Consider the following 115,343-nt stretch of genomic DNA (forward strand, 5'->3'; position numbering starts at 1 on the left):
GTTGAGCGGCAGCGCCGGGCCTGGGGGGAACGGGTACTATGTCGCGCCAACGCTGGTGGTCAATCCCGATGCCAGCCTGCGGTTGACCCGCGAAGAAGTGTTCGGCCCGGTGGTAAATCTGGTCCGTGTCGCTGATGGCGAAGAAGCACTGCAACTGGCGAACGACACTGAATACGGACTGACCGCCAGCGTCTGGACGCGCGACCTGTCGGCGGCACTATCCTGGAGCGATCGTCTGCAGGCGGGAACCGTGTGGATCAACAGCCACACGCTGATCGACGCCAACCTGCCATTCGGCGGCATGAAACAGTCTGGCACTGGCCGCGATTTCGGCCCCGACTGGCTGGACGGCTGGTGTGAAACGAAGTCGGTGTGCGTGCGGTATTAACCATCTGAATAACAAAGGGGCTTTCGCCCCTTTTTTTATTTCTGCTTTTCCCCCAGCGTCGGGGTTTCATCGAAGAAGTTCCACGGTTTCAGCAGCGCATGTACCCACTCTGTCGGCATGATCGGCCACTCTTCGGCGCGGGCGACGTGAGTCGTGCCGGTCGTGATCCATACCACATCATCATGATTATCCAGTGATTCATCATCTTTGCTGTACTGTCCCAGCCCGGTATCATGCGTTGAACGATTCGGGTATTTTCCTTCCGGGAAACGTTCGTCCGGGCGGTAACGTGTCACCCATAGCTGTTTATCCATAAAGCTCAGGCGATGGTAAATCCACTCGTCCGGGGCGAATTTCGCGCCGGTCGCCACCGGGTGTGTGCCGCCCGCGTAAGGGATAATCTGGTACGACACCGGGTTGCCCATGCGGTTTTCTTTGCTGGTATTGCTGAGCAGGCGGATGGTCCCCGGGTCAAATTTCTGCGCTGCCTGTTGTTCGCTGTCGATGGTGTACTGATTCACCTGCATGGTGCTGGTGCGTGGGCCGTCAGCGGTGTTTGGCTTCACGTCAGGATCCATCGCCACCAGTCGGTTATTTTCGCCGTCAACATCGAGGTCGAGACGGAAATTGTAGATATGCTGGTGCGTGGTGCCGACGATGTTATGGTCGATCAGCGTGCCGTAACGGGTATCGTCTTTCGCCGACGGGTCGTGCATGGTTTTCGCCTTCACGCCTTTCACCGCTTCAATACCGGTCGCACCGGCATCGATGCCGATAGTGCCGTTTTCATGGAAGATCCAGTCGAAGATGTAATCGTAGTTGCCAACGGTGCTGATCCAGCGGATCACCAGTTCGCGGCGTTCGCTGCTGACGTTCGGTTTACCCAACTCCTGATGCTTATACTCCGGCCCGGCGTAGCGTTCGAACACGGCGATGGCGCGTGGAATGTCCATCGGCGCACCGGCATAGTCGGCAATAGTTTCATCAAGCAGCACGGCATTGGACGGCGCGTCTTTCCCGCGCACAATCGGCGAGGTCAGGGTGCCCATACCGTAATCACCAGAATCGAGATAAGCTTTGAAATACCAGCCGATATCCGGGTCGCCGTAAGGAACAATCATCCCGCCGAGCGAGCCTTCGTACATGATTTTGCGCTTTTTGCCGTTGTCGTTATATGTCACGGTTGACAGAACCGGTCCGACGCGCGAGTTCAGGCGGAGGTGGAAATCCCAGTTCTGCCAGTGGATCATATCGCCGGTGATGGTGTAGTTCTTCCCCTCGGGTTCGACGATCTCCAGCGGTTTCAGCGCCGGTTTTACGCGGTCACGGCCATCATACGGGCGCGGCGTCAGCGGCACCGGGATCACCGGACCTTCCTCAATCTTAATAATCTTCTTCTGTTCGAGATCAACCACCGCCACCAGATTTTCAATCGGGTGCGCCCAGTAGTTACCATCGCCAACGTCGAGATAACTGATGACTTTCAGCAAACGGGCATCCTGTTTCAGGCCATCTTTGCCATCAAAATAGCCGACGGTGAGCGGGGTAGTGATGACCTTTTTCGGATCGTCGATGCCGTGCTTTTTCAGCACCTGCGCAAACTCGCTGCTGTTATCAATGACGCTTTGCACGGTGGCGAAATCATCCAGCAGCACCATACCGTGCGCGTCTTTGACAGGCTGCCAGGAAGTCACTTTTTTATTCTGCAGATCAACCACGCCTTCGATGACATGTTTGCCGTCGAGCATAATAACGTTCGCTTCGCGCGGCGTGTTGACCGCTTTGCCGGTCAGGGCGAAATCCCAGACCGCAGTTTTATCCGGCTCACGCAGCGAGATCTCGGTAAAGCGGGTGTTGGGTTTAAAATCCGGCGCGGCTTTGACAATCTCTACCGCCGCGCGGATCTCATCCGCCGTCAGCGAGTTGAGCGGGTGCGGCTTTTTCTCCACCTGAAAGGTCTGGTCGAGCCCTGACTGAAACACCTCATTGATGAAAGTGTCGGAAATCCAGGCTTTATTCTCTTTCATCACCACCGGCACCTGCAGCGTTAACGGCTTGCCATTGACGATGGCGGTTTTGGCGCCCGGTTTCACTTTGACGTACGCGCCATCTTTGATCAGGGTAAAAACCTGGGCGTAATCATCCCACTGCACGTCAGCGCCGAAATCCTGTAGCGTTTTGTCCATCGGCACCCTGTGCACCTCGCCACCGTGGGCGAAGGCCGGAGACTGCCAGGTGCAACACAGCGCAACAGCCAGCGCCGTTTTGCGGAGGGAGAAAAAAGAGCGGCTTCCCATGTTTGACCTCGTCTTATTGTTTTGTTGTGTGATGAGTGTTGTGACAGCGTTATCCTGACAGGCAGACGCGCAAAGGTGTTTGCCTGCTGCTGCCAGGTTGTTTGTCAGATGTGCCAGGTTGGGAAGTTTTTGCGTGCCGGGCAGGTGAATGCTACCCGGCACGGTTACTGCAGATCAGAGGTCGCCGGTCTGGCGTGCGACCAGGGTGAGAATAGAGTAGAGCGCCACCGTTTGCTGATGCTGATTGAAAATCTCGACTGCCCATTCCACCACGCCGGTCGGTCTCTCTTCAGCGGTTTTCTGTCGTTTCACCGTCTTGCGTTTGCAGGTCAGGCGCACCTGAATGGTGTCGCCAGGTTTCACCGGCTCGATAAAGCGCAGGTTTTCCATGCCGTAATTGGCGATGACCGGCCCGACGCCATCATCCACGAACAGCCCGGCGGCGGCGGAAATCACAAAATAGCCGTGCACCACGCGCTCGCCAAACAGCGATTCTGCCGCCGCGATTTTATCCATGTGGGCGTAGAAGTGATCGCCGCTCAGGCAGGCAAAATTGACGATATCCGCTTCGGTCATGGTCCGGCGCGGCGTCAGCAAGCTGTCGCCCGGTTGCAGCTCCTCGAAATATTTACGGAACGGATGGATACGGTCTTCCACCACCTGCGCGCCGCGTACCCATTGCTTGCTGATGGCGGCGAGCATCGTCGGGCTTCCCTGAATTGCCGTACGCTGCATGTAGTGTTTCACCGCCCGCAAACCGCCCAGCTCTTCGCCGCCACCGGCGCGCCCCGGGCCGCCATGTACCAGTTGCGGCAGCGGTGAACCATGTCCGGTGGATTCTTTCGATGATTCCTCATTCAGCACCTGAATACGGCCATGCGCCCGCGCCGCGCCGAGGATAAACGCCCGCGCCAGTTCGCCGTCTGCGGTAACCAGCGTTCCGGCGAGGCTGCCTTGCCCGGCACGGGCCAGCGCCAGCGAATGTTCACGATCGCGATAGGGCATCAGCGTAGCGACAGGACCAAAGGCTTCCGTCGCATGCACCGCAGGGGTCTCGTCCGGTTGTGGACACCACAGCAGTGTCGGCGGGAAAAACGCGCCGGCAGTACTGAGATCGGCCTTGCCGCCGAGACGGATTTCACAACCCGCTGCAACCAGCGCGTTCACCCGTTCCTGGACGTCCTGACGCTGTTCGGCATTGACCAGCGCGCCCATTTTTACCCCTTCCTGCGCCGGATCGCCCACCGTCACTTTTTCCAGTCGTGCAATCAGTGCGTCGCTCACTGCCTGTACCTGCGCCTGCGGCACAATAATGCGGCGGATCGCGGTACATTTTTGCCCGGCTTTCGCCGTCATTTCCCGCACCACTTCGCGAATGAACAGGGCGAATTCCGGCTGCTCCGGCGTGACATCATCGCCGAGCACGCAACAGTTCAGGGAGTCCGCTTCCATCGTGAATGGTATTGAATTTGCCACGATAGTGGGGTGAACACGCAGCATCTGGCCGGTTGAGGCCGATCCGGTGAAAGTCACCACATCCTGCGTATCGAGGTGATCCAGCAAGTCGCCCGCGCTGCCGCAAATCAGGCTGATGGCGCCATCCGGCACCAGACCGCTGTCGACGATGGCTTTCACTATCGCCTGGGTGACCTGCGCCGTTGCGGTGGCTGGTTTGATGATGGCGGGCATGCCCGCCAGCCACGTCGGCGCGAGTTTTTCCAGCATTCCCCAGCAGGGGAAGTTAAAGGCGTTGATATGTACGGCGACGCCGATTTTTGACGTCAGCACATGACGGGCGGCAAAACCACCGGCTTTTGACAGCGGGATCAGCTCATCTTCCGGCCACAGGGTGTCGTCCGGCAGTTCGCGACTGCCAAGCCCGGCATAGGTAAACAGCGTACCGATACCGCCTTCAATATCCACCCAACTGTCGGCCCGCGTGGCGCCGGTTTGTGCCGACAGCGCGTAAAAGGTCTCTTTCTGCTCCAGCAGATGGCGGGCGATGGCTTTCAGCATCGCCGCGCGCTCAATGAACGTCATTGCCTGTAACGCTTTGCCGCCGTGCTCAATCGCAAAACGGCGCGCCTGCGCCATGTCGAGGCCTTCACTGCTGACTTCCCACAGCGCGTCGCCGGTAATGGCGTGGTGGATTGCGCGCGCACGGCCGCGGCCAGTCTGCCACGTGCCGGATAAGTAACTGGTTAACTGCTGCATCACCGATCTCCAAAGTGTTACGTTGCATTGCATTACATAGTTTGATTATGAATCATAAAAATCAAGGATGAATTTAATAATTTATTAACAATGCGATCGCTGTCCTTATGAGATAAAAAGTTAATGTATTGAAAATACGTAACATTAGTAAATGAGTTGCGAGTGATATCACAGAAAACATAAACATAATTTGTGGTTTTAGTTAACTCTTATGTAACTTTTATAAAACAAAGTGATTCACATGATCATGATAAACAGGTTTAACAGGAATCATAAAGGTGATGTCGTGACAGAAGAGCAACGCTTTAACGAGCGCATCGCGCAGGAAACCGCCATCGAGCCGCAGGACTGGATGCCGGAGGCCTACCGCAAAACGCTGATCCGCCAGATTGGTCAGCACGCGCATTCCGAAATCGTCGGTATGCTGCCGGAAGGGAACTGGATCACCCGTGCCCCGTCGCTGCGCCGTAAAGCCATTCTGCTGGCGAAGGTGCAGGACGAAGCGGGGCACGGTCTCTATCTCTACAGTGCAGCGGAAACTCTCGGCTGCGCCCGCGAGGATCTCTACCAGAAGATGCTCGACGGCAAGATGAAATACTCCTCGATTTTTAACTACCCGACGCTGAACTGGGCAGATATCGGTGTGATCGGCTGGCTGGTGGATGGCGCCGCTATCGTTAACCAGGTGGCGTTGTGCCGGACCTCCTACGGTCCATATGCCCGGGCGATGGTGAAAATCTGCAAAGAGGAGAGCTTTCATCAGCGTCAGGGATTTGAAGCTTGCGTGACACTGTCACAAGGCAGCGATGCTCAGCGCCAGATGTTACAGGACGCCATCAACCGTTTCTGGTGGCCATCGCTGATGATGTTCGGCCCGAACGACGACAACTCGCCAAACAGCGCCCGCAGCCTGGCGTGGAAAATCAAACGACACTCCAACGACGAACTGCGTCAGCGCTTCGTCGACAACACCATTCCACAAGTGGAAATGCTGGGTATGACAGTACCGGACCCGGATCTGCATTTTGACGAGGTCAGCGGTCATTACCGTTTTGGCGATATCGACTGGCAGGAATTTAACGAGGTGATTAACGGACGCGGCGTCTGCAATCACGAACGTATCGCCGCCAAACGCAAAGCGTGGGACGACGGAGAGTGGGTGCGCGAAGCCGCACTGGCCCACGCGCAGAAACAGCAAGCCCGACGCGTCGCCTGAGGAGAAGCATGATGAGCAATGTTTACTGGCCATTATATGAAGTGTTTGTTCGCAGCAAACAGGGGCTGTCGCACCGCCATGTCGGCAGCCTGCATGCTGCGGATGATCGCATGGCGCTGGAAAACGCCCGTGACGCTTACACCCGTCGCAACGAAGGCTGTTCAATCTGGGTGGTGAAAGCGAGTGAAATCGTCGCCTCGCAGCCGGAAGAGCGCGGTGAGTTTTTCGACCCGTCAGAGAGCAAGGTGTACCGTCATCCGACGTTTTACACCATCCCTGACGGCATCGAGCATATGTGAGGTAGTGATGATAACCAACGATCCTGTCGCCACTTACGCATTGCGCCTCGGTGATAACTGTCTGGTGCTGGCGCAGCGGCTTTCCGCCTGGTGCGGCCATGCGCCGGAGCTGGAAATCGATCTGGCGCTTGCCAATATCGGTCTCGATCTGCTGGGGCAGGCGCGCAATTTCCTGACATACGCGGCGGAACGCCACGGTGAGGGCGATGAAGACACGCTGGCCTTTTTCCGCGACGAACGCCAGTTCAGCAATCTGTTGCTGGTTGAGCAGCCGAACGGCAACTTCGCCGACACCATCGCGCGCCAGTACCTGATGGATGCCTGGCACGTCGCGCTGTTCAGCCGCCTGACCGTCAGCCGCGATCCACAGATTGCCGCCATTGCCGCCAAAGCCATCAAAGAAGCGCGTTATCACCTGCGCTTCAGCCGTGGCTGGATGATTCGCCTCGGTCAGGGCACCGGGTTGTCCGCGCAGCGTATGCAGCAGGCGCTGGACAATGTCTGGCGCTTTACTGCCGAACTGTTTGACGCTGACGCGCTGGATATCGACCTGAGCGAGCAGGGTATTGCGGTTGATCCGCGTACGCTGCGCGACGAATGGGACGCGGAAATCGACAGTGGTTTACGCGAGGCCGGGCTGGTTATGCCCGCCGACGCAGCTTACCGCACCGGCGGCAAGCAGGGCCTGCATACCGAACATCTCGGCCCGATGCTGGCCGAGATGCAGTATCTGCAGCGGATGTACCCCGCGCAACAGTGGTAACCGGAGGTCAGCATGCAACGTCTCGCCACCATCGCCCCCGCCGACGTACGCCAGATCTGGGCGCTGCTGGGGCAGATCCCGGACCCGGAAGTCCCGGTGCTCACCATTACCGATTTAGGTATGGTGCGCAGCGTGGCGCCGCAGGGTGACGGCTGGGTGATTGGCTTTACGCCGACCTATTCCGGCTGCCCGGCGACGGAACATCTGCTGGGCGAGATCCGCCGCGCAATGATCGAAAACGGCTATACGCCGGTACACATTGTGCTGCAACTGGATCCGCCGTGGACCACCGACTGGATGAGCGCCAGTGCCCGCGAACGGCTGCGCCAGTACGGTATCAGCCCGCCACAGGCGCATACCTGCCATGCCGGGATCCCCGAAACGGTGAATTGCCCGCGCTGCGGCAGCAGCCATTCGACGCTTATCAGCGAATTTGGTTCGACGGCCTGCAAAGCGCTGTACCGCTGCGAAAGCTGCCGCGAACCCTTTGATTACTTTAAATGTATTTGAGGTTGCCATGACGACGTTCCATTCGCTTACGGTGGCAAAAGTTGAACCCGAAACCCGCGACGCGGTGACCATCACCTTCGCGGTGCCTGACGCGTTACAGGCGGCTTACGCGTTCCGCCCCGGGCAGCATCTGACGCTGAAAACCCGGCTGGGAAACGAAGAGCTGCGCCGCTGTTATTCCATCTGCCGTGGTGCGCGGCCGGGTGAAATCAGTGTGGCAGTGAAGGCCATCGATGGCGGGCGTTTCTCGAACTACGCCCGTCGGGAGATCAAACAGGGTATGGCGCTGGAGGTGATGGTGCCGCAGGGGCTGTTCGGCTATCAGCCGCAGCCAGACCGCCGCGGTAACTATCTCGCCATTGCCGCCGGCTCCGGCATCACCCCGATGCTGGCGATTGTGGAAACCACGCTGGCGACCGAACCCGACAGCCTGTTTACCGTGATTTACGGCAATCGCAGCAGTCAAAGCATGATGTTCCGCCAGGCGCTGGCCGATCTTAAAGACAGCTACCCGACGCGACTGCAACTGGTCTGCCTGTTCAGCCAGGAAACCCTCGACAGCGATCTGCTGCACGGGCGCATTGACGGCGAAAAATTGCAGGCGCTGTCGCGCACGCTGATCAACTTTGCCCAGTTTGATGACGCTTTTATCTGCGGCCCGGCGGCGATGATGGACGAGGCGGAAACCGCGCTGCTGGCGCTCGGTATGCCAAAAAAATCCATTCACCTTGAGCGCTTTAATACCCCGGGCAGTGGCATGCGCCGTGCCGCCAGCGTGAAGGCGCAGGGGCAGACGGTCACGGTGCGTCAGGACGGTCATGATCGTCAGGTGATGCTGACCGCTGATGACGAAAGCATTCTCGATGCGGCGCTGCGTCAGGGGGCGGATTTACCGTATGCCTGTAAGGGAGGCGTCTGCGCCACCTGCAAATGCAAAGTGTTGCGCGGTAACGTTGCTATGACCACCAATTACAGTCTCGAAGCCGATGAACTGGCCGCGGGTTATGTGCTGAGCTGTCAGGCGTTGCCAACCACGCCGGACGTGATTGTCGATTTTGATGCAAAGGGGATGGCATGAACGAGCTGCTGACTGAACAGCACGATCGTGTGCTGTTGCTGACCCTTAATCGCCCACAGGCGCGCAATGCGCTGAATAACACGCTGCTGGCGCAGATTGCCGATGCACTGGAATCTGCCGCGCAAAATCCGGCGATCGCGGCCTGCGTGATCAGCGGCAATGAACGCTTTTTTGCCGCCGGGGCAGATCTCAACGAAATGGCGGACAACGATCTCGTGGCGACGTTGAACGACGTTCGCCCACGATTGTGGGCGCGCATCAATGCCTTTAATAAACCGCTGATTGCGGCGGTGAACGGCTATGCGCTGGGCGCGGGCTGCGAGCTGGCGTTACTGTGCGACATCGTGATGGCGGGGGATAACGCCCGTTTCGGTCTGCCGGAAATCACCCTCGGTATGATGCCAGGCGCGGGTGGCACCCAACGGTTGATTCGCAGCGTCGGGAAAGCGCTGGCCAGCCGCATGGTGCTGACCGGTGAAAGCATCGACGCCAGACGCGCCCGTGAGGCCGGGCTGGTGAGCGACGTTTGCCCGCCAGCGCTGACCCAGGAATACGCGTTACAACTGGCAAAAACCATCGCTGCGCATGCGCCGCTGGCGCTTCAGGCAGCAAAACAGGCGCTGCGTCAGTCGCAGGAAGTGAGTCTCCACGCCGGGCTACAGCTTGAACGCCAGCTGTTTACGCTGCTCAGCGCCACCGACGATCGGCAGGAAGGCATTGCCGCTTTTCGCGAAAAACGTACCCCCGACTTCAAAGGACGCTAACAATGGACGCTTTTATTCTCAGCGACGTGGAACTGGGCGTGATGACCCTCACCCTCAACCGCCCGGATCGCCTGAACAGTTTTAACGATGAGATGCACCAGCAGTTAGCGGATTGCCTGACGCAGGCCGAACGTGACGATACCATTCGCTGTCTGTTGATCACAGGTGCCGGGCGCGGTTTCTGCGCCGGTCAGGATCTCAACGACCGTAACGTTGACCCGCAAGGCAACGCCCCGGATCTGGGGTTGTCGGTGGAAAAATTCTATAACCCGCTGGTCCGCCGACTGGCGGCGTTGCCAAAACCGGTCATTGCCGCGGTGAACGGCGTGGCGGCGGGCGCCGGTGCGACGCTGGCGCTCGGCTGCGATATGGTCATCGCTGCCCGCTCGGCCAACTTTGTTATGGCGTTCAGTAAGCTGGGGCTGGTACCGGACTGCGGCGGCACCTGGTTTTTGCCGCGCGTGGCAGGTCGGGCGCGAGCGCTGGGGCTGGCGCTGACGGGCGATAAGCTCAGCGCGGAGCAGGCGCAGCAGTGGGGCATGATCTGGCAGGTGGTGGATGACGCACAGTTGTCCGACACCGCGCTGACGCTGGCGCGCCATCTGGCGACCCAACCGACATATGGTCTGGGGTTAATTAAACAAGCGCTGCTGGCGGCGGAAACCAATACCCTCGACGCCCAGCTCGATCTTGAGCGCGACTATCAGCGACTGGCCGGACGCAGCCCGGATTATCGCGAAGGGGTCAGTGCGTTTCTCGCCAGGCGACCACCCCAGTTCAGCGGGAAATCATCATGAGCCAGCGCATTAACACCGTCGCGGTGATTGGCAGCGGCACCATGGGGGCGGGGATCGCTGAAGTGGCGGCGGCTGCGGGTCATCAGGTTTTGCTGTATGACATTGCCAGCGAGGCGCTGACTCGCGCGATTGACGGGATCCGCTCACGACTGGAGTCTCGTGTGGCGCGCGGCAAACTCAGTGCGGAAGCCTGTGCCAGCACGTTACGAAATCTGTATCCGGTCGAGGATCTGTCTGCGCTCGCCGCCGCCGGGCTGGTGATTGAAGCCGCCAGCGAACGGCTGGAGGTAAAAAAAGCGCTGTTCAGCCAGCTGGCGGAGATTTGCCCGCCGCAAACATTGCTCACCAGCAACACCTCATCGATTTCCATTACCGCCATCGCCGCTGATGTGCGTCACCCGGAGCGTGTGGCGGGGCTGCACTTTTTTAACCCTGCGCCGGTCATGAAGCTGGTGGAGGTGGTCAGCGGCCTGGCAACCTCGCCGGAAGTGGTGGAGCTGCTTTGCCAGTGCGTCACTCATTGGGGCAAACAGCCGGTGCGCTGTCACTCGACGCCGGGTTTTATCGTGAACCGTGTCGCCCGCCCGTTTTATGCCGAGGCATGGCGCGCGCTGGAAGAGCAGGTGGCAGACGCGGCAGTGATCGATACCGTACTACGTGACGGCGGGGGTTTTCCGATGGGGCCGCTGGCGCTGACCGATCTGATCGGTCAGGACGTCAATTTCGCCGTCACCTGTTCCGTCTTCAACGCCTTCTGGCAGGAGCGCCGTTTTTTACCGTCGTTATTGCAACAGGAACTGGTACTGGCCGGTCGGCTGGGCAAAAAAAGCGGGCAGGGCGTTTATCACTGGCCGCAAGGGGCGTCCGCGGTAGCGTTTCACCCGCGGATTGCTGAGCCTCTGCATGCTCACGAGGTACATAAATCAGGTGACGTTGTCACGCTTGATAGCGTGCAACTGCTGACCACTGACGGCGAAACCGCGCAGGCAAAAGCGGCACGGCTGAAATGCCCGGTGGTGCTGATGGATTATCGCGAGGGCGACGTTGTCGCCATTGCCGCCGCTGACAGTAATCGCCCGGAAGAGACGGCAAAAGCTATTGCCTGGCTGCAGCAACAGGGCAAGCAGGTGCTGATGATTGCCGATTATCCCGGTCTGCTGGTCTGGCGCACGGTCGCGATGTTGATTAACGAAGCGCTCGACGCCCTGCAAAAAGGCGTCGCCAGCGAAGCTGATATTGATACCGCGATGCGCCTTGGGGTGAATTATCCTCGCGGACCGCTGCAGTGGGGCGACATTCTCGGCTGGCAGCGGGTGTTGACGATGCTGGAAAACCTGCAACGTCATTACGGCGAAGAGCGCTATCGCCCGTGTTCACTGCTGCGCCAGCGTGCGCTTCTGGAGTGTGGTTATGAGTCATAACGCCTGGCACAACGCCCGTGTGATGTATGAAAACGACGCCTGCGCGCAGGCGCTGGGGATCGACATCGTGGAGATGGATGAAGGGTATGCCATGGTCACCATGACCGTGCTGCCGCAGATGCTGAACGGCCATCAGACCTGCCACGGCGGGCAAATTTTCTCGCTGGCGGATACCGCGTTTGCCTATGCCTGCAACAGCCAGGGACTGGCAGCGGTGGCCTCAGCCTGCACCATTGATTTTCTGCGCCCAGGAAAGGCGGGCGATAAACTCACTGCCACCGCCCGCGTCAAACATCAGGGCAACATTGCCGGGGTGTATGACATTGAAATCGTTAACCAACATCAAAAAACGGTCGCCCTGTTTCGCGGTAAATCGCACCGCATCGGCGGCAGTGTGACAGGAGAAGCCTGATGCGTGATGCGTATATTTGTGATGGCGTGCGAACGCCGGTAGGACGCTACGGCGGCGCGCTTTCCGGCGTGCGGGCGGACGATCTGGCGGCCATTCCGTTGCGTGCGCTGCTGAGTCGTCATCCGCAACTGGATGCGGCGTTGATCGACGATGTGATCCTCGGTTGTGCTAATCAGGCAGGGGAAGATAACCGCAACGTCGCGCGCATGGCGACGTTGCTGGCAGGGCTGCCGCAGACGGTGTCCGGCACCACCATCAACCGCCTGTGCGGCTCCGGGCTGGATGCGCTGGGGTTTGCCGCGCGCGCCATTCGTGCGGGTGATGCTGATCTGCTGCTGGCGGGCGGCGTGGAATCCATGTCGCGCGCACCGTTTGTGATGGGTAAAGCAACGTCGGCGTTTTCCCGTCAGGCTGAGATGTTTGATACCACCATTGGCTGGCGTTTTGTGAATCCGCTCATGGCGCGGCAATTTGGTACTGACAGCATGCCGGAAACGGCAGAGAATGTAGCTGAATTGTTAAATATCAGTCGGGCCGATCAGGATGCTTTCGCGCTGCGTAGCCAGCAGAGGACGGCAAAAGCGCAGCGTGACGGGATACTGGCGCAGGAGATTGTGCCCGTCACCGTCAAAGGCAAAAAAGGCGCTGTCGTGGAAGTGAAAGACGATGAGCATCCCCGCCCGGACACAACCCCGGAGCAACTGGCAGCGCTTAACGCCCCGTTTCGTGCCCGTGGTGTTATCACCGCCGGTAATGCTTCCGGGGTGAATGACGGCGCGGCGGCGTTGATTGTCGCCAGCGAGAAGATGGCGCTGGCGCAGGGGTTGACTCCGCGCACGCGTATTGTCGCCATGGCGAGCGCCGGGGTGGAGCCGCGCCTGATGGGGCTCGGCCCGGTACCAGCTACCCGCAAGGTACTGGAGCGTGCCGGACTGAATATCAACGATATGGATGTGATTGAGCTGAATGAAGCCTTCGCCGCGCAGGCACTGGGCGTGCTCAGACAACTGGGGCTGCCGGACGATGCCCCGCATGTGAATCCCAACGGTGGCGCCATCGCCATCGGTCATCCGTTGGGAATGAGTGGCGCCCGACTGGCGCTCGCCGCCAGTCATGAGCTGCACCGGCGCGGCGGACGCTATGCGCTGTGTACGATGTGTATCGGTGTGGGTCAGGGCATTGCCATGATCCTGGAGCGAGTTTGATCTGTGAGCTAATCAACCTGCGAGTACCCTATAATGATAACGACATCCAACCTTGATCCGATTGAAACCGCGTCCCGCGACGAACTGCATGCGCTGCAGACGCAACGCATGAAATGGACGCTGAAACACGCCTACGAGAATGTGCCGATGTACCGGCGCAAATTCGACGCCGCAGGCGTGCACCCTGACGATTTCAACGAGCTGGCCGATATCCGCAAATTTCCCTGCACCACCAAGCAGGATCTGCGCGACAACTATCCGTTCGATACCTTCGCCGTGCCAATGGAACAGATTGTGCGTATCCATGCATCGTCAGGCACCACCGGTAAGCCAACCGTGGTGGGCTACACGCAAAACGACATCGATAACTGGGCCAATATTGTGGCGCGTTCCCTGCGCGCGGCGGGCGGCAGCGCGAAAGATAAAATTCATGTCGCCTATGGTTACGGCCTGTTTACCGGCGGCCTGGGCGCGCATTACGGCGCAGAACGCCTGGGCGCGACGGTGATCCCGATGTCCGGTGGCCAGACTGAGAAGCAGGCGCAACTGATCCGTGATTTTCAGCCGGACATGATCATGGTGACGCCATCTTATTGCCTGAATCTGATTGAAGAGCTGGAGCGGCAAATGGGCGGTGACGCCAGCCAGTGCTCTCTGCGTGTCGGCGTATTTGGCGCGGAGCCGTGGACCTGTGCGATGCGTAGCGAAATTGAACGCCGTCTCGGCATTACCGCGCTGGATATTTATGGCCTGTCGGAAGTGATGGGGCCGGGGGTGGCGATGGAGTGTATCGAAACCGCTGACGGCCCGACTATCTGGGAAGATCATTTCTATCCGGAAATCGTTAACCCGGACGATGGTACGCCGCTGGATGATGGCGAGCAGGGCGAGCTGCTGTTTACCACGCTCACCAAAGAGGCGCTGCCGGTGATCCGCTATCGCACCCGCGATCTCACGCGTCTGCTGCCCGGTACGGCACGTTCAATGCGGCGTATGGACCGCATCAGCGGTCGCAGCGATGACATGCTGATTATTCGCGGCGTGAATGTCTTCCCGTCACAACTGGAAGAGGAGATTGTTAAGTTCGAGCATCTGTCACCGCATTACCAGCTGGAAGTGCATCGTCGCGGGCATCTTGATTCACTTTCGGTGCGCGTGGAGCTGAAAGAGAGCAGTCTCAGCCTGTCGCACGAACAGCGCTGCCAGGTATGTCACAACTTACGTCATCGCATTAAGTCGATGGTGGGCATTTCGACCGACGTCACCATTGTCAACTGCGGCAGCATCCCACGCTCTGAAGGCAAGGCCTGCCGGGTTTTTGACCTGCGCAAAGTTGCCGCTAACGGGTAATCGTTGTACGCCCCTCGCCAGGCGGGAGGGGCAATATGCTATGATTCATCCAGGATAAAAAAGATAAAAGAATGAATCAGATGAGCAAACTCGACGCGTTTATTCAACAGGCTGTCTCCTCCGTGCCCATCAGCGGGACGTCGCTTATCTCTTCGCTGTATGGCGATGCGCTGTCGCATCGCGGTGGCGAAATCTGGCTTGGCAGCCTGGCAGCATTACTGGAAGGGCTTGGTTTTGGCGAGCGCTTCGTGCGCACCGCGCTGTTTCGCCTTAACAAAGAGGGCTGGCTGGATGTCGATCGCGTTGGCCGACGCAGCTATTACCGGCTGAGTGACAAAGGCCTGCGCCTGACGCGTCGCGCGGAAGGCAAAATCTACCGCGCGGAACAGCCTGCCTGGGACGGCACCTGGTTGTTGCTGTTGTCAGAGGGGCTGGATAAATCGACGCTCGCAGATGTGAAAAAACAGCTGATCTGGCAGGGATTCGGCACGCTGGCGCCGAGCCTGATGGCGTCGCCGTCGCAAAAAATGGCGGATGTGCAGACGCTGCTGCACGAGGCGGGCGTAGCAGAAAACGTGATCTGTTTTGAGGCGCACTCGCCGCTGGCGATGTCAGTGGCGGCTCTGCGCGCGCGGGTTGAAGAGTGCTGGCAACTCAGCGAGCAGAACGTCATGTACAACGCGTTTATCGACTCTTTCCGGCCGCTGCTGCCACTGTTGCGGGAAGCTGCGCCAGGCGAGCTGACCCCGGAGCGTTGTTTCCAGATCCAACTGTTGCTGATCCATTTTTATCGCCGCGTGGTGCTGAAAGATCCGTTACTGCCCGAGGTGTTGCTGCCCGCACACTGGGCCGGGCAGGCGGCGCGCCAGTTGTGTATCAATATCTATCAACGTGTCGCCGCCGGTGCGCTGGCCTGGGTAAGCGAAAAAGCGGAAACCTCGGTCGGCGAACTGCCGCAACCGGGCAGTCTGTTTTATCAGCGCTTCGGCGGCCTGCAACTTAATTAAGGAGGCGTGATGCCTGTCTATCAAATCGATGGTCTGACGCCGGTAGTGCCTGAGGAAAGCTATGTGCATCCCACGGCGGTGCTGATTGGTGATGTGATCTTAGGTAAGGGTGTTTACGTTGGCCCGAACGCCAGTCTGCGCGGGGATTTTGGCCGAATCGTGGTGAAAGAGGGTGCCAATATTCAGGATAACTGCGTAATGCACGGTTTTCCGGAACAGGACACTGTGGTGGAGGAAGACGGCCATATCGGCCACAGTGCAATCCTTCACGGGTGTATTATCCGCCGTAACGCGCTGGTGGGTATGAACGCGGTCGTGATGGACGGCGCGATCATCGGCGAGAACAGCATTGTCGGCGCCGCCGCGTTTGTAAAAGCCAGGGCCGAAATGCCCGCTGATCATCTGATTATCGGCAGTCCGGCAAAAGCAATTCGCGCGTTGAGCGAGCAGGAGAAGGCGTGGAAAAAACAGGGCACGCGTGAGTATCAGGTGCTGGTGGAACGCTGCAAACAGACAATGCACCAGGTGGAACCGCTGCGCGAAGCCGAACCCGGTCGTCAACGGCTGGTGTTTGATGAGAATTTGCGGCCGAAGTCAGCCTCTTAAAACGTTAGCCCTCTCCGAAGAGAGGGCTAAGAGGTGCGCTGAGTGCCAGACCCTGCCGTGGTGACGCGGGGATTGCTCCCCGCGCGCGTCAGCTACTTCCTCGATTCGTAAGCGAGAACAGCTTTGATCTCCATACCACGTTCTTTTACGCTCAACTCACAAAGCGTTTCGCGTACCAGAAACGTGAATCCGAGTACTGCAATACACAGCACAATGATTGCCATAAGGGCGTATTTCGTCAGCATGTTATTGCCTCCTTTCAGAGAAGGGGCTAACATCCAACCTGCTAGGGTTTGGAGTGTCAGCCCCAGGTTGTACTGACCCCAAAAAGTTGGACAGTTAAACACGAGGCACATAGGTCTGGGTTCGATATTCAATTGGACTCAGACCTTTTAATTTCAGGCTAATTCTTCTGCTGTTGTAGTAGTCAATATATTCCGTAACAGCATCCTTCAGTTCGCTTATATTACTGAACTCGTCAAGATAAAAACACTCCGACTTTAAGGTTCCAAAGAAACATTCCACGACTGCATTATCCAGACAATTGCCTTTTCTGGACATGCTCTGTGTAATGCCTTGTTCTTTAAGGATGTTTTGATACCTTCTCATACGATACTGCCATCCCTGGTCAGAGTGCAGAATAGGATGCTCGTGAGGCTTAAGCTTTTTGAATGCCTGATCGAGCATATTCTCGACCATGTTCATCACAGGTCTTTCCGACAGGCTGTAAGAAATAACTTCGTTGTTGAAGAGATCTATTACTGGAGACAAATACAGCTTTCGCCCATTGACTGCAAATTCAGTAACGTCGGTAACCCACTTCTCGTTTGGCCGTGTAGCCTTGAAATCCCTTTGGAGAACATTGGGGGCGGTTTGCCCTACCTCTCCTCTGTAGGAGCTGTATCGCTTGACCTTAATCGCTGCCTTAAGCGAGAGGGTTCCCATCAGGCGCTGAACGGCTTTATGGTTAATCCGTTCCCCGTCTCGATGGAGAGACAACGTTACCCTACGGTATCCGTAACGACCTTTATTCTCGTGATAAATCTCACCAATACGCTTTTTAACATCCGCATACTTATCAGGCTTGCTGAGAGCCTTTAGATGGTAATAAAACGTACTGCGCGGTATCTCCGCTGCCTTGAGAAGCTCATCAAGAGGGTAAAACTGCCTTAGCTCGTTGAGTACTTTCACTTTTTCGCGGGATGAGCTAAGGCTTTCAGCTTTTTTAGATACGTAAGCCGCATTTCAAGGAATCGAACTTGTCTTTCAAGATCCTCAATACGTCGGTCTTTCGACAGCTCCAATGCTAACGCCGCTTTTTCTGGATCAACTGACATTGTAATGTTTCTTTTGGTGCCGATCTTGAGTGCGCGTAAACCAGCTTCTCCGTGCTCCTCATAGACTTTCAGCCACTTGGCTACAGAACCACTACCAGCAAGCATAAAGTGAGCAGCAGCCTGATTGAGGGACATCTGCTGCTCGGTCACGGCTTTCACGACCTTAATGCGCAACTCTGGATCAGCACTAACGCCTTTAGGTTTGGGAATTAAACCTTTTTCTCCATGTTTTTCATAGAGGGCAACCCACGTCCTGACCTGGGTTCGAGGCACACCAAAACGTGCAGAGATGATCCTGTAACCATCATCAGTTGTGAAGTAGTGATTCACGACTTCAAGGCGCTTTTCGAAGGGGTATTTTGGCTTTGACATATCAGGGACTATTCCATTTCATCGTCCAACAAAATGGGTGCAGTACAGGTGGATAACACTATCTCCCTGGGGCTTTTCACTATCCGGACTCCTGCAAATTGCCTGAGACCAGACAGTCTCAAGCACCCGCAGTGATTCTATGGGTTTCTTAACACATTGAAAGTACGAGATTTGAGTTTTACGAGCAGGCTCGTAAAGCGGGGCATTGCGGGGAAATAAAAACCCTCCCACCAGGCGGTGAGAGGGGGAAATCTTAAGCGGCGACGAAGCTGTCGATAGCCAGTTTAGCGTCGGACTGCGCTTTAGCTGCCACTTCCGGGCCGTACGCCACGCCTTCTGCGAACACGAAGTTCACGTCAGTAATACCGATAAAACCAAGGAACAGTTTCAGGTACGGGGCGACCAGGTCGGTCGGGGTGTCTTTATGGATCCCGCCACGGCTGGAGAGCACCACGGCGCGTTTACCGATGACCAGGCCTTCCGGACCGTTTTCGGTGTAGCGGAAGGTGACGCCAGCACGGGCAACCAGGTCGAAATAGTTTTTCAGCTGCGTCGAAATGTTGAAGTTGTACATCGGCGCGGCGATCACGATAACATCGTGCGCTTGCAGTTCAGTAATCAGTTCGTCAGAAAGCGCCAGCGCTTCCTGCTGACGCGGCGTCAGCGGCGCATCGCCCGGACGCATTGCACCCACCAGTTCACCATCCAGAACGGGGATCGGGTTGGCAGCCAGGTCACGAACAGTAATGTGGTCAGCCGGATGCTGCTCACGCCATTGTTCAACGAAATAGTCGGTCAGCTGACCAGACTGTGAGTACCCTGCCAGAATACTGGATTTGAGAACTAATACTTTGCTCATGGGTGATTCCTTATTATCAGATTGACGGGCCCGTGCCCTGTTGCTTGATGACACTTTATTCACAATCCTGCCACAGGGATAGCGCAATATATCGAAGTCTTTGTTCGAAATTATTGAACAAGAGACGAAAAGCGTGAATGTGGTACTCTATAACGAACGTTGACGTAAGCCTTTTCCGGCAGTGCGCTGCCCGATAACACTATGACAGAACAGAATAAAATTACCGTCGCTTCCCTCCACCACCAGCTTGATGGTCTGATGCTGCGCGACAAACAGCGCTTTACCCGCCGTTTGCAGGGCGCGAAGAAGGTTAAAAATCCTGAAGCACAACAGGCCATTTTCCAGGAGATGGCCAAAGAGATTGAACAGGCAGCGGGTAAAGTCCTGCTGCGGGCCGCCACGCGCCCGGAAATCACCTATCCGGATAACCTGCCGGTCAGTCAGAAGAAAGACGACATTCTCAACGCCATTCGCGATCATCAGGTGGTGATCGTGGCGGGGGAGACTGGCTCCGGGAAAACCACACAGTTACCGAAAATTTGTATGGAGCTGGGGCGCGGCATTAAAGGACTGATTGGTCATACTCAGCCGCGTCGTCTGGCGGCGCGGACGGTGGCTAACCGTATTGCCGAAGAGCTGAAGAGCGAGCCTGGCGAGTGCATCGGTTATAAAGTCCGTTTTAGCGATCGCATCAGCGATAACACCATGGTCAAGCTGATGACCGACGGTATTCTGCTGGCGGAAATTCAGCAGGACCGGCTGCTGATGCAGTACGACACCATCATCATCGATGAAGCGCACGAGCGCAGTCTGAACATCGATTTCCTGCTCGGCTACCTGAAAGAGTTGCTGCCGCGTCGCCCGGATCTGAAAGTGATCATCACCTCCGCGACCATCGATCCGGCGCGTTTCTCACGCCACTTTAACCATGCGCCGGTGATTGAAGTCTCCGGGCGCACGTATCCGGTGGAAGTGCGCTATCGCCCGATTGTGGAAGAGGCGGACGACACCGAGCGCGACCAGCTTCAGGCCATTTTTGACGCAGTGGAAGAGCTGGGTCATGAAAGCGCTGGCGACATTCTGATTTTCATGAGCGGCGAGCGTGAAATCCGCGATACCGCAGATGCCCTCAATAAGCTGGATCTGCGCCATACGGAGATCCTGCCGTTGTATGCGCGGCTGTCAAACAGCGAGCAAAACCGCGTATTCCAGCCTCACAGTGGGCGGCGTATCGTGCTGGCGACCAACGTTGCCGAAACCTCGTTGACAGTACCGGGCATTAAATATGTGATCGACCCCGGAACGGCGCGTATCAGCCGTTACAGCTATCGCACCAAAGTTCAGCGTCTGCCGATCGAGCCGGTCTCGCAGGCGTCAGCGAACCAGCGTAAAGGCCGTTGCGGACGTGTCTCGGAAGGGATCTGTATTCGCCTCTATTCGGAAGATGATTTCCTGTCGCGCCCGGAATTCACCGACCCGGAAATCCTGCGTACCAACCTGGCGTCCGTTATTCTGCAAATGACGGCGCTGGGGCTGGGTGACATCGCGGCGTTTCCGTTTGTCGAGGCGCCGGACAACCGCAACATTCAGGATGGCGTGCGTCTGCTGGAAGAGCTGGGGGCGATTACCACTGACGAACAGCAAACCGCGTACAAGCTGACGGCTATGGGTCGCCAGCTCAGCCAGTTGCCGGTGGATCCTCGTCTGGCGCGGATGGTGCTGGAAGCGCAAAAACACGGTTGTGTGCGTGAGGCAATGATCATCACCGCCGCACTGTCGATTCAGGATCCGCGCGAGCGCCCGATGGACAAACAACAGGCGTCCGATGAAAAACATCGCCGTTTCCACGATAAAGAATCTGATTTTCTGGCCTTTGTTAATCTGTGGAACTACCTCGGCGAACAGCAGAAAGCGCTGTCGTCGAACCAGTTCCGCCGCCTGTGTCGCACCGATTTCCTCAACTACCTGCGCGTACGCGAATGGCAGGATGTCTACACGCAACTGCGCCAGGTGGTGAAGGCGCTGGGCATTCCGGTGAACAGCGAGCCAGCGGAATACCGCGAGATCCATCTGGCACTGTTAACCGGGTTGTTGTCGCACATCGGCATGAAAGATGCCGATAAACAGGAGTTTACCGGCGCGCGCAACGCCCGCTTTGCCATCTTCCCTGGCTCTGGTTTATTCAAAAAACCACCGAAATGGACGATGGTCGCTGAACTGGTGGAGACCAGCCGTTTGTGGGGCCGCGTGGCCGCCCGTATTGAGCCGGAATGGGTCGAACCGCTGGCGCAGCATCTGATCAAACGTTCCTGGAGCGAACCACACTGGGAGCGGGCGCAGGGTGCGGTGATGGCGACGGAAAAAGTCACTCTGTACGGTTTGCCGATTGTCGCCGCGCGTAAAGTCAATTACAGCCGGATCGACCCCGCGCTGTGCCGCGAGCTGTTTATCCGCCATGCGCTGGTGGAAGGCGACTGGCAGACCCGCCACGCCTTCTTCCGCGACAACCTGAAATTGCGGGCGGAGATCGAAGAGCTGGAGCATAAGTCACGCCGTCGCGACATTCTGGTGGATGATGAGTCGTTGTTTGAGTTTTACGACCAGCGTATCAGCCATGACGTCATCACGGCGCGTCACTTTGACAGTTGGTGGAAAAAGGTCAGCCGGGAAACGCCCGATCTGCTCAATTTCGAGAAGAGCATGCTGATCAAAGAGGGCGCGGAAAAGGTCAGCAAACTCGATTACCCGAATTTCTGGCATCAGGGCAACCTCAAGCTGCGGCTGAGCTATCAGTTTGAACCCGGTACCGATGCTGACGGCGTCACAGTGCATATTCCGCTACCGCTGCTGAATCAGGTCGAGGAAAGCGGTTTTGAATGGCAGATCCCCGGCCTGCGCCGGGAGCTGATTATCGCGCTGATCAAATCGTTGCCGAAGCCGGTACGCCGTAACTTCGTCCCGGCGCCCAACTATGCGGAGGCGTTTTTAGGCCGCGTCACGCCACTGGAGTTGCCGTTGCTGGATGCGCTGGAGCGCGAACTGCGCCGTATGACCGGTGTTACCGTTGACCGTGAGGACTGGCACTGGGATCAGGTGCCCGATCATCTGAAAATGACCTTCCGGGTGGTGGACGACAACAACAAGAAACTTCAGGAAGGCAGCAGCCTGACCGCGCTAAAAGACGCGCTTAAAGGGAAAGTTCAGGAAACCCTGTCCGCAGTAGCGGATGACGGTATTGAACAGAGCGGTCTGCACATCTGGAGTTTCGGTACGCTGGCGGAAAGCTTCGAGCAGAAGCGGGGCAACTATAAGGTCAAAGCCTGGCCTGCGCTGGTGGATGAACGCGACAGTGTGGCGATCAGGCTGTTTGACAACCCACAGGAACAGCAGCAGGCGATGTGGCGCGGTGTGCGCCGTTTGCTGTTGCTCAACATCCCGTCGCCGATCAAGTATCTGCACGAAAAATTACCCAACAAAGCCAAGCTGGGTCTCTATTTCAACCCCTACGGCAAAGTGCTGGATCTGATTGATGACTGCATCTCCTGCGGCGTCGATAAACTGATTGATGAAGCGGGCGGTCCGGTCTGGACGGAAGCGGGGTTTGCCGCGCTGCATGAGAAAGTTCGCGCTGAACTGAACGACACGGTTGTCGAGATTGCGAAGCAGGTGGAGCAGATCCTCACCACCGTATTCAACATCAACAAACGGCTGAAAGGGCGCGTGGACATGACCATGGCGCTCGGTATGTCGGATGTGAAAGCACAGATGAGCGGGCTGGTTTATCGCGGGTTTGTCACCGGCAACGGGTTCAAAAAACTGGGTGATACGCTGCGCTATTTGCAGGCGATCGAGCGTCGTCTGGAAAAACTGGCGATTGATCCGCACCGCGACCGCGTACAGATGCTGAAAGTGGAAAGTGTGCAACAGGCCTGGCAACAGTGGCTCAACAAGTTACCGCCAGCGCGTCGTGAGGATGACGATGTGAAAGAGATCCGCTGGATGATTGAAGAGCTGCGGGTCAGTTACTTTGCGCAACAACTGGGAACGCCATATCCGATTTCAGACAAGCGCATTCTGCAGGCGATGGAGCAAATCGGCTAGCGGCCACCAGTCAATGGGCTTTTGCGGCTTTCGGAGTGATCCCCTGTGTTCGTCAGTCGCATGCGTTACCCTGTGGTTTCATAGTGGAAAGAAGGGAAAATTATGTTGACGACCTTTCCGGAATTACCCGAATCAACGCTAAATGCCGCGAATACGGTCGGCGCCTGGCTGGCGCAGAACGACTATCAACCGCGTCCGCGTCCTGGCGAGGCGGATCTGGTCGTGCTGGCCGGCAACGCGGTGATCCCAACGATTGATGCGGCCTGCCAGCTGGTCGCCGGTGGCGAACAAACGCTGCTGATAAGCGGCGGCATTGGCCATTCGACGACGTTTCTGTATGCGGCAATCGCCCGCCATCCGCGTTACCACAGCATCCGTACCACCGGGCGCGCAGAAGCCGCGATCCTTGCCGATATTGCCCATCAGTTCTGGAATATCCCCCGCGAACGGATGCTGGTGGAAAGCAAATCGACCAACTGCGGGGAAAATGCGCAATTCACTCGTGCGATGCTCGAAGAGACTGGCATTCACAGTCAGGAAGGCATTGTCGTGCAGGATCCGACCATGCAGCGGCGCACCATGGCGACCTTTGCCCATGTCTGGCAGGATTGCGACAGCGCGCCAGTGTGGAAAAGCTATCCGGGGCTGACACCGGTATTGCGTAACGGTGAACACGGGGCGTGTTTCAGCGGCGACAGTACCGGGTTATGGCCGGTGGAGCGCTATCTGTCGCTGATCGTCGGTGAATTACCCCGCCTGCGTGATGATGAACAAGGCTACGGTCCGCGCGGCAAAGGGTTTATCAGCCACGTGGATATACCTGCTGAGGTGGAGGCTGCCTGGCAGCAATTGCGCAGCGATGCGTTACTGGTGGAGGCGTTGAAAAGCCGTGCGCTGATGTGATCCTGCGGGGAAAACGCGGATGGCCTTAGCCATCCGCAGGGAGGATTACAGTTTTGCGAACTTATCCAGCACGCGAATCAGCTGGGTGACAAAGCCATATTCGTTGTCGTACCAGGAGACGGTTTTCACCAGTTGCAGATCGCCTGCTTCGGTGATTTCGGTTTGTGTGGCGTCGAAAATCGAACCGAAATGCGAGCCAACCACGTCTGAAGAGACGATCTCTTCCTCGGTATAGCCGAACGATTCATTATTCGCTGTTGCTTTTTTCAGCGCCTGGTGGATCTTATCCACGGTTACTTTCTTCTCCAGAATGGACACCAGTTCGGTGACCGAGCCTGTCTTCACCGGAACGCGTTGCGCGTGGCCTTTCAGTTTGCCGCTCAGCGCCGGGATCACCAGACCAATGGCTTTCGCCGCGCCAGTGGTATGCGGAATGACGTTTTCTGCCGCCGCGCGCGAGGCACGCAGATCTTTACCGCGCGGGCCATCGACCAGCGCCTGGGTACCGGTATAGGCGTGAATAGTAGTCATGGTGCCGAGTTTAATGCCAAAGGCATCATGCAGCGCTTTCGCCATCGGCGCCAGGCAGTTGGTCGTGCAGGAGGCGACGGAAATAATCGTATCGCTTGCCTCCAGCGTATCGTCGTTAACGTTATAGACGATCGTTTTCATTTCCCCTGCCGGGGCAGAAATCAACACTTTTCTCGCACCGGCATCAAGATGCGCTTTGGCTTTGTCTGCCGAGGTATAGAAACCGGTGCATTCAACAATAATCTCAGCGCCTGATGCTTTCCACGGGATGTTTTTCGCCTCTTTTTCGGCGTAGACGGTGATTTTTTTACCGTCAACGATCAGCGCATCTTCGGTGAAATCGACGCTCCATGGGAAAGGGCCATAGTTGCTGTCATGTTTGAGCAGATAGGCCAGCACTTTCGGGGAGGTCAGATCGTTAATAGCAACCACGTCGGCAGGGCTTTTGACTTCAAGAATACGGCGCAGGACCAGACGGCCGATGCGACCAAAACCGTTAATACCAATTTTACTCATGGATCATCTCCTTCATAACTCAACGAGTCGATATAGTGCACTTCACCAGGCTTAGTTCAGGAAATGGAAATGAGCAACCGGGAAGTGGCAACAGCCTGAAACTGTTTAGAAATTGGAACGGGAAAGTTAATGAATTCTTAAGAAAAGGCCGTTATGGTAGTCCGGCAACTTCATTCAGCGGGATAATTTTATGCGTGACAAATATTCAGGCTTACAGATTGGCCTTCACTGGTTCGTGTTTTTACTGGTCATCGTGACTTATTGCGCGATGGAACTGCGGGGCTTTTTCCCGCGCGACTATCGTCCGGTATTTAATATGGTTCACGTTTCCGGCGGGATCTCGATTCTCGTGCTGACAGTGGCGCGTCTGTTGCTCCGCATTAAGCGCCCGGCGCCGCCGATCGTGCCCAAACCAAAGCCGATGATGACCGGTCTGGCGCATCTCGGGCACCTGGCTATCTATCTGCTGTTCATCGTGCTGCCGGTGATTGGCTTTGTGATGATGTACAACCGCGGTAATCCGTGGATTGCCTTTGGCATTTCGATGCCTCATGCGGCCGCGTCGAATTTTGACCTTGCGGACACGCTGGAAGAATATCACGTCTTTCTGGCGAACCTCGGCTACTGGGTGATCGGCCTGCATGCCGCGGCAGCACTGGCACATCACTACTACTGGCGTGATAACACGCTGTTGCGGATGATGCCGCGCAAGCGGTCGTGACTGTATTAATGAGGGGGCGGATATTTAACTTTCTCCAAACCCTAATATCCATTCAACATATCTAACAAAAATTTATTGTTCCGAAAACGCAACGCTGCGTCCTCCTTTTACGGCCTAACCGAATATCCCGAACTCAACTATCATTTCTATGACTCCAGCAGAACCGCGCAGAATTATGCGCACCGCTGGTTGGAATAACACCGTAATTTTGAAGAGGAAAGGATAATGTCTTCTAAACCGTATGTACGTCTGGATAAAAATGACGTCGCTGTATTGTTAGTGGATCATCAGGCGGGATTGCTTTCACTGGTTCGTGATATTGAACCTGACAAATTTAAAAATAACGTGCTGGCACTGGCTGACATGGCGAAGTATTTCAATTTACCGACCATTCTGACCACCAGTTTTGAAACCGGGCCAAATGGCCCACTGGTGCCGGAATTAAAAGAAATGTTCCCTGAGGCGCCGTTTATCGCGCGTCCTGGCAACATTAATGCGTGGGATAATGAAGACTTCGTCAAAGCCGTTAAAGCCACCGGTAAAAAACAGCTGCTGATTGCTGGCGTCGTGACCGAAGTCTGCGTGGCATTCCCGGCACTGTCGGCCATTGAAGAAGGGTTCGACGTGTTTGTAGTAACCGACGCGTCAGGCACTTTTAACGAAATTACCCGTCATTCTGCGTGGGATCGTATGTCGCAGGCGGGTGTGCAGTTAATGACCTGGTTTGGCGCCGCGTGTGAACTGCATCGTGACTGGCGTAATGATATAGAAGGTCTGGCTACGCTGTTCTCTAATCATATTCCTGATTATCGTAACCTGATGACCAGCTATGACAAACTCGCGAACAAATAACTCGTGAGATAATCAGGCTTTCCACGCTATTGTGGCGAGCCTGTTTGCTTTTTATTCTTCAGCTCTTTCTTAACCCTCAATTATTTAATAAATTCTTACATACAGGCAGAATCAGCCTAAACTGAACAAAAGAATCATTTCACTCAGTGACAAGTACTGGCGATGTCGACATTCCGAAGCGAGAGAGAATTCCTCCGCTGCGGATAACGCTGTCCGGGGAGTGGTAAAACATTTAATACCCTGCGGGGGAGAAAGTGATGAGATCCTTCAGTCTGCGCTACACAGGCGACAACATTCTTTTTCCTGCACTGGAACAAAGTATGATGGCTGTGGTGCTGATTAATGAAAAGGATGAGGTTCTTTTTTTTAATCGGTCGGCGGAAAAACTATGGGGATATCAACGCCAGGAAGTCCTTGGAAAAGATGTCTCCGGGTTGGTGCCGTCTTATTTAAAAGGGATCCATTCCGGTTTCATTAGCCATAACCGTCAGGGCGGTGAGGCGCGGGTCGAAGGCATGAGTCGCGAACTGCTGCTGGAGCGTAAAGACGGTAGCACCGTCTGGACGCGTTTTTCCCTGTCGAAAGTAGACGTTGGCGGGCGCCTGCATTATCTGGCCCTGGTGCGGGACGCCAGTATCGATATGGAACGCCAGGAGCAACAGCGCTTACTGATTCTGGCGGTTGACCATGTCGACAGGCCGGTCATTGTGCTGGACACCGGACGGCGCATTGTACAGATGAACCGCGCCTTTACCGACATGTTCGGCTACAGCATGAAAGAAGCCGTGTCGCAGACGCTGGACAGCCTGCTCAGACTGGATGAAAACTCATCGGTCGATAACCGCGAACGCTTCCATCGCCTGATCTGGCAGGACTCCCACGATTATGACGAGATCCAATTGTTGGGCAACAATGGTCGGCAAATCTGGATCAAAGCGTCCACCAGTCCGGTTTACGGGGCAGACAAGCAATTACAGAACATCGTAATGACCTTTTCGGACATTACAGAGGATTTACGTCTCCGGGAGCTTGAAAAAGACACACTGGCGGCGATGAGCGGTCATCAGTCCTTCCAGGAAACGGGTGAGATAATCTGTCACCACATCGAAAATATCCTGCCGGGAACGGAAGTCTCGCTGCAATATCTGCGCAACGGCGTGATGACGCCCTGGGCGGCCTCATCGGCGCTCGATCCGGCAACGGAAAACGTGTCTGAGCGCCCGATGTCCATTCGCCGTCGTGACGGCATGACCACCGGAATGCTGACGTTCCGAACGCATGAAGGAAAAGAGACCCTCGATTTCGTCGACCGCGTGGCCGACATCAGCATTCACTTATGCGCACTGGCTATCGAGCAGGAATACAACCGGCTGCAGATAGAACAACTGGTGCAGTTTGATTCTCTCACCGGCTTACCCAACCGCAACTACCTGAATCAGCATATCGACGCGATTTTTGACGATCGCGAAGAGCATCGCCCGGCAGTGTTTGCCGTTTCCGTCGATAACATCCGCGACGTTATTGATGCGACAGGCTATTCGGCCACCGAACAGGTGGTGATTTTTTTGGCTAATCGCCTGCTGGCGCTCATCGGCACCGAGGCCTTTCTCAGCCGGATAGAAGGCACGCAATTTGTCATTGTCTATACCGACATGGAGATCAGCAACATTACCTGGCTTGCTGAAAAATTAAAAACTATCGTCGCCGAACCGGTGCTGATTAACGAGCATGCGTTTCATCTGACGCTCAGTATTGGCATCAGTCACGAGCAGACCCGCGACCGCGATTACCTGATTTCCACAGCGCTCAGCGCGATGGACTCCCGCAGCGACGCCGGGGGCAACGGCTGGCGTTTTTTCAACGTCGAAATGAACAAAGTAATCCGCGAACGGGTGCTGATGGGCGCGTCGCTGAAACACGCGATTGCCGACGGCACGCTGCGGCTGGTTTATCAACCGCAGATCTTTGCGGTGACCGGTGAGTTGTATGGCTTTGAAGCGCTGGCCCGCTGGCGTGACCCGACCTTTGGCGATGTGCCGCCTGACCGCTTTATCGCACTGGCGGAAGAGAATGGCGAAATCGAAAACATCGGCAACTGGGTGCTGCGCGAAGCCTGCCGGCAAATTGCCCAGTGGCGGGACCAGCAGCTCACTGTGCCGACCATCTCCGTCAACCTCTCAGCGCTGCAGTTGCGTAACCGTCATCTTGTGGAGGTGATCCGGGAGGCGCTGGAAGCCTGGTCGATACCCGGTGATATGCTGACGATTGAAATCACTGAAAGCGGCATGATGGAGCTGGATAAAGAGATGCTGCTGCAGATCCACGAGATCAGAAAAATGGGAGTCGGTCTCTCCATTGATGATTTCGGGACAGGCTTCTCCGGTCTGTCCCGCCTTGCCAGCATGCCGGTCTCAGAAATCAAAATCGACAAAAGTTTTATCGCCAAATGCCTGACGGAAAATCGACAGAAAGCATTGCTCGAGGCCATGACCGGGATCGGCAACAGTCTTGATCTCACGGTAGTGGCGGAAGGGGTGGAAAACCACGAACAGCTTGCCTTTATGCGTTCCATTCATTGCCCGGTGATTCAGGGCTATTATTTTTCCCGGCCGCTACCGGCAGACTCCATTCCCCAGTGGATGCAGGAATCGCTGCCGGAAATCAAAAATAAGCTCTGATACTTTCCCCTTTCAGAAGCCGCGCGTGGGGCATTGCGGTTTGCATGCCCTGGCCGTTCAAACTACCATACCCCGGCACCCTCTAACGCAATTTACACAAAGGGAAGAGACAATATGAAATCACGTGCAGCCGTCGCATTTGGCCCGGGCCAGCCGCTTAAAATCGTTGAAATAGATGTTGCGCCACCAAAGAAAGGTGAAGTGCTGGTGAAAATCACCCACACCGGCGTTTGCCATACTGACGCGTTTACCCTGTCGGGCGATGATCCGGAAGGCGTGTTCCCGGCGGTGCTGGGGCATGAAGGGGGCGGAATTGTGGTGGAGGTCGGTGAGGGCGTCACCAGCCTGAAGCCGGGCGATCACGTTATTCCGCTGTATACCGCCGAATGCGGTGAATGTAAGTTCTGCAAATCCGGCAAAACCAACCTGTGTCAGGCCGTTCGCGCCACCCAGGGTAAAGGCTTAATGCCGGATGGCACCACCCGTTTTTCTTATAACGGCGAGCCGGTTTATCACTACATGGGCACCAGCACCTTTAGCGAATACACCGTGTGTGCAGAAATCTCGCTGGCAAAAGTGAATCCGCAGGCGCCGCTGGATAAAGTTTGTCTGCTGGGCTGTGGCGTGACCACCGGCATCGGCGCGGTACACAACACCGCAAAAGTGAAAGCGGGCGACACCGTGGCGGTGTTTGGTCTCGGCGGCATTGGTCTGGCGGTGATCCAGGGCGCGGTGCAGGCGAAAGCCGGGCGCATTATCGCGGTAGACACCAACCCGGAGAAATTTGTCCTCGCGAAAGAGATGGGCGCCACCGATTTCATCAACCCGAAAGATCATGAAAAGCCAATTCAGGAGGTGATCGTTGAACTCACCGACGGCGGCGTGGACTTCAGCTTTGAATGCATCGGTAACGTAAATGTCATGCGCGCGGCGCTGGAATGCTGCCACAAAGGCTGGGGCGAAAGCATCATTATTGGTGTGGCAGGCGCGGGTCAGGAGATCCGTACCCGTCCGTTCCAGCTGGTGACCGGCCGCGTCTGGCGTGGTTCAGCGTTCGGCGGCGTAAAAGGGCGCACGCAGTTGCCAGGCATGGTGGAAGAGGCGATGGCGGGCAAAATTCGTCTCGACCCGTTCATTACTCACCGTCTGCCGCTCGATCAGATCAACGAAGCCTTTGATTTAATGCATGAAGGCAAGTCTATCCGCACGGTTATCCATTTCGGCGATAACTGATCCTCGCGCCAGCGGAGTTGTTCCGCTGGCGCTTCATAAATTAAATGTCGAAGTGTGACCTGTGTAGCGATTTTAGCGGTAATTAAACCTGCTAAACAGCCGATGACAATCTTACGGGCGTGTTTGTGCGCATTTTACTATAAGAGAGTCAAGGTCATGGACAAAACAGCAGCGCAGCTCCAGTCGCAAAAGCTGAGTTTTTTGCATAACATTCGGTTAGTTCCGCTTTTCTCCTCCATTCTGGGCGGCATTCTGCTGCTCTTTGCGCTCAGTTCCGGACTTGCAGGTTACTTCCTGCTGCAGGCCGACAGCGACCAGCGTGACGTCACCGAAGAAATCCAGGTGCGTATGGGCTTATCCAACAGCTCAAACCATCTGCGGACAGCCCGTATCAACATGATCCATGCCGGGGCGGCCAGCCGCATCGCCGAAATGGAAGACATGAAGCGCAATATTGCGCAGGCGGAAACGCGTATCAAGCAGTCTCAGGCGGCATTCAAAGAGTATACGGCGCGACGGGTGAAAACCGATGCCGATGTCGCGCTCGAAGCCGGGCTGACAAAACGTTACGAAGCCTACATCGCAGGCTTACAGCCCATGCTGAAATATGCCAAAAACGGCATGTTTGAAGCGATCATTAACAGCGAAAATGAGCAGGCGCGTCCGCTGGATGATGCCTACAACGAACTGCTGCTGAAAACCATCGCCATCCGTACCGAGCGCGCAGCGGCGCTGACGGCGCAGGCGCATTCACGTACCACGCTGGGGCTGATTTTCATGGTCGGCGCTTTTGGTCTGGCGCTGGCGCTGACGGTGATGACCTTTATGGTGCTGCGCCGTACGGTGATCCGTCCGTTGCAACGTGCCGCGTACCGCATCGAACATATTGCGCAGGGCGACCTGACGATGGCGGAAGACGCCACCGGCCGTAGTGAAATTGGCAAACTCAGCAGTGACCTGCAGGCGATGCAGCGTTCGCTGGTGAAAACCGTCGGTACGGTGCGGCAGGGGGCGGAAGAGATCTATCGCGGTACCAGCGAAATCTCTGCGGGTAACACTGATCTGTCGTCACGTACCGAGCAGCAGGCCGCTGCGATTGAAGAAACGGCAGCCAGTATGGAAGAGCTGACGGCGACGGTGAAACAAAACGCCGACAACGCGCATCATGCCAGCAAACTGGCGGAAGACGCCTCCGGGAAAGCGTCGCGCGGCGGGCAGATCGTCAACGGCGTGGTCAACACGATGGGCAGCATTTCGGCCAGCTCGCGGAAAATCTCTGAGATCACCGCGGTTATCAACAGCATCGCGTTCCAGACCAACATTCTGGCGCTGAACGCGGCGGTGGAAGCGGCGCGTGCCGGTGAACAGGGCCGCGGGTTTGCGGTGGTTGCCAGCGAAGTCCGTACGCTTGCCAGTCGCAGTGCGCAGGCGGCGAAAGAGATCGAAGGCTTGATCAGCGAATCCGTGACGCTGATTGAACGCGGCTCCAGCGAAGTTGTGGCGGCAGGCACCACCATGGGCGATATTGTCGATGCGGTGAAACGCGTGACCGACATTATGCTGGAGATCGCGGCTGCCTCCGACGAGCAGAGCCGCGGCATTACGCAGGTCAGCCAGGCGATCACCGAAATGGATAACGTCACGCAACAGAACGCCTCGCTGGTTGAGGAAGCGTCTGCGGCGGCGGCATCGCTGGAAGAGCAGGCGGCAAGACTGACAGAAGCGGTTGGCGCCTTTCGTCTGCAGGCTACCAGCGCCGCGCGTAGCAGTACGCCATCCTCTGGGGTGAAACCGCTGACTCCGGCGGTGGCAAACGGCGATAACTGGGAGACGTTTTAAGCATGATGCCGGGCTTACAACCGTAGGCCCGGCAAACGCGTTATTTTCAGACAGGCATGGATTTGCGGATGGCGCTCAGCAACGTCTGTGCGCCTGAAGACAACGCAGAGTCGACGCGGGTCAGAATGCCAATCGGCTCGCCGACACCGTAACCCGGCACCGGCAGGGCGGTGAGCGTTCCCTGGCGAAGGTCATCTTTTACCGCGCCGGAAGGCACAAACCACACGTAGTCAAACTCCACCGTCAACTGACGCGACAGCGACGCTGACAGCGTTTCGATACAGCCTGACGGAATTTTGCAGCCCTGGCTTTGCAGCATCGCTTCGGCATTCTGCCGCGGTGTGGTGCCTTTTGGCGATACCACCACCGGCCACTCCAGCACGCGGCTGAGGGTAACATTCTCCTGCAGGAGCGGGTGATGCGGGCGCACAACCAACTTCAGCGACTCGAGAAACAGCAGTTCGTAATTCAGCCCGACCATTAACTCAGGATCGGACATTCGCCCGATCCCCAGATCCAGTTCGCCGGATTTCAGCCCCGCCAGCAGCATGGTGTTATTCATGGTGGCGACCTGAATAGTGATGTCTTTTTGCTGTTTATGAAACTGACCAATCACCGGGGGAAGAATGCCCAGTGCCGCCGTCGGTAGCGCGCCAATGCGCACCACGTCACGATTGGCGCCGTCCTTATTATTCAACGATTGCCCGGCGGTATTCAGCGCATCAAGCACCTTGACGGCATGCGTCAGAAATTGTTCACCAACCAGCGTCAGCTGTGCGCCAAGACGCCCACGTTCAAAAAGACGCGTGCCGGTAAGCTGCTCCAGTTCATTTAAGGTTTTCGACAGCGCCGGTTGGCTCAGGTTAAGGGTTTCAGCCGCACGCCCCAGTGTTCCCTGTTGAGCGACGGCGACGAAAGTATGCAAATGGCGCAAGCGGATGCGCTGACTAAAGAGACCTTTTTTTTCCATAACAGGATGTTAAAAACAGAGCGAGGAGAGAAACAAGTAAAGTTGTTTAATTTTGATAACTTGCTAGCAAAATATTATTAACATTCGATATATTTGACTTACAAGTAAATTTTTTAAGTCACGTTATCCGCGATCACACTTTACACATTCTTCTCAACGCAGAACGACGGCCTTCTCTACACTCCAGGTAATATTCACTGGAGAAATGACATCATGGCGAACACCATCACGGCAGATGAGATTCGGGAACTTTTTTCGCAGGCAATGTCAGAGATGTACCAGCAGGAAGTTCCGCAGTACGGCACGTTGCTGGAACTGGTGGCAGACGTCAATCTGGCGGTACTTGAGAACAACCCCAAATTACACGAAAAACTGGCTAACGCCGACGAGCTGGCGCGACTTAACGTCGAGCGTCACGGCGCGATCCGCGTGGGTACGCAAGAGGAGCTGGCAACGTTGCGCCGCATGTTTGCCATCATGGGGATGTTTCCGGTCAGCTATTACGATCTGTCGCAGGCCGGGGTACCGGTGCATTCCACCGCGTTTCGCCCGGTTGATGATGCGTCGCTCGCCCGTAATCCGTTTCGCGTGTTTACCTCGCTGCTGCGCCTTGAACTGATTGAAAACGCCACACTGCGCCAGCGCGCCGCCGACATCCTGGCGCAGCGCGATATCTTTACCCCGCGCTGCCGTGAATTGATAGCGCAGCACGAGGCTCAGGGCGGATTTTTCGCTGCCGACGCACAGGCGTTCGTGCAGGAGGCGCTGGAAACGTTCCGCTGGCACCGCCATGCGACGGTCGATCAACAAACCTACCAGGCGCTGCACAATGAACACCGGCTGATTGCTGATGTGGTCTGCTTTCCCGGCTGTCATATCAACCATCTCACGCCGAGAACGCTGGATATCGATCGCGTACAGGCGTTGATGCCGAAATACGGCATTGAACCGAAAATCCTCATCGAAGGGCCGCCGCGCCGGGAAGTGCCGGTTCTGCTGCGGCAGACCAGTTTTAAAGCGCTGGAAGAGCCGGTGCTGTTTTCCGGCGAGCACAAGGGGACGCATACCGCCCGCTTTGGTGAAATTGAACAGCGCGGCGTGGCGCTGACGCCGAAAGGGCGCGCGCTGTACGACAAACTTCTCGGTGAAGCAGGGACGGCGAAGGATAACCTGTCGCATCAGCTTCATCTCCAGGAAGTGTTTAAAGACTTTCCTGACAGCGAAATGCTGATGCGTCGCCAGGCGCTGGCCTATTTCCGTTATCGGCTGACACCAGCAGGAGAGGCGCACCGGCAGGCGATCCACGCGGGCGATGATCCGCAGTCGTTGATTGAGCGCGGCTGGGTGATGGCGCAACCCATCACCTATGAAGATTTTCTGCCGGTCAGCGCGGCGGGTATTTTCCAGTCCAATCTCGGGAATGAAACTCAGGCGCGTAGCCATGGCAATGCCAGCCGCATGGCTTTTGAAGCGGCGCTGGGCGCACCGGTGCTGGATGAATTCACGCTCTATCAGGAGGCGGAAGACCGCAGTAAACGCCGTTGCGGTCTGCTCTGAAACAGGTAATCTGCTGAGGTGTTCAGCGAAAGGAAGACCGCATGCAGGCTCCATCCACACCTCTGGCAGAAACCGCGCAAGGCCCCGTTCTGGGGATGCGCGACGAAAATATTCATGTCTGGCGCGGTATTCCCTACGCCGCGCCGCCAGTCGGCCCGCTGCGCTGGCGTTCGCCGCAGCCGGTCGAGCCCTGGCAGACGGTGCGCGACACTACCGTGTTTTCAGCATCAAGCTGGCAAAACCTCGACTACTGCGTGGAACTGGGCGGCGGCGATCCGGGGGCGTTTTCTGAAGACTGCCTCTATCTCAACGTCTGGTCGCCTGCGGTTCGTACCGCGCCGTTGCCAGTGATGGTCTGGCTGCATGGCGGTGGTTATACCCTCGGCGCAGGCTCGTTACCGCCCTATGACGGCAAAGCGCTGGCGTCGCGTGAGGTCGTCGTCGTCACGCTCAATTACCGTCTGGGTCATCTGGGTTTTTTTGCCCATCCGTCGCTGGAGGGCGAAGAGCGCGAGCGCGTCTACAATTTCGCGCTGCTTGATCAGATTGCCGCCCTGAAGTGGGTACAGGACAATATTCATGCCTTTGGCGGCGACGCCAGCAACATCACGCTGTTTGGTGAATCCGCGGGCGCGCGCAGCGTGCTGTCGCTGATGACCTCACCGAAAGCGGTGGGCTTGTTCCATAAAGCGATTATTCAGAGCGGTTATACGCTGGCAGACACGCCACGGGAAAAGGCGCTGGAAAAGGGCAGACTCATCGCCGCGCATTTTGGCCTGCACAACGCTACCGCCGACGAGTTGCGGCAGATCCCCGCCGATGCGTTCTGGCCGCTTGCAGCGCCGCTTAATACCGGCCCGGCGCCCATCGTCGGGGATGCGGTGTTGCCGCAGCCGATGCTGGAGGTGTTCTTCGCCGGAAAGCAGCAGCCGATGCCGGTGATTGTCGGTTCAAACAGCGATGAAGCCAGCGTGATGGAGGTGTTCGGCGTCGATCTTGCGGAGCAGATCCAGAAGCTGCGGCGCGAGCGTCGTCTCGGGCTCGGACTGATAAAACTGCTGTACCCTGGCGTGAAAGGGGACGTAGAGCTGGGGCGGCAGGTCTGTCGCGATATGGCGTTCACCACGCTCGGCTATGTGGTGATGCAGGCGCAGCAGCGTGTCGGGCAGCCCTGCTGGCGCTACTGGTTTGATTATGTCGCGCAGAGCGAGCATCAGACCTACCTCAACGGCGCATGGCACGGCAATGAAGTTCCGTATGTGTTTGCGAATTTGCGGCTGGCGGAACCGTCGCGCAATTACGTTAACGATCATGACGTGGCGTTTTCTGAGCACATTGCGGATTTCTGGGTCAACTTTGCCCGCACCGCCAGCAAAACCAGCGACACGCTACACGGCGTTACCCGCTGGCCCGCCTGTCTCAGAGGCCGTGACCGGTTGCTGCGCATCGGGTTGAATAAACACGCCGGGTTTAAAGTGGAAAATCGCTTTATGCGCGCTCGTCTGGCGCTGTTCAGGCGGGTGATGAAACATCACGTCACACTGGATTAAGCAACTCATCACGAAACCGCGCCAGTCCCGCCGCTTTGCTTTGCGAGTCGCGGATCACCAGCCGGTAACTGGCGCCGGTTTTCACGCTCAATGCATAAGGACGCACTAAGCGCCCGCGACGAATATCTTCCGCTACCAGGGTTTCATCGGCGATGGCGACGCCAAATCCCTGGATTGCAGCGGTGATCGCCAGATCCATGGTGTCGAAGTGTTGATTTTTTTGCATAACCACCTGCGCTGACTGCGGAAAAGCTGACAACCACAGCGACCAGTCGGTTTTATCCCGCGTTGGGTGCAGAAAGGTCACGCCGTGTAACGCGTCATCATTGCTGGCGGCTTTACTCTGTACCGGCGTTAACGCCTCCTCAAACAACAAATCCCCCACGCTGAGATGTGGCCCGAACACAATGGCGGCATCAAACGGTTCTGTTTTGAAATTCACCTGATGCTCAATGGTGGTGGTGAGCGCCACCTGCAATTCCGGGTAGCGCTGTTCAAGGGATACCAGACGCGGCACCAGCCAGCGCATGGCGCAGGTCGGCGCTTTCAGGCGCACCACGGTTTGTTGCTGGCGCGCCTGATCGGCCACCGTCACCAGTTGCCCGAAGGCGGCGAGCAGATCCGGGTAAAGCGCGCTGCCCTGCGGTGAAAGACGCAGACCGCGCGCGTGCCGTTCGAACAGCGGAAAACCAAACCAGCTTTCGAGGCTGGCGATTTTACGGCTCACGGCACCCTGCGTCAGGCACAGCTCTTTCGCGGCGTGGGTCAGATTCAGATGACGGGCGGTCACAAGGAAGGTTTCAACGGCATTCAGCGGCAGATCGGTGCGCGACATCATTGACTCCAGCTATGCAAAATAGTCATGGCTATTATGACAACAATTCGTTTGTCGCTTCAACAACGTTCGGTTTGAATAGTTATGCACATAAAACGAGAAAGGATTGAAGATGACCGCTCGCACTCCGGTGAAAACCCGTTCTAAACTGCCCGACGTTGGCACCACGATTTTTACCGTCATAGGACAACTCTCCGCACAGCATAAAGCCGTCAACCTTTCTCAGGGCGCGCCGAATTTTTCCTGCGACGCCGGGTTAATGGCGGGCGTCACGCGGGCAATGGAGGCCGGACACAATCAGTATGCGCCGATGACCGGGCTGCGCGTGCTGAAAGAGCGCATCGCGGAGAAAGTCGCGACGCTCTACGGCACGCAGTACGATGTCGACAGTGAGGTGCTGATCACCGCCAGCGCCAGCGAAGGGCTCTATTCCGCCATCAGCGGGCTGGTTCACCCTGGCGATGAAGTTATCTATTTCGAACCCTCTTTCGACAGCTATGCGCCCATCGTGCGTCTGCAGGGGGCAACGCCGGTTGCCATTAAGCTGACAGTGCCGGATTTCACCATCAACTGGGACGAGGTGCGCGCAGCGATTACGCCGAAAACGCGGATGATCATCATCAATACGCCGCATAACCCAAGCGGGCAAGTGCTGACGGGCGACGATCTCACGCAGCTCGCGGCAGTCACGCGTAATACCGATATCATTGTTTTGTCGGATGAAGTTTACGAACATGTCGTGTTTGACGGGCAACAGCACCACGGCATGGCAACGCATCCGCAGCTTGCCGAACGCAGCGTGATTGTCTCGTCGTTTGGCAAGACCTTTCACGTCACCGGCTGGCGGGTGGGGTATTGCGTGGCGCCTGCCGAACTGATGGATGAAATCTGCAAGGTCCACCAGTTTCTGATGTTCTCCGCCGATACGCCGATGCAGTACGCATTTGCCGAACATATGAATGATCCGCAGACCTGGCTTTCGCTGGCCGCGTTTTACCAGCGCAAACGCGATCTGTTGCAGACCCTGCTGGCGGATTCACCGTTTCACCTGCTGCCGAGTGCGGGCTCGTTCTTTATACTGGCCGATTATCGCCATTTCAGCGACGAGAGCGACAGCGAGATGGTGAAACGGCTGATTACCGAATGTGGCGTTGCCACCATCCCGCTGTCGGCGTTTTATACCGACGGCACGGATAACAAACTGATTCGCCTCTCTTTTGCTAAAGATGAGGCAACATTACGGGCCGGTGCGCAGGCGCTGTGTCGCGTGAAGCCGCGTTAAGGAGCATAAGCCATGAAGATCAAAGCACTTTTACTTGTTCTGGGGATGTTCAGCGTTTACTCGTCGTTTGCCGCTACTGAGCTGCGTTATGGCGTGGAAGCGGAGTACCCGCCGTTTGAGAGCAAAAACGCGGCCGGGGAGCTGGAAGGGTTTGATATTGAGCTTGGCAAAGCCATTTGTCAGGCCGCTTCGCTGAAATGCAGCTGGGTGGAATCGTCTTTTGATGCGCTGATCCCGGGGCTGGTGGCGAAAAAATTCGACGCCATTAACTCGGCGATGAACATCACCGAACAGCGGCGCAAGAGCATCGATTTCACGCAACCTATCTACCGTATTCCGTCGCAACTGGTCGGTAAAGCCGGTGACGGCATGGAAGCGACGCCGGAAGGGCTGAAGGGCAAAACCATCGGCGTGTTGCAGGGATCGATTCAGGAAACCTATGCCAAAGAACACTGGGAAAAACACGGCGTCACGGTGGTGTCATACAAAGATCAGAACATGGCGTGGGCAGATTTGCTGAATGGCAGGATTGACGCCTCGCTGGTGATGTCTGCCGCAGGACAGGCGGGGTTCCTCAGTAAACCCCAGGGGAAGGGATTCGGATTCATCGGCAAGCCGGTATCGGATGACACCATTCTTGGTAGCGGAATCGGTTTTGGCCTGCGTCAGGGTGACGATGCAACGAAAGCACAGCTCAACGCGGCAATTGATAAAGTTCGTGCCGACGGAACGATCACTACGCTGGCGGCTAAATACTTCCCGGGTATCGACGTCAGCGTAAAATAATAATGCTGTGCTACGGCTTTGACCCCTGCTGATGATGTCAGGCAGGGGTTTTTTTATACATAAATTTACCTTCGTTTCGGCTGATTCCGGTCGACAGAAATTTTTTCCGGCTTTGCGCGCTTTTTCTGCCGCCAACAATTGGATTATTAATCAATTTTGTCTAGAGTGAGCGACATTCACGACGCATCTGTTTGCTGCCGTTGCGCATCAATTAACATGATAAAAGGACGCTTTCTCAGGCATGAATCGCAGACGTTTTTTAAAATCTTCCATGGCTGTGGCCGCTGTTGCGGGCACCTCCGGAGTCGCTTCTCTTTTCACCAACGCCGCCTGGGCTGAAGAGTCGGATATCGCCGACGGTCAGACGCGTCGTTTTGATTACAATGTACTGCAATCGATGGCGCATGATCTGTCGCGTCAGCCGTGGGGCGGGCCGCCACGCGCGCTGCCGGAAACGCTGGCCACCATGACACCGCAGGCCTATAACAGCATTCAGTACGACGCTGCGCAATCGCTGTGGAATAACGTTGAAGCCCGCAAGCTGGATGTCCAGTTCTTCCATGTCGGCATGGGCTTCCGTCGTCGCGTGCGCATGTTCTCGCTGGATTCGCAGACCCAGCAGGCGCGTGAAATTCATTTCCGCCCTGAATTGTTCCAGTACAACGACGCCGGTGTTGATACGAAACAACTGGAAGGGCAGACCGACCTCGGCTTCGCCGGCTTCCGCGCCTTTAAAGCGCCGGAACTGGCCCGTCGTGACATTGTCTCGTTTCTCGGCGCCAGCTATTTCCGCGCCGTTGACAGCACGTATCAATATGGTTTGTCTGCCCGCGGTCTGGCGGTAGATACCTTTACGGACACGCCGGAAGAGTTCCCGGATTTCACTTCGTTCTGGTTTGAAACCGTCAAACCGGGTGCCACCACGTTTACCGTCTATGCGCTGCTCGACAGCCCGAGCGTCACCGGGGCATATAAATTCGTGATCAACTGTGAAGAGAGCCAGGTGATCATGGACGTCGAAAACCACGTTTATGCACGCAAAGACATCAAACAGCTCGGCATCGCGCCGATGACCAGTATGTTCAGTTGCGGCAATAACGAACGTCGTACCTGCGACACCATCCACCCGCAAATCCACGACTCTGACCGCCTGGCGATGTGGCGCGGTAACGGCGAGTGGATCTGCCGCCCGCTGAACAACCCGCAAAAACTGCAGTTCAACGCTTTTCAGGATAAAAACCCCAAAGGGTTTGGCCTGTTGCAGCTTGATCGCGATTTCAGCCACTATCAGGATGTGATGGGCTGGTACAACAAGCGTCCGAGCCTGTGGGTTGAACCGCGCAACGCGTGGGGCAAAGGGGCTGTCTCGCTGATGGAGATCCCGACCACCGGGGAGACGCTGGATAACATTGTCTGCTTCTGGCAGCCGGAAAAACCGGTGAAAGCGGGCGACGAACTGGACTTCAAATATCGCCTTTACTGGAGCGCGATGCCGCCGGTACGTTCCCCGCTGGCGCGTGTGCTGGCGACCCGCACCGGCATGGGCGGTTTCCCGGAAGGCTGGGCGCCGGGCGAACACTTCCCGGACAAATGGGCGCGTCGCTTTGCCATCGACTTCGTTGGCGGCGATCTCAATGCTTCCGCGCCGAAGGGCATCGAACCGGTGATCACGCTCTCCAGCGGCGAAGCGAAACAGGTCGAAATTCTCTATGTACAGCCGTTCGATGGTTATCGCATTCTGTTTGACTGGTATCCCACGTCCGATTCCACCGAGCCGGTGGAAATGCGTATGTTCCTGCGCTGTCAGGGCGAGGCGATCAGCGAAACCTGGCTGTATCAGTATTTCCCGCCTGCGCCGGACAAGCGCAACTATGTTGATGATCGCGTGATGCGTTAACCCACCGCGCCCCGCCAGACCTGTTGGCGGGGTACCTGATGATTGCGAAAGGGAGTGCCGATGGCGACAACCCCCGATATTTTTATCCCCGTCAATGACCGGCTGTCGCTGCGCGCGATCGACGAGCGTTTTGTGCCGGAACTGCATCAGTTAGTGCTGAAAAATCAGGCGTGGCTGCAACATTCCCTGAACTGGGTCAAAGACGTCACCGACGAAAACGCCTCGCGCCAGCATGCACAGGGAAATGTCATGCTGCATCAACGCGGCTACGCCAAAATGTTTTTGATCTTTGACGGTGAAGAAATGGTGGGGGTGTTGTCGTTCAATCAGATTGAGCCGCTGAATAAAACGGGGTATATCGGCTACTGGCTGGATGAGGCGCATCAGGGGCAGGGAATTCTGTCGCAGGCGCTACAGGCGTTTATTCATTTCTACAGCCAGCGTGGCGACGTGCGGCGGTTCGTCATCAAATGCCGGGTGGCGAATGTGCCGAGTAACCGGGTGGCGCAACGCAACGGGTTTGCACTGGAAGGCTGCCTGAAGCAAGCGGAATTCCTTAACGGCGAATACCACGACCAGAACATTTACGCGCGGATTATTGATCCCTGATCAAAGTGATCCCAACAGCGGCGTGCGCGTGATGCGCTGGTCGCCGCCAATCACTTTTTGCCCGCGCAGGTGGATCTGCTCGTCATCGAAGGTTTCAATAACCGCATCGCCGCTGATGTCGACGTCGTGCTCAATAATCACATCGCCGCGAATGCGCGCCCGTCCGTGAACGACGACATTATCATCCAGCAGCAACGGGCCGCCCTGTAACCAGGCGTGACCGCAGATCCGTACGCGTTGTTTCAGCACGCAATTTCCTTCCACCACCGCGTCGTCGGTCACGACCGCGCCGTAGCGCAGGGTGGGGATCGCATCCTCGCCGCGACCGGCGATGATCCGCGCATGACCAGAAACGCTGGCGCAGTCGCAGATCCAGACGTTATTTTCTTCATTACCTTCAATGCGCGCGCTGCCGAATATCTCCGCGCGGTGTTCGACAAACGCCTGATTAACGAAAACCTCGCCATAAATCTGCGCCTGATGCACAATCCGCGAACGGCTGACGATGGCGTGCTCGTAGATTTGCAGTATTTTTTCCGCATCCGGTGTCAGCCCTCGGGCGGCAATAATCTCGCAGTGCTGCAGTACACAGGCGTCGCCGAAGAGATGACATTCACCACGGATCTGCGAGGCCTGAATGGTGACGTTGTCACTGATGAGTGCCAAATGGCTGACGGAACAGGTGTCGAGCAGGCGGGCGTTATCTTCAATACGCGCCCCGGCAAACACCACGCTGTCGCTATTGTAGATCCAGCAATTACCCTGCTGACTGAGCGCGGATTCGTTGTCTATCCAGCCGCCTGTGGTTCCGGCGGTCACGTCAGCAAAATCGCACAGGGCGACAATCTGGCGCAGCGTCACGGTGCGGTTTTCCCCGTTTTCCGGGTAATGATGCTGGCGGGTTTCTTTGCTGAGGCAGTATTTGTTCATCGTGGTTGCTCGTCACTGTCGGTTAACATAAACGTAGCAAAGATCTTCGTAGCGTGGTTTTGAAGGTTCCTTTAAAATGCATCTTAAAACGACACTTAAAATTAGAAAGAAAGGATTAACCATGACCTGTGACGAAAACTACTTTACTGATAAGTACGGCCTGACGAAAACGCACTCTGAAGTACTGCACGCCGCAACGATCATCCCGCCGGGCAAAACGCTCGATCTGGGCTGCGGCAACGGGCGCAACAGTCTTTATCTGGCGGCCAACGGGTTTGATGTCACCGCATGGGATAAAAATCCGATGAGCATTAATAATCTGGAAACCATTCGTCAGGAAGAGGGGCTGAATAATCTCCGTACCGCGATTCAGGATCTTAATAGCCTTAGCTTTCACGGGGAATATGATTTTATTCTCTCGACGGTAGTGCTGATGTTTCTGGAAGCGAGCACCATTCCAGGGCTTATTGATAATATGCAGCGCTGTACCAGGGCCGGTGGATATAACCTGATTGTGGCAGCAATGGATACGGACGATTATCCCTGCACCGTGGGTTTTCCGTTTGCTTTTAAACCGCGTGAGCTGAGCAATTATTATACTGGCTGGGAATTGCTCAAATACAACGAAGAGGTCGGCGAATTACACCGCACTGATGCTAACGGTAATCGTATTAAGCTGCGCTTTGCCACCATGCTGGCGCGCAAACCGGCGTAACCGGCCATTCAGCCCATCTGACGATGGGCTTTCTTTTTTTCGATATTTTGATCTTCCCCGTTTATTGCCACAACAAACCCCACCGACGTTTGCTATAACTACCTTGCACTCATGCATTTAAAGGGATTCCTACATGCGTACTAAAGCGTTATTTAGCGTGGCCGTTATTACGGCCATGATGGCGTTAACGGGTTGTGCTTCAAAAATTGCGCAGCCTGATAAGTATTCCGGCTTTTTAAAAGACTACTCAAATCTGAAAGAGACGACCTCCGCTTCCGGTAAACCGGAATTACGCTGGATCGACCCTGATTACAACCCTGCTAATTACGACAACGTGGTCTTTAACCCGATCGTTTATTATCCGGTGCCGAAACCGAACACGCAGATTGCTCAGAAAGCGCTGGATCAAATCCGTAATTACACCAACACACAACTGAAACAGGCGATCGCCGAGCGTAAACCGCTGGCGACAACGGCCGGGCCGCGCAGTCTGATTTTCCGTGGTGCCATTACCGGTGTGGATTCCAGCAAAGAAGGGCTGCAGTTCTATGAAGTCATTCCTGTCGCGATGGTTGTGGCGGGAACCCAAATGGCAACCGGTCATCGCACGATGGACACCAGCCTCTATTTTGAAGGGGAGTTGATCGACGCGAAAACCAATAAGCCGGTGATTAAAGTGGTACGCAAAGGCGAAGGGAAAGAGCTGGCGAACGAAAACACGCCGATGACTGTCGATACGCTGAAACAGGTGATCGACGATATGGCCATCGATGCAGTGAAATTCGATCCAAACCAGAAATAAGACCACAGGCGCCATCTTCTGATGGCGCCTCATTTTTCAGGCGGTTTTACCGCGCAACCCCCGCGGGCGAAACCAGGTTTCCGGTCTGGCAAACATCACCAGATTGCCCACCAGAATTAACGCCAGGCCAACAACGGCGTTCAGATGCCAGACATATCCCTCGTAAAACGTCGAAATGGTCAGCGCCACCAGCGGGAACAGCAGGGTGCTGTAGGCGGCATTGCTGGCACCGATGCGCCCGACCAGCGTGAAATAGGCGCCAAAGGCGACCACCGATCCCAGCAGCGCCAGATACAACAGCGCGCCCATATAGCTGAGCGTCCACTGCGGCGTAAAGTCATCGCCACGGAACAGGGCAATCGCCCCCATTACCAGCGTGCCATACAACATCGCCCAGCTATTGGTGGTCAGCGTTTCCAGACCGCGACGCTGGTGGCGCAGGCTCAACATATTGCCGAGCGAAAAACCGTACGTCCCCAGCGCGCTCAGTCCGATGCCGAACAGCAAAGAGGTATTAACGCCGCTTGCAAGTAGATCGTCCCAGAACAGCGTCACAATACCGGTCAGCCCCAGCAGCGCCGCCAGATAAAAGCGCCCTGGCGGTTGCTGGCGAAAAAACAGAAAGCTATTGATGGCGTTGAACAACACCGCCATGGAGAAAATCACCGATTCCAGACCGGTATTGATGTACGCCGCCGCGGTATAAAAACACCAGAAGTTAAAGCAAAACACGCAGCATCCTTGTAGCAGGCAAAAGAGATGATCGCGAAAGCTCAGACGACGCAGACGGCGCAGGGCGATCAGCACCACCAGCATGGTGATGCTGGCGACCGCAAAGCGCCAGAAGATCGACACCGGTGCAGGCACCGGCCCTTGTTGCAGAAAAATGGCAATCCACGTCGTTCCCCAGATAACCACGACCAGCGCATACAATAAGACGTTCATTTTTTATTCTCTCGTGTCACAACCTGCCTCCAGTCTGACGAATAACGTGCAAATGCGCTGTCATTCGCTTGCGTCTGACTTGCATATTCTTGCGGTTTTTCTGCCAGACACCGCTCACAACGCTGGCATCGGACGCGGACTCTTCATAGACTGGAGCTCTGATCCATCGATTTAACGGTTGCCATGTCTCACGCTTACAGTACCTTCGAAACGCTGTGTAAACAGAACGCCGTCCTGCGGGATACGGTGTCGCTGAACTCTGGCATTCAACTGGCGTCCTGGTACAACAAGCACGACACCGTCACGGTGAAAAGCGATCATCACACCCTGAGTTTGTATGTGGCAGACGGCTACGAAAGCTATCAAAAAACGCCAGGAGGCTGGAAAAACGGCGGCGGCCCGGACCGTTTTTGTCTGATGCCGAAAGAGGGCGAAACAACGTGGGACATTCGCGACGATCTGTCGTTTGTGCATCTGTATTGCACGGATGAACACCTGCGCGACACGGCCGAGAAAATCTGGGATCGCAGCCCGGCGGTACTGACCCTGGATGAGAAAATTTTCGCCGACGACGCCAGAATCACCGCGGTTTATCGTCAGTTTCTGCTCGGCTGCGACTGGCAACAACAGGCGAATCAGTTAACGCTCAGCAGCGCCAGTACGCTGTTGCTGACCCACCTGATCCAGCACTATTCCAGCGTGCAATGGCGTCTGCCAACGGTGACCGGCGGGCTGGCGCCGTTTGTGCTGCGCAATACGCTGGCGTATATCGAAGAGAACCTGTCACAACCGCTGACCCTCGCGGCGCTGGCGCAGGAAGCGGCGCTCAGCGAATATCATTTCGCGCGGATGTTCCGCCAGTCGATGCAGATGGCGCCGCATCAGTATGTGATGCAGCGGCGTATGGAAAAGGCGAAGGAACTGGTGCGCTATTCGGCGATGTCGCTGACGGAGATCGCCCTGGCCTGCGGGTTCAGCTCCGCCAGCCATTTCAGCAACCGCTTTCGCAGCGCGACCGGCAAAACCCCGTCGCAACTACGCGCGGCGGCGCAATGACAGCACGGCGTAGCACAGTCCGCCGAATAACAATCCCCAGAAGGCCGAACCGATCCCGATAAGCGTCATGCCGCTGGCAGTCACCAGAAAGGTGACAATCGCCGCGTCGCGCTCGTTTTCCTGCGCCAGCGCCTGCACCAGACTGCCGCTGAGCGTGCTGAGTAGCGCCAGCCCGGCCAGCATCTGGATCCACGCCATCGGCAGTGCCCCCATCAGCGCGGTAATCGATCCGCCAAATATCCCTGCCAGCAGATAAAACACGCCCGCCGTTGCCGAGGCGCGCCAGCGCTCTTTGGGATCGGGGTGTGCATCCGGGCTCTGACAAATGGCGGCGGTGATGGCTGCAATACAAATGGAATAAACGCCAAATGGCGACAGCAGCAGCGCCAGACCGCCGGTAAAGATAATCAGCGGCGAGACCGGCACCGGATAACCGCCCGCCTGTAGCGTGGCAAATCCGGGGGCGTTCTGTGAGGCCATCGTCACCAGAAAGAAGGGGATCCCGACGCTAATCAGCAGCGACGGCGTAAACTGCGGCGCAATAAATTCAGGGACTACCACGGCGAAAGAGAGTGGTGCAGCGGCGATTTCATCTCGCAGCAGCGCCACAGCGCAGCCCGCTATCAGCGCGGCGGTCACCGCATAGCGCGGGGCGAACGCTTTTACTACCAGCCACGCCAGCAGCATACTGCCGCACAGCAGAAGGTGTTGTTGCAGGCTGACAAACGCCTGCAGACCGAAACGCAACAGGATCCCGGCGAGCATCGCCGCCGCCAGTGAATGAGGAATTATTTTCATCAAACGCGCAAACAGTCCGGTGACACCGCACAGCACGATCAGCGCATTGGCGAAGACAAACACTCCGACAGCCTGCGCCAGCGTGACATGCTCTAATCCGCTCACCAGCAGTGCGGCACCGGGCGTGGACCAGGCGGTCAGCACCGGCGCTTTGCGCCATAAGGTCAGCGCCAGCGTGCTGATCCCCATCGCCAGACCCAGCGCAGTCATCCAGCCGGCGATTTGCGTCGGCGTGGCCTGGGCGGCTGCGGCCGCCTGCCAGATAATTGCAGCTGAACTGGCATATCCGACCAGCACCGCGACGAAGCCGGACATCAACGTGGGAAAGGGAAGCGCGCTGCGCATAAATAACTCCTTATGTGTTATAACGTCCGTTGCAATGTAACATTGTCCGTAACTATCGCAACGATGGAAAAAGTTTTCGTCCGGGCGCGGTTCTGACTACAATAGCCGCCATTTCGAACCTGACGGATAACGACGATTACATGCGCCTGCAAACCTCTCATCTTGAACTGCTCAGCCCCGCCCGCGATGCGACAATCGCTCGCGAAGCTATTCTTCATGGCGCAGACGCCGTCTACATCGGCGGGCCGGGGTTTGGCGCCCGCCATAACGCCAGCAACAGCCTGCACGATATCGCTGATCTGGTGCCGTTTGCGCATCGCTATGGCGCGAAGGTGTTCGTTACCCTGAACACCATTCTTCATGATGATGAACTGGAGCCCGCGCAGCGGCTGATCACTGATCTCTACCAGACGGGCGTGGATGCGCTGATCGTGCAGGATATGGGGATCCTCGAACTTGATATTCCGCCCATCGAACTCCATGCCAGCACTCAGTGCGATATCCGCAGCGTCGAAAAAGCGAAATTCCTCGCTGATGTCGGCTTCACGCAAATCGTGCTGGCGCGCGAGCTGAACCTGGAGCAAATCCACGCCATTCACGCCGCGACCGATGCCACTATTGAGTTCTTTATTCACGGCGCGTTGTGCGTGGCCTATTCCGGTCAGTGCTACATTTCTCATGCCCAGACCGGGCGCAGCGCCAACCGCGGCGACTGCTCGCAGGCCTGCCGCTTGCCCTATACCTTAAAGGATGATCAGGGGCGCGTGGTGTCGTTTGAAAAACACCTGTTGTCGATGAAAGACAACGACCAGTCCGCCAACCTTGGCGCGCTGATCGACGCCGGTGTGCGCTCATTCAAAATCGAAGGGCGTTACAAAGACATGAGCTACGTGAAAAACATCACCGCGCATTATCGACAGATGCTGGACGCCATTATTGAAGATCGCGGCGATCTGGCGCGCGCCTCCGCCGGGCGTACGGAGCATTTCTTTATTCCGTCGACTGACAAGACCTTCCATCGCGGCAGCACAGATTACTTTGTTAATGCCCGGAAAGGGGACATCGGTGCCTTTGATTCGCCGAAGTTTATCGGCCTGCCGGTGGGTGAAGTGTTGAAGGTGGCGAAAGATCACCTCGACGTTGAAGTGACAGAGCCGTTGGCCAACGGCGACGGGCTTAATGTGATGATCAAACGCGAAATCGTCGGTTTCCGCGCCAATACGGTGGAAAAGACCGGCGAAAACCGTTATCGCGTGTGGCCGAACGAAATGCCTGCTGATCTGCACAAAGCGCGTCCGCATCAGGCGCTGAACCGCAACCTCGACCACAACTGGCAGCAGGCGTTGCTGAAAACGTCCAGTGAGCGCCGCGTGGCGGTGGATATTGAGCTCGGCGGCTGGCAGGAACAGTTGATCCTGACGCTGACCAGCGAAGAGGGTGTCAGCGTGACGCATACGCTTGACGGCAATTTTGACGAGGCGACCAACGCCGAAAAAGCGATGAACAGCCTGCATGATGGTGTGGCGAAACTGGGGCAATCGATCTACTACGCCCGGGACATCCGCATTACGATGCCGGGCGCGCTGTTTGTGCCGAACAGCCTGCTGAATCAGTTGCGCCGCGAAACGGTGGAAAAACTCGACGAGGCGCGTCTGGCAAGCTATCAGCGTGGCAGCCGCAAGCCGGTCTCTGTGCCGCCGCCGGTCTTTCCGGAAACCCATCTTAGTTTCCTTGCCAACGTCTACAACCACAAAGCGCGTGCGTTTTATCATCGCTATGGCGTGCAACTGATTGACGCGGCGTATGAAGCTCATGAAGAGAAGGGCGACGTGCCGGTGATGATCACCAAACACTGTCTGCGGTTTGCTTTCAACTTGTGCCCGAAACAGGCGAAAGGGAATATCAAGAGCTGGCGTGCGACACCGATGCAACTGGTGCATGGTGACGAAGTATTAACCCTGCGCTTTGACTGCCGTCCATGTGAAATGCATGTGGTGGGAAAAATCAAAAACCACATCCTGAAACTGCCGCAGCCGGGCAGTATTGTGGCCTCCGTCAGCCCTGATGAGTTGATGAAAACCCTGCCGAAGCGCAAGCGCTAAACGATAAGAGCAGGGGGAATTCTCCCCCTGCTGTTCAGGATGTAAACCCGGCCGCCGTCATCAGCAGACGAAAACCCGCCCCGACAATCGCCAGCGCCAGCACGCTCCCGCCCCATAAAATAACCAGCCACAACAGCCGTTTCAGTAAAGTTTGCTGCATCAGTGATACCCCTCTCCATGCTGTACTTTTCCGCGAAACACGTAGTAACTCCAGACGGTGTAAACGAGGATTATCGGGATGATCAGCAGTGCGCCGACCAGCATAAAACCCTGACTTTGCGGCGGTGCAGCGGCCTGCCAGAGCGTGATGTCCGGCGGGATCAAGTGCGGCCAGATACTGATACCCAGTCCGCTAAAGCCAAGGAAAATCAGCCCCAGCGTCAGTAAAAACGGCGACGCGTGATGCGCCGGGTTTGCCAGCTCGCGCCACAGCCAGACGCTCAGGGTAATCACCAGCAGCGGCACGGGGGCAAGAAAGAAAAGATTCGGCAGGCTGAACCAGCGCGCGGCAATTGCGCTGTGCGTCAGTGGCGTCCAGAGGCTGATGATGGCGATCACTGCCAGTAGCGCCAGCAGTAACTTTTTCGCCGCACCGCGCATTTTCGCCTGTAATGGATTTTCGCTTTTCATCACCAGCCAGGTGGCGCCGAGCAGGGCATAGGCAATCACCAGACCCACACCACAAAACAGGGAAAACGGCGTCAGCCAGTCCAGCGGGCCGCCGGTATACGCGCGATCAGTCACCGAAAAGCCGTTCAGCACCGCCCCAACCACCACGCCCTGGCTGAAGGTGGCGAGCAGGGAGCCGCCGATAAACGCCTTATCCCAGAACGGGCGGTGTGACGGCGTGGCTTTGAAACGAAACTCAAAAGCCACGCCACGGAAGATCAGGCCGATTAACATCAGCGTCAGTGGAATGGTCAGCGCATCGACAATCACCGCGTAGGCCAGCGGAAAGGCACCGAACAGCCCGGCGCCACCGAGCACCAGCCAGGTTTCGTTGCCATCCCACACTGGCGCGACACTGTTGACCATTACATCACGATCTTCCGGGTCACGCGTCAGCGGAAAGAGCACGCCGATACCGAGATCAAACCCGTCCATCACGATATACATCAGGGTGGCGAAGACGATGATCACAAACCAGATAACAGAAAGATCGATGCCCATCAGCGGTGCTCCTCAGCAGGAAAGGATTCAACAACAGCAGAAAGCGGGCGCGCCGGGGTGCCGGAGGTGTCCGGGTCGTTATCCTGCGGCCCTTTGCGGATCAGGCGGATCATGTAGCTGTAGCCAACGCCAAACACAGCGCTGTAGACCACAATAAACGTGAGCAGGCTGACGCTCATTTGCAGGTCGCCATGCGCCGAGACCGCATCAGCGGTGCGCTGCAACCCGTAAACCACCCACGGTTGACGGCCCACCTCCGTGGTGACCCATCCGGCGAGGATCGCAATCAGCCCCGACGGCCCCATCCACAGCGCAAAGCGCAGGAACGGGCGCGAGAGGTACAGCCGCTGTTTTTTACGCAGCCACAGCGCCGTAATACCGAGCAGGATCATTAACATGCCAAGCCCGACCATGATGCGGAACGACCAGAACACGATGGTGGAATTGGGGCGATCCTCTCTGGGAAATTCTTTGAGCGCCGGAACCTGCTTATCCAGACTGTGGGTGAGGATCAGGCTGCCGAGGGCAGGGATTTCCAGTCCGTAACGGGTGCGCTCCTGAGCCATATCCGGCCAGCCAAACAGCAGCAGCGGCGTCGGCTCGCCCGGCACGTTTTCCCAGTGCCCTTCAATCGCGGCGATTTTGGCTGGCTGATGCTCAAGCGTATTCAGACCATGCATATCGCCAATCAAGGCCTGCAACGGTGCGACAATCAGCGTCATCCACAAAGCCATGGAGAACATCGCGCGGATGGCGGGCGTATTATTACCACGCAACAGATGCCAGGCCGCCGATGCGGCAACAAACAGCGCGCTGCTCAGAAACGCCGCTGTGGACATATGCAGCAGGCGGTACGGGAATGACGGATTAAACACCACCGCGAACCAGTCGACCGGCACCACCTGGCCGTTGACGATGGCAAACCCTTGCGGCGTCTGCATCCAGCTGTTTGACGCGAGGATCCAGAAGGTGGAAATAATGGTGCCCAACGCCACCATGCAGGTGGAGAAAAAGTGCAGTCCGGGGCCGACCTTATGCCAGCCGAACAGCATCACGCCGAGAAAACCAGCTTCGAGGAAGAACGCTGTCAGCACTTCATAAGTCAGTAGCGGGCCGGTAATGCTGCCCGCAAACTGTGAAAACCCACTCCAGTTGGTACCGAACTGATAAGCCATTACCAGACCAGACACCACGCCCATGCCGAAGTTAACGGCAAAGATTTTCGACCAGAAATGGTACAGCGAGCGCCATACCGGATTTTTAGTTTTCAGCCACAACCCTTCAAGCACCGCCAGATAACTGGCAAGGCCGATAGTGATAGCAGGAAAGATAATGTGGAAGGAAACTGTGAACGCAAACTGGACTCTTGCCAGATGAAACGCATCAAGACCGAACATGCACAACTCCGCAGAGTAAATTGATTCAGCGCAATTTTAGGATCTGACACATCGCAATGGCAGAAACAGTACAGTGATATTAATTGATAACAGTTCCACAACTGTTATGTTTTGCCATCGGGCACAATTCCTGGTTTATACGGCTGTAAGCCGTACTGATTGACGTCGGAAAAAGAGTGGCGTAGATTTTCTTCATACGGCTATCAGCCGTACCTGTTTTTCTGAAGGAGGAAAAATGAGAGGTCATTATGGCTAAAGTCGCGACATTTTCAGATGAACCGCGCAACGCGAAAAATGCCAGAGTAGAGCTGAAAACCAGCGCCGACATCAAAGACGTGCTTCGTGAGGCGGCGGCGGCGACGGGACTGGATCTCAGCGCTTTTATTCTTGGCGCGGCACTGGAACGTGCCGAAAGCGTGCTCGACAATCAACGGCGCCGCCAGCTGTCAGCAGAAAGCTGGCAACAGCTGAATCAGTTGCTGTCCGAACCAGCAGCACCGACGCTGGCGCTTCAGGCATTAATGCGGAGGGAAACCAATGGGAAAAAATCAGGAAGAGAGTGATATTTTGCTTTGCGCGTATCAGGCGGATATCACTTATCCGGGGCAAAAGCATTTTGATTGCGGCAATGTCGCCATCAACCATTTTGTGCGTAATTCGCTAAAAAAGAATGTGAAAGAGGGCAACTGCGCCGCCAGAGCGCTCATTGACGGGCATTCTGGCGAGCTGTTGGGGTGTTGTACTTTTACTGCGTATTCTCTGGATCGGGACAGACTGGCGGCAGCGTTATCCGGCTCATTGCCGGGTGACGTTGGCGTCGTGCGTCTGGTCATGCTGGGCGTAGCGCAGAAAGTGCAGCGGCGGGGCTTCGGGCTGGATCTCCTGAGCGATTTTTTCCGCCAAATTAAACTGATTCATCAGTCGCTGCCATTGAAAGGGGTTTATCTCGATGCCGCGCCTGAAGCCATCAACTTTTATGCCCGGCTGGGTTTTGCTCCGCTTTCAGAGCAACCCGGCGCATCCGATACCATTCCGCTTTTTCTGGCCATTCAGCATATTCTCGCTGCCTGATAGTGCCATTCGCCCGACCAGGATCATTGTCGGGCGGCACGCTCATTCTCCGCTTCTGACAATAACAGTTATCCAAAACGACTAAGATCACCTTTCTGTTATATGATGGTGAGAAATCTTCCGCAGGAATCCGCCATGAAAAAATACCAGCGTCTCGCACAGCAAATCACCGACCAGATTGAGCTGGGTGTGTGGGAGCCTGGCGACCGTTTGCCGTCGCTGCGTGAGCAGGTGGTGAGCAGCGGGATGAGTTTTATGACCGTCGGGCATGCTTATCAGTTGCTGGAAAGTCAGGGGCGGATTATCGCCCGACCGCAGTCGGGCTACTATGTGGCCCCGCGCCCGGTGCGACAACCGCCTGCCACGCCGCCAGAACAGGTAATGCGTGATGAATCCGTCGACATCAACACCTATATTTTTGAAGTGTTGCAGGCGAGCCGTGATGCGTCCGTGTTGCCGTTTGCCTCAGCGTTTCCCGATCCGCGTCTTTTTCCCTTACAGCAGCTTAACCGCTCGCTGGCGCAGGTGAGTAAAACGGCGACAGCGATGAGCGTGATTGAAAATCTGCCGCCGGGCAATGCCGAACTGCGCCACGCTATCGCCCGGCGGTATGCGTTGCAGGGGATGAACATTTCGCCGGACGAGATTGTGATCACCGCCGGAGCGCTGGAAGCGCTCAATCTCAGCCTGCAGGCGGTGACTGAGCCGGGTGACTGGGTGATCGTCGAGAACCCGTGTTTCTATGGCGCATTACAGGCGCTGGAGCGTCTGAAACTGAAGGCGCTGTCAGTGGCGTCTGATGTGAAAGAGGGGATCGACATGGACGCGCTGGCCCGGGCGCTACGGGATTACCCGGTGAAAGCCTGCTGGCTGATGACCAACAGCCAGAATCCGCTCGGCTTCACGCTCTCGCCGGAGAAAAAAGCGCAGCTGATTGCGCTACTGACGGCGCATAACGTGATGCTGATTGAAGACGATGTCTACAGCGAACTGTACTTCGGGCGGGAAAAACCGTTACCGGCGAAAGCCTGGGATCGCGATGATATGACGCTGCATTGCAGCTCGTTTTCGAAATGTCTGGTGCCGGGGTTTCGCATTGGCTGGGTCGCTGCCGGAAAACATGCGCGCCGCATCCAGCATCTGCAACTGATGAGTACGCTGTCGACCAGCTCGCCGATGCAACTGGCGCTGGTGGATTACCTGGCCACCAAACGCTATGACGCTCATTTGCGCCGCTTACGCCGTCAGCTCGCCGAGCGAAAACAGCAGGCCTGGCAATCGCTGCTGCGGCATTTGCCCGCTGAAGTGAAAATCCATCATAACGACAGCGGTTATTTTCTCTGGCTGGAACTGCCCGCCGGAATCGATGCAGGCGAACTGAGCGCGAAAGCGCTGGCGCAGCATATCAGCATCGCGCCGGGCAAAATGTTTTCCACCACCAACAGCTGGGCGTCGTTTTTCCGCTTTAATACCGCCTGGGGATGGGGCGAGCGTGAGGAAAATGCGATGAAGGTGTTGGGGGAATTGATTCGCGAATTGATCAAAAAATAGCGCCTGCAAAGGCAGGCGCTAAGGGATGGTGATTACGCCGTTACGATTGGCGGTTCTTCAAACGCGGTCAGCTTCGGTGCTTCGCCTTTGTATTTCTCAGCGTACACCAGCGAGGTGTTACCCGCGCAGCCGTTTGCCAGACGTGACGTCGGGATATCCGCCGTCAGCACGTTGGCGCCACCGTTTTTACAGATCCCGTTTTCGATATCTGGCCAGGCGCCTTCATGGATACAGATCACGCCCTGTTTGATGCCGTAGCTGACGCGGGCACCGACCAGCACCTGTCCACGCGCGTTCCAGACGCGGACCAGATCGCCATCAGCAATGCCGCGGGCTTTCGCATCTTCCGGGTGGATGGTAACCGGCTCACGGTTTGCCACCGCATACTCTTTACGCAGCGCAGCATAGTTCAACTGGCTGTGCAGACGATGCGCCGGGTGGGCGGTCAGCAACTGCAACTGATCTTTATCTGCGGTGCCTTTCCACTCGTCCGGCGCCAGCCAGGTCGCGTGCGGTGGGCAGTCTTTGTAATTGAATCCCTCAATGGTTTTTGAGTAGATTTCAATCTTGCCGCTTGGCGTCCCGAGGGCATTCATCACCGGATCGCTGCGGAACTCCGCGTAGCGAACGTACTTCTCATTTTTCTCGTTCTTACGCATTTCGATCAGCTTGTTCTGCTGCCAGAAGGCATTGAACTGCGGCATTGCCACACGCTGCGCACGACCCGCTTTTTGCGCCTCATCATAGAACTGCTTCAGCCAGCCCATCTCGTCTTTACCTTCGGTGTAGACCGCTTTCCCGCCAGCTTTGAGCATTTCAGCCAGATCGGCAAACACGTCGAAGTCGTTACGGGATTCGAACTGCGGTGGCACGGCCTGTTTCATCGGCACCAGGTGTTGATTACTGTAGTCGCCGGTCATGGTCAGGTCGTTACGCTCGAACGAGGTGGTGATCGGCAGAACGATGTCCGCGTGTTTCGCCGCCGCCGTCCAGTAGCTTTCGGAAATCACCACCAGCTCCGGTTTCTGCCAGGCTTTGATCAGACGGTTGGTATCCTGATGATGAGTAAAGTTACCGCCGCCTGCCCACCAGATCATTTTGATATCCGGGAAGGTCTGCTCTTTACCGTTGTGCTGATATTTGCCGCCAGGGTTTTCCAGCGCTTCGACAATACGCGCCACCGGAATACTGGTGACCGCATCAGATACAGCCCAGTCATTACCGGCGGAAGAACCGCCTGCAATCTGCGCGGAAATGGCTGGCAGCACACCGCCAACACGGGTCGGGTTACCGCCGTTGGAGTAGTGATAGGTGAAGCCAAAACCGCCGCCTTCTGTCCCGATCTGACCGAGCATCGCCGCCAGGGTAACCAGCATCCAGTGACGCTGTTCGCCATATTGCTGGCGCTGAATACCCCAGCCCGCCATCAGCATGGTTTTGTTGCCGGCGAAAATGTCTGCCAGTTTCTCAATTTGCTCTGCCGGCACGCCGCTGATGCCCGCTGCCCACTCGGCGGTTTTTTCTGTCTTGTCGGTTTTACCGAGCAGATACTCTTCAAACTGCGGATAACCGGTGGTGTACTTGTCGAGGAAGGCTTTGTCGTGCAGCCCTTTTTTCACCAGCGTATGGGCGATGCCGAGCATCATGGCCACGTCGGTGCCCATATTCGGTGCGATCCAGGTGGCACTGTCGCCAAAGAAATCGATAGTTTCGGAACGCATTGGGTCAATGGCGATGACGCTCTTGCCTGATTTTTTCAGCAGATGGAAATATTCAAGCCCTTGCTCATCGGTGCTGCTCCAGGCAATTTTCAGCGTGTTGAGCGGGTTCATGCCCCACAGCACCACGACCTGGCTGTGCTCGAGGATCATCGGCCATGTGGTCGGTTGCTCGTACACTTCGACTGACCCCAGCACGTAAGGGAGGATCACCTGTGCGGCGCCGGTGGAGTAGTCGCCAGTGTGCCCGGCATAACCGCCCGCCATGCTCATGTAGCGCTGCAACAGGGTCTGTGCTTTATGCAGCACGCCACTGGAGCGCCAGCCGTAGGAACCGGCGAAAACAGAGGAGGGGCCATAGCTGCTGCGAATACGGCTGTGTTGCTCGTGAATGAGTTTCAGCGCCTGATCCCAGCTCACGCGAACGAACGGATCGTTCCCGCGTTTGCCATCGGCTTTGCCAGGATTTTCCAGATAGCTTTTACGAACCATCGGGTATTTGATACGCGCGGTGGTGTGTACTTGATCCGGCGCGGTCTGTTGCAGTGAGTTCGGTACGGTTTTGGGCAGTGCGCCTTTAGAGGAAACGATTTTTCCGTCCTTGACCTCGACATACATCGCACCCCAACGCCCGGCGGTCAGAATAGCGCCGCCTGCCGGGCCTTCCGCCCAGGCTGGCATCGGGATGGCGGACGTAATCGCCAGCGAACCCGTTGCTGCTCCGGCCGTTTTAATAAAGTCGCGTCTTGTGAGTCTCATAGTTGCTCCTGGTGTTCTCGTTTATTCTTTGATGTCTTTCGCGTTGTACTGGAAATAACGACTCAGGATATCCAGCTCGTTTTCACTGATATTGGTGCGTGCCCCCATGCCTTTCACCACTGACGGCCAGGCATTAAGGGTGTAGTGATGCGTAGGAATTGGCGCATGACAGCCCGCGCAGTAGACGTCGTCCAGCTTGCGGGCGTAATCCCACATTGGCTCGCGGCTGGCGAGTGCCGACGCGCTCCATTCGCCCTGCAGTGTCACGTCACGCCAGGCATTGCCGTAATCATCTTTTTTCCAGTCGGAAAGCACTTTCAGCGACTGCTGGCCTTTTTCACTGAGGCTGGCGAGGATCAGGCGCTGGCCGGCGGCGTAGTAAATAACCTGCTCGCTGCCCTGCATCTGGCTGCCGCGAATTTCCACCTGTCGCGCCGTACCTTCGTTTTTCAGCACATGCAGTTCCGTGGCCGGATAAACAGTGCCGAGATCGCCAAGCGGGGTATTGCTGACGACATAAAGCGTTCTGGCATCGGCAGGTGTGGATGCGGCCTGGGTTTGCAGCGCTTTGACGGCGCTGTCATCCATTTTGATCTCAGGGGGGAAGTGGGCGACGCCTTTATGGCAGTCGATACAGGTCTGTTTTTCCTTAATACCCATTTCGTGCATTTTCTGTGCTTCGGGGCTCTGCGCGCTGAGATCCATGGCATCCATGCTGTGGCAACTGCGGCAGGTTGCCGAGTCATTGGCTTTTAATTGCGCCCAGACTGTCTGCGCCATTTCCAGCCGATGTTCTTCGAATTTCTCAGGGGTATCGATCTTTTTGGTGATGAACTGGTGATAAATATCTTTCGAAGCGAGGAATTTGGTGACGAGATAATCCATACCACCCTCAGGAATATGGCAATCCGCACATTCGGCGCGGATCCCTTTCTGATTCTGAAAATGCACAGAGCCGGTATATTCTTCATAAGGGGCTTGCATGGTATGGCAGGATAAACAGAATTCCGTGCTGGAGGTTTTGTGTAACGTCCATTGCGCCGCGAGGATCGCCAGTGCGCCAAGAATGACGCCAAGTAAACAAACCAGCGCCAGGGTTTTATTTATTTTTCTCATTCCACTTCTCGTTATGTTTTTACCTCGTTGTAGGTAAACGATAAGTAACCAATAAGCGGTAAACCTTGATATTCATCAAAAGGTAAGGGGAATGGAGGCAGAGAATACTACATTCCTGAAGAGGATCTCATTTTGAAATACAGCGGAAAAAGGATGACTAAACAGCAGTCTGTGCTGGTATGAATGGTTTCATGTGCCAGCATTTAGCTTAGAAACAGTATAAAAATCCTAACCGCGCCCCGCGATGAACTCATAAGAGTCATTAATCAGCAAAAAACACTTGGTTATATATTTTATTATACAACGGAGCGGCGTAAACCGTGTAAATGGCGATAGGGGAGAATCCCGCTGGCGAACTATTTACTAAACACCGTTCTTATTCACTGAATATCTTTTTCTGCTTTTAAAAATAACGCATTTAATTAACGATGATTATTTGAAGTGATATTTCTTCGCAACGGCCATATGAAAAATCAATACCCTCAACAACACAGTAACTGTTTGTCTCTTTGGCCGTCTATTATTGCTTTTGTCTGACTTTTCAGCGTAATGCGCGGCTTGTCACAACCTGAGTAAATTTCCTCAGCGCGGCAGGTGCGCCCTCGTTGCGCCGTCTACTGTTATTAAAGGAGATATTTTTACGGCACGGCTGCCGCCAGAATTCATTGTGACAGGAGTAAGATTCTATGAGCAAGCAATTTGCCCGCAGCAGCCTGTGCGCGCTGGGAATGACCGTCATTACCGCGCATGCCGCCGAACCCCCGACATCGCTCGAAAAAGGCGAAGGCCAGTTAGATATTATCGCCTGGCCTGGCTATATCGAACGGGGGCAGACGGATAAAAACTACGACTGGGTCACCGCCTTCGAAAAAGAGAGTGGTTGCCAGGTCAACGTCAAAACCGCCGCCACCTCTGACGAGATGGTCAGCCTGATGGCCAAAGGCGGATACGATCTGGTCACCGCGTCCGGCGATGCGTCCTTGCGTTTGATCATGGGCAAACGCGTACAACCGATCGACACCAGACTGATCCCGGCCTGGAAAACCCTCGATCCGCGCATTGTGAAGGGCGACTGGTTTAACGTCGACGGCAAAGTGTACGGCACGCCGTATCAGTGGGGCCCGAACCTGCTGATGTACAACACCAAAACGTTCACGACGCCGCCGGACAGCTGGAGCGTGGTGTTTGTTAAGCAGAATCTGCCCGATGGAAAAACCAACCAGGGGCGCGTTCAGGCTTACGACGGCCCCATTTATATTGCCGATGCCGCGCTGTTCGTGAAAGCAACGCAGCCGCAACTCGGCATCAAAGATCCCTACCAGCTCACTGAAGAACAGTATCAGGCGGTACTGAAAGTGCTGCGCGATCAGCATGGCCTGATCCACCGCTACTGGCACGACACCACCGTCCAGATGAGTGATTTCAAAAACGAAGGCGTTGTCGCCTCCAGCGCCTGGCCCTATCAGGCCAACGGGCTGAAAGGTGAAGGGCAGCCTATTGCCACTGTGTTTCCAAAAGAAGGCGTAACCGGCTGGGCCGATACCACCATGCTGCATGCGCAGGCGAAGCATCCGGTCTGTGCTTACAAGTGGATGAACTGGTCGCTGACGCCAAAAGTGCAGGGGGATGTATCCGCCTGGTTTGGTTCGCTTCCCGTGGTGCCGGAAGGTTGCAAAGCCAGCACCTTGCTCGGCGAAAAAGGCTGCGAAACCAACGGCTACGCCTTCTTTGACAAGATCGCCTTCTGGAAAACGCCAGTGGCGAACGGCGGCAAATATGTCTCCTACAGCCGCTGGACGCAGGATTACATCGCCATCATGGGCGGTCGCTGAGTGCGGGAGTGAAACATGACGTATGCCGTAGAGTTTCATGACGTCTCGCGTCTGTATGGTGATGTGCGCGCGGTGGATGGAGTCAGCATTGCGATTAAGGATGGCGAGTTTTTCTCCATGCTGGGGCCGTCCGGCTCCGGCAAAACCACCTGTCTGCGGTTGATTGCCGGGTTCGAGCAGCTTTCCGGTGGCAACATCAGCATTTTCGGCAAAGAGGCCAGCGAACTTCCCCCCTGGGAACGCGATGTAAACACGGTCTTTCAGGATTACGCGCTGTTCCCGCATATGTCGATTCTCGACAACGTCGCTTACGGGTTAATGGTCAAAGGGGTCGATAAAAAAACGCGGCGGCAGCGTGCGCAGGAGGCGCTGGAAAAAGTGGCACTCGGGTTTGTCCATACCCGAAAGCCGTCGCAACTCTCCGGCGGTCAGCGCCAGCGGGTGGCGATAGCCCGTGCGCTGGTCAATCAACCGCGCGTGCTGTTGCTTGATGAGCCGCTGGGCGCGCTGGATCTCAAATTGCGCGAGCAGATGCAGCTTGAACTGAAAAAGCTGCAACAGGATCTGGGGATCACCTTTATTTTCGTCACTCACGATCAGGGCGAAGCGCTGTCGATGTCCGATCGCGTCGCGGTGTTTAACAACGGTCGCATTGAACAAGTCGATTCTCCACGTGATTTGTATCTGCGTCCGCGTACGCCGTTCGTCGCCGGGTTCGTCGGCACCTCCAACGTGTTTGATCCGGCGATGAGCGAAAAACTGTGCGGGATGGCGGGCGTCTGGTCGCTGCGTCCGGAACATATTCGGCTCAATGAAGGCGGCGAAGTGCAGGTTAATGGCGTGGTCCAGGCGGTGCAGTATCAGGGGGCGGCGACGCGCGTTGAGATTGCGTTGTCGGGCGGTGAAAAACTGCTGGTGAGCCAGGCCAGTTTTACCGGCAGCGCTTTGCCCGCAACGCCCGTACCGGGGCAAACGGTGCTGGCATCCTGGGCGCGAGAGGCCATGGTGCCGCTTGACGGAGGGAGGTGAAATGGAGATGAGTGTGTCCCCAACGCCGTCACCGTCGCGCATTAGCCGCCTGTCAGGTCTGTTCTGGCGCAAACCCGCGCTCGGGCTGTTTTTGTTGCTGCTCGGGCCGCTGATGTGGTTCGGGATCGTCTATCTTGGCTCACTGTTTACTTTGCTGTGGCAGGGGTTTTACACCTTCGACGATTTCACCATGTCCGTCACGCCGGATCTGACGTTGGCGAACCTGAGAGCGCTGTTTAACCCGGCGAATTACGACATCATCCTGCGCACGCTGGTGATGGCGGTCGGTGTGACCATTGCCAGCGCAATACTGGCCTTTCCGATGGCCTGGTATATGGCGCGCTACGCCCGCGGCAAAATGAAAGCTTTCTTTTATATCGCCGTCATGCTGCCGATGTGGGCGAGCTACATCGTTAAGGCCTACGCCTGGACGCTGCTTCTGGCGAAGGATGGCGTCGCGCAGTGGTTTCTCAGCCATATGGGGCTGGAAGGGCTGTTGAATCTGATCCTCACGCTGCCCGGCATTGGCGGCAATACGTTGTCGACTTCCGGACTGGGGCGCTTTCTGGTTTTTGTCTATATCTGGCTGCCGTTCATGATCCTGCCGGTACAGGCGGCGCTGGAGCGTCTGCCATCGTCGCTGTTGCAGGCTTCATCCGATCTCGGTGCCAGACCCAGTCAGACCTTCCGCCATGTGGTGTTGCCACTGGCGATCCCCGGTATTGCGGCGGGCTCTATTTTTACCTTTTCGCTGACGCTCGGCGATTTTATTGTGCCGCAGCTCGTCGGGCCACCGGGGTATTTCATCGGCAACATGGTCTATTCGCAACAGGGGGCGATCGGCAATATGCCAATGGCAGCGGCATTCACGCTGGTGCCTGGTGTATTAATTGCCCTTTATCTGGCGTTCGTGAAGCGCCTGGGAGCCTTCGATGCACTCTGAACGCGCACCGTGGTTTCTCAAAATCGCCACCTGGGGCGGCGTTGTCTTCCTGCATTTCCCGCTGGCTATTATTGCGATGTACGCCTTTAACACCGAAGACGCGGCATACAGCTTTCCGCCGCAGGGGCTGACGCTGCACTGGTTCAGCGTGGCGGCGGGGCGTGGTGATATTCTCGATTCCGTGACGTTGTCACTAAAAATCGCCGCACTGGCGACATTGATTGCACTGGTGCTGGGAACGTTAGCTGCCGCGGCACTGTGGCGCAGCACGTTTTTCGGCAAAAACGCTATCTCGTTATTGCTGCTTCTGCCCATTGCCTTGCCGGGGATCATCACCGGGCTGGCACTGCTGACCGCGTTTAAGGCAATTGGTCTCGAGCCAGGATTCCTCACCATCGTGGTGGGGCACGCCACTTTCTGTGTGGTGGTGGTGTTTAACAACGTGATCGCCCGTTTCCGGCGCACCTCATGGAGCCTGGTCGAAGCGTCGATGGATTTGGGTGCTAACGGCTGGCAAACCTTCCGCTATGTGGTGCTGCCGAATCTTGGCTCGGCGCTGCTGGCCGGGGGCATGCTGGCCTTCGCGCTCTCCTTTGATGAAATTATCGTTACCACGTTTACCGCCGGACACGAACGCACGTTGCCGCTCTGGCTGTTGAATCAGCTCGGACGGCCGCGCGACGTACCGGTCACCAACGTGGTGGCTTTGTTAGTGATGTTGGCAACAACGATTCCCATTCTGGGTGCCTGGTGGTTAACCCGAGACGGCGAAATGGTCGCCGGTAGCGGGAAATAAACGATAAATATGGAGTCTGCTATGCAACATAAGTTATTGATCAATGGTGAACTGGTGGCAGGTGAAGGGGAGAAGCAACCTGTCTACAATCCGTCAACCGGCGAGGTCATTCTCGAGATTGCGGAAGCCTCGCCAGCACAGGTTGATGCGGCGGTGCTGGCAGCGGATCGTGCGTTTATGGAATGGGGGCAAACGACGCCGAAAACACGCTCGGAGTGCCTGTTAAAACTGGCGGAAGCGATTGAAACGCATGCGGAAGAGTTCGCGCGCCTTGAGTCGCTCAACTGCGGCAAGCCACTGCACTGCGTACTGAATGACGAAATTCCGGCCATTGTTGACGTGTTCCGCTTTTTTGCCGGGGCATCGCGCTGCCTGAGTGGTCTGGCGGCGGGTGAGTATCTGGAAGGGCACACGTCGATGATTCGCCGCGATCCGGTCGGGGTGGTGGCCTCGATTGCGCCGTGGAACTATCCGCTGATGATGGCGGCCTGGAAACTGGCGCCAGCGCTGGCTGCCGGGAACTGCGTGGTGATCAAACCGTCAGAAATCACCCCGCTGACTGCACTCAAACTGGCTGAACTCGCCAGCGGCATTTTCCCGCCAGGGGTGCTGAACGTGCTGTTCGGGCGCGGTAAAACCGTTGGCGATCCGCTGACCGGTCATGAAAAAGTGCGCATGGTGTCGCTGACCGGCTCCATCGCGACTGGTGAGCATATCATCGGTCATACCGCCTCGACGATTAAGCGCATGCATATGGAACTGGGCGGCAAAGCGCCAGTGATTGTGTTTGATGATGCCGATATCGATGCGGTGGTGGACGGCGTACGCACATTCGGCTTCTACAATGCCGGGCAGGACTGTACCGCCGCCTGTCGCATATACGCCCAGCGGGGCGTTCATGATCGACTGGTGGAAAAACTGGGTGCGGCGGTGGCCAGCCTGAAAATGGGCGATCCGCAGGATCCGTCCACCGAACTTGGCCCGCTTAGCTCGCAGGCGCATCTGGAACGTGTGTCTGCGGCCGTCGAGAAAGCCAAAGCGCTCGGTCATATCAAAGTGGTAACCGGCGGTAATAAAGTCGAAGCGCCTGGCTATCGTTACCAGCCCACGGTGCTGGCGGGCGCGTTGCAGGAAGATGAGATTGTGCAGCGCGAAGTGTTTGGCCCGGTGGTCAGCGTGACGATGTTTGATGATGAAGCGCAGGTGCTGGCCTGGGCCAACGACTCGCAATACGGGCTGGCGTCATCCGTCTGGACGCGTGACGTCGGGCGCGCGCATCGTCTTAGTGCACGCCTGCAATATGGCTGCACCTGGGTCAACACCCACTTCATGCTGGTCAGTGAAATGCCGCACGGTGGGCAGAAACAGTCTGGCTTCGGCAAAGATATGTCGCTGTACGGGCTGGAGGATTATACCGTGGTGCGTCATGTGATGGTGAAACACGAATAAAGGCAGTAAAACACATTGCCCCGGGACACAGAAATATACCGGGGCAATGCCTGTCGTGACAGGGAAGTTACAATAAGTCGCTATTACGAGAATGGAGATAAACTCAGAAAACCCAGTTAAATCTGTAGCATAAGAGACTCAGTAACAGCAACGCAGCCATAACATTTATCAATACTACGGTTCTGCTGGAAACGTCCATAACGCCACCTCGCTGAATTAACCCCTAAACATATAGTCGGCGAAGTGCCTAAGTGCAATCGGATAAAGGCTTAGATTTCTAAAATTCGGCGTTGGCAAGAAATTTTCGTATTCTTGAGCAGGGATCTTGATGGGCATCATAAAAAGAGGCATAGTGCGCCCGGTTTTTCCACGGAATGGGCTTCCCAATGACGCTGTACCAAAAAATGCTGGTGTTCTATGTCGTGATGGCGGTGATCTGTTCGGTGATCACCTGGTTTCTGACGAAAGAACGCTTCTGTATTCGCCTGATGGCTTCCCTCCTTGTTGGTGTTACCTGGCCGTTTAGTTTCCCTGTCGCACTGCTGATGTCGCTATTCTGAGGATCAATGACGGGCTCACATCCTTGTGAACCATCATTACTGCAAATGTTTGTGTAACTGGCGACGTGCGTCAGCCGTAATGTCCAGCGGATGCTGCCAGCCTGCGTTTTCGGTCGCCCGGCTGTAAAGCGCCACCAGCCAGTCATAAACATATCGCGTGGCCGCATGTACCGGCTGTTCGCCCAGTTGCGTCAGACGTGCGGTGGTGTCCGGCGATTTCAGTTCAAAGATAGCGCTGCCTTTCGCAATCCGACTTGCCGGACGAGCCTCCACCGGCAGGGCGGCATAATCAAACCAGGCGATGAAATTACCGATGGTGGCGCGTAACTGTGCCGCGCTGGGGTTTTCGCCACGCATCACCTGCTGCAGTCTGGCCGGTAGTTGCAGACGATAACTGGTGATGATCAGACATTCGGCCAGTTGTTGCAGCACATCAGGCGTTAAGCCCGCATGCGCGGCAATGTCTGCCCGGCGGCTCCACTGATGTAAATGTCTGATCCACAACTCGTGCGCCAGCGTACCGGTATCCTGCTCGTTGTAACTGGTGCGGGACTTATCTTCCGGTTGCGCAAACAGATCCACGCTTTCGCTGAATAAGCCTGCGACTTTCTCTTCCCGCGGCTGCTGCGTCTGACAGAGCATGTCAAACGCGCGCTGGGCGGGCAGTAATCCTTCTATTATTTCCCCCAGCGTTGCAGCGCGGGATTGTAACTGGCGAACCAGCGACTGCGCCTGCTGCTGCATGGCGGCGGGATCACGATGCACCGGGGCGAGATACGGTCTCATCAGTGCCGCGAGTCGGGCATTCACGCTCTGACCGAGCAATTGCAGACGGCTGCTGCGCAGCGCCGGGTTCAGCGCCTGCGCCAGCCACTCCATCAACCGTTGCATACTGCTGCTGTCCAGCGCCTGCAAGGTTCCCCAGCGCTGACCCGGTTTTTTGATCAGGTGCTGGACGCCTTCGTCGAGATTCTGTTTCAGGGTAAAGCGGTGATCGTGCGGGGTGACCGCCCAGACCAGCCCCGGCAACGCGCTTTCCTGTAGTGGCTGCGTGTCATCCACCCATTGCATCAGCGCACGGGCGACGGCGGGCGTTTGCGCACGCTGCACGGAGGCGTTGCATACCAGCAGAATGTCCGGCTGGAAGCGCTGGCGATAGCTCTCCAGCAGCCAGCGGCATTTGCTCTGCCATAACGGCGCGCCGGGCGAGTGCGGCACCGCCGGAATATCAACGATCTCTACGTTATCGAGCACGCCGTTTTCTACCGGCAACGCCAGCTCAAGACTGAGCAACGCCAGCGTGGCGATGGGCAGGCTGATGGCATTTTGCAGATGACCGTGGTGCAGGGGATGCACCACCACGTCACCTTCAACCTCAACGTCAGGGGTTAAAAAACCTTCTGCTGGTAATGCGAAGCTGTCGACCAACAGACTCAGCGGCGCGGCAACCTCACGGGCATTGCCGGTCTGGTGCAGCGTATGCGCCAGCATCAGCCACTGCTGGGTCAGCGTGTGTTGTTCTCCCCACAGCAGCGACCAGGCGCTGGCACGGGCGCTGAGATCCAGCGACGGCAACAGCGCGGCAAACTGGTACCACAGGCCGTCGTCCATCTGCTGTTGGGAAACCGGTACGCTTTCGCGCCAGAAACGGGCAATCGCCGCAATCGATTCTCGATCGATACCCGGTACCTGTTGCGGCTGGCGCAAGGACTGCCAGCCTGCCAGCCGTGCGGCAATGACACTTTTCTCAACCGGGCGGATCTCGTCCTGATCTAACGCATGTGCAATAAACAGCTGCACCAGTTCGGCTTCGCTCATCAGTGTCAGGCGCAGCGGGAACGCTTCATTCGGCGCGGTGACCTGCTGACTGAAGCGGATCGCCATGCGCGTGGTGTTATGACCAGGGTTAATATGAGTAAACCAGTCCAGGGTTTTGCCGCCAGCGGTAATCGACAACCGCCCGGCGGGGCTGCTGCATAAAGTGGTCAGCAGATGGGCTTTGGCCTGTAGCGCGTGGCCGTACAGGCCAACGGACGGCGGCTGGTTTTGTGCCGACGTCAGTCGCTGTTGTTGATGCTTCAGCGCCAGCAGGCGTGTCAGCAGGGCATCCGCATCGTTATTCAGTAAGGGGGCGTGCAGACGCGTGGCTTCCGTCCACGCGATGACGGCTTGTAAATCACTCATTTCAGATAAACGCTCCCGCTATCGATCCAGTAGTGGCTGCCGCTGTGACGGCGATCGGCCAGCGTATTCAGTTTCAGCGTCAGGGCATCCGGGGCGACCGGTGTACCGTCCTGTAACCAGGCATCAGCCAGTTCAAAGGCATCCGGCGCCAGATGCCGGTTACCGCCGCGCAATTGCAGGCGGACATGCAACACGCCATCTCCGGCGATGGTTTTGGCCAGTTCCGGGCTGTTAATGCTCAGGGTGTAGAGCGGGGTGGCCGGCCAGCGGGCGTTGGCGAGCTGGCGGAAACCCAGCGTGACATTGCCGCGCAGCGGGAAATGGAGCCGTGAGTCGAGTTTGACGCCGGGTTGATCCAGATCGATGTCCGGGTACCAGACGTTCTCCTCGCGCAGCGTGTTCACCACGTTATCCAGCACGCCGAGATAGCGCACGGTGGAGTAAGCACCGATGTCGACGGCCTTAAAGTTAAAGCGCGGCAGACGTAAATCGAGCGCCAGGCTACAGAGCATTGCGCCCACTGCCGCGGTGGATTTCGGGTTGCCGATTTTGCCCTGCTGACTGAACGGATACCATTCATGCACATGATATTTGTCGAGCCAGACCATGCGGCTGGCCGGTACGGGTTGCAGATGGCGGATCAGCGCCTGCACACCCGGCAGACACCCCGGACGCCCGGTGATCAGCAGCACGTCGCAGTGGTAATGGGAGATGGCTTCGCACACTGCATGCAACGGTGAGGCGATGGTAAATTCACCCGCCAGCATCGCCTGTTGCAGATCGCTGAAGTTCACCTGCAACGGCACGTTGAGCAGTTCGAACGGTGCTGAACCGCCAGGCAACTGATGCTCAACCGCGTGGGTAATGTAGTTCATCACGTTGCGAGTGGGCGGCTGACTCAACAACTCGCCAAAGGTGGCATAGAGTCCCGCCAGCGGATCGCTGCTGTCGCTGCGCTCCCACGCGGCAAGAATGGCGTGGCCGAGCGGCATAAACAGCTGGAGCGTGGTCTGTTGGCGCAGCACCGCCTGGGTATCGATGCGACCAGAATCACCAAACAGCGTCGCCATCAGGGCGGGTGCATCGGCAATACCGCTTTTCTGTAACTGCGTCTGCAGGGCCGGTAACACGCAGCGCTGAATGATATCCAGCAGAATGTCATCGCCAGCCACTTTAAATCCTTCGCGGAACAGCAGGTGCGGGGTGATTTTGACGTTGCTGCCAGTGCCGTCATCAAGCTGATACTGGGTGATCGCCATATCCGTAGTGCCGCCGCCAAGATCGACCGAGGCCACGCGCAGGGTGCGGCCTGGCTGCTCGTTGTGCGCGGCAGCGCGATCCGGGCGGGAGAGCGCGGCAAAAAACGCTTCTGTCTGCCCGCTGTAATGCGACACGGCTTCGTTATACAGCCACACCAGTTGGCCGCAGCTTGCTTCGTCCCATTCCATCTGGATCTGCGGAACTGGCACCACGCTGTTTTTCTGCAGTTTCAGGTTAGCGAAATCGTCATCCTGTGGATGCCAGCCGAGGGCTTTCCACACCAGTGCAATCGCTTCAAACATCCGGCGACGGAAAATTTCACGCTCCTGTTTCGGCATCGCCGACGGCAGGGTCAGAATAATGGTGCGTAGCTGGCGAGGGGACGACGGAAAACCGAGTCGCAGGCGGGTGGCGACGCTGTTGATCTGCCCGAGCGCCTGCGCCAGCAATTCACACAGCATATGGGTCATCAGCGTACTGCGGCTGTACTGCGGCGAAAACACCGGCAGGCGATCTTCCGGCGGCAACGTATACAGCGGCTGCCCGTCATCGTTCATCAGGTTCATCAGCGGGAAGGCGGTGGCCAGCGGCTCACGCTGCGTTTTGCTGTTGATCTGGCTGAAACGCCAGTCCTGCACGGTGGGCGTTTCATCCCACAGATAACGACGCGGGCTGGACAAACCGCTGTAACCGTCAGTGCCGAGACGCTGCATCGCCAGTTTTCGCGCTTCATCGCCGACGCGGACAATCGACGGCCAGACGAACGCGTCATCGCGACCGCTTTCAACCGAATAGTGCTGTTTGCCGAAACGGGCCTCGCAAAACTCGATGCGGCTGCTGAACAGTGGCTCATTAAGATGCTGCGGCTCGGTCAGCGAGCGGACCTGCAACTCCGCCGTCTGCCGCAGGCCATCGTTGGCATCGCCCTGATCTTCAATAATGACGCCACAGGTGTGGGTGTTGCCGACATCAAGGATCAGGTCGACCGGGATCGCCGGGGTGCTCAGCGTGGCGGTAACGATTTTGATTTCCGGAATAGCTAGCTGTTCGCCAAGCAGGGTGAGCAGGTTCAGCCAGTGGCCCTGATATTCAAAACTGCGCATCGCCTGCGCGATGTCGCGCTCGGTGCGGCTTTGCTGAGACGCATACTGGCTGAAGACTTCCCGCAACCAGCCGTCGATCCAGGTTTGATCGAGGAAATCGGCGATTTCGTCGTCACGCCACGCCAGCGAAAAGCGGGTGCCGTTGAGAATATCGTTTTCGACCGGCGCCAGCGACGCCGGGCTGTCGCCGCTGAGTTGGCTGTCGAAGGCCAGCGTCACGCGGTGGCTGTTGCCTGCGCTGTCGGGCTGACTCAGTTTGCGGATCTGCACACGCGCCCAGTTATCCGGCCCTTCAACGAAAGTTCGCGGCGGGTTAAAGCGGAAGAAGGGTAGCGGCAGCCAGATCCCGTCGAGGATCGCCAGCGACTGTTCCAGCGTCAGCGTGCTTTCCGGTTTGACCACTTCCGCCTGTTCGCCCTGACGGGCAGGCAGCGTATAGCGACCATTGACCAGATCATAATCAAGTCTCAGCAGCGGGCCGTTGGCGGTTTTACGCACGAAGCGCCCGCTGTGGAGCGACTCCTGCGGCGTGAGGCCAAAATCAAGAAACTGTACGCCACTGTTGGCAATCAGCGTGACGCTCTGTTTGTAATCGCAAAGAGTAACCAGCATGACATCAGGCCCCTGTTTTCTTGAACGTCAGCGGGACGATGGTTCTGGCATCGTAACGGCCGGTACATTGCGCCACATCGCTGGTGCCTGCTTTGCAGGTAATTTCCGGCATTGGGTAGCGGGAGCCGTCTGCGCAGCGCGCCGCGCCACGGCTCTTAATCAGCAACTCACCATTCTGGTGCAGGCCGGAGAAAATATCCGCACGGCAGACAATGTTCTTGCCATGCACCACGCGTGCCGTACCTTTGTTGTTCTGGATCTGATAACGCAGTGATGGCGCGTTGCCGGTCGGATCTTTGATATCGCCCAGCACCCGCCAGCTGCCGTTGAGGAAACGGGTCGTGCCCGCTTTGAGTTCCCCGGCTTCCATTACCAGCGCATCTTTAGGAATGGCGGCGATCACCACCGGTTCATCCTCGGGTTTCGCTTTCTCTGCCACGTTCTCTTCTTTGGCTTTGACAACATCAGCCTGATGCAGCGGTAATCCGGCGGTTAACTTCGGTAAATCGGCGGGCGCGGGTAACTCAATGGGGGCTGGCGCTTGTGTAACAACCGGGGTCGGTTCAACTGCCGTCGCGCGCTGTTTCCACAGTAATGGCACGGCAACGGCGGCCACCACCACGGCAGCGACTGGCAGGCTCCACAGCGGAATGCGACGATGGCGGGCAGGTACCGTTTTCTCCGGCTGCGGCTGGGCTTCCGGGATGAGCGGAATCGCAATTTCAGGTTCGGGCTCTGGCATCTCCACCGGGGTGAACGGCGGTTCGGGGAGCGGAGGCGGTGGCGTAAACAGCGGCTTGTCGCCATCGCTAAACATGACAGGTTCCGGGATGGTGTCGACGGGCGGTTCCGGGAGTTGCTCAATCACCGGTTCCGGTTCTGGCAACGTCAGACAGGCCAGCGCGTCAACGCGGGTATTTTCGTTGAGATTGATGAAACCCCAGAAGGTGATGACTGGCTTGCCGTCGACCAGGTAAACGTGATTTTCACCAGGGAACTGCAACGCTTTTTCCAGCAGCGCGCCGAACAATTGCTGCGCGGTTTTGTCGGATTGCAGGCTTTTGCGGCTCAGGGCTAACGCGCTTTCAAAGGTGTTGTGCAGAAAACGCCGCGCCCGTTCGCGGGTATCGGCATCCGCCGCTTTCCAGGCGATCGCTTTTCCTTCGATGGGCGCATACCACGCCACGCGGTCGCTTTCGTCGTTGACTTGCGGAATGGCCAGGCAGTCTACCAGTGCGAGCTGTTTACGCAGGCGCAGGGTTTCACGGATTTGCAACGCCGAGTCAAAGACCGCCTGACCGCCGCCGCCGACAGCCTGGAAATCGTCAAGATCGCCGCTGCGTAATAGAGTTTTTGTCACGTTCTCATCCCATAGACTTCTTCACTCCATTACTCTACTGGAGCGGCCGGGGTTCTAAACGGCAAAAGACAGGCTAAAACCTTCGAATTCTCGCGCTATTGAGCAGTGAATTTTTGCTTGACCTTTGCGAAACAACTTAAGCCAAACAGTTGATTAAGAAAGCAACGAAAAACACCCGGTTAGCATAACCTGATGACGATTGATTATTTGTCAGTTATTACCGACTGTGCTGTTATTAAGATCCACATAATAAAAGCAGGGTTTACTACCATGTCTAAAGGGATAACGCTACTCGCGCTGGCATTGAGCGCAATTTTACCGGCAAGTGCCATCGCGGCAGACAAAGACACGATTATCTACTGTTCCGAAGCCTCACCGGAATCCTTCAACCCGCAGATTGCCAGTTCCGGCCCGTCGTTCGTCGCCAGCTCGCAAACGCAATATAACCGCCTGATCAATTTTGACCCGGTGAAAAACACCCCGGTACCGTCCCTGGCAACCGAGTGGAAGATATCGCCTGACGGCAAAACGTATACCTTTACCTTGCGTCAGGGCGTGAAATTCAACAGCAACAAATTCTTCAAACCGACGCGTGATTTCAATGCCGATGACGTTATTTTCTCAGTGATGCGTCAGAAAGACCCTAACCATCCGTATCATAAAGTTTCGCAGGGCAATTACGAATATTTCACTGACGTAGGGCTGGATAAGCTGATTCAGGATGTGAAAAAGATCGACGATTATCACGTCCAGTTTGTGTTGAGTGAGCCGAATGCCGCGTTTATCGCCGACTGGGGGATGGATTTTGCCTCGATCCTTTCCGCTGAATATGCCGATGCGATGCTGAAAAAAGGCACGCCGGAAAACGTCGATAACTGGCCGATCGGCACCGGGCCGTATGTGCTGCAACAGTACAAAGTTGATTCGTTGATCCGCTACGTCGCTAACCCGAACTACTGGGATGGCGCCGTGCCGACGAAACACCTGATTTTCTCTATTACGCCAGATGTGCAGACTCGCCTGGCCAAACTGCAGACCAACGAATGCCAGATTATTCCTGCGCCGTCGCCCGTCCAGTTTGACGCGATCAAGAAGAATAAAGATCTGACGCTGCATTCTGTTGATGCGCTGAACGTCGGCTATCTGGCATTCAATACCGAGAAAAAACCGTTTGATAACGTGCTGGTGCGCCAGGCGCTGAATTACGCGACGGACAAGAAAGCCATCGTCAACGCCGTGTTTATGGGCTCCGGCACAGTGGCGAAATCGCCGCTGCCGCCAAACATGCTCGGCTACAAAAAAGATCTGCAGGACTATGCTTACGATCCGCAAAAAGCGAAGGATCTGCTGAAGCAGGCGGGGCTAGAAAATGGCGCGGAAGTGACGCTATGGTCGATGCCAGTTCAGCGTCCATACAACCCAAATTCCCGTCGCATCGCGGAGATGATCCAGAACGACTGGGCGAAAGTGGGCATCAAAGCCAAAATTGTGACCTATGAGTGGGGTGAATACCTCTCCGGCATGCGTAAAGGTGAACACGACTCGGCGCTGTTTGGCTGGATGTCCGACAACGGTGATCCGGATAACTTTGCTGACGTGCTGCTTGGCTGCGACAGCGTTAAAACCGGCTCCAATGCCGCCCGCTGGTGCGATAAGGGATACAATGATCTGGTGCAGAAAGCGAAACTGACCAGCGACCCGGCGGCGCGTGCGGAACTGTACGGTAAGGCGCAGGAGATTTACTACCAGCAGGCACCGTGGATTGCGCTGGCGAATGGCAAAACCTTCTTCGCCACCCGCAGCAATGTCTCCGGCTTTAGCGTCAGCCTGATGGGCAGCGATTTCTCGAAAGCGAAGTTAAATTAAGCGATAAGGAGTGAGTTATGTCGCATCTGGATGAGGTGACCGCCCGCGTGGACGCGGCGGTGGAAGAGAGTGTTATTACGCATATGAATGAGTTGCTGGTTGAACTGAGCGAGGATGCGGCGCTGAGTCGTGAAGATCGCTATGCCCAGCAGCAACGCCTGCGTAATGCCATCGCCCATCATGGCCGCCAGCACAAGGAAGATATGGAGGCGCGCCACGAGCAGCTCACCAAAGGCGGCACCATCCTTTAACGTCAAAACTGGCGTCTGGCCACCAGCCAGGCGCCTGCCACCAGCATCACGGCACCACACACCGGCCCCACCAGCGCCCGCCAGGGAATGCCCTGACTGCGCAGCACATCCATCACCAGCCCACCGATTAACTGACTGGCGACCAGCACCGCAATGGTGGTTGCCGCGCCGACATACTGATAACCGCTGATGCTGGCAAACACGAAAAATGAGCCGAGCAGGCCGGGGATCAGCGTCCACCACCTGACGCTTACCGCCAGTTCCTGAAACCCGCCCACGCCGTGTTTAATCCACAGAATGCTGACGAACAGGATGATCCCGACCAGTGAATTGAGCAACATGGCGATCAGGATCGTGGAGGCGTTGTGGGTGATCCGCACCATCAGGGTATTCTGGATGACCAGGCCAAACCCGGCGGCGATGAGAAAGGCGAGGGTCAGCGACTGGTTCATGGCCGCGCGTCCGGTTCTGCGCGGTCATCAAGTTGAAGCTGCATAAAGGTCAGATCCAGCCAGCGGCCAAACTTGGTGCCTACCTGCGGCATTTCGCCAGTGGTAATAAAACCGAGGGAGGCGTGCAACTGCAACGATGCAAGGTTTTGCGATTCAATACCCGCGACCATCACGTGCTTGCCGATGTTTCTGGCTTCGGTAATCAGTTGCGTCAGCAGCAGGCGGCCCAGCCCTTTGCCCTGATGCGCCGGGTGCACGTACACCGAGTGCTCAACGGTATGACGAAAGCCGTCAAACGCGCGCCAGTCACCAAACGAGGCATAACCCGTCACTGTGCCGTTCTCTTCACTCACCAGCACCGGATAGCCCAGTAGCTGACGCGACTCAAACCATGCAATGCGGTTATCCGTATCAACAGTAGAATCATTCCAGATGGCAGCGGTGTGCAGTACGGCATGATTGTAGATTTCTGCAATCGCTGCACAGTCTTCTTTACAGGCAGAGCGAATCGTCATAGCAAACCTCATGGCATGTATACTATAGTAGTACGATGTTATTACTATAATGTATTCCATGATGACGCCAGAAGACAATGTAAATCAGCGGATCAGCGCCCGCCTGCGCCTTGAACGTGAATCCCGTGGTTGGTCGCTCAGCGAGCTGGCGGAGCGGGCCGGGGTTTCCCGAGCGATGGTGCATAAAATCGAGCGTGGTGAAAGCAGCCCGACAGCCACTATGCTCGGGCGCTTATCCGGTGCCTTTGGTCTCAGCATGTCGACGCTGATCGCCCGTGCGGAAATGCAGGAAGGCAAGTTATTGCGGCGGGAAAACCAGCCGGTCTGGCGTGATCCGCAAAGCCATTACCTGCGCCGTCATGTTTCGCCGCGCAGCGATCTGCCTATTGATCTGGTTGAGATTGAACTACCCGCCGGGAGCGATATCCCGATGCCAGCGTCGTCGTACGCGCTGGCGCGCCAGTTGATCTGGTTACAGCAAGGGGAACTGGTGTTTATCGAGGGCGATACCCGTCATGAGATGAAAGCGGGGGATTGTCTCGAACTCGGGCCGCCGAATGATTGCCGTTTTGTCAATGAAACGAAACAGGCCTGTATTTACCTGGTGGTGAGATTAAATCAGGCTGTTTCATAACCCCGGCTTATCAATTAAACCTTATTTCATGAAAGTGAATTAACGCGAAATATTTTCATGGAAAATTTTGATATTACCGTCTTTAATTATTGCAGCGTCGATCACCGCGCGCAGTACGGTATGGCCTTCATTAGCAAACTAATAACTCTAAACTATGACAGTTGACTTTTTATTTTATAACCCAACACCAGCGAAGGATACAGGATATATTCTCTGTGTCCTGCAAAATAGTTTCTGCTAAATGGCTGCAACGATAACGATGAGACTAAGCAACAGGATGTCCCTATGCTGGATTTTGAGAAAGCACAGCGCACGAGTTTGACCACTCAGGTCGAAGTGAATTTAAAAAGTGCGTTAATTATTGGCGCGCTGAAACCCGGAGCCCGGTTAATTACCAAGGAGATTGCCGAACAGTTAGGCACCAGTATTACCCCCGTGCGCGAAGCGCTTCTGCGGCTGGTATCGTCAGGCGCACTCCAGGCGACGCCTGCCCAGGCATTTCTGGTGCCGGTGGTTTCGCAGGAGCGTTACAAGGAGATCAACGCCATCCGAAAGCAGTTAGAGGGGATGGCAGCGGTCACTGCGCTGACGCATCTCACGGCAGAAAAACTCAGTGAATTGCAGCGCCTTGCCGATGACTTTCAGGGTAACATCCGGCACGGCGAGGTTGAACAGATACTGCAGGCAAATTACGTGTTCCGTTTTCACCTCTACCGTTACGCCGAAATGCCTACATTAACCGCGCTTATTGAACAATTGTGGGTACAAATTGGTCCCTGCTTTAATTTTCTCCACCCGCATTCCAGCGATATTTTCCCTGATACGCATTTTTATGCGGATTTACTGGCGGCACTGGAAAAGAAGGATGAGCAGGCGACCCGTCAGGCAATGGAAATAATTATCGATCACGATACGTTTATTTTACAGCGGCAGTCTATTTATTAACCGGAATTGATCGCCAGGACGATGATATTCACCTTCCCCGGAACAATGGCTTATTATTTGTCCGGGGAATGTGTTATGCGACGTTATTCGAACTGATATGCCAGTGATAATCCCACACCGAAATTACGACCCGGTGAGGGTTCATAGTAGCGGCCATTTGACTCGTTAACGATCACTGAGCCGACATATTGACGATCGAACAGATTATCGACGCGGCCGAAAAGATCCATTTTCCATTGGCCTAAGTCAAATTTATAGCCCGTATTCAGACCCACCACTGTCCAGGAGGGCGCTTTGGCGGTGTTGTCGTCGTTGGCCATGATGTCGCCCATGTAGCGAATATCTGCCCCGGCGTACCAGCCTGCTTCAGGAACATATCCCAGCGAAGCGAACCCCATGTTGCGGGCAATACCGGGAATGCGGTTGCCGTTGCAACTGCCGTCGCCGCAGACATCGGTGCGATAGGTGGCATCGAGCCAGGTCCAGGCGGCGGTCATTCGCCAGTTTTCAGCAAACTGCTGATCGAGTGACAACTCGGCGCCCTGACGGCGAGTTTTACCGGCGTTTTTGTAACTGGCGCGCCCGTCTTCGCTGTTGTCGACCACGATTTCATTATCGGTATCAGTCTGGAACAGTGCTGCCGTCAGCAGGCCGTTACCGATGCGGGTTTTGCTGCCCACTTCAACGGTGGTGTTGGTTGACGGTTTTAGATCCAGATTCAGGCCGCCCACATCTCCCGAACGATAGGAAAGTTCGTTAATGGTCGGTGTTTCAAACCCGCGACCCGCAGACGCATAGAGGTTCCAGGCATCAGTCACCGCGTATTTCAGCGAACCTGCCGGCAACCATTTGTGATAACTCGACTCGCCGCTGGAGTCGGCATTGCCTGGCGTGACGTAATGGTCGTTGGAGTCGAACCACACCGAGCTGTAACGTACGCCTGCATCCAGCGTCAGCTTATCGGTCAACTGCCACTGAGTCTGCAGATAAGGGTCGAGGTTCCACATCAGGTTGCGCTCATCGCGACGCATTGCGCCTTTTTCACCATACTGCGGTGCGCCATCAACCATCACGAAGTTCTCAAAGCCTTTGCGCTTTTCACTCATATTCTCGTAATCAAGCCCGGTGGTGAAAGTCACCGGCACGCCGAGCTCACCCTGGTGCGTCCAGCGGGTATCGATGCCCTGATAGTGGCGTTCAAGATCGATAACGCCACCGGCGTGAGAAGGGCGCAACTGCGGAGCCATCGGAATGGACTGATATTGCGTGGTCTGGCGCTCCCCGGCATACATCATCACGCTGAGCGCATCCTGTTCGCTCAACTGGCGGTCATAGCGCAGGCCCGCTTGAGTCTGTTTGATGTCTTTGCGGGTATTAAAGTTATCGCCGCGCGGCGACTGGCGCGGGTTCGCCTGCCATTCGCTGTACGTCAGGCCACCGGGATCATTCGCTTTCACGTCGACGCTGTTAAACAGCAATGTCAGCTTGCTGTCCTCGTTCAGCCGTACGCCGAGCTTTGCGTTAGCGAGGTTTTTGCGCGCGCCGCTGTGGTCGCGGTAGCCGTGGGTGGCAAAACGACTGGTGGAAACGGTGTAATCCACGTCGCCGGCTTGCGTACCGTCGCCCACTGCGCCGGTCGCTTTCAGCCCGTAGCGCCAGGAGCCATAGCTGCCATAATAGCTGCTGGCCTCAACAGTAGCGGGTTGTTTACCAGTTTCGGTGGTGACGTTCACCACACCGCCGGAGGAGTTGCCATATAGCGCCGAGAAGGGGCCGCGCAACACGTCGATATGATCGATGCTGTTGATGTCGATATTCGATGTCTGCCCCTGACCGTCGGGCATGGTAGCCGGAATCCCATCCACATACATGCGCACGCCGCGCACACCATACGTAGAGCGTGAACCAAAACCACGGATTGACAACTGCAGATCCTGCGCATAGTTCTGCCGGTTTTGTACCTGTAACCCTGGCACGCCGCTGAGGGATTCTGACAGATTCACGCGTGGGGTGGCATGGCGCATATCGTCACCCGCCACCACGCTGACCGCAGCAGGGGTATCCAGTTCAGAGACCGCCTGCGGTGTGGCGGTGACGATGAGCGTTTGCTCGTCATCTGCCCGGGCATCTGAAAGGGAGATGAAGGGAAGGAGAAGAGCCGGAAGCGCAACCCGGCGAACAGAACTTATTTTCATGACACTCACTTGTGCGGAGGAACCCAAAAAATCAACCCGGGAATGGTAATGAATTTGTTAACGACATGAAAAGTTTAACGGCACATTCGGTTAATTCCAGGATTAAAAAGTTCTCCCCGACGCCACAACCTGAATAAATCCTCCACATTTATGCCATTAATGATTACTATTCGCATTTGAAAAACAACGCAATGCCATGACATTGCGAGCCGGAAGCGATGTGGAGCAGCAGATCATTTTGTTGAACAAAGGGAGTCGTCATGTCTTTACGTTTTCAGTCCACACCCCGCCTGCGCCGCTCGCTACTGCTCAGCGCACTCCTGCTCACTGGCAGCTTCAGCGCGCATGCCGCCGAAGAGATGCTGCGCAAAGCGGTAGGAAAAGGCGCTTACGAAATGGCTTACAGCCAGCAGGAAAACGCGCTGTGGGTCGCCACCGCGCAAAGCCGCAAAACTGATAAAGGCGGCGTGGTGTATCGCCTTGATCCGCAAAACCTGGATGTGACGCAGGTGATCCATAACGACCTGAAACCCTTCGGCGCGGCGATCAATACACAGACGCAGACGCTGTGGTTTGGCAACACCCTCAATGGCACTGTCACGGCGGTGGATGCGAAAAGCGGCGAGGTGAAAGGGCGCGTGATACTCGACAGCCGCCAGCGCAGCGACACGGTAAAACCGTTGCAGCCGCGTGAACTGGTGGTCAATGAAAAAACCAATACCGTCTATGTGACGGGCGTGGGTAAAGAGAGTGTGCTGTGGGTGATTGACGGCGCGACGCTCGCGCTGAAATCCACCCTGACCGGTACTGGTGCGTTTGGCACCGGGCTGGCGCTGGATGCCGGCGCGCAGCGCCTGTATGTGACTAACGCTGATGGCGAGCTGATCACGATCGATGCTGCCAGCAATACGATCCTGTCGCGCAAGAAACTGTCTGAAGACGGCAAAGAACATTTCTATCTCAATCTAAGCCTCGATACCGCCGGTCATCGCGCGTTTATCACTGATTCAAAACAGCCAGAAGTGTTGGTTGTTGATACCCGCAACGGCAAGGTACTGGAAAAAATCGCCGCCCCGGAATCGCTGGCAGTGCTGTTTAATCCGGCACGCAATGAAGTTTATGTCACGCACCGCCAGGCAGGGAAAGTCAGTGTCATCGACGCCAAAAGCTATCAGGTGGTGAAAACCTTCGATACGCCGACGCACCCCAACAGCCTGGCACTTTCCGCTGACGGCAACACGCTGTATGTGACGGTGAAACAAACCTCATCACGCCAGAAAGAAGCCACGCAACCTGATGATGTGATAAGGATTGCGTTGTAAGGCGGTCCTCTCTCTTCCTGGGAGAGAGGATATTTTACTTGACCGTTAGTAGGTATTTTTTGCTGATCAATTCACCTGATGAGTACATCGTTGAGACGGTATAAACTGAGATATCAATTTGTATAATTCCTCTTTGCGAAGGAAAGCCAGAGATAATGAGATTTTCATGATATCCACAATCTTTTGCACATTTTATATTTAAGTCTGGTGAGATGGTAAGGCTTCCATCGGAGGGGGTCATTCTGACTTTAGTATTGTTATTGGTAAAGTAAAATCGGTTGCCGTTGGTAAAATTTGCAATTATTTTTGCAGAGTAATACTCTCCGGTTAGCGCATCTGGCAGTGTATCATTCTCTGGCTGAAAGTTTACCTTATCCGAGCAAGAAGTTATGAGAATAAGAAAAGATAAAAACAAATACCGAATCATTTTTATTTAATTGGTTTAAAAACCAATCCCCCAAAGAAACGATTGAGAAAGAACGAGATGTCTGTATTTTCCTTTATTTGGTTATCCACCGTACCCCATGAAAACAATCGTAGAGTTATGTTTCTATTGCTGTCCTCGTGAACACATCCCTCCCAGACGATCCAATGACTCGGTATTGTTAGTATTGAATCACTTCCTTTCAGCAATCCGTCACTAATTAAGGCGACAATTCTGTACCCCTTGCTGGCGTAACTATTTAATTCGATGAACCCCTGCATACCCGCCTGGACAGGTCCTGCATTGCTAAAGATCTTTTCATATCCTGCCTTTTCAAACCATTCGGAAAGCGTACCCCACATTGTTACTCCTGCAACTGGCGAAACTATTGAATCATAGTCCAGAAAAGTATTGTCAGAATCCACTAACCCTGCGAGGGTCATCCAGTCAAGACCAGAGATGCCTGGTGTGCCATCATCATAATAAAACTTACCCGAAGGATGCCTGCAATCTATACCGGGTGAAACCTCCAGACGACCAATTCTGGTTTTCCCATACGACCATAACTCTCGTGCTGCTTGTCTGTAGATATCAGGGCGATCGACTTGCAAACAGTAAAAAAAAGCAGCAGAGCCGCAGACGCTCGCACCCATTTGATTCGGGTAATCAAGCTGATTAAATCTGTATTTTATTTGCGCATTTATTGCTTCTTTTTTAAAAGGGTCAAGCAAACTACCTGCAGGATATTCTTTTGCTATAAAAGCTCTTTCAGGTCTCATTATATTAATCGGAATTGTGTTTTTCCCTTCTCTGACAGGTCTGGTTGTCCCCATAGAGACAAAAAAGCAAGGGTTCTCTCGTTTCTCGGATGAGTATGCCTTTCCAGTGCTTAATTCCTCAAGCGTATACATTCCAACGAATGGATGCGGAGTTACGCACGTGATTGTTAACATAGTTTTCCTATATAATGTCACCTCCATGATGTAAATAACCATGAGAGCATCATCCGTATCCTGTGTTTCATGTTTTTGCGTTTCGTAAGTATCGGTGACTGGCTGCTGTTTTACATCGAGAAGAATATGCTTATTATGTTTTGAATCCATTCGGTAAATATACAGGTCATAGACAATGTAGGAAGGTGGAACATTAGACCTAATCCTTGTGCTTACCGTATATACAGACATGTTTTATCCTGAGATGTTGTTAAAAATGAAAATTTTATTAAACAGATTGGATGACCACTGTGAAGTAGCTAACATAAATTAATATAACCCATTGTAAATATTGAGATTAATTGATCTGATTTATATTTAAATGTTTTTTATTTAATATGAAAATATATCGCGCAAGCAGAAGCGACCATCCGCACCTATACTCAGTTTTTGTCTGAGGAGGTCGCTGATGATTACCGTTTATGGCGCACCGGGCTGGGGCTCCGCCATCAGTGAAGTGATGCTGACACTGGCGAAGATCCCCTACAAATTCGTCGATGTCAGTGGATTTGACCAGCCCGGGCCGCAGCAGGATGCGCTTTCCGCGCTGAATCCATTGTGCCAGATCCCCACGCTGAAAATGACCGACGGCAGCGTGATGACCGAAACCGCTGCCATCGCGTTGATGATTCTGGATGAATATCCGGCGCTGGCGCCGCCGCCCGACACGCCGCGGCGTCGCCAGTTTCAGCGGCTGCTGGTCTGGCTGGTGGCGAATGTCTACCCGACGTTTACTTATGCAGATTACCCCGAGCGCTGGACGGAAACCGGCGCCCGTGAGCTGGTTGAAAACTGCCAGAAGTACCGCAAAACGCTCTATTTGTGGCTTGAAAGCCAGCTTGTCGCCACGCCGTATGCGCTGGGGGAACAGCTGACGTTGATTGATGTGTATATCGCCGTCATGCGTAGCTGGGGACCGCGTCACGACTGGTTTAAAGCCAATACACCGAAATTTTATGCCATCGCGGAGACGGTGTACCAGCGCCCTGAGTTACAGGACGTGCTGCGTCGCAATGACATTATTCCCGGCACGAACGGATAATGCGCTGATGACAGGTGTGTTAGTGTAAACGCTCATCACATTAAGGAGTCTTGCCATGCCGCACATCGACATCAAATGCTTCCCCCGCGATCTGACTGACGAACAAAAAACGGCGCTGGCCGCCGATATCACCGACGTCATCGTTCGCCATCTTAACAGCAAAGACCGTTCCGTCAGCATCGCGCTGAACCAGGTACAGGAAGCTGACTGGAAACAGGTGTGGGACAGCGAAATCGCGCCACAACTGGAGACGCTGATTAAGAAACCTGGCTACAGCATGTAGTCGCTCTGGCACGGCCTGCGGGTCGTGCGCATTTCCCTCCGTTTGGCCCAAAACGATCGCTTTTGGGGATGCAGATACCTGCTGCGCCACATCATTTACAGGAATAATAACCGCATCCATCAAACAAGGAGCGCCATGATGAAGATGCTGTTATGCAAAACATTATTATTCGCCACGATGCTTTCTGCATACGCGCTGGCAAATACTGAGGAGTTGTCACCTGTGAATAGCAAAACCATTCGTACCATGAGCGGCGCGACCGCCACCACATCGCTGTCAGCACCCGCTACCGGGCTGCTGGTGATTGATATCCAGAACGAATACTTCCCCGGCGGCAAAATGGTGATCCCGGACGGCATGAAAGTGCTCCACAACAGCAAAAAGCTGGTTGAGTTTGCGCACCAGAAGGGTATTCCGGTGTGGTTTGTGCGCCACGTCGGCGCGAAAGGCGGCCCGTTGTTCGCCGAAGGTTCCGTTTTTGCTGAGTTTCATAAAGATCTTCAGCCAACAAAAGACGATCGTATAATGACCAAAGCGACACCCAGCGCCTTTGTCGGCACTGATCTTGAGCAACAGCTCAAGGCGAAAGGGATTAAACAGCTGATTGTCACTGGCCTGATGACGCATATGTGCGTTTCCACCACTTCGCGCGATGCCGTACCGAAAGGCTTTAGCGTCATCATTCCTGAAGATGCGACCGCCACGCGCAGCATTGACGATTCGCGTGGTGGGGTGATTGATCATCAACTGTTGCAGCGTGCGGCGATTGCCGGTGTCGCGGATGTGTTTGCCGAAATTCGCACTACGCAAGAAGTGTTGGATCTGCCGGTGACACCGTAACGTTATCTGAAGGGAGTGAAGATGACCCGCATTGGTATTGTGGTATTTGATGGCATTATTCCGTTTCATCTGTCCGTGCCCTGCGCCGTCTTTGAACTGGTGGTATCACCTGACGGGACGCCGCTGTGCGAGGTGACCATCTGCGCCACCACACCGGGGCAGATGAAAACCAATGCCGGGTTTTCGATTGTTGTTGATAAGGGGCTGGATGCGCTGAGCGGCATGGATATCGTGGTAGTGCCGAGCTGGAACCCGGCGGTGACTCACCCCGACGAGCGGCTACTGGCGGCGTTGCGCACGGCGCATCAGGCTGGCGCCCGCATCGTTGGCCTTTGTATGGGGGCTTTCGTGCTGGCGGCGGCGGGGTTGCTGGATCATCGTCCGGCGACGACCCACTGGCGCTGGGCACCGGATTTCCAGCAGCGTTATCCGTCCGTTCGCATGGATCGCGATGTGCTGTATGTTGACGATGGCGATGTGATGACCTCGGCGGGCACCGCCGCCAGCATTGATTGTTGCCTGCATCTGGTGAGGCAAAAGTGGGGGGCGGAAATCGCCAACAGCGTCGCGCGTCTGTTGGTTGTGCCGCCGCATCGTCAGGGCGGTCAGGCGCAATATGTGGAATTGCCGGTGCAGAATACGCGGCGGGGCGACAGCTTTTCGCTGGCGCTCTCGTGGGCGACGGAAAATCTCCATCAGCCGCTGACAATCGATTTGCTGGCTGATCGCGCCTGTATGAGCCGCCGCAGCTTTACCCGGCGCTTTCAGCAGACCACCGGCGAGAGTTTTTCGCGCTGGCTGCTCGACCAGCGCATCATCGTGGCGCAACGTTTTCTGGAGAAAACCGATCAGCCTATTGATCTCATCGCCAGCCAGGTCGGCTTTGCCTCTGCCACATCACTTCGCCGCCATTTCCTCAAGTCACTGAAAACCTCGCCGTCCCGTTACCGCAAGGAGTTTCGCGGCGTCTGAGGTTAGTCCTGCGAACTGGCTTTCAGCAGCCTGCCGCTACTGACGAAGGTGCCTGCGCCGAGGTGATGCAGCGTGTTGCGCTTGTCATCATCAAACTGCCAGCGACCGTCGATAAACGCGCTGGCGTCGGCAGCCGCGGCGACGACTTCGCCAAACAACGTGTCATATTTCTCCTGGGCGGCGGTGGGAGGTAGCAGGCGGCACTCCATCCACGCCAGGCATTTCTCTTCGATCAGCGGTAAACCTAACACCGGACCGCTCACCACCGGGATGCCATAGCAGTTGAATTTGTCTTCATCGCGACCGGTGACGCTGCCTACGGCGTAAGTCCAGTTGGTGGCGTCCACACCGGGAATGACGATACCAAACTGGCCGCTGCGTTCGATAAGCTCCCGCGACCAGGTGGATTTATCCACCACGATAGCAATTCGCGGCGGCTCAAACTCCACCGGCATCGACCACGCCGCCGCCATCACGTTGCGCCGTTCGGTCTGCTCGTCATAACTGGTAATGAGTATCGTCGGACCGTGATTGAGCAGACGGCTGGCATGTTTTAACTCCACTGGGCGAAAACGGCTCATAGCGACTCCTCAAAAAAGGCAATTCAACGGGTAAAGGTTTGTTTAGCATAGCATCGCCAGTCAACCGCACAAATTCACCGCTGGCAACGAAAAAATACGTTATAAACAAGGGATACCGATAGCAGGAGATCCTGATGAGTCCTTTTTTAATGGCGTATTTATCTCGTCTTGGCTGGCGTGGCGAGACTGGCGTGACTCTGGAAACATTGCAGGCGCTGCATTTAAAGCACAACTGCACCATTCCTTTTGAAAATATCGATGTTCTGTTACCGCGTGAAATTCACCTTGATGACGGTGCGCTGGAGGACAAACTGCTCACAGCTCGCCGCGGCGGGTATTGCTTTGAGCAGAACGGGCTGTTTGAACGGGTGTTACGGGAGCTCGGTTTTAATGTGCAAAGCCTGCTGGGTCGCGTCATTCTCGCGAATCCGCCGCAAATGCCGCCGCGCACGCACCGACTGCTGCTGGTCGATCTCGCCGGAGAACGCTGGATTGCGGATGTGGGCTTTGGCGGTCAGACGCTCACCGCGCCGATCCGCCTGTTGGCCGACGTTCCGCAGCCAACGCCGCACGGTCTGTACCGGTTGCTGAATGAAGGCAACGACTGGACGCTGCAGGTAAGCCATCACGAGCACTGGCAGTCGATGTACCAGTTTGATCTCACGAAGCCGTACTTTACCGATTACGTGATGGGCAATTTCTGGTCAGCGCACTGGCCGCAGTCACATTTCCGCCACCATCTGTTGATGAGTCGACATCTTCCCGACGGTGGCAAGCTGACGCTGACCAATTTCAGTTTTACCCACTGGGGAAACAGCCATGTGATTGAAAAGATCGAACTGCCTGATGTTGAGTCACTGTATGCGGTGATCCAGCAGCGATTTGGCTTAGGGGTTGATAACCGTAAACACGGCTTCAGCGTAGCGGAACTGGCGGCGATCATGGCGGCGTTTGAAACACACCCTGAGGCGGGGAAATAGTTATTTGCCCGGTGGCGCTTCGCTTACCGGGCCTACAATCTTCTAACGATGAGAGGGCCTAAAAAGCTCCACCGAAATAGCCTGCTGGAGATGGTGAACAAAAGCGGCATCATCCATTCCTTCCAGCCCCAGGGCGTAGATGCCATCCAGTCCGCAGACCAGCGAGATCAAACGCCAGGCAATGCCGGAAGGGGTGTCACTAAGCGTAAACTCTTTCGCTTCAACACCTTTCTGAATAATCGCGACTGTTTCATCGTGCCACATGGTCATGGTTAACAGATAAGCGGCTTTGATATCACTGTCGCTGTCGGCCAGGATCTGCGCTTCGCGCCAGAGCCGCAGGTGCGGGCCGAGTTTTCCTTCTTCGCTGTAGAGCATGACAAACAGTTTTTCGCGCCAACTGGTGCAGTCGGCAGCCAGCGGGACATCAAGCATTTCGCGAACCACCCGCACAAAGGCCTCTGCCTTTAACTCCCCGGAAGAGGTGAAATGGTGATGGACCTGGCCGGAAGCCATACTGGCTTCCTGAGCGATATGCCGCACCGTCATGGCGGTGAACCCACCGGAAAGCGCAACGCGCATCGCCGCCTGCACAATCGCTTCCCGACGCGCTTCCCGATTCAGATAGCTCATGATGTTCCGTCCGTAATGATGATATGGCGATGATAGCAAATACCTGGACGAGTGTTCAATTTGCTTTGATAGCTTACAGATGTGTCACGAGTACAGGTTTATAACGAAATTTTAACCAGACGCAAGGGTATTCAAAAAAACTCATTTCCGAGCGTCGTTTAGCGATTTTATACGCTCCATTTTCAGGAATACGACCATATTCCCCGGGTTCGAGCTGCCTTTCCGACTCAAACCATGCGGAAGCGGAAACAGTTCCCTTGTAACCTTTGACGGTTTTATTTGTCAGACGACTCAACTCAGCGGCAAAAGAGTCAACACCGCCGTCGCCAGAGTGACATACGACTAAGCGGATAGCTTGATACTCTTCAATATTTACGCCATTGTTTTCCAGCAGACGGACCAGATCCAGAGGATCAATATGAATATCTCTCTGTTTAATTAAACCGCTGCCATATGATTTATCAAATCTGCCATGCGCATCGATATTGAGTCGTCTGCCATTCTTATAAGTATCTTCAAAGTACTGGATAAAATTATATTCGCCGGTGAGTGAGCCCGTGTTAATAGCGACACCGCCACGGGGAGTGATGCGTTGACCTGGTTCAGCGATCGTCCGGGCAATTTTCTGCGATAACCCTTTAATTTTACGTCCCATCTGAGGGGCAAGTATTTCTGCTACGCCGAAAGTGCCGGCGATGCCGAGGCCCAGCGACATCCAGCCGAGCGCTTTTGCAGCATGAGGGTTGGTTTTTGCTACCGCGCGGCTGGCCTGACCGGTGACGGCTGAGGCTGCCAGTTCCACCCCGGTTTCTACTGTTCCGGCGGTCGCTAGCGAGGCAGAAGCACCATCGGATATCGCCGCTTTGATGCCGGCGCGTACACTCAACCCGATAATTTTGCGAATAAGCCAGGTGATGGGCCCGTGGCCGCTGGGGTCAGTCTTGTTGATCGGATCGCTTTCACAATAAGCGTAGGGGTTAATACCGCCGATACCGAAGGGGCTTTCACTGTCCGGGCAGGTGAAACGACGCAGTACCGGGCTGTAGGCGCGGTAGCCATTACCGAGGTGAGTCACGCCGGAAAGCGGATCCTGGCGTTCGCCGTTAAAACCGGGAATCAATGCTGCTGCTCCGGTACGATTTGTGCCGCCGCCGAAGGGGCTCCACGCCTGCGTGGTACTGGTGCCGGAGGTGTGTGACAGCATGGGGCTGCCGTGCCAGTCAGCACCGGTGAGTTGAAGTGTCATTGTATAGTCCTGAAGTATGAGAAAAACCCCAGCCTAACGCGTAACTACCTGCTGTCTCGGGCAAAAAAAAGACATTACCTGGCAAAATAAACGTTTTCACTTATGCAAAACAAAATCAATAAGAATTGGACAAGCGTTCAAAATTTCTGGAAAATCGCCATGTTGGACATGCGTCCAGAATTTATCAGGAAAGGAAAGTAGTATGTTTCGCCAATGGTTAACGTTGGTTGCGATTGTGCTGGTGTATATCCCGGTCGCGATTGACGCCACGGTTTTGCACGTAGCCGCCCCGACACTCAGCGTGTCGCTGGGGGCCAGCGGCAATGAATTACTCTGGATCATTGATATCTATTCGCTGGTGATGGCCGGGATGGTGCTGCCGATGGGCGCACTGGGCGACAAAATCGGGTTTAAGCGTCTGCTGCTGACCGGCAGCGGGCTGTTTGGCCTGGCGTCGCTGGGTGCGGCAATGGCTGACAACGCCCTGTGGCTGATTGCTGCGCGGGCATTGCTGGCTATCGGGGCGGCAATGATTGTCCCCGCAACGCTCGCGGGGATCCGCAATACCTTCGCCGAAGCGCGGCATCGCAATATGGCGCTTGGCCTGTGGGCGGCGGTTGGCTCTGGTGGTGCGGCGTTTGGTCCGCTGGTGGGCGGGATGCTGCTCGGGCACTTCCACTGGGGATCAGTGTTCCTGATCAACGTACCTGTCGTGCTGGTAGTGATGGCACTGAGCTGGCGCGTGGTGCCAGCTCAGCAGGGGCGTCACGAACAGCCCATGCACATCGGCCAGGCATTGATGCTGATCGTGGCTATTCTGATGCTGGTTTACAGCGCAAAAACGGCGCTGAAAGGGCAGCAGGCGGTGTGGCTGACTGGGCTTACCCTGATGATGGGCGCAGTGTTACTGGTCAAATTTATCCGCATTCAACTGGCGGCCCGCACGCCCATGATCGATATGCGCCTGTTTCTGCATCCCATCATTCTGAGCGGGGTGATGATGGCGATGACGTCGATGATCACCCTCGTGGGGTTTGAGCTATTGATGGCGCAGGAGCTACAGTTTGTGCACGGGAAAACACCATTTGAGGCAGGAATGTTTATGCTGCCGGTGATGCTCGCCAGCGGTTTCAGCGGCCCGATTGCCGGGATGCTGGTTTCCCGTTTTGGTCTGCGGCAGGTGGCGACGGCAGGAATGGCGATGAGCGCTCTGAGCTTTCTCGGCCTGTCGATGCTCGACTTCAGCACGCAACAGTTGCAGGCATGGGTGTTGATGACGCTGCTGGGCTTCAGTGCTGCCAGTGCGTTGCTGGCCTCGACGGCGGCGATTATGGCGGCAGCACCGAAAGAGAAAGCCGCCGCGGCCGGGGCGATTGAAACCATGGCCTACGAACTGGGTGCTGGTCTCGGGATCGCGCTGTTTGGTCTGATCCTGACGCGCAGTTATCACGAGTCCATCGTGCTGCCGAGTGGCCTGGATGGCGCAGCGGCGACACAGGCGGCATCGTCGATTGGCGAAGCCATGCAGGTGGCGCTAAGTCTGCCTTCGTCTGTTGCGGATACGCTGGTGAGCGCGGCTAAAACGGCGTTTATCACCTCGCACAGCGTGGCGTTGTTTAGCGCCGGTGCGATGCTGATGGTGCTGGCGGTAGGGATCTGGTTTGGTCTGGCAAAAACTTCACGTACGGCATAAGAAGAAAGGGCTGCGAGAGCGCAGCCCGGATATCTGATTAATTCGAGAAGGTGACAGGGCGGTAACCGGGGATATCCCAGTCCTGGCTGAAACAATTACAAATTCGTCTCCATTTGTGCACGCTGAACTGCGCTGAGGGCGTTGTTTCATAATAGTGGCTCAGCCCTTCTGGACCGTACCTGTCGGCTAAAAAATTCATCTGTTCGGTCAGATCCCGTGGTCCGATGGAGCCATTAAGGACGCCTTCGAATCCTTTGACCGGACGGTGGATGAGCTCACTGAATTGCGCGGCAAACGAGCGTTCCCCGCCGTTGGCGGAGTAACAGGAGAGCAGTCTGACGTTGTCATAGCTCTGAATATTAATCCCCTTTCTCTGCAGTATCAGCCGGAGCTGGCGGGGTGTTAATCGATGCTTATCCACCGCCAGTAACGATGTGCCGGTGTTTTCCTGAAGAACGCCATGAGAAAGAATATTCAATCGTGGAGAGCCTTTATACACGTCCTCATAGGTCATCAGACCAAGATGATTACCGTGATGTATCCGCGTGTTCCGCATCGGGCCACCCAACGACAACGTTCTTCTGTCATTGCCGGGTAATACGCGTTTCATTTTTCCTGATATGCCTTCCAGTTTCTGCCCGATCCGCGGCGCTAATTTTTCCGCGATGCCAAACGTGACCGCAATACCGAGTCCCATTGATGCCCAGCCGAGCTTACGGGCCATCGCCGGGTCTTTCTCCGCCATCTCTTTTGCGGCAACTCCCGTCGCGACAGAAGCTGCAGCTTCCACGCCAGTCTCCACTGTGCTGAGGGTCGCGAGCGTGGTCGACATGCTGTCACTCATGGCGGCTTTTATCCCGATGCGGATGCTGATACCGAAGATTTTGCGCAGCAACCATGTTATTGGTCCGTGACCGCTGGGATCCGTCATGTTGATCGGATCGCTTTCGCAGTACGCGTAGGGATTAATACCGCCGACGCCGAACGGACTTTCGCTGTCCGGGCAGGTAAAGCGACACAATACCGGGCTGTAAGCGCGATAGCCATTGCCAAGGTGCGTCACGCCAGAGAAAGGATCCTGACGTTCGCCGTTAAAGCCGGGCAGTGACGTCGCAGCGTCCGTGCGGGGAAGTGACGCGCCGAAGGGGCTCCATGCGACAGCGGTGTTAGCGTTGGCGGTACGGGTCAGAAACGGGCTGCCGTGCCAGTCGTTGCCAGAAAATGATAGTGCCATGATGATTTTCCTTTTTGGTAGAAAAACCAGAAACGTAGCAACGTATCACCGGAGCCCCGGCACAAATAAAAGTAAAAGTGCGGCAAAAATAAGTCACTTCCGCGTCGCGTACCAGCAGAGCAGGGAGCCGAGACACACCATACCGGCACCCTGCCAGAAGGACCAGGACAGCGGCGCGCTGAGTAAAAATGAGGCCAGTGCCGAAGAAAGTACCGGGGTGAAATAGGAGCCGACGGCCAGCAGGCTCACATTGCCGTGGAGAATGCCGATATTCCACGCCGCATAGGCAAATCCTAACGACAAGGCGCACATCAGCAGTTTTATTGTGACCGGCCAGCTAAAATGCATCGGCGGTTGATCGGTCAGAAAATAGTGAACCCAGAGGCTGAGGCCGGTCAGTAAAACGAAAAAAGTAATGCCGTTTTTTCCCTTCGCATAGCGGGCGGTGACCGTACAGTAAGCCGCCCAGATAAATGCGCCGACAAAGGCGAGAATATAACTCAGCGGGCTGGAAATAATATTGTTGATAATGTCATCGATATTAAGCCCCTGATCGCCGCCAAGCACCCAACTGACGCCAAGCAGCGCCAGAATCAACCCCGGAATAATCCACAGCGTCGATTTTTGGCCGTTGAAGAGAATAGCGAACAGGATCGTCAGACTGGGCCAGAGATAATTCACCATGCCGACTTCAATCGCCTGCTGGCGAGTGGCGGCATACCCCAGTGACAGGGCGAGGCAGATTTCATAACTGACGAACAGAAAGCAACCTGCCAGCAGATAACGCACAGAAAACTGCCGGATATTCGGGATGCCAACGGTGAAAACCAGTAACAGCCCACTCAGCGAGTAGACCATCGCCGCCCCCGCGACAGGGCCAAGCCCTTCACTGACGCCCCGAATTAAGCCCACCATGGTGCTCCAGAGAATAATGGCAATCAGGCCAATGAAAGTTGCGCGTTGTGTCGTCATTTCTTTTTTTCTTCATTCAGCGTAAATCGTAACATCAGAATATATAACACCTTTTTGCCATTTTCTGGATTAAAATTTCCGAAAACTACTCCCTTGGGAGTAACGAGAATCGACAAAGTAAACTATTTAGTGGGCGTAAAGAATCGTTATTGATTTGCCGCAAAAAAAAGCACACCTGCGCTGTTACTTTTCCCCGGGAAGTCACCCCATCAATAATGAGGAAAACAATGGACGTCAACCGCAGACAGTTTTTTAAAATCTGCGCGGGCGGTATGGCCGGGACGACGGTAGCTGCGCTGGGTTTTGCACCCAAAATGGCGCTGGCACAGGCGCGAAATTATAAATTAATGCGCGCTAAAGAAGTTCGTAATACCTGCACATACTGCTCCGTAGGTTGTGGGCTTTTGATGTATAGCCTTGGCGACGGGGCGAAAAACACCCGGGAATCGATTTACCACATTGAAGGCGATTCCGATCATCCCGTCAGCCGGGGCGCGTTATGCCCGAAAGGGGCCGGGCTGCTGGACTATGTTCACAGCGAAAACCGCCTGCGCTACCCGGAGTATCGCGCGCCGGGTTCTGACAAATGGCAGCGCATCTCGTGGGATGATGCTTTCAACCGTATCGCTAAGCTGATGAAAACGGACCGCGACGCCAACTTTATCGAGCAGAACGCGGCCGGCGTGACGGTGAACCGCTGGCTTTCCACCGGTATGTTGTGCGCCTCGGCAGCGAGTAATGAGACCGGCATGCTGACGCAAAAATTTGTGCGTTCGCTTGGCATGCTGGCGGTAGATAACCAGGCACGCGTCTGACACGGACCAACGGTAGCAAGTCTTGCTCCAACATTTGGTCGCGGTGCGATGACCAACCACTGGGTGGATATCAAAAACGCCAATGTGGTGATGGTGATGGGTGGTAACGCCGCTGAAGCGCATCCGGTGGGTTTCCGCTGGGCGATGGAAGCGAAAAACAACAACGATGCCACGCTGATTGTTGTTGATCCGCGCTTTACCCGTACAGCGTCAGTCGCCGATATCTATGCGCCGATCCGTTCCGGTACCGACATTACGTTCCTGTCGGGCGTTCTGCTGTACCTGATCGAAAACAACAAAATTAACGCGGAATACGTTAAACACTACACCAACGCCGCGCTGCTGGTGCGGGATGATTTTACGTTTGATGACGGGCTGTTCAGCGGCTATGACGCCGAAAAACGCCAGTACGATAAGTCTTCCTGGAGCTATCAGTTCGACGAAAACGGCATGGCGAAACGTGATGACTCGCTGACCCATCCGCGCTGTGTATGGCAGTTGCTGAAAAAACACGTTTCCCGCTATACGCCGGAGGTGGTGGAGAACATCTGCGGCACGCCGAAAGCCGATTTCCTGCGGGTGTGTGATGTACTGGCCTCAACCAGCGCGGCAGATCGCACCACCACGTTCCTGTATGCACTGGGCTGGACGCAGCATACCGTCGGCGCGCAGAACATCCGTACTATGGCGATGATCCAGCTGCTGCTTGGCAATATGGGCATGGCGGGCGGTGGCGTTAATGCGCTGCGCGGTCATTCCAACATTCAGGGCTTAACGGATCTGGGGTTGTTGTCTACCAGTCTGCCGGGCTATCTGACACTGCCGTCCGAGAAGCACACGGATCTGAAAAGCTATCTGGCGGCCAATACACCGAAAGCGATGCTTGCGGACCAGGTGAACTACTGGAGTAACTATCCCAAATTCTTCGTCAGCCTTATGAAAGCGTTCTACGGCGATGCGGCGCAGCCGGAGAATCACTGGGGTTACGACTGGTTGCCAAAATGGGATCAGGCCTGGGATGTCATCAAGTATTTCAACAAGATGGACAAGGGCGAAGTTAATGGTTATCTCTGCCAGGGCTTTAACCCGGTCGCCTCATTCCCGGACAAAAACCGCGTCGTCAGCAGCCTGAGCAAGCTGAAATACATGGTAGTTATCGATCCGCTGGTGACGGAAACCTCCAACTTCTGGCAGAACCACGGCGAAATGAATGACGTCGATACCGCGTCCATTCAGACTGAGGTGTTCCGTCTGCCGTCGACCTGCTTTGCGGAGGAAGATGGATCCATCGCCAACTCGGGCCGCTGGCTGCAGTGGCACTGGAAAGGAGGCGAAGCGCCAGGGGAAGCGCGTACCGACGGCGAAATTCTGGCCGGGATCTTCCATCGGCTGCGGGATATGTACCGCAGCGAAGGCGGAAAAGGGGCGGAGCCGCTGCTCAACATGCGCTGGGCGTACAAACAGCCGGATCACCCGGAATCGGACGAAGTGGCGAAAGAGAACAACGGCTATGCGCTGGCGGATCTCTATGATGCGAACGGCGTGCTGGTGGCGAAAAAAGGCCAGTTGCTGAGCAGTTTTGCGCTACTGCGCGATGATGGCACGACTTCATCGTCATGCTGGATCTACACCGGCAGCTGGACCGAGAAGGGCAACCAGATGGCGAACCGCGACAACGCCGATCCATCCGGTCTTGGCAATACGCTGGGCTGGGCGTGGGCGTGGCCACTGAACCGTCGCGTGCTGTATAACCGCGCGTCGGCCGATCCGCAGGGTAAACCATGGGATCCGAAACGGATGTTGATCCAGTGGGATGGCGCGAAATGGAGCGGGAACGACATTCCTGATTTCAGCACTGCCGCACCGGGCAGCGCGACCGGGCCGTTCATCATGCAGCCGGAAGGTCTGGGGCGCTTGTTTGCTCTCGACAAACTGGCGGAAGGGCCGTTCCCGGAGCACTACGAACCGATGGAAACGCCGCTCGGCACCAATCCGCTGCACCCGAAGGTGATCTCCAGCCCGGTTGTGCGCCTGTATGAAGAAGATGCGCAGCGTATGGGTCAGAAAGACCAGTTCCCGTACGTCGGCACTACCTATCGTCTGACCGAGCATTTCCATACCTGGACCAAACATGCGCGTCTGAATGCAATTGCCCAGCCGCAGCAGTTTGTCGAAATCAGCGAAACGCTGGCGACGTCAAAAGGTATCGCTAACGGCGACAGGGTTAAAGTCAGCAGCAAACGCGGTTTTATTCGTGCGGTGGCCGTAGTCACGCGCCGTCTGCAGGCGCTGAACGTTCATGGTCAGCAGGTAGAAACCATTGGGATCCCGCTGCACTGGGGCTTTGAAGGGGTCACGCAGAAAGGTTATCTCGCCAACACCCTGACGCCGAATGTGGGCGATTCCAACTCGCAAACGCCGGAGTACAAAGCGTTTCTGGTCAACATCGAGAAGGCGTAAAGGAGCGAATTTATGTCAATGGAAACACAGGACATTCTCAAGCGCTCCGCCACCAATCCGATCACGCCCGCGCCGCGTGCGCGTGATTATAAAGAGGAAGTGGCGAAGCTTATCGATGTCTCCTCCTGCGTAGGCTGTAAAGCCTGCCAGGTGGCCTGTTCGGAGTGGAACGATATCCGCGATGAAGTGGGGCACTGCGTCGGGGTGTACGACAATCCCGCTGATCTGAGCGCCAGATCCTGGACGGTGATGCGGTTTAGCGAAACCGAACAGAACGGCAAACTGGAGTGGCTGATCCGCAAAGACGGCTGTATGCACTGCGAGGATCCAGGCTGTCTGAAATCCTGCCCGTCCGCGGGGGCGATCATTCAGTACGCTAACGGAATTGTCGATTTCCAGCAGGAAAACTGCATCGGTTGCGGCTACTGCATCGCGGGCTGCCCGTTCAACATTCCGCGCCTCAATAAAGAGGACAACCGCGTCTACAAATGCACATTCTGTGTCGAACGCGTCAGCGTCGGTCAGGAGCCGGCCTGCGTGAAAACTTGCCCGACAGGCGCCATCCACTTTGGCACCAAAAAAGAGATGCTGGATGTGGCGCGGGCGCGGGTGGATAAGCTGAAAGCGCGCGGCTACCCACAGGCGGGGATCTACAACCCGGAAGGCGTTGGCGGTACGCACGTCATGTACGTCCTGCACCATGCGGACGAACCTGAGCTGTACCACAACCTGCCGAAAGCGCCGAAGATTGATACCAGCATTAATCTGTGGAAAGGCGCGCTGAAACCGCTGGCGGCAGCGGGGTTTATCGCCACCTTCGCCGGGCTGATTTATCACTACATCGGTATTGGTCCCAACAAGGAAGTGGACGACGACGAGGAAAGCCATGATGAATAAATCGAAAATGATTGTGCGGACAAAGTTTATTGACCGCGCCTGTCACTGGACGGTGGTCATCTGCTTCTTTCTGGTTTCGCTGTCGGGGATTTCGTTTTTCTTCCCGACCCTGCAATGGCTGACGGAAACCTTCGGGACGCCACAGATGGGGCGCATTCTGCATCCTTTCTTTGGCGTGGTGATCTTCTTTGCGCTGATGTTTATGTTTGTGCGTTTCGTTCATCACAATATCCCTGACAGAAAGGATATTCCGTGGCTGAAAGGGATAGTCGAAGTCCTGAAAGGCAACGAGCATAAAGTGGCCGATGTCGGTAAATACAATGCCGGGCAAAAGATGATGTTCTGGTCGATCATGAGCATGATTTTCGTGCTGCTGGTCACCGGCATTATTATCTGGCGTCCGTACTTTGCCGATTATTTCCCGATGCAGGTGGTTCGCTACAGCCTGCTGCTTCATGCAACCTCAGCCATTATTTTGATCCACGCAATTCTTATCCACGTCTATATGGCGTTCTGGGTGAAAGGCTCCATCAAAGGCATGGTCGAAGGGAAGGTGAGCCGCCGCTGGGCGAAGAAACATCACCCGCGCTGGTATCGAGACGTCGAAAAGAGGGAAGCAAAAAAAGAGAGCGCAGAAGGGATTAAATAAACCCTGCGCGGTGAAATCCCCGCATCCGTGAAGGGCGCGGGGATTTTTGTTTAACGGCTTACAGTTTTGCGTTAAGCACCGCAATCTCGCGACGCCATTGTGCCTGTAGCGCAGGTTTCTGATGTTTCGGCTTACGCGCCAGATCCTCCGCCAGGCGGGTTTCCAGCTCAATAAGCCGCTCCAGCAGGTGCTCTTCCTGCGGCGGTATCACGGCAGATTCTGGCATATCGATATCCTCGTTCACTGCGATGGTTCGCAGTTGCTCCGATATCGCGTCGGGATCGTGCCATTCACTAAGCGTGCCGTTATCAATCAGCCAGAAACGATTGCAGCTTTCGCTAATCAGCTTCCGGTCATGACTGACCAGCAGCACGCCGCCTGCGTAATCACGCAAGGTTTCCGCCAGTGCCTCTTTACCCTCCATATCGAGGTGGTTGGTTGGCTCGTCCAGCATCAGCAGGCTGTAGCGCGCCAGCGACAGGCCGACGAACAGCAGACGCGAACGCTCGCCGCCGCTCAACGTACTGACATTCTGGCCATGTTGCGCCCAGGGGAAACCGGCGCTGATCAGCGCTTTCTTGCGTACCTCTGCGGCCGGGGCGAACGGCTCCAGCGCGTCCAGCAGCGTGGCATTATCCGCTAACTGATGCAGCGTCTGGTCGTAATAACCGAGGCTGACGCGGGGATGCAGCTTCAGTTGCTCATTGTGAACCCCCTGATAATGCTGCCAGATCTGTTTCAGCAGCGTCGATTTCCCGCACCCGTTACGGCCCATTATCGCCACCCGATCTCCGCTTTTCAGGCGGGCGAGCGGGGCGGTAAACAGCGGCGGCACACCGGGTGCCGGGGAGACGCTTAGCGCTTCCATTTCCAGCAGACGGTCAGCGTGAAGGACATCGCCGTGCAGTTGCAACTGCCAGTGGCTACCGGCAGTCACCTCCGTCTGACTCGCTTTCAGCCGCTCGATCTGTTTCTCCATCTGTTTGGCCTTGCGTGACAGATCTTCGTTGTCATAGGTGCGCCCCCAGACAGCCAGCCGTTTCGCGCTGCTGGTGATGCGGTCAATCTCCTTTTGCTCGGCGTTGAAACGCAGCGCATCGCTCTCATCCTGCGCGGCTCGTGCTTCACGCGCCGCCGTACACGGCAGGGCGAAACTGTAGAGCGTATTGTCACGCAGAATTAATGTTCCATTAGTTACAACATCCAATAAGTGACTATCATGGGACACCAGTATGAAGCTTCCGTGCCAGTTTTTAAGAAAGCTTTCCAGCCATAGCAGGGTGGGAAGATCAAGGTGGTTACTGGGCTCATCCAGCAACATCAGGTCGGGCTGGTGGATTAACGCACGCGCTAACAACAGTCGCGTATGTTGACCACCGCTCAGCGTGGCTGATTGCAACTGGATATCCGCCGCACTGAACCCCATTTCTGCCAGTAACGCTTCCGCGCGCCAGCGCTGAGTTTCGCGCTCGCCTGGCGGCAGTTGCGCCAGAACGGCGTCACGCATCGTCAGCGGATAAATATCAGCAGGAAGATGTTGCTCGACGCGGGCCAGCAGACAGTGATTTGCCCGCGAAACGCTGCCCGAGGTAGGGGTGAGCGTGCCATCAAGCACTTTCAACAGCGTGCTTTTGCCGCAGCCATTGTAACCAATTAAGCCAAGGCGATCGCCTTTTTTCAGCGTGAAAGAGATGTCAGAAAACAGCGGACCGAACGCGGTGTCCACGTGGAGAAATTGTGCAGTTAGTAATGTGCTCATTGCTTACTCAAGAGTTACAGGTACAGTCGTACCTCGTCATACATCGCTGACGATAACCCGGTAAGCCCGAGGGAAGGGATTAAGACAGTGTTTCTTCGCTCAAGCCGAAGTTATCGCAGCACGAAACCGATAACGCTTGAGCTGGCACGATCACCAAATGCATGTGAAACAATAAGATGTTCACAGTACAGCATGGGGATCCTCCTTTTTTATTCAGTAAGTTGATGGGTGAATGCAGTGTAGCGGGGAAAATCTCACTTGACCAGCCCGGCAGACGGCGCTGCCGGGTGGAAAAGGGGATTAAATGGAGGTTCTGCGGTAGCTGCGGTATTCCGGTAACCAGAAGTTATCGTCAATTGCCTGGCGCAACGCTTCGGCGGAGGTTTTCACCGCCACACCCTGTTGCTGCGCCATTTTACCCACGGCGAATGCAATCGCCCGGGAAACCTCTTTGATCTCTTTCAGCGGCGGCAACACCATGCCTTCGCCGTTATTAACCAGTGGTGAGTACTCGGCCAGTGTTTCGCTGGCGGCCATCAGCATTTCATCGGTAATGCGTGATGCGCCGGAAGCGATGACGCCAAGCCCGATGCCGGGGAAAATATAGGCGTTGTTGCACTGGGCGATGGGGTAAATTTTATCTTTCCACACCACCGGTGCAAACGGGCTGCCTGTCGCTACCAGCGCATTGCCTTCCGTCCAGGCGATGATATCCTGCGGCGTCGCTTCCACGCGCGAAGTGGGGTTTGACAGCGGCATGACAATAGGGCGTGGGCAGTGCTTATGCATTTCCCGAATGATCTCCTCGGAGAACAGCCCAATCTGGCCCGAGACGCCAATCAGAATATCTGGTTTGACGTTACGTACCACATCGAGCAGCGACAGCGCGTCGTTGGTGGTATCCCAGCCGCTCAGGTTTTCGCGTTTCTGCACCAGTTTTGTATGAAACGACAATAGATTGGGCATCTGATCGGTCAGCAGACCGAAGCGGTCGACCATAAAAACGCGCTGACGAGCCTGCTCTTCGCTGAGCCCTTCGCGCTGGATTTGCGCCACAATCTGCTCGGCGATGCCACAACCCGCAGAGCCCGCGCCAAGGAAAACAATTTTTTGTTCGCTTAGCTGGCTGCCCGCCGCGCGGCTGGCGGCGATTAGCGTGCCGACGGTCACCGCCGCGGTGCCCTGAATATCGTCATTAAACGAACAGATTTCGTCGCGATAGCGGGTCAGTACCGGCATGGCGTTGTTCTGGGCGAAATCTTCAAACTGCAGCAGCACATCTGGCCAGCGCTGTTTCACCGCCTGAATAAAATCATCAACAAACTGGTAATACTCTTCGCCGGTGATACGCGGATGACGCCAGCCCATATAGAGCGGATCATTCAGCAGTTGCTGATTATTGGTGCCGACATCAAGCACCACCGGCAACGTATAGGCCGGGCTGATGCCGCCGCAGGCGGTGTAAAGTGACAGCTTGCCGATCGGAATACCCATCCCGCCAATGCCCTGGTCACCGAGGCCAAGAATGCGCTCGCCGTCGGTCACCACGATCACTTTGATATTGTGGTTGGGGACGTTCTGCAGAATGTCGTCCATGTACTGCCGGTTTTCGTAGGAGATAAACACGCCACGCGCGCGGCGGTAGATCTCAGAAAAGCGTTCACAGGCGGCACCTACCGTCGGAGTGTAAATCACCGGCATCATCTCTTCGAGATGGTTTTCAACCAGCCGGTAGAAGAGGGTTTCGTTGGTGTCCTGGATATTGCGCAGGTAAATATGTTTGTCGATTTCCGTCTTAAAACCCTGATACTGGATCCAGGCGCGCTCTGCCTGCTCTTCGATGGATTCCACCACTTCGGGCAACAGTCCGAGCAGGTTAAAGCTGCGGCGTTCTTCCATGCTGAAAGCGCTGCCTTTATTCAGCAGCGGAAATTCGAGCAGAACGGGTCCCGCGTAAGGGATATAAAGAGAACGGTTTTTTTTATGATTTAATAACATCTCGCTTCACTCCTTTGTCATCTTTCCGGTCCATGACAGGGTTTTGTAGGTACGACAGGAGCGCCAAAGTATAAATCAAATGTTAATGAAAAGGGTAATCTGTGTTTTTTTGCCGATAAAAAAACACCATCTTCAGGGGAAGATGGTGTCGTGTGTCATCCTTTCAGCGAACGATTACCCTTCGCGGCGTTTGCGACCGGTAGAGTGGGCGTGGTTGACCAGTGTTTCGTGATTATCTTCGATAAGCACTTTTTTCTGATTGGAAAGCTTATAGTTCAAGCCGAGGATATGACGTGCCTGACGGTTCGATTTCATTCTTACTCCTTAATCCTGTTCTGGTTTCAAGGACAAGCCCGGCGCAGCCGGACGAAATGTAACCCCATAGTGCATCGCAGCAATTTGATGCAGTAATGATAGTCGATCATCTCAACTGAAATAGCAAATCACGCCTCCGGCTTTAAGAACATTCACCTGCTGATTTCGCCTTTCTGTTTTTGGCGTTATCATCGGGCGAGCACGCCTTGAGCCATTACTCACCTTGTTATCATAATGAGGATGTTAACCATGAAAGTACTGGGTTATGCTGCACAAACACCGTCTGCGCCGCTGGCACCGTTTTTGTTTGACCGCCGTGCGCCGCGTCCCGACGATGTCACTATCGAAATTCTCTACTGTGGCGTTTGCCATTCCGATCTCCATCAGGCCCGCAATGACTGGGGTTTCAGCGAATATCCTATCGTGCCGGGCCATGAAATCGTCGGGCGAGTGACTGCTGTGGGTGACAGTGTCACTAAATTTAAACCCGGCGACCTGGCAGCCATTGGTTGTATGGTCGATTCCTGTCGCATTTGTGCGCCCTGTAAAGAGGGACTGGAGCAGTATTGCGAAGAGGGCAACATCCAGACTTACAACGGCCGTGACCGCCACGATCATACGCAGACCTTCGGCGGGTACTCGCAAGTCATTCTCGCCAGTCAGGATTTTGTTCTGCATCTACCGAAAAATATGGATCTGAAAGGGGCGGCGCCGCTGCTGTGCGCTGGGATCACCACCTGGTCGCCACTGCGTCACTGGAAAATCGGTGCCAACAGTAAAGTCGCAGTGATTGGTCTTGGCGGGCTTGGCCATATGGCGCTGAAGCTGGCGCATGCGCTGGGTGCGGAAGTGACGCTGTTTACACGCTCTCCAGGCAAAGAGGCGGATGCCCGTCGTCTCGGCGCCCATAACGTGGTGCTGTCGACGGACAATGCGCAGATGCAGTCCGTCCACAATCAGTTCGATTTGATCATCGACACAGTGCCTTATGAGCATGATATCAACCCCTATCTGCCGACGCTGACGCTCGACGGCACGCTGGTATTTGTTGGCTTGTTGGGTGACAGCCCGACCTTCAACACCATGCCGATGATCACTGGTCGCCGCAGTATCGCTGGCTCCTGCATTGGCGGTATCGCTGAAACGCAGGAGATGCTCGATTTCTGCGGACAACATGGCATTGTCTCGGACGTGGAAGTGATTAAGATTCAGGATATCAATGCGGCGTATGAGCGGTTGCTGAAGAGCGACGTGAAATACCGCTTTGTCATTGATATGGCGTCACTTTCAGCGGCGTAAGCCGTGATTTCACTCTCTCGCCCGCGCTCGCGGGCGAATCCACTCCAGCAATAATTCCCTTGTCAATAATGTGACAAATCATGTGCAAAGCGGGAGGTGTTAACAAAATGTAATTATTGGTTCTGCGCTGACGTTAATTTACATGCTATATACAAAAAGATAACAACCGCAGGACATTACCCTATGTATACGCCTTTCAACTGGAGTTCTACGCAACGGCATGTGGCGTTCGCCAGCTTTAGTAGCTGGATGCTTGATGCCTTTGATTTCTTCATCCTTGTGTTTGTGTTAAGCGACCTCGCGGACTGGTTTCACGCCTCTGTCTCTGAGGTTTCCATTGCGATTATGCTGACACTGGCGGTCCGACCCATCGGCGCCTTACTGTTCGGACGGCTGGCGGAAAAGTATGGTCGTCGTCCGATCCTGATGCTCAACATTCTTTTCTTCACCGTATTTGAGCTGCTTTCCGCTTGGTCACCGAGCTTTACCGCGTTTCTTGCGTTTCGTGTGCTTTACGGTGTCGCGATGGGCGGGATCTGGGGCGTCGCGTCATCACTGGCGATGGAGACGATCCCTGACCGTTCACGCGGGCTGATGTCCGGGATATTCCAGGCTGGCTACCCTTGTGGTTATCTGTTTGCGTCGATTATTTTCGGCCTGTTCTACAGCATGGTGGGCTGGCGAGGTATGTTTCTGATCGGCGCGCTGCCGATTGTGCTGCTGCCTTATATCTGGTTTAAAGTGCCGGAATCGCCGGTGTGGCTGGCTGCCCGTGAGCGCAAAGAGAGCACCGCGCTGTTGCCGGTGCTGCGCAATCAGTGGAAGTTGTGTCTTTATCTGGTACTGGTGATGGCGTGCTTTAATTTCTTCAGCCACGGCACACAGGATCTCTACCCGACGTTCCTGAAAGTTCAGCACGGTTTTGATCCGCATACGGTCAGCATTATCGCGATTGCCTATAACATCGCCGCGATGCTTGGCGGGATCCTTTTCGGCGCCATGTCGGAACGGATAGGACGCAAAAAAGCGATTATGATTGGCGCATTTCTGGCGTTGCCGGTGATCCCGCTGTGGGCGTTCTCCACCGGCTCGTTTAACATTGGTCTTGGCGCTTTTCTGATGCAGTTCGTGGTGCAGGGCGCGTGGGGCGTGGTGCCAACGTGGCTGAACGAACTGGTGCCGGCGAATGCCCGTGCAGTGCTGCCAGGTTTTGTCTATCAACTGGGTAATCTGTTGGCGTCGGTCAACGCCACGCTGCAGGCACGGATCGCGGAAACGCACGACGGTAATTATGGTCTGGCGATGGCGCTGGTTGCTGGCGTCGTCGCGGTATTGATCTGTGCTTTCGTCGCGTTTGGCCGCGAAACCCAGGGCGTGGTGATCTCAGGAGAAGGGCAAAACCGGGGCTCCGCAGGCGCGGTTCGCCACCAGCATCATCATTAAGCGTACCCGTCTGGGATTCAGGTGAGCGGGTGAAGGGTAAATTTCCCGCTCAGCATGGGACGGCAAAGGATCTTGTAGCCGTCCTGGTCGAATCCCGCGGGTAACTGCGTCAGGGTACCGGCCTGCGCCAGCGAGTCGACCGCCCCCAGCCACAACCAGTTATTGACGATGTGAAACTGGGTCATGGTTTCACCTTTTTCTTCCAGCGCCACGGCTCCAGCCCACGGCCAGCAGATCAGCTGAAGGTGCGCCAGGGCTTCACGGAGCCGCTGATGATGTGCCGCGAGCGTTTCGCGGCCACAGCAGGCGCCCGCGCACCGGCCCAGAGATGATCGAAAACACGCGCGACCACGGTTTAACGGCTCCAGCCCCATCACGCTGTAGCAAAGCTTTTGTTCATCGGCGACCGATTTCAGCGCTTCCAGTGCGGCTCTGCGATTAGCAAACAGACCAAACAGGTTTTCTTTCAGGGCAAAATTGACGTCGTGTGCATAAATGACCAGAGGACGATCATCATTTAGCTGCAGTGAACAGAGCTGTTTATTTCTTCTCAGCCGTTTGTTGAATAACGGCTGCATTTCTTTGATGAGCCTGGCTTCCAGCAATAGCGCGCCCAGTTCGCCCGCGGCAGGCTGCCAGCTGATACGCCGGGCCTGCCGCAGCATGGCGGCTTCATCAGGATTTCGCAGATGCGACAACACACGGCTGCGGATGTTGACGCTCTTGCCGATGTAAAGCGGCATCGCGTCGCTGTCGCCGTGAAACAGATACACGCCGGGCTGGCCGGGAAGTTCATCAAGCCACGGGCGCAGATGCTCGGGGTACTGGTAAATGGCTGCCGCTTCAAATTCAAGCCGCGGTGTGGGGGTTCGCCTTGCCACTCTGATTCCTTATACTGGTCATTTATCCAGTATATCCTGAAATTCAACAGCGGAAAAGCGTCGCTTTCGTGATAAAAGAAAAGATCGCGAGAAAATATAAACAGAAAAAATAAGGCTACTTTTTTTAATTAAAAAAAGCAGAATTAACGCAACTGTGAATGATATTTTAAAATAAAGTAATAGTGCGTTAAGATATGTATTCTTATTACTCCTTTTGCTATGCGATATTATTCCAATGCCTGCAATGAAAAAAACAATTCTCTCACTGACGACCATCGCAATGCTGGTCAGTTCCGCCACGTATGCGAATACTGATTCCACCCCTAAAACAGATTTTCTGCTTATTGGCGGCGGAATTATGAGCGCTTCGCTCGGCACCTGGTTGCAGGAATTGCAACCAGAATGGAAACAGATGATGGTCGAGAAACTCGATGGCGTTGCGCTGGAGTCATCGAACGGCTGGAATAACGCCGGTACTGGCCACTCCGCCAATATGGAGCTGAACTACACGCCTCAGCGCGCGGACGGATCGATTGATGTCAGCAAGGCGCTTGATATCAATGAACAATTTATGATTTCCCGTCAGTTCTGGGCAGCGCAGGTAAAACGCGGCGTTCTGCAAAATCCGCGTGCTTTTATCAACTCAACGCCGCACATGAGTTTTGTGTGGGGCGATACCAACGTCAATTATCTGGAAAAACGTTATGCCGCGCTGCAGCAGACGACCTTATTCCAGGGGATGAAATTCTCGACCGATCACGCGCAAATTAAACAATGGGCACCACTGGTGATGGAAGGTCGCGATCCAAAACAAAAAGTCGCTGCCACCTGGACACCAGCAGGTACTGACGTTAATTATGGGGAAATAACCCGTCAGCTGATTGGCAGCCTGAAAAAAAGCAGCAATTTTACATTGCAAACATCTTCTGAAGTGACCGAATTTAAACGGAATGCGGATAATTCGTGGCACGTGACGATCAAGGACGTCAATAGCGGCAAAGAACATGCAGTTGACGCGAAATATGTCTTTATTGGTGCCGGTGGCGGCGCGCTGAAATTACTGCAAAAAACCGGCGTGGCTGAAGCGGATAATTACGCGGGCTTCCCGGTGGGCGGTTCTTTCCTGATGACCGAAAATCCGGAGATCACTAAACAGCATCTGGAGAAAGTCTACGGTCAGGCTTCTGTCGGCGCACCGCCGATGTCAGTTCCACATCTTGATGCCCGCGTGATCGATGGCAAACGTGTGGTGTTGTTTGGGCCATTCGCCACGTTCTCCACCAAATTCCTCAAAAACGGCTCTTACTTTGATCTGCTGAGCACAACCACAACCAGCAACGCCATGCCAATGACGCACGTCGGTCTGGACAACTTTGATCTGGTGAAATACCTCATCAGCCAGGTCATGCTGAGCGATGATGATCGTTTTGCGGCGCTGAAGGAGTATTACCCGCAGGCGCGTCAGGAAGACTGGAAATTAATTCAGGCCGGTCAGCGTGTACAGATCATCAAAAAGGATGAAGAGAAGGGCGGCGTACTGAAGCTGGGCACCGAAGTGGTGGTCGACAAACAGAAAACCCTCTCCGCATTGCTGGGCGCATCACCGGGTGCCTCAACTGCCGCGCCAATCACGCTAAACGTGCTCAAACAAATGTTCCCGGAACAATTTATTTCGCCGCAATGGCAGAGCAAGATCCGCGACATCGTGCCGAGCTTCGGACAGAAACTGAACGGCAATGCGGTGCTGACGCAGCAGGTGTGGAATGACACCGCAGAGACGCTGCAACTGGTGAAACCGCCCGTGATCCCGACGGGCGGACCTGTCGCCGTCGCACCTGTTGCTGACTCCCGCGAAACCTCCCCGCAGCACGACATGGCGCTGTAAAAAAGAAGCGCCCCAGCAGAAATGCCGGGGCGTTATCGCCTGATGATCGTGGCCCTGAGATTTTGCGGCGCCATGGTGAATGCAAACCGCTCCTGCACCGTTTCCGGATCCTGCATCGGAATAATGTTATATCTGCTGTAGATGGCGTGCAGCGCCATTTTGATTTCTGTCAGCGCCAGGGAACGTCCAGGGCACATCCTGGCGCCGCCGCCAAACGGAAACAGCGCATTTGTTGTGGCGCCTTCGCGTTTTACCCAGCGTGAGGGATCAAAACGCTGTGCATCGGTAAAATAGGCTTCATCCAGCGTGCCAGCGTGCAACGCCAGAAACAGTGGCGTTCCTTTACTGACTTCGACGTCCCCGATGCGAGTATCCCGCATTGGCTCCAGATAAATCTGCGGCGCCACGGGTTTTAGTCGCATGGATTCCTTCATCACCGCGTTCATCCAGGGGAAGGACGGCAACGGCCAGGGCAAAGGACCGTCGTCGTTGTATTGCTCAATCTCGCGAATCAGTTCTTGCTCTGCCTCGGGGTGATGACTGAGCAGATACACCGTCCAGGCCAGGGTGTTCGCCGTAGTATCTTCCCCGGCCAGGAGCAACGTCAGTGCGTTGGCGATAATATCCTGGTCGGTCAGCATCCGGTGTTCCCTTTGCTGAAACACCATCGCCTGCAAAAAATTCTCCGGTGTGCTGACGTCGCCGACGGCAATGATCCGCCGCTGCTCTTCAATTAACCCGGCCAGTGTGGCCTTGATTCGCCCCAGACCTTCATCAAACGCTTTGTCTTCCGGGCTACGATACAGTCGCCAGAGAGGAAAGGGCGAGCGGCAGCGGCGGTGGAGCACGGGAAAGACAGATTGCAGGGCAGATGATACCGGGTTGTCGCTGCTGCCTGTCAGATTCATGTCTTTGCCGAAAGCCAGCATAGTAGTGATATCAGCAGTATATCGCCGGAATTCATCGGTCAGGGATACGCCCTGTGGCACCGAGGTTAATGTATCAAGCCGTTCGCTGAACCGGGCGGTGATACTCTGCATATGCGGGTGAAAACGCTCAAGTTGCCCAGGCTGAAGTGCGCCCTCGACAATGCGGCGGCGAAATTTCCAGTTCTCTCCCTCGGAGGAGAAAACGCCATTCATGCCTGCTTCCTCAAAAACCGCCTCAATATTGCTGATACGTCTGAAGTCGTGCGGCCGGGCTTTGAGTATCTCGCGGATGAGATCCACATCAGTAATGACGAGCGCTTTTTTCAGCCCGGCGCGCAGACGGTACAGAGAACCGTAATCGCGTTGCCATTCCATCATTTGCCGGTGAATGTTTCCCTTCTTCAGAAAGTACACGTGACCCAATAACCCTTTTTCGGGTGGTGCGGGGAGCTGGCTTAGCTTTCGCATTGTTTATCTCCAGTAGCTTCAATATTGTCGGTAAACATAACACCCGGTATCGAAGGGAGAGGAGCGCTTTAGCGATAGGATTTTCTGATGCTCAGCCATGCTGCAACAGTGCAGCATGGCCTTTGCTAAGAGGGGAACGTTATGCGCCAAATGCGCCATCGATGGTATGCATTGCGCCCGTCACGAAAGAGGCTTCCGGACCGGCAAGCCACGCCACCATTCCGGCGACTTCTTCCGGTCTGCCGTGCCGTTTTATCGCCATAAAGCTGTGCATCAGTTCTTTCATTGGGCCGTCTGCCGGGTTGGCATCGGTATCGATCGGGCCAGGCTGCACAATGTTAATCGTGATCCCGCGCGGGCCAAAATCTCGTGCTAAACCACGCGCCAGCCCCTGAAGTGCTGATTTGCTGACCGCGTACGATGCCATTCCCGGAACGGGCATCCGGTCGCCATTCACAGAACCAATCACGATAATGCGTCCACCGTCCGGCATCTGACGGGCTGCCTCGACGGAGGCGTGATAGGGGGCGTGGATATTAATGCGGAACAGACGGTCAACCGCGTCGCTGTCCTGTTCCAGCGCATCACCAAAAATAGCAATGCCGGAATTAACCACCAGTATATCCAGCGCGCCGGCGTCACGAACCAGTTTAATCACTTCGTCGCGATTAGCACTATCCGCCTGAATGGCGGTGCTGCCGGTCTCTTTCGCCAGTTGTTCCGCGGCGTCACGCGACCCGGCATAGCTGAAAACAACCGATGCGCCTTCAGCGGCAAAGCGCCGGACGATAGCCGCGCCAATACCGCGACTACCACCGATTACCAGAACAGATTTTTTATGAAAAGCAGCCATGGGAGTGTCCTTTGTGATATTGTAGTGATGATTACAATATGTCGCAGTCAAACGGACTGTCAAGGAGTTATGTAGTAATGACTACAAAAAATAACCGCACGCCGGGACGTCCCCGTAAATTTGATGCGGAGCAGGCAGTTGAAATCGCACAACATCTTTTTCATTCAAAAGGTTATGACGCGCTGAGCGTGGCCGATCTGACAAAAGCATTCGGTATTAACCCGCCGAGTTTCTATGCCGCGTTCGGCAGTAAACTTGGCTTGTATGAGCGTGTGCTGGCGCGCTATTCCTGTACCGGCGCCATTCCGTTTGAGGTGCTTTTACGCGAGGATCGTCCTGTCGCGCAGGGGCTTATCGGGGTATTAAAAGAGGCCGCACGGCGTTATGTTGCCGATCCTGTCGCGACCGGTTGCCTGGTTCTCGAGGGCACGCATTGCAACGATCAGCAGGCGCGTGAAGCCGCGTGTGAGTTGCACAACGCGGCAGAAGATCAGATTCGTGCCTTTATCGCCAGACGTTACCCGGACGACGCCGCCCGGGTAACTGATTTTATGGTGACAATGATGGCGGGCCTGTCGATCAAGGCGCGGGCAGGGCACTCACTGGATCGTCTCCAGGAAACCGTCCGCCTGGGTGGCCTGGCGCTGGAACAGTTGCTTCCGGACTGAGGCGCGAGGCTGCTTAGCCGTTTTTGGCGAAAATCCACACATGCTTCTCGGGCAGCAAAAGGTGGCAATGTTGCGGATCGCGAACCTCGTGGCCATAGGCGCGGATCACTAAATCCTCGCCTGACGGGCGGAACAGGTATTCCCATCGGTCGCCCAGATACATGCTGGTGAGTAACGGCAGTTCAAGCTGATTTTCTCCCGGGCCGTCCACAACCGCTACTCGTTCGACGCGGATCACCGCGGTGGCGTCCTGACCGCTTTGCACCCCTTCTGCCGCCTGACCCCACAATACCCAACCGTTTCCTTCAATACGTGCTTTACCATCACGCACGTCAGTGACTTTGCCGTGCAGGCGGTTATTGCTGCCCATAAATTCCGCAGTAAACAGGGTTTTTGGTGAGCCGTACATTTCCTGGGGCGTGCCTTGCTGTTCAATTTTGCCATTGTTGAGTAGCAGAATACGGTCGGAAATGGACATCGCCTCATTCTGATCATGCGTTACCATCAACGCAGATAATCCCAGCTTAATGATCAGTTCGCGAAGGAACACGCGGGCTTCTTCACGCAGTTTGGCGTCGAGGTTAGATAACGGTTCATCAAGCAGGATCACCGGGGGGTTGTAGACCAGCGCCCGACCAATGGCCACGCGCTGCTGCTGTCCACCGGAAAGCTGATGCGGGTGACGTTTTCCAAGATGGCCAAGGCCAAGCTGATCCAGCACATCCTGCACCCGCTGGTTGATCTCTTTTGTCGCGACTTTACGCAGTTTTAGCGGGTAGGCGACGTTCTCAAAAACCGTTTTGTGCGGCCACAACGCATAAGACTGAAATACCAGTCCAAGGTTACGTTCTTCCGCCGGGATTTCGCTTCGGGGCGTACCGTCATAGACTTTGTTGTTGCCGATAACAATCGACCCTTGCGTGGGTTTTTCCAGTCCCGCCACCGCGCGCAGCAGGGTGGTTTTACCGCTGCCGGAGGGGCCTAATAAAGAGACAACTTCGCCACGCTTCAGATCCATGGACACGCCTTTTAAAACCGGGTTGTCGCCATAAGTCAGATGCAGATTCTCGACCGCTAATTCAATCATGTAATTTGACTCCAAAACGAAGGGCAATGCCCAGACCGACCACGACCAGCAGGATGTTAATAAAAGAGAGTGCCGCTACGATATCAATGGCTCCGGTCGCCCACAGCGAAACCAGCATTGAGCCAATGGTTTCCGTACCGGGTGAGAGCAGATAAACACCCGTTGAGTATTCGCGTTCAAAAATCAGGAACATCAGCAACCACGAACCGATAAGACCATAGCGGGACAGCGGAATCGTGACATGACGGGTAATTTGCCCGCGCGTTGCGCCCGTGCTGCGTGCTGCCTCTTCAAGCTCTGGCCCCACCTGCAACAGTGTTGATGAGATAAGCCGCAATCCGTATGCCATCCACACTACGGTGTACGCCAGCCAGACGCTGAAAATGGTGCTGCGTAGCGAACGCAACCAGACGATCAGGTTTTCACGCATCCAGTCAGACCAGGCGAACCCCGAAAACCAGCCGGATTTCAGCGAGTTATCCAGCCACATCGGCAGGAACAGGAAGACCCACAAAAACGCCAGCCCGGCGAGCAGGCCAGGAACCGCACGCGGAACCAGCACGCTGTAATCAAGGAAACGCGTGATGTGGTCTGGCTTGCGGTGCATGGCAATGCCGACAAACAGATAGCAAGCCACCGCCAGCGCGCCACCAATCACGCCAATGGACATCGAGTTGACAATGGCGCGTAACAGGTTCGGTTGCGCCCAGATGGTGCGAAAAGCGCTAACAGACAGCTGATCCCAGAGAGAAACGCCCACGCCCCAGTTTGAGATAAAGGCGCGCAATACCACGCCAAGCAAGGGAACGCCGATGGTGACCGTCAGCCAGAACACCACCACCGCACCCGCCACCCAGCGCCATTTTCCCAGCGGTAAGGCACGTGCTTGCGATGCCTTGCCTTTCATCGTTACGAAACGGTTAGCGGTACGCATCAGTCGACGCTGTAACATCACCAGCGGGATGGTAATACAGATCAGGACCACGGCCACCGCCGCCATCAGATGATAAGAAGGGGTGCCGAGTTTGTTGGTGAGCTGGTACAGATAGGTCGCCAGTACCATGTTGCCTTCAGGATCGCCGAGCACCAGCATCAGGCCAAACACTTCCAGCCCGAGGAAGAACAGCAGCACGATGGCGTACAGGATCGACGGGCGCACCATTGGCAAACTGACCGACGTCATCACTTGCAAGGGCGAAGCGCCAGCCGTGCGCGCAGCCTCTTCAACGTCAGAACCGACGCTGCGCAGTGCCGAGGAGATATAAAGGTAGGCATGCGGAACATGCGTCAGGCCAGCGATGACCACGATGCTCGACATGTCATAGATGTTCCACGGTACGAAGCCAGTCAGTGACTGCGCCCACAGAGATAAAAACCCCACCGGGCCAGCCGCCACCACATAGCCGAACCCCAGTACCATCGGCGAAACAAAAATCGGCACCAGGATCAGCGGCTCGATCAGACGACGTCCTGGTAAATCAGTACGCACCATCAGAAAAGCCAGCACGCCGCCGAGCGGGATGGCGATAATCACCAGGCCGAACGCGAGAATAAAGCCGCTTCTCAGCGCCTTATAAAAATCAGGATCGGTGAAAATAAAATCAAATGACTCAAGGCTCCATTCTTTTGCCGGCGAAAAGAAGGGGGCAGATAAGAAGCTCTGTATCACGATAAACGACAAAGGAACGTAGATAACCAGCGCGGTTATCAACACCACAACGCCGCGTGGCAGACTTTGCCATTTTCTGTGCAATGTGTTCATGGAGTATCCCTGGTATTGAAACCCGGAAAAACGACATCAGGTCAGTGAAAAAGAGGCGCGACGGCATGCATCGCGCTCAGGTCATTGCCTTATTTGGCTGCGGCGGCACGCCACTGTTTGATGTAATCCAGACGTTTTTTCGGCTGCAGGTATTCCAGCAGGCTTTCATCCACCGGGATCGGTTTCAGCGCTTTGCCCAGGACTTTTGTCAGGCCGTCGATATCATTTTTACCTTCAATATCGTTACGAAGGGAGGGAATATCCGCCTGACTGGCGAGAATACTTTGCCCTTTTTCAGAGAGGACGTAATCCAGCCACAATTTTGCGGCATTACCGTTTTGCGCCTGCTGGCTGATGAAGGAGACGCGTGATAAAACCAGGGTGTAATCTTTCGGATAAGCGATCCCAAGCGACGGATCGTTTTTCGCGCGGGCTTCGGCGTAAGAACCCAGGATATTAAAGCCAATTAAGTTTTCACCCGAGGAAACCCTTTCCATCATGGTGCCGGTAGAGGATTGCACCGCTAAACCGCCTTTAGCGACATCAGCCAGCGTTTTGAAATACTGAGGATCGGCTTTGTAATCCTGCACGGAGAGCATAAAGCCAAGACCCGATTTTTCGATGTCGTAGGTGGTGACTTTGCTCTTAAATTTGTCTGTCTGGCTGGCGATAAGCTTTGCCAGCGCCGCGTGTGAATCAGGCACATCACCGGCCGGGATCAGACGCTTGTTGTAGATAAACACCACCGGCTCGTAGGTAGTGCCGTAAGCCTTATTATTCCAGACCGCCCATTCAGGCAACTGGCTTTGCTCGGGAGATTTGTATTCCATGGCATAGTCAGTGGCGAGTTTTAGCGCGGTATCCATTGACGAGCTCCAGACCACATCACCGCTACCCCCGCCGGACGCCTGTTCGCTAATAAAGCGGTTGTACAACTCGGTGCTGTTCATGTCGTTGTATTCAACTTTAATGCCCGGATACGTCTTTTCGAAGCCCTCGATCAGCGGTCCGGCGGCTTTGGTATCGGTAGTGGAATAGATAACCACTTTGCCTTCTTTGGCCGCGGCATCCACGACTTTTTGATACTCAGCAGGGTAACCCTGCGGTAAGGCAGACAGGGCGGAAGAGGAAATCAGTACGGCAGCGGTAATCAACGTAATGCGGAATGTGTTCGACATTATAATTAACCTTTTAGTTACATTTGAGGAACTAAAGGTCAACATAGCGTATAAGGAAGCGCAGACAACAGGAGGAGAAGGGCTGAGGTTCTGAAGTGTGACTGTCGGCGTCGTTTAGACAATTAACTCCATTAAATCCGCGAAAACGAGCAGTTGACTACACCTTGTCCGGCACTTTGCGGTACAGCCTTCTCGGGTGACCGATATTGCCATATAACATTTCGATGCTGACAAATCCGCTTTCCACACAATATTCGAGATACCGGCGCCCGGTTGTTTTACTGATCCCGACGTGCTCCACAACCTGTTCCACTGACATATTGCGCTCGGGGTTATCCGCGAAAAATCGCTTAATGCGCTCCAGCGTGTTGGACTCAATACCCTTAGTAGAAGGAGGGTGAGGGGACTCAGCGGCAGGCAGATTAAACAGGCGATCCAGCGCATGCTGATCGACAACTTTTACCTGCTGCACGGTGTGAATGAAACGCATAAACCGTTCCAGCGAGGCGTGCAGGCGCTGGAAAAAAACCGGTTTAATCAGGTAATCGAACGCACCGCTACGCATCGCATGGCTACAGGTTTGCATGTCACTGGCCGCCGTAATGAAAATGACCGAACACTCATAACTCTTCAGTAGCGGGCTATCGATGAGCTCCACGCCCTTACCATCCGGGAGATAGTTGTCGAGGAGTATCAGGCGCGGACGATGCTGGCGGATCAGGCTCTGTGCCTGTGCAATCGACGTCGCAATACCGACAATGCGTAAGTGAAAATTCTGTTCGATATATTCTCGATGCAGTTCCGCGAGATGGGGTTCATCCTCAACAATAACCACATTCAATGCACGGGTCGTCGTCATGCTTTAGCCCTGTTGGTATGGAATAAACACAGTGAAAATAGTGCCTTGCGGGGTGTTATCGGTGATTTCTATGTTGCCGCCAGCCTTATCGATATAGCCTGCCACCAGAAACAGTCCGATACCGTGCTCTGCGCCCACGATTTCGTTACCGCTTTCCGGTTTACTGCTGAATCCTTGTCTGAAGATATGCGGCTTCATGTCGTCATCCACCCCGCAGCCGCGATCGGCCACTTCTATCACCAGTTCCTGATTTCTGTCTGAAATATAGAGCTCGACGGGGTCGGGAACCGCGGCGTTGAGAGTGGCATCGACCGCGTTATCCAGCAAATTGCCGATAACAGACATCAGTTCTGTTTCGTTGATCGTGGCGGGCATTCGTGTGAGATGACACGCGGGATCAAACAGCAACTCAATGCCTTTCTCGCGTGCACTGACATATTTGCCCAACAGCAGTCCGCACAATGCCGGGGAGGAGAAGTGGGCAGAGACGAAGTCGAGCACTTTCTGCGCGCCTTCCGACTGCACCTGGATATAGCGTATCGCTTCATCATAATGTTTCATCTGCAACAACCCCACGAGTGTCGCGGTCCAGTTCAACTGTTCATGGCGCATAATGCGCAGGTTGTCCGCATAGCGTTTGATCTGACTCAACTGGCTACTGAGCGTATTAATGTCATTTTTGTCACGGAAACTGTAAACCCAGCCGCTTTCCACACCGGGCTCGACTTCCATCGCCACGCGGTTAACAATCACTTCCCGCTGGTTAAGCACGGCGATCTGGTCGTGACTGCCGCTGTTGACCGACGCAAAACGCTGAGACAAAAAGCCCGGCGACGTTTGCAGAACCGCGTCCAGAGGTTTGCCGATGAGTTCTTTCTCACTCTGGAGAATATCCAGCAACTCTCGGGCGGCCCGGTTAATTAAGATCAGCCGTTTTTCATCATTAACGGCAAATACTCCTTCGTACATGGCCTCAAGCAGTGCTTTTTGTTGCAGCACCAACTGGGCTATATCTTTTGGTTCGAGTCGGAACATCTGCTTTTTGAGGTTACGGGTAAACAGCCAGGAAAAAATAAACAATGACAGCAGAAGGGCGATACCATACAGCCCGGCCTGCCAAAGGATGCGGGCATTGATGTTGGCAATATACGAAGTCAGATACCCGACCGAGACAATCCCGATCACCTGATGCTGCGCATTAAAAATGGGCGCCTTGCTGCGTAATGAAACCCCAATTCCGCCTTTACGAACAGAAATAATGGTTTTTCCCTTTAACACCTCCGCATTATCTCCACCAATCATTGGTAAATTAAGGCGTTCCGGTGATTCCGAGTGATACAGATGTTGTTCATGGGTATCGCCAATGACAATATAACTGGCATCGCTCTCATTACGCAGCGGCTGAATTAACCGGGCGATAGCGGGGATATCTCTGGCGGCGACTTTTTCCGCGAGACCTGGCATCAATGCGATTTCACTTGCCTGTACGCGGGCGCGTTGCCCAAGATCATGATGAAGTTGCCTGTCAATGAAATGAAACAGGATCATTCCGAGCAGGGCTAACAGCAGGCAAGAAAAAAACACCAGTGCTAAAAAAAGCTTTACCTGAAAAGAGAGTCTGCGTTTCATAAGGCCTGTGACAGGAACAGAAAGAAAAGACATTGGTGCAGACTAGCATGTGAAAAGTTGAGGCGTGATTTGTTAAGGA

98 protein-coding genes (1 of these 98 running past the window's edge) are annotated in these 115,343 nt (G+C 55.5%); 58 read left to right on the plus strand and 40 right to left on the minus strand.

What is annotated here, in order from left to right; translation table 11 throughout:
- A protein-coding gene (locus QMG90_RS10710) for an aldehyde dehydrogenase family protein (RefSeq protein WP_283283782.1) crosses the window boundary here: on the plus strand, positions 1 to 388 show its 3' end. It extends 1,112 nt beyond the left edge of the window; the window shows 388 of its 1,500 coding nt (coding positions 1,113-1,500); its start codon lies beyond the left edge, outside the window; the stop codon is at positions 386 to 388.
- Positions 389 to 423: 35 nt separating this feature from the next.
- Here the strand turns inward: QMG90_RS10710 and tynA are convergent, their stop codons facing one another.
- Both tynA and paaZ read right to left on the minus strand, forming a co-directional pair.
- A complete protein-coding gene (tynA, locus tag QMG90_RS10715) occupies positions 424 to 2,685 on the minus strand; it encodes a primary-amine oxidase (protein WP_283283783.1) in 2,262 nt (753 codons plus the stop codon).
- A gap of 174 nt (positions 2,686 to 2,859) precedes the next feature.
- Positions 2,860 to 4,899 (minus strand): phenylacetic acid degradation bifunctional protein PaaZ, encoded by a 2,040-nt coding sequence (gene paaZ / locus QMG90_RS10720; RefSeq protein ID WP_283283784.1) that lies wholly within the window; start codon positions 4,897 to 4,899, stop codon positions 2,860 to 2,862.
- A gap of 286 nt (positions 4,900 to 5,185) precedes the next feature.
- Here paaZ and paaA point away from each other — a divergent pair, with 286 nt between their 5' ends.
- The 13 genes from paaA to paaY all read left to right on the plus strand — a co-directional run bounded on the left by paaA (position 5,186) and on the right by paaY (position 16,327).
- Positions 5,186 to 6,115 carry a 1,2-phenylacetyl-CoA epoxidase subunit PaaA gene (gene paaA, locus QMG90_RS10725; protein WP_283283785.1) on the plus strand — a complete coding sequence of 310 codons (930 nt, stop codon included), beginning with the start codon at positions 5,186 to 5,188 and terminating at the stop codon, positions 6,113 to 6,115.
- An 11-nt stretch (positions 6,116 to 6,126) separates the two neighbouring features.
- Complete coding sequence (gene paaB / locus QMG90_RS10730) at positions 6,127 to 6,414, plus strand: 1,2-phenylacetyl-CoA epoxidase subunit PaaB (protein ID WP_038154213.1); 288 nt, start codon at positions 6,127 to 6,129, stop codon at positions 6,412 to 6,414.
- Positions 6,415 to 6,421: 7 nt separating this feature from the next.
- Positions 6,422 to 7,177 carry a 1,2-phenylacetyl-CoA epoxidase subunit PaaC gene (gene paaC / locus QMG90_RS10735; protein WP_283283786.1) on the plus strand — a complete coding sequence of 252 codons (756 nt, stop codon included), beginning with the start codon at positions 6,422 to 6,424 and terminating at the stop codon, positions 7,175 to 7,177.
- Positions 7,178 to 7,189: 12 nt separating this feature from the next.
- A complete protein-coding gene (gene paaD / locus QMG90_RS10740) occupies positions 7,190 to 7,687 on the plus strand; it encodes a 1,2-phenylacetyl-CoA epoxidase subunit PaaD (RefSeq protein WP_283283787.1) in 498 nt (165 codons plus the stop codon).
- A 7-nt stretch (positions 7,688 to 7,694) separates the two neighbouring features.
- Positions 7,695 to 8,765 carry a 1,2-phenylacetyl-CoA epoxidase subunit PaaE gene (gene paaE, locus QMG90_RS10745; protein ID WP_283283788.1) on the plus strand — a complete coding sequence of 357 codons (1,071 nt, stop codon included), beginning with the start codon at positions 7,695 to 7,697 and terminating at the stop codon, positions 8,763 to 8,765.
- Positions 8,762 to 9,529: a 2,3-dehydroadipyl-CoA hydratase PaaF gene (paaF, locus tag QMG90_RS10750; protein WP_283283789.1), complete on the plus strand. Its 768-nt coding sequence runs from the start codon at positions 8,762 to 8,764 to the stop codon at positions 9,527 to 9,529. Before paaE ends, paaF begins: the two co-directional genes overlap by 4 nt.
- Positions 9,530 to 9,531: 2 nt before the next feature.
- Positions 9,532 to 10,326, plus strand: coding sequence for a 2-(1,2-epoxy-1,2-dihydrophenyl)acetyl-CoA isomerase PaaG (paaG, locus tag QMG90_RS10755; RefSeq protein ID WP_283283790.1), 795 nt, complete (start codon positions 9,532 to 9,534; stop codon positions 10,324 to 10,326).
- Positions 10,323 to 11,747 (plus strand): 3-hydroxyacyl-CoA dehydrogenase PaaH, encoded by a 1,425-nt coding sequence (gene paaH / locus QMG90_RS10760; protein WP_283283791.1) that lies wholly within the window; start codon positions 10,323 to 10,325, stop codon positions 11,745 to 11,747. Before paaG ends, paaH begins: the two co-directional genes overlap by 4 nt.
- Positions 11,737 to 12,159 (plus strand): hydroxyphenylacetyl-CoA thioesterase PaaI, encoded by a 423-nt coding sequence (paaI, locus tag QMG90_RS10765; RefSeq protein ID WP_283283792.1) that lies wholly within the window; start codon positions 11,737 to 11,739, stop codon positions 12,157 to 12,159. Before paaH ends, paaI begins: the two co-directional genes overlap by 11 nt.
- Complete coding sequence (pcaF, locus tag QMG90_RS10770; RefSeq protein ID WP_283283793.1) at positions 12,159 to 13,364, plus strand: 3-oxoadipyl-CoA thiolase; 1,206 nt, start codon at positions 12,159 to 12,161, stop codon at positions 13,362 to 13,364. Before paaI ends, pcaF begins: the two co-directional genes overlap by 1 nt.
- Positions 13,365 to 13,397: 33 nt before the next feature.
- Positions 13,398 to 14,714 (plus strand): phenylacetate--CoA ligase PaaK, encoded by a 1,317-nt coding sequence (paaK, locus tag QMG90_RS10775; RefSeq protein WP_283283794.1) that lies wholly within the window; start codon positions 13,398 to 13,400, stop codon positions 14,712 to 14,714.
- Between the two features lie 71 nt (positions 14,715 to 14,785).
- Entirely contained in the window at positions 14,786 to 15,721 is a 936-nt protein-coding gene (gene paaX / locus QMG90_RS10780) for a phenylacetic acid degradation operon negative regulatory protein PaaX (protein WP_283283795.1), read from the plus strand.
- A gap of 9 nt (positions 15,722 to 15,730) precedes the next feature.
- Entirely contained in the window at positions 15,731 to 16,327 is a 597-nt protein-coding gene (gene paaY / locus QMG90_RS10785; RefSeq protein ID WP_283283796.1) for a phenylacetic acid degradation protein PaaY, read from the plus strand.
- Positions 16,328 to 16,419: 92 nt separating this feature from the next.
- Here paaY and QMG90_RS10790 read toward each other — a convergent pair whose 3' ends face one another.
- The 3 genes from QMG90_RS10790 to azoR all read right to left on the minus strand — a co-directional run bounded on the left by QMG90_RS10790 (position 16,420) and on the right by azoR (position 18,895).
- Positions 16,420 to 16,572 carry a Hok/Gef family protein gene (locus QMG90_RS10790; protein WP_283283797.1) on the minus strand — a complete coding sequence of 51 codons (153 nt, stop codon included), beginning with the start codon at positions 16,570 to 16,572 and terminating at the stop codon, positions 16,420 to 16,422.
- 94 nt (positions 16,573 to 16,666) lie between these two features.
- Positions 16,667 to 18,036 (minus strand): IS3-like element ISKpn8 family transposase gene (locus tag QMG90_RS10795; protein WP_085949440.1). Its coding sequence is split into 2 segments (ribosomal slippage): positions 16,667 to 17,556 and positions 17,556 to 18,036, totalling 1,371 coding nucleotides; the frame shifts between segments, so codons are not numbered across the junction.
- A gap of 253 nt (positions 18,037 to 18,289) precedes the next feature.
- Positions 18,290 to 18,895 (minus strand): FMN-dependent NADH-azoreductase, encoded by a 606-nt coding sequence (azoR, locus tag QMG90_RS10800; RefSeq protein WP_283283798.1) that lies wholly within the window; start codon positions 18,893 to 18,895, stop codon positions 18,290 to 18,292.
- Positions 18,896 to 19,096: 201 nt separating this feature from the next.
- On the opposite strand from azoR, the gene hrpA reads away from it, so the two are divergent.
- Both hrpA and QMG90_RS10810 read left to right on the plus strand, forming a co-directional pair.
- Positions 19,097 to 22,996: an ATP-dependent RNA helicase HrpA gene (hrpA, locus tag QMG90_RS10805; RefSeq protein WP_283283799.1), complete on the plus strand. Its 3,900-nt coding sequence runs from the start codon at positions 19,097 to 19,099 to the stop codon at positions 22,994 to 22,996.
- Between the two features lie 102 nt (positions 22,997 to 23,098).
- On the plus strand, positions 23,099 to 23,899 hold the full coding sequence (locus QMG90_RS10810) for a YdcF family protein (protein WP_283283800.1): 801 nt from the start codon (positions 23,099 to 23,101) through the stop codon (positions 23,897 to 23,899).
- A gap of 45 nt (positions 23,900 to 23,944) precedes the next feature.
- Here the strand turns inward: QMG90_RS10810 and gap are convergent, their stop codons facing one another.
- The gene (gap, locus tag QMG90_RS10815) at positions 23,945 to 24,946 is read right to left on the minus strand and encodes a type I glyceraldehyde-3-phosphate dehydrogenase (protein WP_283283801.1); all 1,002 of its coding nucleotides are present in this window, start codon (positions 24,944 to 24,946) and stop codon (positions 23,945 to 23,947) included.
- A gap of 190 nt (positions 24,947 to 25,136) precedes the next feature.
- Between gap and cybB the strand changes: the two genes are divergently transcribed.
- From cybB to QMG90_RS10840, 5 genes are all read left to right on the plus strand, one after another.
- Positions 25,137 to 25,667 (plus strand): cytochrome b561, encoded by a 531-nt coding sequence (gene cybB, locus QMG90_RS10820; protein ID WP_283283802.1) that lies wholly within the window; start codon positions 25,137 to 25,139, stop codon positions 25,665 to 25,667.
- A 225-nt stretch (positions 25,668 to 25,892) separates the two neighbouring features.
- Positions 25,893 to 26,519, plus strand: a complete 627-nt coding sequence (gene ycaC / locus QMG90_RS10825; RefSeq protein WP_283283803.1) for an isochorismate family cysteine hydrolase YcaC — start codon at positions 25,893 to 25,895, stop codon at positions 26,517 to 26,519.
- A 257-nt stretch (positions 26,520 to 26,776) separates the two neighbouring features.
- The gene (dosP, locus tag QMG90_RS10830; protein WP_283283804.1) at positions 26,777 to 29,197 is read left to right on the plus strand and encodes an oxygen-sensing cyclic-di-GMP phosphodiesterase DosP; all 2,421 of its coding nucleotides are present in this window, start codon (positions 26,777 to 26,779) and stop codon (positions 29,195 to 29,197) included.
- A gap of 114 nt (positions 29,198 to 29,311) precedes the next feature.
- Positions 29,312 to 30,430: an S-(hydroxymethyl)glutathione dehydrogenase/class III alcohol dehydrogenase gene (locus tag QMG90_RS10835; protein WP_283283805.1), complete on the plus strand. Its 1,119-nt coding sequence runs from the start codon at positions 29,312 to 29,314 to the stop codon at positions 30,428 to 30,430.
- A gap of 156 nt (positions 30,431 to 30,586) precedes the next feature.
- Positions 30,587 to 32,269, plus strand: coding sequence for a methyl-accepting chemotaxis protein (locus QMG90_RS10840; protein ID WP_283283806.1), 1,683 nt, complete (start codon positions 30,587 to 30,589; stop codon positions 32,267 to 32,269).
- 46 nt (positions 32,270 to 32,315) lie between these two features.
- On the opposite strand, the gene QMG90_RS10845 is transcribed toward QMG90_RS10840, so the two are convergent.
- Positions 32,316 to 33,239, minus strand: coding sequence for a LysR substrate-binding domain-containing protein (locus QMG90_RS10845; protein ID WP_283283807.1), 924 nt, complete (start codon positions 33,237 to 33,239; stop codon positions 32,316 to 32,318).
- A 213-nt stretch (positions 33,240 to 33,452) separates the two neighbouring features.
- On the opposite strand from QMG90_RS10845, the gene hglS reads away from it, so the two are divergent.
- Both hglS and QMG90_RS10855 read left to right on the plus strand, forming a co-directional pair.
- On the plus strand, positions 33,453 to 34,796 hold the full coding sequence (hglS, locus tag QMG90_RS10850; RefSeq protein WP_283283808.1) for a 2-oxoadipate dioxygenase/decarboxylase HglS: 1,344 nt from the start codon (positions 33,453 to 33,455) through the stop codon (positions 34,794 to 34,796).
- 41 nt (positions 34,797 to 34,837) lie between these two features.
- Complete coding sequence (locus QMG90_RS10855; protein ID WP_283283809.1) at positions 34,838 to 36,346, plus strand: carboxylesterase/lipase family protein; 1,509 nt, start codon at positions 34,838 to 34,840, stop codon at positions 36,344 to 36,346.
- On the opposite strand, the gene QMG90_RS10860 is transcribed toward QMG90_RS10855, so the two are convergent.
- Entirely contained in the window at positions 36,333 to 37,181 is an 849-nt protein-coding gene (locus QMG90_RS10860) for a LysR substrate-binding domain-containing protein (protein ID WP_283283938.1), read from the minus strand. The genes QMG90_RS10855 and QMG90_RS10860 overlap by 14 nt on opposite strands.
- 112 nt (positions 37,182 to 37,293) lie before the next feature.
- Here QMG90_RS10860 and QMG90_RS10865 point away from each other — a divergent pair, with 112 nt between their 5' ends.
- From QMG90_RS10865 to rimL, 4 genes are all read left to right on the plus strand, one after another.
- Complete coding sequence (locus tag QMG90_RS10865; protein WP_283283810.1) at positions 37,294 to 38,463, plus strand: pyridoxal phosphate-dependent aminotransferase; 1,170 nt, start codon at positions 37,294 to 37,296, stop codon at positions 38,461 to 38,463.
- A gap of 12 nt (positions 38,464 to 38,475) precedes the next feature.
- Positions 38,476 to 39,249 carry an ABC transporter substrate-binding protein gene (locus tag QMG90_RS10870; RefSeq protein WP_283283811.1) on the plus strand — a complete coding sequence of 258 codons (774 nt, stop codon included), beginning with the start codon at positions 38,476 to 38,478 and terminating at the stop codon, positions 39,247 to 39,249.
- Positions 39,250 to 39,490: 241 nt separating this feature from the next.
- Positions 39,491 to 41,146 carry a glucan biosynthesis protein D gene (locus tag QMG90_RS10875; RefSeq protein ID WP_283283812.1) on the plus strand — a complete coding sequence of 552 codons (1,656 nt, stop codon included), beginning with the start codon at positions 39,491 to 39,493 and terminating at the stop codon, positions 41,144 to 41,146.
- A gap of 60 nt (positions 41,147 to 41,206) precedes the next feature.
- Entirely contained in the window at positions 41,207 to 41,755 is a 549-nt protein-coding gene (gene rimL / locus QMG90_RS10880; protein ID WP_283283813.1) for a 50S ribosomal protein L7/L12-serine acetyltransferase, read from the plus strand.
- Here the strand turns inward: rimL and ydcK are convergent, their stop codons facing one another.
- The gene (gene ydcK / locus QMG90_RS10885; RefSeq protein WP_283283814.1) at positions 41,756 to 42,685 is read right to left on the minus strand and encodes a YdcK family protein; all 930 of its coding nucleotides are present in this window, start codon (positions 42,683 to 42,685) and stop codon (positions 41,756 to 41,758) included.
- 121 nt (positions 42,686 to 42,806) lie between these two features.
- Here ydcK and tehB point away from each other — a divergent pair, with 121 nt between their 5' ends.
- Positions 42,807 to 43,400: a tellurite resistance methyltransferase TehB gene (gene tehB / locus QMG90_RS10890; RefSeq protein WP_283283815.1), complete on the plus strand. Its 594-nt coding sequence runs from the start codon at positions 42,807 to 42,809 to the stop codon at positions 43,398 to 43,400.
- A gap of 133 nt (positions 43,401 to 43,533) precedes the next feature.
- Entirely contained in the window at positions 43,534 to 44,202 is a 669-nt protein-coding gene (locus tag QMG90_RS10895; RefSeq protein ID WP_283283816.1) for a DUF3313 domain-containing protein, read from the plus strand.
- A gap of 36 nt (positions 44,203 to 44,238) precedes the next feature.
- Here QMG90_RS10895 and QMG90_RS10900 read toward each other — a convergent pair whose 3' ends face one another.
- Positions 44,239 to 45,147, minus strand: a complete 909-nt coding sequence (locus tag QMG90_RS10900; RefSeq protein WP_283283817.1) for a DMT family transporter — start codon at positions 45,145 to 45,147, stop codon at positions 44,239 to 44,241.
- A 183-nt stretch (positions 45,148 to 45,330) separates the two neighbouring features.
- Between QMG90_RS10900 and QMG90_RS10905 the strand changes: the two genes are divergently transcribed.
- Positions 45,331 to 46,203 carry a helix-turn-helix transcriptional regulator gene (locus QMG90_RS10905; protein WP_283283818.1) on the plus strand — a complete coding sequence of 291 codons (873 nt, stop codon included), beginning with the start codon at positions 45,331 to 45,333 and terminating at the stop codon, positions 46,201 to 46,203.
- Here QMG90_RS10905 and QMG90_RS10910 read toward each other — a convergent pair.
- The gene (locus tag QMG90_RS10910; protein ID WP_283283819.1) at positions 46,183 to 47,346 is read right to left on the minus strand and encodes a benzoate/H(+) symporter BenE family transporter; all 1,164 of its coding nucleotides are present in this window, start codon (positions 47,344 to 47,346) and stop codon (positions 46,183 to 46,185) included. The genes QMG90_RS10905 and QMG90_RS10910 overlap by 21 nt on opposite strands.
- 140 nt (positions 47,347 to 47,486) lie before the next feature.
- Here QMG90_RS10910 and QMG90_RS10915 point away from each other — a divergent pair, with 140 nt between their 5' ends.
- Positions 47,487 to 49,448 (plus strand): peptidase U32 family protein, encoded by a 1,962-nt coding sequence (locus QMG90_RS10915; RefSeq protein ID WP_283283939.1) that lies wholly within the window; start codon positions 47,487 to 47,489, stop codon positions 49,446 to 49,448.
- 34 nt (positions 49,449 to 49,482) lie between these two features.
- Here the strand turns inward: QMG90_RS10915 and QMG90_RS10920 are convergent, their stop codons facing one another.
- From QMG90_RS10920 to QMG90_RS10930, 3 genes are read right to left on the minus strand one after another with little or no spacing between them, the layout of a single operon-like run.
- A complete protein-coding gene (locus tag QMG90_RS10920) occupies positions 49,483 to 49,608 on the minus strand; it encodes a DUF2474 domain-containing protein (RefSeq protein WP_283283820.1) in 126 nt (41 codons plus the stop codon).
- Positions 49,608 to 50,618, minus strand: coding sequence for a cytochrome d ubiquinol oxidase subunit II (gene cydB, locus QMG90_RS10925; RefSeq protein WP_283283821.1), 1,011 nt, complete (start codon positions 50,616 to 50,618; stop codon positions 49,608 to 49,610). The genes QMG90_RS10920 and cydB overlap by 1 nt, the downstream gene beginning before the upstream one ends.
- A complete protein-coding gene (locus QMG90_RS10930; RefSeq protein ID WP_283283822.1) occupies positions 50,618 to 52,015 on the minus strand; it encodes a cytochrome ubiquinol oxidase subunit I in 1,398 nt (465 codons plus the stop codon). The genes cydB and QMG90_RS10930 overlap by 1 nt, the downstream gene beginning before the upstream one ends.
- Positions 52,016 to 52,260: 245 nt before the next feature.
- On the opposite strand from QMG90_RS10930, the gene QMG90_RS10935 reads away from it, so the two are divergent.
- The 3 genes from QMG90_RS10935 (at position 52,261) to QMG90_RS10945 (ending at position 54,637) form a co-directional block, all read left to right on the plus strand.
- Complete coding sequence (locus QMG90_RS10935; protein WP_430381689.1) at positions 52,261 to 52,578, plus strand: type II toxin-antitoxin system TacA family antitoxin; 318 nt, start codon at positions 52,261 to 52,263, stop codon at positions 52,576 to 52,578.
- Positions 52,553 to 53,086 (plus strand): GNAT family N-acetyltransferase, encoded by a 534-nt coding sequence (locus QMG90_RS10940; RefSeq protein ID WP_283283824.1) that lies wholly within the window; start codon positions 52,553 to 52,555, stop codon positions 53,084 to 53,086. The genes QMG90_RS10935 and QMG90_RS10940 overlap by 26 nt, the downstream gene beginning before the upstream one ends.
- A 135-nt stretch (positions 53,087 to 53,221) precedes the next feature.
- Positions 53,222 to 54,637, plus strand: coding sequence for an aminotransferase-like domain-containing protein (locus QMG90_RS10945; RefSeq protein ID WP_283283825.1), 1,416 nt, complete (start codon positions 53,222 to 53,224; stop codon positions 54,635 to 54,637).
- A gap of 32 nt (positions 54,638 to 54,669) precedes the next feature.
- Here the strand turns inward: QMG90_RS10945 and QMG90_RS10950 are convergent, their stop codons facing one another.
- Both QMG90_RS10950 and QMG90_RS10955 read right to left on the minus strand, forming a co-directional pair.
- On the minus strand, positions 54,670 to 57,114 hold the full coding sequence (locus QMG90_RS10950) for a trimethylamine-N-oxide reductase 2 (RefSeq protein ID WP_283283826.1): 2,445 nt from the start codon (positions 57,112 to 57,114) through the stop codon (positions 54,670 to 54,672).
- A gap of 21 nt (positions 57,115 to 57,135) precedes the next feature.
- Complete coding sequence (locus tag QMG90_RS10955; protein WP_283283827.1) at positions 57,136 to 58,230, minus strand: NapC/NirT family cytochrome c; 1,095 nt, start codon at positions 58,228 to 58,230, stop codon at positions 57,136 to 57,138.
- A 686-nt stretch (positions 58,231 to 58,916) separates the two neighbouring features.
- On the opposite strand from QMG90_RS10955, the gene ydcS reads away from it, so the two are divergent.
- Genes ydcS through patD form a run of 5 tightly spaced genes read left to right on the plus strand, consistent with a single transcriptional unit; the run spans position 58,917 to position 64,279 of the window.
- Positions 58,917 to 60,062 carry a putative ABC transporter substrate-binding protein YdcS gene (gene ydcS / locus QMG90_RS10960; protein WP_283283828.1) on the plus strand — a complete coding sequence of 382 codons (1,146 nt, stop codon included), beginning with the start codon at positions 58,917 to 58,919 and terminating at the stop codon, positions 60,060 to 60,062.
- A gap of 15 nt (positions 60,063 to 60,077) precedes the next feature.
- On the plus strand, positions 60,078 to 61,091 hold the full coding sequence (locus QMG90_RS10965) for an ABC transporter ATP-binding protein (RefSeq protein ID WP_283283829.1): 1,014 nt from the start codon (positions 60,078 to 60,080) through the stop codon (positions 61,089 to 61,091).
- A 1-nt stretch (position 61,092) separates the two neighbouring features.
- On the plus strand, positions 61,093 to 62,034 hold the full coding sequence (locus tag QMG90_RS10970; RefSeq protein WP_283283830.1) for an ABC transporter permease: 942 nt from the start codon (positions 61,093 to 61,095) through the stop codon (positions 62,032 to 62,034).
- Positions 62,024 to 62,830, plus strand: coding sequence for an ABC transporter permease (locus tag QMG90_RS10975; RefSeq protein ID WP_283283831.1), 807 nt, complete (start codon positions 62,024 to 62,026; stop codon positions 62,828 to 62,830). The genes QMG90_RS10970 and QMG90_RS10975 overlap by 11 nt, the downstream gene beginning before the upstream one ends.
- Before the next feature lie 21 nt (positions 62,831 to 62,851).
- A complete protein-coding gene (gene patD / locus QMG90_RS10980) occupies positions 62,852 to 64,279 on the plus strand; it encodes an aminobutyraldehyde dehydrogenase (protein WP_283283832.1) in 1,428 nt (475 codons plus the stop codon).
- Between the two features lie 103 nt (positions 64,280 to 64,382).
- On the opposite strand, the gene yncL is transcribed toward patD, so the two are convergent.
- Positions 64,383 to 64,478: a stress response membrane protein YncL gene (gene yncL, locus QMG90_RS22530; RefSeq protein ID WP_419097332.1), complete on the minus strand. Its 96-nt coding sequence runs from the start codon at positions 64,476 to 64,478 to the stop codon at positions 64,383 to 64,385.
- A 187-nt stretch (positions 64,479 to 64,665) separates the two neighbouring features.
- Between yncL and QMG90_RS10985 the strand changes: the two genes are divergently transcribed.
- Positions 64,666 to 64,839 (plus strand): GhoT/OrtT family toxin, encoded by a 174-nt coding sequence (locus tag QMG90_RS10985; RefSeq protein ID WP_283283833.1) that lies wholly within the window; start codon positions 64,666 to 64,668, stop codon positions 64,837 to 64,839.
- A gap of 36 nt (positions 64,840 to 64,875) precedes the next feature.
- On the opposite strand, the gene QMG90_RS10990 is transcribed toward QMG90_RS10985, so the two are convergent.
- From QMG90_RS10990 to QMG90_RS11000, 3 genes are read right to left on the minus strand one after another with little or no spacing between them, the layout of a single operon-like run.
- Positions 64,876 to 67,023, minus strand: a complete 2,148-nt coding sequence (locus QMG90_RS10990) for a virulence factor SrfC family protein (protein WP_283283834.1) — start codon at positions 67,021 to 67,023, stop codon at positions 64,876 to 64,878.
- Positions 67,020 to 69,998 carry a virulence factor SrfB gene (locus tag QMG90_RS10995; RefSeq protein ID WP_283283835.1) on the minus strand — a complete coding sequence of 993 codons (2,979 nt, stop codon included), beginning with the start codon at positions 69,996 to 69,998 and terminating at the stop codon, positions 67,020 to 67,022. Before QMG90_RS10995 ends, QMG90_RS10990 begins: the two co-directional genes overlap by 4 nt.
- 4 nt (positions 69,999 to 70,002) lie before the next feature.
- On the minus strand, positions 70,003 to 71,358 hold the full coding sequence (locus tag QMG90_RS11000) for an SrfA family protein (protein ID WP_283283836.1): 1,356 nt from the start codon (positions 71,356 to 71,358) through the stop codon (positions 70,003 to 70,005).
- A gap of 270 nt (positions 71,359 to 71,628) precedes the next feature.
- Between QMG90_RS11000 and QMG90_RS11005 the strand changes: the two genes are divergently transcribed.
- Both QMG90_RS11005 and QMG90_RS11010 read left to right on the plus strand, forming a co-directional pair.
- On the plus strand, positions 71,629 to 73,224 hold the full coding sequence (locus QMG90_RS11005; protein WP_283283837.1) for an ABC transporter substrate-binding protein: 1,596 nt from the start codon (positions 71,629 to 71,631) through the stop codon (positions 73,222 to 73,224).
- A gap of 17 nt (positions 73,225 to 73,241) precedes the next feature.
- On the plus strand, positions 73,242 to 73,475 hold the full coding sequence (locus tag QMG90_RS11010) for a YdcY family protein (RefSeq protein ID WP_283283838.1): 234 nt from the start codon (positions 73,242 to 73,244) through the stop codon (positions 73,473 to 73,475).
- A gap of 2 nt (positions 73,476 to 73,477) precedes the next feature.
- Here QMG90_RS11010 and QMG90_RS11015 read toward each other — a convergent pair whose 3' ends face one another.
- Both QMG90_RS11015 and QMG90_RS11020 read right to left on the minus strand, forming a co-directional pair.
- The gene (locus tag QMG90_RS11015) at positions 73,478 to 73,927 is read right to left on the minus strand and encodes a DMT family transporter (RefSeq protein ID WP_283283839.1); all 450 of its coding nucleotides are present in this window, start codon (positions 73,925 to 73,927) and stop codon (positions 73,478 to 73,480) included.
- Entirely contained in the window at positions 73,924 to 74,442 is a 519-nt protein-coding gene (locus QMG90_RS11020; RefSeq protein WP_283283840.1) for a GNAT family N-acetyltransferase, read from the minus strand. The genes QMG90_RS11015 and QMG90_RS11020 overlap by 4 nt, the downstream gene beginning before the upstream one ends.
- Before the next feature lie 58 nt (positions 74,443 to 74,500).
- On the opposite strand from QMG90_RS11020, the gene QMG90_RS11025 reads away from it, so the two are divergent.
- Together QMG90_RS11025 and QMG90_RS11030 are read left to right on the plus strand one after the other, a co-directional pair.
- Positions 74,501 to 75,076, plus strand: a complete 576-nt coding sequence (locus tag QMG90_RS11025; RefSeq protein WP_283283841.1) for a helix-turn-helix domain-containing protein — start codon at positions 74,501 to 74,503, stop codon at positions 75,074 to 75,076.
- A 285-nt stretch (positions 75,077 to 75,361) separates the two neighbouring features.
- A complete protein-coding gene (locus QMG90_RS11030) occupies positions 75,362 to 76,021 on the plus strand; it encodes a GntR family transcriptional regulator (protein WP_283283842.1) in 660 nt (219 codons plus the stop codon).
- Positions 76,022 to 76,104: 83 nt separating this feature from the next.
- On the opposite strand, the gene pqqU is transcribed toward QMG90_RS11030, so the two are convergent.
- Positions 76,105 to 78,216 (minus strand): TonB-dependent receptor PqqU, encoded by a 2,112-nt coding sequence (gene pqqU, locus QMG90_RS11035; RefSeq protein WP_283283843.1) that lies wholly within the window; start codon positions 78,214 to 78,216, stop codon positions 76,105 to 76,107.
- Positions 78,217 to 78,476: 260 nt separating this feature from the next.
- On the opposite strand from pqqU, the gene yncE reads away from it, so the two are divergent.
- On the plus strand, positions 78,477 to 79,538 hold the full coding sequence (gene yncE, locus QMG90_RS11040) for a 7-bladed beta-propeller protein YncE (RefSeq protein WP_283283844.1): 1,062 nt from the start codon (positions 78,477 to 78,479) through the stop codon (positions 79,536 to 79,538).
- 429 nt (positions 79,539 to 79,967) lie between these two features.
- Here yncE and QMG90_RS11045 read toward each other — a convergent pair whose 3' ends face one another.
- Positions 79,968 to 81,146, minus strand: coding sequence for a hypothetical protein (locus tag QMG90_RS11045; RefSeq protein WP_283283845.1), 1,179 nt, complete (start codon positions 81,144 to 81,146; stop codon positions 79,968 to 79,970).
- Positions 81,147 to 81,363: 217 nt separating this feature from the next.
- Here QMG90_RS11045 and QMG90_RS11050 point away from each other — a divergent pair, with 217 nt between their 5' ends.
- From QMG90_RS11050 to QMG90_RS11065, 4 genes are all read left to right on the plus strand, one after another.
- Entirely contained in the window at positions 81,364 to 81,996 is a 633-nt protein-coding gene (locus QMG90_RS11050; protein ID WP_283283846.1) for a glutathione S-transferase family protein, read from the plus strand.
- Positions 81,997 to 82,051: 55 nt separating this feature from the next.
- Complete coding sequence (gene pptA / locus QMG90_RS11055; protein ID WP_283283847.1) at positions 82,052 to 82,279, plus strand: tautomerase PptA; 228 nt, start codon at positions 82,052 to 82,054, stop codon at positions 82,277 to 82,279.
- A gap of 135 nt (positions 82,280 to 82,414) precedes the next feature.
- Positions 82,415 to 83,119 carry a cysteine hydrolase family protein gene (locus QMG90_RS11060; protein ID WP_430381679.1) on the plus strand — a complete coding sequence of 235 codons (705 nt, stop codon included), beginning with the start codon at positions 82,415 to 82,417 and terminating at the stop codon, positions 83,117 to 83,119.
- Between the two features lie 21 nt (positions 83,120 to 83,140).
- Entirely contained in the window at positions 83,141 to 84,091 is a 951-nt protein-coding gene (locus QMG90_RS11065; protein ID WP_283283848.1) for a GlxA family transcriptional regulator, read from the plus strand.
- A 2-nt stretch (positions 84,092 to 84,093) separates the two neighbouring features.
- Here the strand turns inward: QMG90_RS11065 and QMG90_RS11070 are convergent, their stop codons facing one another.
- Positions 84,094 to 84,672, minus strand: a complete 579-nt coding sequence (locus tag QMG90_RS11070) for a flavin reductase family protein (protein WP_283283849.1) — start codon at positions 84,670 to 84,672, stop codon at positions 84,094 to 84,096.
- A gap of 134 nt (positions 84,673 to 84,806) precedes the next feature.
- On the opposite strand from QMG90_RS11070, the gene nhoA reads away from it, so the two are divergent.
- Positions 84,807 to 85,652: an N-hydroxyarylamine O-acetyltransferase gene (gene nhoA, locus QMG90_RS11075; protein WP_283283850.1), complete on the plus strand. Its 846-nt coding sequence runs from the start codon at positions 84,807 to 84,809 to the stop codon at positions 85,650 to 85,652.
- Between the two features lie 42 nt (positions 85,653 to 85,694).
- Here nhoA and QMG90_RS11080 read toward each other — a convergent pair whose 3' ends face one another.
- Together QMG90_RS11080 and QMG90_RS11085 are read right to left on the minus strand one after the other, a co-directional pair.
- On the minus strand, positions 85,695 to 86,285 hold the full coding sequence (locus QMG90_RS11080) for a TetR family transcriptional regulator (protein WP_283283851.1): 591 nt from the start codon (positions 86,283 to 86,285) through the stop codon (positions 85,695 to 85,697).
- Between the two features lie 73 nt (positions 86,286 to 86,358).
- The gene (locus tag QMG90_RS11085; RefSeq protein ID WP_283283852.1) at positions 86,359 to 87,531 is read right to left on the minus strand and encodes an RHS repeat-associated core domain-containing protein; all 1,173 of its coding nucleotides are present in this window, start codon (positions 87,529 to 87,531) and stop codon (positions 86,359 to 86,361) included.
- A 202-nt stretch (positions 87,532 to 87,733) separates the two neighbouring features.
- On the opposite strand from QMG90_RS11085, the gene QMG90_RS11090 reads away from it, so the two are divergent.
- The gene (locus QMG90_RS11090) at positions 87,734 to 89,224 is read left to right on the plus strand and encodes an MFS transporter (RefSeq protein ID WP_283283853.1); all 1,491 of its coding nucleotides are present in this window, start codon (positions 87,734 to 87,736) and stop codon (positions 89,222 to 89,224) included.
- A 37-nt stretch (positions 89,225 to 89,261) separates the two neighbouring features.
- On the opposite strand, the gene QMG90_RS11095 is transcribed toward QMG90_RS11090, so the two are convergent.
- Both QMG90_RS11095 and yddG read right to left on the minus strand, forming a co-directional pair.
- On the minus strand, positions 89,262 to 90,458 hold the full coding sequence (locus tag QMG90_RS11095) for an RHS repeat-associated core domain-containing protein (protein ID WP_283283854.1): 1,197 nt from the start codon (positions 90,456 to 90,458) through the stop codon (positions 89,262 to 89,264).
- A gap of 93 nt (positions 90,459 to 90,551) precedes the next feature.
- The gene (gene yddG, locus QMG90_RS11100; protein WP_283279669.1) at positions 90,552 to 91,430 is read right to left on the minus strand and encodes an aromatic amino acid DMT transporter YddG; all 879 of its coding nucleotides are present in this window, start codon (positions 91,428 to 91,430) and stop codon (positions 90,552 to 90,554) included.
- A gap of 227 nt (positions 91,431 to 91,657) precedes the next feature.
- Between yddG and fdnG the strand changes: the two genes are divergently transcribed.
- Genes fdnG through fdnI form a run of 3 tightly spaced genes read left to right on the plus strand, consistent with a single transcriptional unit; the run spans position 91,658 to position 96,251 of the window.
- The gene (gene fdnG / locus QMG90_RS11105; RefSeq protein WP_283279670.1) at positions 91,658 to 94,705 is read left to right on the plus strand and encodes a formate dehydrogenase-N subunit alpha; all 3,048 of its coding nucleotides are present in this window, start codon (positions 91,658 to 91,660) and stop codon (positions 94,703 to 94,705) included.
- 12 nt (positions 94,706 to 94,717) lie between these two features.
- Positions 94,718 to 95,602, plus strand: a complete 885-nt coding sequence (gene fdxH, locus QMG90_RS11110) for a formate dehydrogenase subunit beta (protein ID WP_283279671.1) — start codon at positions 94,718 to 94,720, stop codon at positions 95,600 to 95,602.
- Complete coding sequence (gene fdnI / locus QMG90_RS11115; protein ID WP_283283941.1) at positions 95,595 to 96,251, plus strand: formate dehydrogenase-N subunit gamma; 657 nt, start codon at positions 95,595 to 95,597, stop codon at positions 96,249 to 96,251. The genes fdxH and fdnI overlap by 8 nt, the downstream gene beginning before the upstream one ends.
- A gap of 58 nt (positions 96,252 to 96,309) precedes the next feature.
- On the opposite strand, the gene QMG90_RS11120 is transcribed toward fdnI, so the two are convergent.
- The 3 genes from QMG90_RS11120 to sra form a co-directional block, all read right to left on the minus strand.
- Positions 96,310 to 98,010: an ABC-F family ATP-binding cassette domain-containing protein gene (locus QMG90_RS11120; protein ID WP_283279673.1), complete on the minus strand. Its 1,701-nt coding sequence runs from the start codon at positions 98,008 to 98,010 to the stop codon at positions 96,310 to 96,312.
- Positions 98,011 to 98,310: 300 nt separating this feature from the next.
- Positions 98,311 to 100,008 carry an NAD-dependent malic enzyme gene (locus QMG90_RS11125; RefSeq protein ID WP_283279675.1) on the minus strand — a complete coding sequence of 566 codons (1,698 nt, stop codon included), beginning with the start codon at positions 100,006 to 100,008 and terminating at the stop codon, positions 98,311 to 98,313.
- A gap of 174 nt (positions 100,009 to 100,182) precedes the next feature.
- On the minus strand, positions 100,183 to 100,323 hold the full coding sequence (gene sra / locus QMG90_RS11130; protein WP_054180113.1) for a stationary-phase-induced ribosome-associated protein: 141 nt from the start codon (positions 100,321 to 100,323) through the stop codon (positions 100,183 to 100,185).
- Between the two features lie 249 nt (positions 100,324 to 100,572).
- Here sra and QMG90_RS11135 point away from each other — a divergent pair, with 249 nt between their 5' ends.
- Complete coding sequence (locus QMG90_RS11135; protein ID WP_283279676.1) at positions 100,573 to 101,622, plus strand: NAD(P)-dependent alcohol dehydrogenase; 1,050 nt, start codon at positions 100,573 to 100,575, stop codon at positions 101,620 to 101,622.
- Between the two features lie 183 nt (positions 101,623 to 101,805).
- Positions 101,806 to 103,065 (plus strand): MFS transporter, encoded by a 1,260-nt coding sequence (locus QMG90_RS11140; protein WP_283279677.1) that lies wholly within the window; start codon positions 101,806 to 101,808, stop codon positions 103,063 to 103,065.
- A gap of 17 nt (positions 103,066 to 103,082) precedes the next feature.
- On the opposite strand, the gene cho is transcribed toward QMG90_RS11140, so the two are convergent.
- Positions 103,083 to 103,946 (minus strand): excinuclease Cho, encoded by an 864-nt coding sequence (gene cho / locus QMG90_RS11145; RefSeq protein WP_283279678.1) that lies wholly within the window; start codon positions 103,944 to 103,946, stop codon positions 103,083 to 103,085.
- Between the two features lie 235 nt (positions 103,947 to 104,181).
- Here cho and mqo point away from each other — a divergent pair, with 235 nt between their 5' ends.
- A complete protein-coding gene (mqo, locus tag QMG90_RS11150; protein WP_283279679.1) occupies positions 104,182 to 105,831 on the plus strand; it encodes a malate dehydrogenase (quinone) in 1,650 nt (549 codons plus the stop codon).
- A gap of 32 nt (positions 105,832 to 105,863) precedes the next feature.
- On the opposite strand, the gene QMG90_RS11155 is transcribed toward mqo, so the two are convergent.
- A complete protein-coding gene (locus QMG90_RS11155) occupies positions 105,864 to 107,228 on the minus strand; it encodes a cytochrome P450 (RefSeq protein ID WP_283279680.1) in 1,365 nt (454 codons plus the stop codon).
- A gap of 139 nt (positions 107,229 to 107,367) precedes the next feature.
- A complete protein-coding gene (gene bdcA / locus QMG90_RS11160) occupies positions 107,368 to 108,081 on the minus strand; it encodes an SDR family oxidoreductase (protein WP_283279681.1) in 714 nt (237 codons plus the stop codon).
- 77 nt (positions 108,082 to 108,158) lie between these two features.
- Here bdcA and QMG90_RS11165 point away from each other — a divergent pair, with 77 nt between their 5' ends.
- Positions 108,159 to 108,749, plus strand: coding sequence for a TetR/AcrR family transcriptional regulator (locus tag QMG90_RS11165; RefSeq protein ID WP_283279682.1), 591 nt, complete (start codon positions 108,159 to 108,161; stop codon positions 108,747 to 108,749).
- Positions 108,750 to 108,762: 13 nt separating this feature from the next.
- Here the strand turns inward: QMG90_RS11165 and QMG90_RS11170 are convergent, their stop codons facing one another.
- From QMG90_RS11170 to QMG90_RS11190, 5 genes are all read right to left on the minus strand, one after another.
- Positions 108,763 to 109,836 carry an ABC transporter ATP-binding protein gene (locus QMG90_RS11170; protein ID WP_283279683.1) on the minus strand — a complete coding sequence of 358 codons (1,074 nt, stop codon included), beginning with the start codon at positions 109,834 to 109,836 and terminating at the stop codon, positions 108,763 to 108,765.
- Positions 109,829 to 111,598 carry an ABC transporter permease gene (locus QMG90_RS11175; protein WP_283279684.1) on the minus strand — a complete coding sequence of 590 codons (1,770 nt, stop codon included), beginning with the start codon at positions 111,596 to 111,598 and terminating at the stop codon, positions 109,829 to 109,831. The genes QMG90_RS11170 and QMG90_RS11175 overlap by 8 nt, the downstream gene beginning before the upstream one ends.
- Before the next feature lie 89 nt (positions 111,599 to 111,687).
- Positions 111,688 to 112,776: an ABC transporter substrate-binding protein gene (locus QMG90_RS11180; RefSeq protein ID WP_283279685.1), complete on the minus strand. Its 1,089-nt coding sequence runs from the start codon at positions 112,774 to 112,776 to the stop codon at positions 111,688 to 111,690.
- 157 nt (positions 112,777 to 112,933) lie between these two features.
- Positions 112,934 to 113,635 (minus strand): response regulator, encoded by a 702-nt coding sequence (locus QMG90_RS11185; RefSeq protein ID WP_283279686.1) that lies wholly within the window; start codon positions 113,633 to 113,635, stop codon positions 112,934 to 112,936.
- 3 nt (positions 113,636 to 113,638) lie between these two features.
- On the minus strand, positions 113,639 to 115,264 hold the full coding sequence (locus tag QMG90_RS11190) for an ATP-binding protein (RefSeq protein WP_283279687.1): 1,626 nt from the start codon (positions 115,262 to 115,264) through the stop codon (positions 113,639 to 113,641).
- Positions 115,265 to 115,343 lie beyond the last annotated feature (79 nt).

Source organism: Trabulsiella odontotermitis (assembly GCF_030053895.1).
GTDB lineage: Bacteria > Pseudomonadota > Gammaproteobacteria > Enterobacterales > Enterobacteriaceae > Trabulsiella > Trabulsiella odontotermitis_C.

Bases quoted from the DNA above. Each gene is read 5' to 3' on its own strand.
- QMG90_RS10975 (WP_283283831.1), top strand. From the start codon at position 62,024: ATGCACTCTGAACGCGCACCGTGGTTTCTCAAAATCGCCACCTGGGGC.
- QMG90_RS10860 (WP_283283938.1), bottom strand. From the start codon at position 37,181: ATGTCGCGCACCGATCTGCCGCTGAATGCCGTTGAAACCTTCCTTGTG.
- QMG90_RS10985 (WP_283283833.1), top strand. From the start codon at position 64,666: ATGACGCTGTACCAAAAAATGCTGGTGTTCTATGTCGTGATGGCGGTG.
- QMG90_RS10950 (WP_283283826.1), bottom strand. From the start codon at position 57,114: ATGAGACTCACAAGACGCGACTTTATTAAAACGGCCGGAGCAGCAACG.
- dosP (WP_283283804.1), top strand. From the start codon at position 26,777: ATGAGATCCTTCAGTCTGCGCTACACAGGCGACAACATTCTTTTTCCT.
- QMG90_RS10790 (WP_283283797.1), bottom strand. From the start codon at position 16,572: ATGCTGACGAAATACGCCCTTATGGCAATCATTGTGCTGTGTATTGCA.
- QMG90_RS10940 (WP_283283824.1), top strand. From the start codon at position 52,553: ATGGGAAAAAATCAGGAAGAGAGTGATATTTTGCTTTGCGCGTATCAG.
- QMG90_RS11165 (WP_283279682.1), top strand. From the start codon at position 108,159: ATGACTACAAAAAATAACCGCACGCCGGGACGTCCCCGTAAATTTGAT.
- QMG90_RS11120 (WP_283279673.1), bottom strand. From the start codon at position 98,010: ATGAGCACATTACTAACTGCACAATTTCTCCACGTGGACACCGCGTTC.
- QMG90_RS11045 (WP_283283845.1), bottom strand. From the start codon at position 81,146: ATGTCTGTATATACGGTAAGCACAAGGATTAGGTCTAATGTTCCACCT.
- fdxH (WP_283279671.1), top strand. From the start codon at position 94,718: ATGTCAATGGAAACACAGGACATTCTCAAGCGCTCCGCCACCAATCCG.
- paaK (WP_283283794.1), top strand. From the start codon at position 13,398: ATGATAACGACATCCAACCTTGATCCGATTGAAACCGCGTCCCGCGAC.
- paaF (WP_283283789.1), top strand. From the start codon at position 8,762: ATGAACGAGCTGCTGACTGAACAGCACGATCGTGTGCTGTTGCTGACC.
- QMG90_RS10990 (WP_283283834.1), bottom strand. From the start codon at position 67,023: ATGAGTGATTTACAAGCCGTCATCGCGTGGACGGAAGCCACGCGTCTG.
- pptA (WP_283283847.1), top strand. From the start codon at position 82,052: ATGCCGCACATCGACATCAAATGCTTCCCCCGCGATCTGACTGACGAA.
- QMG90_RS11080 (WP_283283851.1), bottom strand. From the start codon at position 86,285: ATGAGCTATCTGAATCGGGAAGCGCGTCGGGAAGCGATTGTGCAGGCG.
- QMG90_RS11085 (WP_283283852.1), bottom strand. From the start codon at position 87,531: ATGACACTTCAACTCACCGGTGCTGACTGGCACGGCAGCCCCATGCTG.
- yncL (WP_419097332.1), bottom strand. From the start codon at position 64,478: ATGGACGTTTCCAGCAGAACCGTAGTATTGATAAATGTTATGGCTGCG.
- QMG90_RS10995 (WP_283283835.1), bottom strand. From the start codon at position 69,998: ATGCTGGTTACTCTTTGCGATTACAAACAGAGCGTCACGCTGATTGCC.
- tehB (WP_283283815.1), top strand. From the start codon at position 42,807: ATGACCTGTGACGAAAACTACTTTACTGATAAGTACGGCCTGACGAAA.
- QMG90_RS10905 (WP_283283818.1), top strand. From the start codon at position 45,331: ATGTCTCACGCTTACAGTACCTTCGAAACGCTGTGTAAACAGAACGCC.
- QMG90_RS10945 (WP_283283825.1), top strand. From the start codon at position 53,222: ATGAAAAAATACCAGCGTCTCGCACAGCAAATCACCGACCAGATTGAG.
- QMG90_RS11140 (WP_283279677.1), top strand. From the start codon at position 101,806: ATGTATACGCCTTTCAACTGGAGTTCTACGCAACGGCATGTGGCGTTC.
- QMG90_RS11175 (WP_283279684.1), bottom strand. From the start codon at position 111,598: ATGAACACATTGCACAGAAAATGGCAAAGTCTGCCACGCGGCGTTGTG.
- QMG90_RS11015 (WP_283283839.1), bottom strand. From the start codon at position 73,927: ATGAACCAGTCGCTGACCCTCGCCTTTCTCATCGCCGCCGGGTTTGGC.
- QMG90_RS11065 (WP_283283848.1), top strand. From the start codon at position 83,141: ATGACCCGCATTGGTATTGTGGTATTTGATGGCATTATTCCGTTTCAT.
- azoR (WP_283283798.1), bottom strand. From the start codon at position 18,895: ATGAGCAAAGTATTAGTTCTCAAATCCAGTATTCTGGCAGGGTACTCA.
- mqo (WP_283279679.1), top strand. From the start codon at position 104,182: ATGCCTGCAATGAAAAAAACAATTCTCTCACTGACGACCATCGCAATG.
- ycaC (WP_283283803.1), top strand. From the start codon at position 25,893: ATGTCTTCTAAACCGTATGTACGTCTGGATAAAAATGACGTCGCTGTA.
- pqqU (WP_283283843.1), bottom strand. From the start codon at position 78,216: ATGAAAATAAGTTCTGTTCGCCGGGTTGCGCTTCCGGCTCTTCTCCTT.
- paaD (WP_283283787.1), top strand. From the start codon at position 7,190: ATGCAACGTCTCGCCACCATCGCCCCCGCCGACGTACGCCAGATCTGG.
- paaI (WP_283283792.1), top strand. From the start codon at position 11,737: ATGAGTCATAACGCCTGGCACAACGCCCGTGTGATGTATGAAAACGAC.
- QMG90_RS10970 (WP_283283830.1), top strand. From the start codon at position 61,093: ATGGAGATGAGTGTGTCCCCAACGCCGTCACCGTCGCGCATTAGCCGC.
- yncE (WP_283283844.1), top strand. From the start codon at position 78,477: ATGTCTTTACGTTTTCAGTCCACACCCCGCCTGCGCCGCTCGCTACTG.
- bdcA (WP_283279681.1), bottom strand. From the start codon at position 108,081: ATGGCTGCTTTTCATAAAAAATCTGTTCTGGTAATCGGTGGTAGTCGC.
- QMG90_RS10895 (WP_283283816.1), top strand. From the start codon at position 43,534: ATGCGTACTAAAGCGTTATTTAGCGTGGCCGTTATTACGGCCATGATG.
- paaY (WP_283283796.1), top strand. From the start codon at position 15,731: ATGCCTGTCTATCAAATCGATGGTCTGACGCCGGTAGTGCCTGAGGAA.
- QMG90_RS11050 (WP_283283846.1), top strand. From the start codon at position 81,364: ATGATTACCGTTTATGGCGCACCGGGCTGGGGCTCCGCCATCAGTGAA.
- QMG90_RS11185 (WP_283279686.1), bottom strand. From the start codon at position 113,635: ATGACGACGACCCGTGCATTGAATGTGGTTATTGTTGAGGATGAACCC.
- paaC (WP_283283786.1), top strand. From the start codon at position 6,422: ATGATAACCAACGATCCTGTCGCCACTTACGCATTGCGCCTCGGTGAT.
- QMG90_RS10900 (WP_283283817.1), bottom strand. From the start codon at position 45,147: ATGAACGTCTTATTGTATGCGCTGGTCGTGGTTATCTGGGGAACGACG.
- QMG90_RS10930 (WP_283283822.1), bottom strand. From the start codon at position 52,015: ATGTTCGGTCTTGATGCGTTTCATCTGGCAAGAGTCCAGTTTGCGTTC.
- gap (WP_283283801.1), bottom strand. From the start codon at position 24,946: ATGAGTAAAATTGGTATTAACGGTTTTGGTCGCATCGGCCGTCTGGTC.
- QMG90_RS11180 (WP_283279685.1), bottom strand. From the start codon at position 112,776: ATGTCGAACACATTCCGCATTACGTTGATTACCGCTGCCGTACTGATT.
- QMG90_RS10855 (WP_283283809.1), top strand. From the start codon at position 34,838: ATGCAGGCTCCATCCACACCTCTGGCAGAAACCGCGCAAGGCCCCGTT.
- QMG90_RS10865 (WP_283283810.1), top strand. From the start codon at position 37,294: ATGACCGCTCGCACTCCGGTGAAAACCCGTTCTAAACTGCCCGACGTT.
- fdnI (WP_283283941.1), top strand. From the start codon at position 95,595: ATGAATAAATCGAAAATGATTGTGCGGACAAAGTTTATTGACCGCGCC.
- QMG90_RS10920 (WP_283283820.1), bottom strand. From the start codon at position 49,608: ATGCAGCAAACTTTACTGAAACGGCTGTTGTGGCTGGTTATTTTATGG.
- QMG90_RS11170 (WP_283279683.1), bottom strand. From the start codon at position 109,836: ATGATTGAATTAGCGGTCGAGAATCTGCATCTGACTTATGGCGACAAC.
- cybB (WP_283283802.1), top strand. From the start codon at position 25,137: ATGCGTGACAAATATTCAGGCTTACAGATTGGCCTTCACTGGTTCGTG.
- paaX (WP_283283795.1), top strand. From the start codon at position 14,786: ATGAATCAGATGAGCAAACTCGACGCGTTTATTCAACAGGCTGTCTCC.
- QMG90_RS11090 (WP_283283853.1), top strand. From the start codon at position 87,734: ATGTTTCGCCAATGGTTAACGTTGGTTGCGATTGTGCTGGTGTATATC.
- paaE (WP_283283788.1), top strand. From the start codon at position 7,695: ATGACGACGTTCCATTCGCTTACGGTGGCAAAAGTTGAACCCGAAACC.
- nhoA (WP_283283850.1), top strand. From the start codon at position 84,807: ATGAGTCCTTTTTTAATGGCGTATTTATCTCGTCTTGGCTGGCGTGGC.
- QMG90_RS11025 (WP_283283841.1), top strand. From the start codon at position 74,501: ATGATGACGCCAGAAGACAATGTAAATCAGCGGATCAGCGCCCGCCTG.
- QMG90_RS11070 (WP_283283849.1), bottom strand. From the start codon at position 84,672: ATGAGCCGTTTTCGCCCAGTGGAGTTAAAACATGCCAGCCGTCTGCTC.
- QMG90_RS10835 (WP_283283805.1), top strand. From the start codon at position 29,312: ATGAAATCACGTGCAGCCGTCGCATTTGGCCCGGGCCAGCCGCTTAAA.
- QMG90_RS11010 (WP_283283838.1), top strand. From the start codon at position 73,242: ATGTCGCATCTGGATGAGGTGACCGCCCGCGTGGACGCGGCGGTGGAA.
- paaZ (WP_283283784.1), bottom strand. From the start codon at position 4,899: ATGCAGCAGTTAACCAGTTACTTATCCGGCACGTGGCAGACTGGCCGC.
- QMG90_RS10840 (WP_283283806.1), top strand. From the start codon at position 30,587: ATGGACAAAACAGCAGCGCAGCTCCAGTCGCAAAAGCTGAGTTTTTTG.
- yddG (WP_283279669.1), bottom strand. From the start codon at position 91,430: ATGACGACACAACGCGCAACTTTCATTGGCCTGATTGCCATTATTCTC.
- QMG90_RS11155 (WP_283279680.1), bottom strand. From the start codon at position 107,228: ATGCGAAAGCTAAGCCAGCTCCCCGCACCACCCGAAAAAGGGTTATTG.
- cydB (WP_283283821.1), bottom strand. From the start codon at position 50,618: ATGGGCATCGATCTTTCTGTTATCTGGTTTGTGATCATCGTCTTCGCC.
- QMG90_RS11060 (WP_430381679.1), top strand. From the start codon at position 82,415: ATGATGAAGATGCTGTTATGCAAAACATTATTATTCGCCACGATGCTT.
- QMG90_RS11135 (WP_283279676.1), top strand. From the start codon at position 100,573: ATGAAAGTACTGGGTTATGCTGCACAAACACCGTCTGCGCCGCTGGCA.
- QMG90_RS10875 (WP_283283812.1), top strand. From the start codon at position 39,491: ATGAATCGCAGACGTTTTTTAAAATCTTCCATGGCTGTGGCCGCTGTT.
- QMG90_RS10910 (WP_283283819.1), bottom strand. From the start codon at position 47,346: ATGCGCAGCGCGCTTCCCTTTCCCACGTTGATGTCCGGCTTCGTCGCG.
- ydcS (WP_283283828.1), top strand. From the start codon at position 58,917: ATGAGCAAGCAATTTGCCCGCAGCAGCCTGTGCGCGCTGGGAATGACC.
- QMG90_RS11005 (WP_283283837.1), top strand. From the start codon at position 71,629: ATGTCTAAAGGGATAACGCTACTCGCGCTGGCATTGAGCGCAATTTTA.
- ydcK (WP_283283814.1), bottom strand. From the start codon at position 42,685: ATGAACAAATACTGCCTCAGCAAAGAAACCCGCCAGCATCATTACCCG.
- QMG90_RS10845 (WP_283283807.1), bottom strand. From the start codon at position 33,239: ATGGAAAAAAAAGGTCTCTTTAGTCAGCGCATCCGCTTGCGCCATTTG.
- QMG90_RS11190 (WP_283279687.1), bottom strand. From the start codon at position 115,264: ATGAAACGCAGACTCTCTTTTCAGGTAAAGCTTTTTTTAGCACTGGTG.
- paaH (WP_283283791.1), top strand. From the start codon at position 10,323: ATGAGCCAGCGCATTAACACCGTCGCGGTGATTGGCAGCGGCACCATG.
- paaB (WP_038154213.1), top strand. From the start codon at position 6,127: ATGAGCAATGTTTACTGGCCATTATATGAAGTGTTTGTTCGCAGCAAA.
- pcaF (WP_283283793.1), top strand. From the start codon at position 12,159: ATGCGTGATGCGTATATTTGTGATGGCGTGCGAACGCCGGTAGGACGC.
- QMG90_RS10955 (WP_283283827.1), bottom strand. From the start codon at position 58,230: ATGAGAAAAATAAATAAAACCCTGGCGCTGGTTTGTTTACTTGGCGTC.
- rimL (WP_283283813.1), top strand. From the start codon at position 41,207: ATGGCGACAACCCCCGATATTTTTATCCCCGTCAATGACCGGCTGTCG.
- QMG90_RS11030 (WP_283283842.1), top strand. From the start codon at position 75,362: ATGCTGGATTTTGAGAAAGCACAGCGCACGAGTTTGACCACTCAGGTC.
- QMG90_RS11125 (WP_283279675.1), bottom strand. From the start codon at position 100,008: ATGTTATTAAATCATAAAAAAAACCGTTCTCTTTATATCCCTTACGCG.
- sra (WP_054180113.1), bottom strand. From the start codon at position 100,323: ATGAAATCGAACCGTCAGGCACGTCATATCCTCGGCTTGAACTATAAG.
- QMG90_RS11095 (WP_283283854.1), bottom strand. From the start codon at position 90,458: ATGGCACTATCATTTTCTGGCAACGACTGGCACGGCAGCCCGTTTCTG.
- hrpA (WP_283283799.1), top strand. From the start codon at position 19,097: ATGACAGAACAGAATAAAATTACCGTCGCTTCCCTCCACCACCAGCTT.
- QMG90_RS11020 (WP_283283840.1), bottom strand. From the start codon at position 74,442: ATGACGATTCGCTCTGCCTGTAAAGAAGACTGTGCAGCGATTGCAGAA.
- QMG90_RS10870 (WP_283283811.1), top strand. From the start codon at position 38,476: ATGAAGATCAAAGCACTTTTACTTGTTCTGGGGATGTTCAGCGTTTAC.
- hglS (WP_283283808.1), top strand. From the start codon at position 33,453: ATGGCGAACACCATCACGGCAGATGAGATTCGGGAACTTTTTTCGCAG.
- QMG90_RS10965 (WP_283283829.1), top strand. From the start codon at position 60,078: ATGACGTATGCCGTAGAGTTTCATGACGTCTCGCGTCTGTATGGTGAT.
- QMG90_RS10810 (WP_283283800.1), top strand. From the start codon at position 23,099: ATGTTGACGACCTTTCCGGAATTACCCGAATCAACGCTAAATGCCGCG.
- QMG90_RS10915 (WP_283283939.1), top strand. From the start codon at position 47,487: ATGCGCCTGCAAACCTCTCATCTTGAACTGCTCAGCCCCGCCCGCGAT.
- patD (WP_283283832.1), top strand. From the start codon at position 62,852: ATGCAACATAAGTTATTGATCAATGGTGAACTGGTGGCAGGTGAAGGG.
- tynA (WP_283283783.1), bottom strand. From the start codon at position 2,685: ATGGGAAGCCGCTCTTTTTTCTCCCTCCGCAAAACGGCGCTGGCTGTT.
- paaG (WP_283283790.1), top strand. From the start codon at position 9,532: ATGGACGCTTTTATTCTCAGCGACGTGGAACTGGGCGTGATGACCCTC.